97 protein-coding genes and 3 tRNA genes (1 of these 100 cut by a window edge) are annotated in these 115343 nt (G+C 65.2%); 44 read left to right on the top strand and 56 right to left on the bottom strand.

Annotated features, from left to right (window positions below; genetic code table 11):
* Window positions 1-73: 73 nt before the first annotated feature.
* From QX070_RS13625 to QX070_RS13595, 7 genes are all read right to left on the bottom strand, one after another.
* A complete protein-coding gene (locus QX070_RS13625) occupies window positions 74-15130 on the bottom strand; it encodes a VCBS domain-containing protein (protein ID WP_315737545.1) in 15057 nt (5018 codons plus the stop codon).
* Between the two features lie 411 nt (window positions 15131-15541).
* Window positions 15542-15892, bottom strand: coding sequence for a hypothetical protein (locus QX070_RS13620; protein ID WP_315737544.1), 351 nt, complete (start codon window positions 15890-15892; stop codon window positions 15542-15544).
* Window positions 15893-15972: 80 nt separating this feature from the next.
* The gene (locus QX070_RS13615) at window positions 15973-16809 is read right to left on the bottom strand and encodes a transglutaminase-like cysteine peptidase (protein WP_315737543.1); all 837 of its coding nucleotides are present in this window, start codon (window positions 16807-16809) and stop codon (window positions 15973-15975) included.
* 455 nt (window positions 16810-17264) lie between these two features.
* Window positions 17265-18599 (bottom strand): HlyD family type I secretion periplasmic adaptor subunit, encoded by a 1335-nt coding sequence (locus tag QX070_RS13610; protein WP_315737542.1) that lies wholly within the window; start codon window positions 18597-18599, stop codon window positions 17265-17267.
* 1 nt (window position 18600) lies between these two features.
* Complete coding sequence (locus QX070_RS13605; protein ID WP_315737730.1) at window positions 18601-20784, bottom strand: type I secretion system permease/ATPase; 2184 nt, start codon at window positions 20782-20784, stop codon at window positions 18601-18603.
* 251 nt (window positions 20785-21035) lie between these two features.
* On the bottom strand, window positions 21036-22565 hold the full coding sequence (locus QX070_RS13600; protein ID WP_315737541.1) for a TolC family outer membrane protein: 1530 nt from the start codon (window positions 22563-22565) through the stop codon (window positions 21036-21038).
* 638 nt (window positions 22566-23203) lie between these two features.
* Window positions 23204-23289, bottom strand: a tRNA-Tyr gene (locus QX070_RS13595).
* Between the two features lie 216 nt (window positions 23290-23505).
* On the opposite strand from QX070_RS13595, the gene rlmB reads away from it, so the two are divergent.
* A complete protein-coding gene (gene rlmB, locus QX070_RS13590; RefSeq protein WP_315737540.1) occupies window positions 23506-24336 on the top strand; it encodes a 23S rRNA (guanosine(2251)-2'-O)-methyltransferase RlmB in 831 nt (276 codons plus the stop codon).
* 57 nt (window positions 24337-24393) lie between these two features.
* Here rlmB and QX070_RS13585 read toward each other — a convergent pair whose 3' ends face one another.
* On the bottom strand, window positions 24394-24906 hold the full coding sequence (locus QX070_RS13585; protein ID WP_315737539.1) for a hypothetical protein: 513 nt from the start codon (window positions 24904-24906) through the stop codon (window positions 24394-24396).
* A 57-nt stretch (window positions 24907-24963) separates the two neighbouring features.
* On the bottom strand, window positions 24964-25425 hold the full coding sequence (locus QX070_RS13580) for a hypothetical protein (protein ID WP_315737538.1): 462 nt from the start codon (window positions 25423-25425) through the stop codon (window positions 24964-24966).
* A gap of 362 nt (window positions 25426-25787) precedes the next feature.
* On the opposite strand from QX070_RS13580, the gene QX070_RS13575 reads away from it, so the two are divergent.
* Window positions 25788-26285, top strand: coding sequence for a hypothetical protein (locus QX070_RS13575; RefSeq protein ID WP_315737537.1), 498 nt, complete (start codon window positions 25788-25790; stop codon window positions 26283-26285).
* 193 nt (window positions 26286-26478) lie between these two features.
* Window positions 26479-26553 (top strand) — tRNA-Thr (locus tag QX070_RS13570).
* 49 nt (window positions 26554-26602) lie between these two features.
* Here QX070_RS13570 and QX070_RS13565 read toward each other — a convergent pair.
* The 3 genes from QX070_RS13565 to QX070_RS13555 form a co-directional block, all read right to left on the bottom strand.
* Window positions 26603-27199: a DUF2147 domain-containing protein gene (locus QX070_RS13565; RefSeq protein WP_315737536.1), complete on the bottom strand. Its 597-nt coding sequence runs from the start codon at window positions 27197-27199 to the stop codon at window positions 26603-26605.
* A 172-nt stretch (window positions 27200-27371) separates the two neighbouring features.
* Entirely contained in the window at window positions 27372-28034 is a 663-nt protein-coding gene (locus QX070_RS13560; RefSeq protein ID WP_315737535.1) for a DUF3313 domain-containing protein, read from the bottom strand.
* A 158-nt stretch (window positions 28035-28192) separates the two neighbouring features.
* Window positions 28193-28855, bottom strand: coding sequence for a TetR/AcrR family transcriptional regulator (locus tag QX070_RS13555; RefSeq protein ID WP_409999164.1), 663 nt, complete (start codon window positions 28853-28855; stop codon window positions 28193-28195).
* A 246-nt stretch (window positions 28856-29101) separates the two neighbouring features.
* Here QX070_RS13555 and QX070_RS13550 point away from each other — a divergent pair, with 246 nt between their 5' ends.
* On the top strand, window positions 29102-29614 hold the full coding sequence (locus tag QX070_RS13550) for a hypothetical protein (protein WP_315737534.1): 513 nt from the start codon (window positions 29102-29104) through the stop codon (window positions 29612-29614).
* A 72-nt stretch (window positions 29615-29686) separates the two neighbouring features.
* On the opposite strand, the gene QX070_RS13545 is transcribed toward QX070_RS13550, so the two are convergent.
* Window positions 29687-29806 (bottom strand): glucose transporter, encoded by a 120-nt coding sequence (locus tag QX070_RS13545; protein ID WP_315737533.1) that lies wholly within the window; start codon window positions 29804-29806, stop codon window positions 29687-29689.
* 169 nt (window positions 29807-29975) lie between these two features.
* On the opposite strand from QX070_RS13545, the gene QX070_RS13540 reads away from it, so the two are divergent.
* Window positions 29976-30221 carry a hypothetical protein gene (locus QX070_RS13540; protein WP_315714645.1) on the top strand — a complete coding sequence of 82 codons (246 nt, stop codon included), beginning with the start codon at window positions 29976-29978 and terminating at the stop codon, window positions 30219-30221.
* 170 nt (window positions 30222-30391) lie between these two features.
* Here the strand turns inward: QX070_RS13540 and QX070_RS13535 are convergent, their stop codons facing one another.
* From QX070_RS13535 to QX070_RS13520, 4 genes are all read right to left on the bottom strand, one after another.
* Window positions 30392-30631, bottom strand: coding sequence for a DUF6719 family protein (locus QX070_RS13535; protein ID WP_315737532.1), 240 nt, complete (start codon window positions 30629-30631; stop codon window positions 30392-30394).
* Between the two features lie 220 nt (window positions 30632-30851).
* Window positions 30852-31565, bottom strand: coding sequence for a porin family protein (locus QX070_RS13530; protein ID WP_315737531.1), 714 nt, complete (start codon window positions 31563-31565; stop codon window positions 30852-30854).
* A 283-nt stretch (window positions 31566-31848) separates the two neighbouring features.
* Window positions 31849-32295, bottom strand: coding sequence for a hypothetical protein (locus QX070_RS13525; RefSeq protein ID WP_315737530.1), 447 nt, complete (start codon window positions 32293-32295; stop codon window positions 31849-31851).
* A gap of 162 nt (window positions 32296-32457) precedes the next feature.
* Entirely contained in the window at window positions 32458-32799 is a 342-nt protein-coding gene (locus tag QX070_RS13520; RefSeq protein ID WP_315737529.1) for a hypothetical protein, read from the bottom strand.
* 290 nt (window positions 32800-33089) lie between these two features.
* On the opposite strand from QX070_RS13520, the gene QX070_RS13515 reads away from it, so the two are divergent.
* Together QX070_RS13515 and QX070_RS13510 are read left to right on the top strand one after the other, a co-directional pair.
* Window positions 33090-33635, top strand: coding sequence for a tetratricopeptide repeat protein (locus QX070_RS13515; RefSeq protein ID WP_315737528.1), 546 nt, complete (start codon window positions 33090-33092; stop codon window positions 33633-33635).
* A gap of 144 nt (window positions 33636-33779) precedes the next feature.
* Window positions 33780-35168 (top strand): serine hydrolase domain-containing protein, encoded by a 1389-nt coding sequence (locus QX070_RS13510; RefSeq protein ID WP_315737527.1) that lies wholly within the window; start codon window positions 33780-33782, stop codon window positions 35166-35168.
* 17 nt (window positions 35169-35185) lie between these two features.
* Here QX070_RS13510 and QX070_RS13505 read toward each other — a convergent pair whose 3' ends face one another.
* A complete protein-coding gene (locus QX070_RS13505) occupies window positions 35186-36775 on the bottom strand; it encodes a S10 family serine carboxypeptidase-like protein (RefSeq protein ID WP_315737526.1) in 1590 nt (529 codons plus the stop codon).
* A 251-nt stretch (window positions 36776-37026) separates the two neighbouring features.
* On the opposite strand from QX070_RS13505, the gene QX070_RS13500 reads away from it, so the two are divergent.
* From QX070_RS13500 to QX070_RS13480, 5 genes are all read left to right on the top strand, one after another.
* Window positions 37027-37710 (top strand): hypothetical protein, encoded by a 684-nt coding sequence (locus QX070_RS13500; RefSeq protein WP_315737525.1) that lies wholly within the window; start codon window positions 37027-37029, stop codon window positions 37708-37710.
* A gap of 18 nt (window positions 37711-37728) precedes the next feature.
* Window positions 37729-39876: an adenylate/guanylate cyclase domain-containing protein gene (locus QX070_RS13495; protein WP_315737524.1), complete on the top strand. Its 2148-nt coding sequence runs from the start codon at window positions 37729-37731 to the stop codon at window positions 39874-39876.
* Window positions 39877-40037: 161 nt separating this feature from the next.
* Window positions 40038-40817, top strand: coding sequence for an NAD kinase (locus QX070_RS13490; RefSeq protein ID WP_315714654.1), 780 nt, complete (start codon window positions 40038-40040; stop codon window positions 40815-40817).
* A gap of 124 nt (window positions 40818-40941) precedes the next feature.
* Complete coding sequence (locus tag QX070_RS13485) at window positions 40942-41487, top strand: response regulator (RefSeq protein ID WP_172107934.1); 546 nt, start codon at window positions 40942-40944, stop codon at window positions 41485-41487.
* Window positions 41488-41611: 124 nt separating this feature from the next.
* Window positions 41612-42196: an Hpt domain-containing protein gene (locus QX070_RS13480; RefSeq protein ID WP_315737523.1), complete on the top strand. Its 585-nt coding sequence runs from the start codon at window positions 41612-41614 to the stop codon at window positions 42194-42196.
* Between the two features lie 170 nt (window positions 42197-42366).
* Here the strand turns inward: QX070_RS13480 and QX070_RS13475 are convergent, their stop codons facing one another.
* The 4 genes from QX070_RS13475 to folE all read right to left on the bottom strand — a co-directional run bounded on the left by QX070_RS13475 (window position 42367) and on the right by folE (window position 46179).
* Window positions 42367-43542 (bottom strand): DUF2336 domain-containing protein, encoded by a 1176-nt coding sequence (locus tag QX070_RS13475; RefSeq protein WP_315737522.1) that lies wholly within the window; start codon window positions 43540-43542, stop codon window positions 42367-42369.
* Window positions 43543-43832: 290 nt separating this feature from the next.
* Window positions 43833-44864 carry a lytic transglycosylase domain-containing protein gene (locus tag QX070_RS13470; protein ID WP_315737521.1) on the bottom strand — a complete coding sequence of 344 codons (1032 nt, stop codon included), beginning with the start codon at window positions 44862-44864 and terminating at the stop codon, window positions 43833-43835.
* 149 nt (window positions 44865-45013) lie between these two features.
* On the bottom strand, window positions 45014-45442 hold the full coding sequence (gene hisI, locus QX070_RS13465) for a phosphoribosyl-AMP cyclohydrolase (RefSeq protein ID WP_315737520.1): 429 nt from the start codon (window positions 45440-45442) through the stop codon (window positions 45014-45016).
* Between the two features lie 29 nt (window positions 45443-45471).
* The gene (folE, locus tag QX070_RS13460; protein WP_315737519.1) at window positions 45472-46179 is read right to left on the bottom strand and encodes a GTP cyclohydrolase I FolE; all 708 of its coding nucleotides are present in this window, start codon (window positions 46177-46179) and stop codon (window positions 45472-45474) included.
* Window positions 46180-46406: 227 nt separating this feature from the next.
* Here folE and QX070_RS13455 point away from each other — a divergent pair, with 227 nt between their 5' ends.
* The gene (locus QX070_RS13455) at window positions 46407-46868 is read left to right on the top strand and encodes an iron-sulfur cluster assembly scaffold protein (protein WP_315737518.1); all 462 of its coding nucleotides are present in this window, start codon (window positions 46407-46409) and stop codon (window positions 46866-46868) included.
* Window positions 46869-47003: 135 nt separating this feature from the next.
* On the opposite strand, the gene QX070_RS13450 is transcribed toward QX070_RS13455, so the two are convergent.
* Window positions 47004-47903 carry a hypothetical protein gene (locus QX070_RS13450; protein ID WP_315737517.1) on the bottom strand — a complete coding sequence of 300 codons (900 nt, stop codon included), beginning with the start codon at window positions 47901-47903 and terminating at the stop codon, window positions 47004-47006.
* Between the two features lie 262 nt (window positions 47904-48165).
* On the opposite strand from QX070_RS13450, the gene yidD reads away from it, so the two are divergent.
* Window positions 48166-48516, top strand: coding sequence for a membrane protein insertion efficiency factor YidD (gene yidD / locus QX070_RS13445; RefSeq protein ID WP_315737516.1), 351 nt, complete (start codon window positions 48166-48168; stop codon window positions 48514-48516).
* 164 nt (window positions 48517-48680) lie between these two features.
* Complete coding sequence (locus QX070_RS13440; RefSeq protein ID WP_315737515.1) at window positions 48681-48893, top strand: hypothetical protein; 213 nt, start codon at window positions 48681-48683, stop codon at window positions 48891-48893.
* A 10-nt stretch (window positions 48894-48903) separates the two neighbouring features.
* On the opposite strand, the gene QX070_RS13435 is transcribed toward QX070_RS13440, so the two are convergent.
* On the bottom strand, window positions 48904-50142 hold the full coding sequence (locus QX070_RS13435) for a hypothetical protein (RefSeq protein ID WP_409998841.1): 1239 nt from the start codon (window positions 50140-50142) through the stop codon (window positions 48904-48906).
* 1 nt (window position 50143) lies between these two features.
* Window positions 50144-51517, bottom strand: coding sequence for an APC family permease (locus tag QX070_RS13430; protein WP_315737728.1), 1374 nt, complete (start codon window positions 51515-51517; stop codon window positions 50144-50146).
* Window positions 51518-51833: 316 nt separating this feature from the next.
* On the opposite strand from QX070_RS13430, the gene QX070_RS13425 reads away from it, so the two are divergent.
* Window positions 51834-53069 (top strand): alpha/beta hydrolase, encoded by a 1236-nt coding sequence (locus QX070_RS13425; protein ID WP_409998840.1) that lies wholly within the window; start codon window positions 51834-51836, stop codon window positions 53067-53069.
* A 21-nt stretch (window positions 53070-53090) separates the two neighbouring features.
* Here QX070_RS13425 and QX070_RS13420 read toward each other — a convergent pair whose 3' ends face one another.
* The 3 genes from QX070_RS13420 to QX070_RS13410 form a co-directional block, all read right to left on the bottom strand.
* Complete coding sequence (locus tag QX070_RS13420) at window positions 53091-53441, bottom strand: hypothetical protein (protein ID WP_315737513.1); 351 nt, start codon at window positions 53439-53441, stop codon at window positions 53091-53093.
* Between the two features lie 147 nt (window positions 53442-53588).
* Window positions 53589-54764 carry an MFS transporter gene (locus tag QX070_RS13415; RefSeq protein WP_315737512.1) on the bottom strand — a complete coding sequence of 392 codons (1176 nt, stop codon included), beginning with the start codon at window positions 54762-54764 and terminating at the stop codon, window positions 53589-53591.
* Between the two features lie 102 nt (window positions 54765-54866).
* Window positions 54867-56144, bottom strand: coding sequence for a hypothetical protein (locus QX070_RS13410; protein ID WP_315737511.1), 1278 nt, complete (start codon window positions 56142-56144; stop codon window positions 54867-54869).
* Between the two features lie 381 nt (window positions 56145-56525).
* Here QX070_RS13410 and thrS point away from each other — a divergent pair, with 381 nt between their 5' ends.
* Complete coding sequence (gene thrS, locus QX070_RS13405; RefSeq protein ID WP_315737510.1) at window positions 56526-58592, top strand: threonine--tRNA ligase; 2067 nt, start codon at window positions 56526-56528, stop codon at window positions 58590-58592.
* Between the two features lie 91 nt (window positions 58593-58683).
* Here thrS and QX070_RS13400 read toward each other — a convergent pair whose 3' ends face one another.
* The gene (locus tag QX070_RS13400; protein ID WP_409999168.1) at window positions 58684-59586 is read right to left on the bottom strand and encodes a hypothetical protein; all 903 of its coding nucleotides are present in this window, start codon (window positions 59584-59586) and stop codon (window positions 58684-58686) included.
* A gap of 322 nt (window positions 59587-59908) precedes the next feature.
* On the opposite strand from QX070_RS13400, the gene QX070_RS13395 reads away from it, so the two are divergent.
* Window positions 59909-60472 carry a nitroreductase gene (locus QX070_RS13395; protein ID WP_315737508.1) on the top strand — a complete coding sequence of 188 codons (564 nt, stop codon included), beginning with the start codon at window positions 59909-59911 and terminating at the stop codon, window positions 60470-60472.
* A gap of 109 nt (window positions 60473-60581) precedes the next feature.
* Here the strand turns inward: QX070_RS13395 and QX070_RS13390 are convergent, their stop codons facing one another.
* From QX070_RS13390 to QX070_RS13380, 3 genes are all read right to left on the bottom strand, one after another.
* Window positions 60582-63056, bottom strand: a complete 2475-nt coding sequence (locus QX070_RS13390) for a putative bifunctional diguanylate cyclase/phosphodiesterase (protein WP_315737507.1) — start codon at window positions 63054-63056, stop codon at window positions 60582-60584.
* Window positions 63057-63979: 923 nt separating this feature from the next.
* Complete coding sequence (locus QX070_RS13385; protein WP_315737506.1) at window positions 63980-64150, bottom strand: RNA polymerase sigma factor region1.1 domain-containing protein; 171 nt, start codon at window positions 64148-64150, stop codon at window positions 63980-63982.
* Between the two features lie 81 nt (window positions 64151-64231).
* The gene (locus QX070_RS13380; RefSeq protein ID WP_315737505.1) at window positions 64232-65296 is read right to left on the bottom strand and encodes a hypothetical protein; all 1065 of its coding nucleotides are present in this window, start codon (window positions 65294-65296) and stop codon (window positions 64232-64234) included.
* A 273-nt stretch (window positions 65297-65569) separates the two neighbouring features.
* Between QX070_RS13380 and QX070_RS13375 the strand changes: the two genes are divergently transcribed.
* Complete coding sequence (locus tag QX070_RS13375) at window positions 65570-66604, top strand: patatin-like phospholipase family protein (protein WP_315737504.1); 1035 nt, start codon at window positions 65570-65572, stop codon at window positions 66602-66604.
* On the opposite strand, the gene QX070_RS13370 is transcribed toward QX070_RS13375, so the two are convergent.
* Together QX070_RS13370 and QX070_RS13365 are read right to left on the bottom strand one after the other, a co-directional pair.
* Window positions 66591-67019, bottom strand: a complete 429-nt coding sequence (locus QX070_RS13370) for a CBS domain-containing protein (protein ID WP_315737503.1) — start codon at window positions 67017-67019, stop codon at window positions 66591-66593. The genes QX070_RS13375 and QX070_RS13370 overlap by 14 nt on opposite strands.
* Window positions 67020-67295: 276 nt before the next feature.
* Entirely contained in the window at window positions 67296-68093 is a 798-nt protein-coding gene (locus QX070_RS13365; RefSeq protein WP_315737726.1) for a rhomboid family intramembrane serine protease, read from the bottom strand.
* A gap of 523 nt (window positions 68094-68616) precedes the next feature.
* Here QX070_RS13365 and QX070_RS13360 point away from each other — a divergent pair.
* Window positions 68617-69174, top strand: a complete 558-nt coding sequence (locus QX070_RS13360; protein WP_315737502.1) for a PAS domain-containing protein — start codon at window positions 68617-68619, stop codon at window positions 69172-69174.
* A gap of 64 nt (window positions 69175-69238) precedes the next feature.
* Here QX070_RS13360 and QX070_RS13355 read toward each other — a convergent pair whose 3' ends face one another.
* The 4 genes from QX070_RS13355 to QX070_RS13340 form a co-directional block, all read right to left on the bottom strand.
* Window positions 69239-72370 (bottom strand): tetratricopeptide repeat protein, encoded by a 3132-nt coding sequence (locus QX070_RS13355; RefSeq protein ID WP_315737501.1) that lies wholly within the window; start codon window positions 72368-72370, stop codon window positions 69239-69241.
* 3 nt (window positions 72371-72373) lie between these two features.
* Window positions 72374-73696 (bottom strand): hypothetical protein, encoded by a 1323-nt coding sequence (locus QX070_RS13350; RefSeq protein ID WP_315737500.1) that lies wholly within the window; start codon window positions 73694-73696, stop codon window positions 72374-72376.
* Window positions 73697-73739: 43 nt separating this feature from the next.
* Complete coding sequence (locus QX070_RS13345; protein ID WP_315737499.1) at window positions 73740-74903, bottom strand: trypsin-like peptidase domain-containing protein; 1164 nt, start codon at window positions 74901-74903, stop codon at window positions 73740-73742.
* Window positions 74904-75140: 237 nt separating this feature from the next.
* The gene (locus QX070_RS13340) at window positions 75141-76124 is read right to left on the bottom strand and encodes an MBL fold metallo-hydrolase (protein ID WP_315737498.1); all 984 of its coding nucleotides are present in this window, start codon (window positions 76122-76124) and stop codon (window positions 75141-75143) included.
* 183 nt (window positions 76125-76307) lie between these two features.
* Here QX070_RS13340 and QX070_RS13335 point away from each other — a divergent pair, with 183 nt between their 5' ends.
* The 3 genes from QX070_RS13335 to QX070_RS13325 all read left to right on the top strand — a co-directional run bounded on the left by QX070_RS13335 (window position 76308) and on the right by QX070_RS13325 (window position 79240).
* Window positions 76308-76922, top strand: a complete 615-nt coding sequence (locus tag QX070_RS13335) for a PilZ domain-containing protein (protein WP_315737497.1) — start codon at window positions 76308-76310, stop codon at window positions 76920-76922.
* A gap of 334 nt (window positions 76923-77256) precedes the next feature.
* The gene (locus tag QX070_RS13330) at window positions 77257-77883 is read left to right on the top strand and encodes a transglutaminase-like cysteine peptidase (RefSeq protein WP_315737496.1); all 627 of its coding nucleotides are present in this window, start codon (window positions 77257-77259) and stop codon (window positions 77881-77883) included.
* 445 nt (window positions 77884-78328) lie between these two features.
* Entirely contained in the window at window positions 78329-79240 is a 912-nt protein-coding gene (locus tag QX070_RS13325; RefSeq protein WP_315737495.1) for a methyltransferase domain-containing protein, read from the top strand.
* 241 nt (window positions 79241-79481) lie between these two features.
* Here the strand turns inward: QX070_RS13325 and QX070_RS13320 are convergent, their stop codons facing one another.
* A complete protein-coding gene (locus QX070_RS13320; RefSeq protein WP_315737494.1) occupies window positions 79482-80462 on the bottom strand; it encodes a hypothetical protein in 981 nt (326 codons plus the stop codon).
* A gap of 402 nt (window positions 80463-80864) precedes the next feature.
* On the opposite strand from QX070_RS13320, the gene QX070_RS13315 reads away from it, so the two are divergent.
* From QX070_RS13315 to QX070_RS13305, 3 genes are all read left to right on the top strand, one after another.
* A complete protein-coding gene (locus QX070_RS13315; protein WP_315737493.1) occupies window positions 80865-81287 on the top strand; it encodes a hypothetical protein in 423 nt (140 codons plus the stop codon).
* Between the two features lie 253 nt (window positions 81288-81540).
* The gene (locus QX070_RS13310) at window positions 81541-82056 is read left to right on the top strand and encodes a hypothetical protein (protein ID WP_315737492.1); all 516 of its coding nucleotides are present in this window, start codon (window positions 81541-81543) and stop codon (window positions 82054-82056) included.
* A gap of 397 nt (window positions 82057-82453) precedes the next feature.
* Window positions 82454-83266 (top strand): dienelactone hydrolase family protein, encoded by an 813-nt coding sequence (locus QX070_RS13305; RefSeq protein WP_409998846.1) that lies wholly within the window; start codon window positions 82454-82456, stop codon window positions 83264-83266.
* Between the two features lie 94 nt (window positions 83267-83360).
* On the opposite strand, the gene QX070_RS13300 is transcribed toward QX070_RS13305, so the two are convergent.
* The 3 genes from QX070_RS13300 to QX070_RS13290 all read right to left on the bottom strand — a co-directional run bounded on the left by QX070_RS13300 (window position 83361) and on the right by QX070_RS13290 (window position 84583).
* Entirely contained in the window at window positions 83361-83513 is a 153-nt protein-coding gene (locus tag QX070_RS13300) for a hypothetical protein (RefSeq protein ID WP_315737739.1), read from the bottom strand.
* A gap of 129 nt (window positions 83514-83642) precedes the next feature.
* Window positions 83643-83954: a hypothetical protein gene (locus QX070_RS13295; RefSeq protein WP_315737490.1), complete on the bottom strand. Its 312-nt coding sequence runs from the start codon at window positions 83952-83954 to the stop codon at window positions 83643-83645.
* 158 nt (window positions 83955-84112) lie between these two features.
* Window positions 84113-84583 (bottom strand): hypothetical protein, encoded by a 471-nt coding sequence (locus QX070_RS13290; protein ID WP_315737489.1) that lies wholly within the window; start codon window positions 84581-84583, stop codon window positions 84113-84115.
* Between the two features lie 99 nt (window positions 84584-84682).
* Here QX070_RS13290 and QX070_RS13285 point away from each other — a divergent pair, with 99 nt between their 5' ends.
* Window positions 84683-84964 (top strand): hypothetical protein, encoded by a 282-nt coding sequence (locus QX070_RS13285; protein ID WP_316162965.1) that lies wholly within the window; start codon window positions 84683-84685, stop codon window positions 84962-84964.
* Window positions 84961-85128, top strand: coding sequence for a hypothetical protein (locus QX070_RS13280; protein ID WP_315737488.1), 168 nt, complete (start codon window positions 84961-84963; stop codon window positions 85126-85128). The genes QX070_RS13285 and QX070_RS13280 overlap by 4 nt, the downstream gene beginning before the upstream one ends.
* Window positions 85129-85167: 39 nt before the next feature.
* Here the strand turns inward: QX070_RS13280 and QX070_RS13275 are convergent, their stop codons facing one another.
* On the bottom strand, window positions 85168-85698 hold the full coding sequence (locus QX070_RS13275; protein WP_315737487.1) for a gamma carbonic anhydrase family protein: 531 nt from the start codon (window positions 85696-85698) through the stop codon (window positions 85168-85170).
* A gap of 83 nt (window positions 85699-85781) precedes the next feature.
* Window positions 85782-86111, bottom strand: a complete 330-nt coding sequence (locus QX070_RS13270) for a DUF6949 family protein (protein WP_172115419.1) — start codon at window positions 86109-86111, stop codon at window positions 85782-85784.
* A gap of 195 nt (window positions 86112-86306) precedes the next feature.
* On the opposite strand from QX070_RS13270, the gene QX070_RS13265 reads away from it, so the two are divergent.
* Window positions 86307-87005: a hypothetical protein gene (locus tag QX070_RS13265; protein ID WP_315737486.1), complete on the top strand. Its 699-nt coding sequence runs from the start codon at window positions 86307-86309 to the stop codon at window positions 87003-87005.
* 109 nt (window positions 87006-87114) lie between these two features.
* On the opposite strand, the gene QX070_RS13260 is transcribed toward QX070_RS13265, so the two are convergent.
* Both QX070_RS13260 and cysE read right to left on the bottom strand, forming a co-directional pair.
* The gene (locus QX070_RS13260; RefSeq protein ID WP_006611186.1) at window positions 87115-87327 is read right to left on the bottom strand and encodes a DUF3126 family protein; all 213 of its coding nucleotides are present in this window, start codon (window positions 87325-87327) and stop codon (window positions 87115-87117) included.
* Between the two features lie 280 nt (window positions 87328-87607).
* Entirely contained in the window at window positions 87608-88438 is an 831-nt protein-coding gene (gene cysE / locus QX070_RS13255; protein WP_315737485.1) for a serine O-acetyltransferase, read from the bottom strand.
* 170 nt (window positions 88439-88608) lie between these two features.
* Between cysE and QX070_RS13250 the strand changes: the two genes are divergently transcribed.
* Together QX070_RS13250 and QX070_RS13245 are read left to right on the top strand one after the other, a co-directional pair.
* A complete protein-coding gene (locus tag QX070_RS13250; RefSeq protein WP_315737484.1) occupies window positions 88609-88791 on the top strand; it encodes a hypothetical protein in 183 nt (60 codons plus the stop codon).
* A 225-nt stretch (window positions 88792-89016) separates the two neighbouring features.
* Window positions 89017-90213 carry a hypothetical protein gene (locus QX070_RS13245; protein WP_315737483.1) on the top strand — a complete coding sequence of 399 codons (1197 nt, stop codon included), beginning with the start codon at window positions 89017-89019 and terminating at the stop codon, window positions 90211-90213.
* A gap of 120 nt (window positions 90214-90333) precedes the next feature.
* Here the strand turns inward: QX070_RS13245 and QX070_RS13240 are convergent, their stop codons facing one another.
* Together QX070_RS13240 and QX070_RS13235 are read right to left on the bottom strand one after the other, a co-directional pair.
* Window positions 90334-91083, bottom strand: coding sequence for an alpha/beta hydrolase (locus tag QX070_RS13240; protein WP_315737482.1), 750 nt, complete (start codon window positions 91081-91083; stop codon window positions 90334-90336).
* Between the two features lie 46 nt (window positions 91084-91129).
* On the bottom strand, window positions 91130-92281 hold the full coding sequence (locus QX070_RS13235; protein ID WP_409998839.1) for a hypothetical protein: 1152 nt from the start codon (window positions 92279-92281) through the stop codon (window positions 91130-91132).
* 292 nt (window positions 92282-92573) lie between these two features.
* On the opposite strand from QX070_RS13235, the gene QX070_RS13230 reads away from it, so the two are divergent.
* Both QX070_RS13230 and QX070_RS13225 read left to right on the top strand, forming a co-directional pair.
* Complete coding sequence (locus QX070_RS13230) at window positions 92574-92816, top strand: zinc-finger domain-containing protein (RefSeq protein ID WP_006611181.1); 243 nt, start codon at window positions 92574-92576, stop codon at window positions 92814-92816.
* A 10-nt stretch (window positions 92817-92826) separates the two neighbouring features.
* Window positions 92827-94026 carry an FAD-dependent monooxygenase gene (locus QX070_RS13225; protein ID WP_315737481.1) on the top strand — a complete coding sequence of 400 codons (1200 nt, stop codon included), beginning with the start codon at window positions 92827-92829 and terminating at the stop codon, window positions 94024-94026.
* Between the two features lie 19 nt (window positions 94027-94045).
* Here the strand turns inward: QX070_RS13225 and QX070_RS13220 are convergent, their stop codons facing one another.
* Window positions 94046-94507, bottom strand: coding sequence for a hypothetical protein (locus QX070_RS13220; protein WP_315737480.1), 462 nt, complete (start codon window positions 94505-94507; stop codon window positions 94046-94048).
* A gap of 388 nt (window positions 94508-94895) precedes the next feature.
* Between QX070_RS13220 and QX070_RS13215 the strand changes: the two genes are divergently transcribed.
* A tRNA-Leu gene (locus tag QX070_RS13215) sits at window positions 94896-94982 on the top strand.
* A 36-nt stretch (window positions 94983-95018) separates the two neighbouring features.
* Here QX070_RS13215 and QX070_RS13210 read toward each other — a convergent pair.
* Both QX070_RS13210 and QX070_RS13205 read right to left on the bottom strand, forming a co-directional pair.
* On the bottom strand, window positions 95019-95744 hold the full coding sequence (locus QX070_RS13210; protein ID WP_315737479.1) for a Crp/Fnr family transcriptional regulator: 726 nt from the start codon (window positions 95742-95744) through the stop codon (window positions 95019-95021).
* 264 nt (window positions 95745-96008) lie between these two features.
* The gene (locus QX070_RS13205; protein WP_315737723.1) at window positions 96009-96320 is read right to left on the bottom strand and encodes a glutathione S-transferase family protein; all 312 of its coding nucleotides are present in this window, start codon (window positions 96318-96320) and stop codon (window positions 96009-96011) included.
* A gap of 284 nt (window positions 96321-96604) precedes the next feature.
* Here QX070_RS13205 and QX070_RS13200 point away from each other — a divergent pair, with 284 nt between their 5' ends.
* A complete protein-coding gene (locus tag QX070_RS13200; protein ID WP_315737478.1) occupies window positions 96605-98020 on the top strand; it encodes a hypothetical protein in 1416 nt (471 codons plus the stop codon).
* Window positions 98021-99002: 982 nt separating this feature from the next.
* Here the strand turns inward: QX070_RS13200 and QX070_RS13195 are convergent.
* From QX070_RS13195 to QX070_RS13185, 3 genes are read right to left on the bottom strand one after another with little or no spacing between them, the layout of a single operon-like run.
* Window positions 99003-99662, bottom strand: coding sequence for a glutathione S-transferase family protein (locus QX070_RS13195; RefSeq protein WP_315737477.1), 660 nt, complete (start codon window positions 99660-99662; stop codon window positions 99003-99005).
* 30 nt (window positions 99663-99692) lie between these two features.
* The gene (locus QX070_RS13190) at window positions 99693-100178 is read right to left on the bottom strand and encodes an SRPBCC family protein (protein WP_315737476.1); all 486 of its coding nucleotides are present in this window, start codon (window positions 100176-100178) and stop codon (window positions 99693-99695) included.
* Complete coding sequence (locus QX070_RS13185) at window positions 100171-100500, bottom strand: metalloregulator ArsR/SmtB family transcription factor (RefSeq protein WP_315737475.1); 330 nt, start codon at window positions 100498-100500, stop codon at window positions 100171-100173. The genes QX070_RS13190 and QX070_RS13185 overlap by 8 nt, the downstream gene beginning before the upstream one ends.
* Window positions 100501-100716: 216 nt before the next feature.
* Between QX070_RS13185 and QX070_RS13180 the strand changes: the two genes are divergently transcribed.
* Window positions 100717-102120 carry a methyl-accepting chemotaxis protein gene (locus tag QX070_RS13180; protein WP_315737474.1) on the top strand — a complete coding sequence of 468 codons (1404 nt, stop codon included), beginning with the start codon at window positions 100717-100719 and terminating at the stop codon, window positions 102118-102120.
* 326 nt (window positions 102121-102446) lie between these two features.
* Here the strand turns inward: QX070_RS13180 and QX070_RS13175 are convergent, their stop codons facing one another.
* A complete protein-coding gene (locus QX070_RS13175) occupies window positions 102447-104060 on the bottom strand; it encodes an ABC transporter substrate-binding protein (protein ID WP_315737473.1) in 1614 nt (537 codons plus the stop codon).
* A gap of 261 nt (window positions 104061-104321) precedes the next feature.
* On the opposite strand from QX070_RS13175, the gene QX070_RS13170 reads away from it, so the two are divergent.
* Window positions 104322-104465 (top strand): hypothetical protein, encoded by a 144-nt coding sequence (locus QX070_RS13170; RefSeq protein ID WP_315737472.1) that lies wholly within the window; start codon window positions 104322-104324, stop codon window positions 104463-104465.
* 102 nt (window positions 104466-104567) lie between these two features.
* Here the strand turns inward: QX070_RS13170 and QX070_RS13165 are convergent, their stop codons facing one another.
* The gene (locus tag QX070_RS13165; RefSeq protein WP_315737471.1) at window positions 104568-106181 is read right to left on the bottom strand and encodes an ABC transporter substrate-binding protein; all 1614 of its coding nucleotides are present in this window, start codon (window positions 106179-106181) and stop codon (window positions 104568-104570) included.
* A gap of 269 nt (window positions 106182-106450) precedes the next feature.
* Here QX070_RS13165 and QX070_RS13160 point away from each other — a divergent pair, with 269 nt between their 5' ends.
* The 7 genes from QX070_RS13160 to QX070_RS13130 all read left to right on the top strand — a co-directional run.
* Window positions 106451-107581 (top strand): M20/M25/M40 family metallo-hydrolase, encoded by a 1131-nt coding sequence (locus QX070_RS13160; protein WP_315737470.1) that lies wholly within the window; start codon window positions 106451-106453, stop codon window positions 107579-107581.
* 411 nt (window positions 107582-107992) lie between these two features.
* Window positions 107993-108934 carry an ABC transporter permease gene (locus QX070_RS13155; RefSeq protein WP_315737469.1) on the top strand — a complete coding sequence of 314 codons (942 nt, stop codon included), beginning with the start codon at window positions 107993-107995 and terminating at the stop codon, window positions 108932-108934.
* Between the two features lie 12 nt (window positions 108935-108946).
* Window positions 108947-109837: an ABC transporter permease gene (locus QX070_RS13150; protein ID WP_315714711.1), complete on the top strand. Its 891-nt coding sequence runs from the start codon at window positions 108947-108949 to the stop codon at window positions 109835-109837.
* Between the two features lie 132 nt (window positions 109838-109969).
* Entirely contained in the window at window positions 109970-111616 is a 1647-nt protein-coding gene (locus QX070_RS13145) for an ABC transporter ATP-binding protein (RefSeq protein ID WP_315737468.1), read from the top strand.
* Window positions 111617-111884: 268 nt separating this feature from the next.
* On the top strand, window positions 111885-113384 hold the full coding sequence (locus QX070_RS13140; protein ID WP_315737467.1) for a M81 family metallopeptidase: 1500 nt from the start codon (window positions 111885-111887) through the stop codon (window positions 113382-113384).
* Between the two features lie 22 nt (window positions 113385-113406).
* A complete protein-coding gene (locus QX070_RS13135) occupies window positions 113407-114570 on the top strand; it encodes a M20 aminoacylase family protein (RefSeq protein ID WP_315737466.1) in 1164 nt (387 codons plus the stop codon).
* Between the two features lie 61 nt (window positions 114571-114631).
* Window positions 114632-115343: the 5' portion of an amidase gene (locus QX070_RS13130; RefSeq protein WP_315737465.1), read on the top strand. 704 nt of this gene lie beyond the right edge of the window; the window shows 712 of its 1416 coding nt (coding positions 1-712); it begins with the start codon at window positions 114632-114634; the stop codon falls past the right edge of the window.

Below are 115343 nucleotides of genomic sequence, written 5' to 3'. Positions count from 1 at the left end.
CGACGCCGCCTCCCTGAGAAAAGGGCCACCTCATGGGCGGCCCTTTGCTTCTGCTTGTCCCAAGCCGGCCGGGTCAGACGTGGACCTGCGTCTGGGCGTGGCTGTTGTCGATGATCATCTTGATCACGTCGTCGCCGGCCGTGAGGTTGCCGCCGGTGTCCTTGATCGTCGCGACGTTGGTCCAGCCGGAGCCGGCGTTGATCTGCAGCGTCAGGTCGCCGTTGTTCAGAACGCCACTGCCGTTGGCCGAGGCCAGGCTGGTGTGCCCGCCGCTGTCGACGAAGCGCACCGCGTCGGCATGGTTGCCGGACACGCTGGCCAAGAGGCCCGAGAGGTCGATGACGTCGCCGGAGGTCCCGGTCTGGAAATCCAGGATGGTGTCGAGCCCGCCGCCGGCGAGATCGCCGGCGTTCCACTTGAACGTGTCGGACCCGCCGTTGCCCGTGAGCTGGTCGGAGCCGGCGCCGCCGATGAGAACGTCAGCGCTGCCCGACCCATTGATCGTATCATTGTAGTTCGAACCGATCACGCCTTCCATATTCTTGTAGCTGTCCGTGCCGAGACCAGGAATGGACACATTCGTGGCGGTCGAGCTTTGAGTCAGCGTCAACGTAAAACCGGCCGTGGCATCCGAGAAGTCGAGCAGGTCGATCCCTGCCCCGCCATCGATGGTGTCGTTGCCGCCGCCGCCGCGGATGATGTCGTCGCCGTCGCCGCCATTGATCGTGTTGGCAGCACTGCTGCCGATCAGGATGTCGTCGCCCGAGCCACCGGTCACGCGCTCGATATTGGCGATCGAGCCGAAGCCGATGGCCGTGCCGGCGCCGAGATTGACCGTCACGTCCTCGCTGGTGATGTAAGTCAGCGTATCGCTGCTGCTGCTGCCGAGATCGGCGGTCACGGCCTCGATATTGCTGAGCTTGGTCCCGTTGACGTCGGTGATCACGCCGCCGGCAACCGTGACGTAGATCAGATCCTGCGACGACGTCCCCTCGATGACGAACGTGTCGGTGCCGATGCCGCCGTCGACGGTGTCGACGCCGTCGTTGACGCCCCAATAGAAGGTGTCGTTGCCGGAGCCGCCGATGGTGACGTCGTTGCCGCTGCCGCCCCGGATGGAGTCGTTGCCGGCGCCGCCGTTGATATAGTCGTTGCCGGAGCCGCCGAGCAGCGTGTCGTTGCCGCCGAGGCCGTAGATGCCGTCATCGTCGGCGCCGCCGTTGAAGTTGTTGCCGCCGCTCGACCCGATCATCACGTCGTAGCCGTTGTTGGCATTGGCCTCGAGCGTGTTGTCGACCGTGGCGGTGATCGCGTCGCCGTCGTTGGCACTGTAGCCGGACAGCCACGGCGCCGAGCCGACCACCCACGACTTGTCCGACAGCGAGTTGATGGTGAGATTGAGCGCACCATTGTCGAGCGCGTTGAAGGCGAGATAGGTCGACACAGACGACACCGAATCGGTGGCCGTCACCTTGTAAACGTACAGGCCCGCATCGCTGTTGTTCGGATCGCCGGTGAACTGGTTTCCGGTCCGATGGATCCAGCTGTCGTCGCCGGTCGAGCTGTAGACGAGGCTGTAGGTGTAGGTGACCGTCCCCGTTCCGCCTGAGAACAGCGTTGCCGCATTCAGGCTGATCACGTTCGGCGAGTCGGTGTTCTGCGACAGCGCATAGCGTCCGTCGGCGCTCGTGGTGTCCACGACGGCCAGCGGCGCCGGCTCGTTCGTGCCGTTGATGGTCACGTCGATGACCTGGCTGGCCGTGCCGTCGACCGACTTCACGGTCAGCGTGTCGTGCTTGACGTCGCCATTGTTGAGCGCCTGGACGTTGGCCGCCGAATTGTTCAGCGTATAGCCCCAGGCCCCGGTCACCGCGTTGAAGGTGAAGGTGCCATACGTCCCCGCCAGTGAAGCGGGCGTCTGGAACTGGGCTTCCCCGCTATCGACGTCGGTAACCGTCAGGGTCCCGCCGGCCGTCAGCGTGCCGTCCTCCTTGACCGTCCCGCTTGCCGTGCCCGCGATCGACGCCGCATCGTTGACGCCGTTCACCGTGACGGTGACGGTCTGCGTCGTCGTCCCGCCGTGACCGTCGTCGATCTTCACCGTGTAGGTCTGATCGATATGGTCGCTGGCGCGCAGCGACTGGATGTCGGCGTCGTTGACGGTGAACGTCCAGTTCACCTTGTGGCCGGTATTGTCGACCGTGGCGTTGAACGAGCCGTAGTAGTTGCTGCCGGCCGGTGTCGTGTAGGTCACGGTCTGGGCATCGCCGTCTACGTCGGTGAAGGCGATCGCGCCGGACGCCCGCTCCACGCCCGGTGTCACGACCGTGCTGGGTTGCACCGAGATGTCGTCGATGACGGCACCACCTGCGCTCGCGAACTTGATCGTCGTCGACGTCGAGGTCGCGGTGAACTGGTAGGTCTGCTCCGTCCAGCCAAAGTTCCAGGCGCTCGTCGTCAGAAGGGGTGTTCCATCAACGGATGATGTCACGGCCGTACCGTAGGTCATCACGTAGAAGTCGACGGTATAGGTCACGCCGACGACGGTGCTGATGGTCTGGCTCATCGAGCTCGATGCGCCGTAGAAGTCGGCCGAGCCGCCATCCGTGCGGCCGCCCACGACGGTGACGGCATGGGCGCCCCCGACCGTCCACGCATCCAGCGTGTAGAAGTTGCCGTTGTAGTAGCCGAACGAGCCGTTCTGGATCAGGTTGCCGCTCGGCGCCGCATAGGAGGCGTCCTCGGTGACGCTTGCCGCGGTCGTTCCGGCTCCGAAGGTCGGCGCGTGGTTCGGCGCCGTGACCGAGCCGGTCTGGCCGCTGGTCACGTTCTCGGCAAAGCCCTGGCCGTCGGTATAGGTAACGTTGGCCGAGATCTTGTGGCCGACGTCGTTGGACCCCAGCGTATAGGTCGAGCCGGTTGCGCCGTTGATGACGGCGCCGTCCCGCAGCCAGTGATAGACGACGTTCGACGCGGCGCCATCCGGATCGCTGCCGAGATTGGCGGTCAGCGTCTGGCCCTGCGTCGCCGTGCCCGACACCGTCACGCTCGCAGCGCCGTCATTGACCGGCGTGATGGTCAGCGTGAAGGCGTCCGAGACGGCATATTCGCCGTCGCTGGCGTAGACCGTGACGTTGACCGTGCCTACGAAATTGGCCGGCGGGGTGCCGCTGAAGGTGCCGGTCGTGGCGTCGAAGTGCAACCACGCCGGCAGGTTGCTGCCGTCGCTGAGGTTCGCCGACAGCGTCAGCAGGTTCGCGGTGCCATCGAAGCGGCCATCGACATCGGCAAACGTGTTCGACGGGATGGTGAAGCTGAACGGCTGATCTTCCGCCGAGCTGCGGTCGGTCAGCGCGTTCTGCAGGACCGGCGCATCATTGTTGCCGAGGATCTGGATCGTCACCGTCTTGGCGGTGCCGTCCTCCGTGTAGACCGTGAAGCTGTCGGTCAGCGTGGTCTCACCTTCCTTCAGCGCCTGGATTCTCGGGTCGTTGTTATAGATGCCGTAGGTCCACCTGCCATCGCTGCCGATGTCGTACCAGCCGTAGCCGTTGGCCGTGTTCGAGGACGTCGCCTGCCACACATCGTTGTGCCCGTCGACGTCGGTCGCATTGAGGTCGCCGCGGGCGATGCCATAGAGCGGGCTGCTCTGGCTGTTGGAGATGCCGCCCTCCTCGGCGATGGTGCCGGTGGCGTCGCCGCTGATCACGGCCGCGTCGTTGACGCCGGTGACCGTGATCTTGAGCGTCGCCGTGTTCGACACCGCGCCCGACGGATCCTTGTCGGTATAGGTGAAGGTGTCCACCGCGGGCACGCCCGCCGCCAGCGCATCGGCCTTGTCGGCGACATAGGTGTAGGAGCCGTCCGAATTCAGCGTCAGATGGCCGTAGGCGCCCTCGATCGAGGTGCCGACGCCCGCCCCCTGCGTCACGCTGCCGGTGCCGGCCACGACGCCGGACACGACGAGCGAGCTGACGGGGTTGTCGACGTCGCTGTCGGCCACCGAGCCGCCGGTCGAGCCGCGGATGACGCCATTCGCAACTGAGATGTTGAGCGTGTCATCCTCGAGCACCGCATGGGTGTCGGAGTTCGCCACCGGCGGGTGGTTGGCGGGGATGACCTCGACGCTGACCGTCTGGGTGGCACTCAGATTGCCGCCGCCAACATTGCCGTTGTCGTTGATGGTGATCGTGACCGACCCCGGCTGGTCGCTGTTCGGCGTGAACACCGCCGATGCCAGATAGGTATTCAGATCGTTGATCTTGAACCCGCTCATCGCGAGCGTCTGCTCGGCGTTGAAGACGCCGAGCAACGGAATGGACAGCGTGCCGCCGGAGATGTCGAACCTCACGGACTCGACGACATTGCCGTCCGCGTCGGAGAAGGTGATCGCGTTCGCGCCGGTGAAAGCGAACGACGCGCCTTCATCGGCGGTCACGTGCGTCGGGGCATGGATCTCCGGTGCATCGTTGACCGGCACCGCGTTGATCGTCAGCGTGCCGATGTCCGTCTGTCCGGCCGCATCACGCACCGTGTAATCCACGGTATCCGCGCCATAGAAGTCGGCCTTGGGCTTGTAGACATAGGTGCCGTCGGCATTGAAGTGAATCGTGCCGCCCTTGGCCGTCGTGAAGTCGCCCGCCACCACGCTCAGCGTGTCGCCGGTGTCCGGGTCGCGGTCGTTGTGCAGAACGCCCTGCGTCGGATCGGACACGGTCAACGTCGTGTCCTCGTTCACACTGGCCGTGTCATCCACGGCCGTGGGAGCATCCTCGATCGGGTTGATGTTGATCGTGATCGTCTGCGTCGCGCTCAGATTGCCACCGCCGACATTGCCGTTGTCGTTGATGGTGATCGTGACCGATCCCGTCGCATCGTTATCGGCTGATGGCGTGAACACCGCCGACGCCAGAATGGCGTTCAGATCGCCGATCTTGAACCCGCTCATCGCGAGCGTCTGGCTGGCGTTGTAGACGCCGAGAGACGGGATCGCGAACGTGCCGCCGGAGATGTCGAACCTCACGGACTCGACGACATCGCCGTCCGCATCGGAGAAGGAGAACGCGTTCGCGCCGGTGAAGGCGAATGGCGTATCCTCGTTCGTCGTCACCTGCGTCGGCGCATGGATCTGCGGCGCGTCGTTGACCGGGGTCACCGTGACATCGATCGTCTGCAGTGCGGTGTTGACGACGTCGGTGTGGACGTTGCCGTCCGACAACGTAGCCTGGTCGGTGACCTCCGCGACCACCGACAACGAGAACGTGCCGTTGTAGTTCGCGGGCGGCGTGATCTGCAGCGGGTGGCTGTCGAACGCGGCGATCGCGGCGGCGCTATCGATCACCCACTTGCCGGCGTCAGCGCCGGTTCCGGCATGGCCGACCGAGAAGGTCGCACCGGCCGGATAGCCCGAAAGCAGCAGCCGCAGGCTTTCGGAGCCGTCGGTATCGGTGACGGCGGCACTGATGAGCTTCAGGTTGATCGTGGTGTCCTCGGCACCCGAGGCCGGGCCGAGATCCACGAAGCCCAGCGTCAGCGCGTCCGCCTTCGGTGCGACGTCGACCGTGACATGCGCGGTCGCGGTCCCGCCATCGCCGTCGCTGACCGTGTAATCGAAGCCGGCGACGCCCGAGAAGTTCTTGTCCGGCGTGAACACCGGATTGCCGTTGGAGAGCGAAACGGTGCCGTGCGTCGCGTTCGACACGCCGGTGACGGTTAAGGTGTTGTTGTCGACGTCGGTGTCGTTGTTGAGCAGGCTGAGCAGCGCGTTGACGGTGAGCGGGCTATCCTCACTCGCCTGGACCGCGTCGTCATGAGCCACCGGCGGCGTGTTGAAGACGCCCGCGAGCGAACGGGTGCCGTCGGTGAAGGCAAAGCTCTCGTAATTCGTGAACGTATCGGTCAGGCCGTTGTGGGTGACCTGCACGCCGATCAGCGTCACGCCGTCCGTCGCGAACACCTTGGTGTAGGTCGCCTCGGCGAACTTGAAACCGAACTTCACCGTGTCGGTGTCAGAGCCGCCGTCGGACACAACGCTGGTGTTGCCGGCAAACCGGACGAGATCCAGCGTGTCGTTGCCGGAGCCGCCGTTGAACACGATGGTCGACGGCGCGATCGCCGTGCCGCTGATATCGGTGATCGTCACCGTGTCGCTGGCGGTGCCGCCGGCGATGGTGATGCGCTCGATCTCGTCGGCGCGGATCGTCGCGCCGTTCGAACCGTCATAGCGCACCAGAATGTCGGTGGCGTTGCTGGCGGACGGATCGTTCAGCGTCGGATTGATCTCGGTACCGGTCGAGGTCTTACCGATGGTGAAATTGCGCGCATTTCCATCGCCCGTGATCGCGAGCACGTCGTAGTTCGGAAAGGTCGTGCCAGACTCCGAGCCGCCGTCGATGACGTCGCTGCCATCGCCCACCGTGTAGAGGAAGGTGTCGTTGCCAGCGCCGCCGAACAGCCGGTCGCCACCTCCTCCGCCGATGATGATGTCGTTGCCGGCGCCGCCAAACAGGGCATCGCCGCCCACGCCGTTGCCGCCGACCAGAATGTCGTCGCCATTTGAGCCGTGGGCCTCGGTCACGCTGCCGAGCTTGTCGGTGCCGACCACCTTGTCGGTCACCGCGGCGCGGTCGGTCACGCTGTGAGCCCCGACGGTCTCGCCGACGACCGTCGCCGCGCTGTCGCCGAGATTGACGAACACCGGCGAATTCGGCGCGTCATAACGCGTCGTGGTCACGGTGCCGGCGGCATCGACCCGGACGGTGAAATTGTTGGTGAAGACGTCGTGATCGCGGTCCTCGACCGCGAAGGCGAAATTGAGGTCGAGATACTGGTCGGCGGCGCTCGAGGTCCCGATCGGCGCGGGATGATCGAGCGGCTGCAGCGAGGTGAAGTTGTAGGAGCCGGTGCCGGTCTCCGACAGCGTCACCGTGAACACGGCCGCATCAGCCGCGTTGCCCGTCACCAGACCATTCTGGCCGATGTAGCTGCCACCGCTCATGCGATAGGCGGTCAGCGTCGTGTGATCCGCCGACATCACGTAGGTCAGGCCGAAGCCGAGCGATGTCAGTCCGGAGAGCTGGTGGTCGGCTGCATCGTAGACGCGCACCGGCGACGCGCCGAAGAACGTCACCGACGGCCCGGGGCTGTCGCCATCGGCCCCATAGGTGATGCGCAGATCGACCGCGCCGGTCGAGACGCTGCCGGCTGCCTCCGAGATCGCGACGGTGTCGACGTCCTGCGACTGCGGGCTGTCATCGTTGACGGTGATGATGATCTGATCGTGCAGCGCAACGGAATCGCCGTCGGAATCGGTGGCGGTCACCGCCGTCGACAGGTCGAGCGTCAGCGTGTTGTCATGGCCGGTGCCGACGTGGTCCAGCGCGCCCTTCAGACGGAACGAATACTGGCCGGTGTTGGCATCGACCTGGAATTCGAAGATCGTGACGCTGCCAGCCTTGGCGATCAGCGTGTTGTCGACCCCCATGCTGTAGGTCAGCGCCACGCCGCCCGACGTCAGCGACAGCAGCTCGGGCGCGAGGTTGGTCTTCTCGACCGTATAGGTGCCGGGCTTGTCGGCGCCGAACGACACCAGCGAGCTCAGATTGCCGGTGAAGTAGGAATCGTTGCCGTTGCCGTCGCCATTGAGGTCGCCGCCATGGTTGCCGGTGGCGGTCACCACCGTTCCGTTCGGCAGCTCGCTCTCGTAGACCGCGGCTCTCAACACCGTCGCGGTCGCAACGGGGGTATCGTCGTCGATCGTCACCGCGAATGACGAGCTGGCGCTGTCGCCATCCGCATCGGTGGCGGTGAAGCCGAAGGTCAGCTTGACGTCGTTCTCGTTCTGGCCGGCCGGATGATCGACGTGCTTCAGCAGCGTGAAGCTGTAGCTGCCTGCACCGGAATCATCGAGCGAGACCTTGAACACCTGGCTGGCCACCGACGGCGGGTTGCCGTTGGTAGGATTGCTGCCGGTGTAGCCATAGACCGTATTGCCGACGACCCAGAGCTTGACCTGGACGCCCCCGACCGTCAGCGAGCCCGCGTCCGAAGTGGCGTTCTGGCCGTTGATGATGCCGCTGAACGCGACCGCGCGGTTCACGCCGCCGCTGTTGTTGTCGTCGGCGCCCCAGGAGATCGCCAGCGAGCCGTTGGCCGTGACATTGGCACCGGCGACGTCGCCGGTGGCCGCTCCGGTGTTGCCGCCGGAAAGCCCATCCTCGTCGACGGTCCCGGCATCAGACGTGCCGATCGCGGGCCGGCCGTTGTCGTCATTGATGGTGACGGTGAAGTTGCCGCCGGAGGCGGTATCGCCATCGGCATCGGTCGCGGTGAAGCCGAGCTTCAGCGACAGTGCATTGGTCTGGCCCGAGCCGACGTGATCGACATTGTCCAGGAGCTCGAAGGTGTAGCTGCCGGAGCCATCGTCGGACAGCGTGATGTGGAACACCTTGCGGTCATTCGTCGTGAGCTGGCCGCCATTGTCGTTGGCGACGCCCCAGATCTCGGTGTCCGACACGCGGATGAACTGCACCGCCGTGCCGTTCGACGTCAGCGTCGGACTGCCTGCGCCGGTGGTCTTGACCACGTCGCCGGTATGGATCGCGCTATCGAATGCGACGCTGCGATTGGCCGCGCCCGAATTGCTGTCGTCGGCACCCCAATTGATGTTGAGCGCGACATCGGCCGCGGTCTGGGTCTGAAACACCTCCGCGCCAGCAGAGCCGGTGGCGTTCTCGGTCAGCGTCGCGGCGGTCGGCGAACCGAGCACCGGCACGTCGTCCTTGACCGAGACGGTGAAGCTGTTGCTGGACGTGTCGCCGTCGCCATCGGTCGCCGTGAAGCTGAACGACAGCTTGACGATGTTCTCGCCGCTGCCGGCGGGATGGTCCAGAGTGCCGAGCAGCTTGAAGTTGTAGGAGCCGTCGTTCTGGTCGCTCAGCGACACTTCGAACACGCGGGCGCCGTGGGCGAGATCGCCGCCGGTGTAGCCGACGAGCACGCCGTTCTCGAAGGTGTACTTCACCGTCTGGCCATCCGACGTCAGCGTCAGATTGCGGCCCGAACTGTCCTCGGCGTCGACATTCGCGCCCGCGCTCGTGTAGCGGAAGGTGACCGAGCGGTCGCCGAGCCCGCCGCCCGAGGTCTTGTTGCTGTCGTCGGAGCCCCAGCTGATGTTGAGGTCGCCGCTGACCGCGGTCGGCGCCTTGGAGACATCCGTGCCGCCCGGCAGATCGTCCTCGTCGACGGTCCTGGCATCGCCGGCCGCCGCCACCGGCGCGGTGTCGAGCACCGTGACCTTGAAGCTGCTGGTGACGCTGTCGCCGTCGGAATCCGTGGCCTTGAAGCCGAACGTCAGCGGCAGGCTATCGTCGTTCTGGCCGGACGCCGGGTGGTCGATGTTGTCGTACAGCGTGAACTTGTAGCTGCCATCGCCGCTGTCGGACAACTGGATGGTGAAGACGGTGCGGTGATCCGCGGTGACGGCCGTCAGCAAGGTGCCGTCGCTGGAGATCGTGTAGCTGATCGCCGAGCCGTCGGAGGTCAGGCCCGTGGCGCCGGCGGCAGTGGTGAAGGCCACCGCGCGGTTGTGCCCCACGCCCGTATTGTTGTCGTCGGCCCCCCAGGAAATGTCGAGGCTGCCGGTCTGGACCGTCGAGTTCGACGCGTCTGGATGGCTGGTGTCGTAGCCGTCGGTCGGCAGGCTGGCCTCGCTGACGGTCTCGTCCTCGGCGCAGCCGACGGTCGGCACGTCGTCCGTCACCGCCACCGTGAAGCTGCTCGTGGCGCTGTCGCCGTCGGAATCGGTGGCCTTGAAGCCGAAGCTCAGCGCCAGGCTGTCGGTGCCCGACTTGCCATGGTCGAGGTTGTCGAGCAGCGTGAACTTGTAGCTGCCGTCGCCGTCATCGCTCAGCGTGACGGTGAAAACGGTGCGATGATCGGTGGTGACCGCGCTCAGCGTGGTGCCGTCGGACGAGACCACGTAACTGATCGCATAGCCGTTCGACGTCAGCCCGTCCGGGGCGGTCGTGTCGAAGAACGCCACCGAGCGGTTGTTGGTCGCGCCGGAATCGTTGTCGTCGGCGCCCCAGGAAATCGCGAGGCGGCCGGTCTGCACGGTGGAGTACGGCGAATCCGGGAACAGGACGTCGTAGAGATCGGTCGGAAGGTTGGCTTCGCTGACGGTCTCGCTCTCGGCGTGCCCGATCGTCGGGACGTCGTCGATCACGGTGACGGTGAACGTGCTGCTGCTCGAATCGCCGTCGGAATCGGTCGCGGTGTAGTCGAACGTCAGCTTGACGACGTTGCTGCCCTGCCCGGCCGGATGATCGAGATTGCCGAGCAGCTTGAAGGTGTAGGTGCCGGTACCGTCGTCATCGAGCGAGACTTCGAACACGCGCTGCCCGAAATTGAGGCTGTTGCCGGTGTAGCCGACCAGCACGCCATGATCGAAGGCGTATTTCACCTGCTGACCGTCCGAGGTCAGGCCGCTGAGGCCGACATCGCTGCCGTTGGTCACATGGACATCGGCGGCAGCGTTGGACGTGTTGGCGAAGCGGACCGAGCGATCGGCGGCGCCGCTGTCGTTGTTGTCGGCACCCCATTTGATGTTGAGCGCGCCGGTCACCTGAGGATCGCGGCTGCCGCCATCGTGGCCGCCGAAATCGTGACCGCCGAAATCGGGGCCGCAATCGCCGCCACCGGCGTTGAGACCGGCTTCGCTGATGCTCTTGGCCGCCCCGGTATGCGCCTCCGGGCTGTCGTCGTTGACGCTGACCTTGAACGTGCCGCTGACCTGATCGCCGTCGGAATCGGTGGCGACGTATTTCAGCGTCAGGGCGATGCTGTCCTCGGTGTTGGGCACCGGGTGATCGAGATTGTCGAGCAGCGTGAAGCTGTAGGATCCGGAATCGAGGTCGGACAGCTTCACCGTGAACACGGCGGCATTGGCCTTGTTGCCGGTCCAGTTGCCGTTGCCGTCGATGTAGTGCTGTCCGTCGAAGCGGTAGGCCGTGATCAACGTGCCGCCTTCGCTGACGCCGTAGGTCAACGCGACGCCGTTCGAGGTCAGGTGCTGCGCGGCGAGCGTGGTAGTGGCGTCGGATGCGAAGGTGACGGCGCGGTCGCCGTTCACCGATGACGCACCGGTGATCCCGACATTGCCGAGATTGTTGGCGCTGTCGCTGCCCCAGGAGATGCCGAGATCGCCCGTTGCGACCGTGTTCTGGCCGGGAACATCGCCAGGTCCGCCGGCGAGCCCGGTGGCTAGCCCGTCCTCATCGACCACGCCGGTGGCCATCTCCCGGTTCAGCACTGGCGCGTCGTCGTTGATCTTGACCTTGAAGGTGTCGGAGACCGCATCGCCATCCGAATCCGTGGCGACGAAGCCGAGGGTGAGCGTGACGTCGTCCTCGGTGTTGTGGGCCGGATGATCGACGTTGTCGATCAGCGTGAAGCTGTAGGACCCCTGCCCCTGGTCGGACAGCGACACCGTGAACACCGCAGCCGTGGCCGGATCACCGGTGGCATGGCCCTCGCCGTCGACGTAGGTGTGATGCGCTTCATCGTAGCGGTAGGCGGTCAGCATCGTGCCGCCGGCGGACACGGTGTAGGTCAGCGCGACGCCGTTCGACGTCAGATGCTGGGCGGTAAGCGTCGAGACCACGTCGACGGCGAAGGTGACGGCGCGGTCGCCGTTGACCGGCGCACCGTTGATGCCGCCGTCGACATGGCTGTTGGCGCTGCCGGCGCCCCAACGGATGCCGAGAAAGTCGGTCACCGTCAGATTGGCGCCCGCAGCGTCGTTGCCATCCGCGTAGGAATTGCCGGGATTGCCGAGACCATCCTCGTCGACCACGGAGTAGCTGACGCGCTCGCCAAACACCGGGGCGTCGTCATTGACCTCGACATTGAAGCTGCCGTGGATTGCGTCGCCGTCGGAATCGGTGGCAACGAAGCCGAAATACAGCCCTTGATTATCCTCGCTGCCGTGGACCGAATGGTCGAGATTGCCGGTAAGGTTGAAGGTGTAGGAGCCGTTGTCCAGATCCGACAGCGAGACGGTGAACACCGTGGCGCTGGCGAGGTCCTCCGTCGGCTTGCCGTTCGCGTCGACATAGGTCTCGTGGGCGGCATCGTAGCGATAGGCGGTCAGCAGCGTGCCGTTCTCGGAGACCTGATAGCTCAGCGCAATCCCGTTCGACGTCAGCCCCAGCTCCTCGAGCGAGGGAACCGTGTCCGCGGCGAAAGTGACGGCGCGATCGCCCTTGACCGACGCGCCATCAATGCCGCCGTCGACATGGCTGTTGGCGCTATCGGCGCCCCACAGGATGGCGAGCGTCTTGGTCACCGTCAGATCGGCGCCGGCGACGTCGCTGCCTTCCACGTAGCTGTCGCCGGCATTGCCGAGGCCGTCCTCGTCGACCACACCGGCGCTCGGCGCATCGCCGAACACCGGCGCGTCGTCGTTGACTTTCAGGGTGAAGCTGTCGGTCACCGCGTCACCATCGGAATCCGTGGCGACGAAGCCGATGTTGAGCGTGATGTCGTCCTCGGTGCCGTGCACCGGGTGATCGAGATTGCCCTTCAGCTCGAACGTGTAGGAGCCGTGATCCTGATCGGACAGCGCCACGGTGAACACCGTCGCGTGGGCCGAATCCGTCGGCTTGCCGTCGGCGCCGACATAGGTCTCATGCTCGGCGTCGTAGCGATAGGCCGTGAGCAGCGTTCCGTTGTCGGACACGACGTAGGTGAGACCGAAGCCGTTCGAGGCGAGATTCTGGGCGTCGAGCGTCGCGACCACGTCGGCCGCGAAGGTCACGGCGCGGTCGCCGTTGACCGGCGTGCCATCGATGCCGCCATCGACATGGCTGTTGGCGCTGTCGGCGCCCCAGCGAATGCCGAGCGTATCGGTGACCTTCAGGTCTTCGCCATAGGCGTCGCCGTCATCCTTGTAGCTGTTGCCGGCGTTGCCGAGGCCGTCCTCGTCGACCACCGAATAGCTCGGCTTCTCGCCGAAGCTCGGGGCGTCGTCATTGACCTTCACCGTGAAGGTGTCGGTGATCGCATCGCCATCGGAATCGGTGGCGACGAAACCGATGTTGAGGGTGATGTCATCCTCGGTGCCGTGCACCGGGTGATCCAGGTTGCCCGACAGCGCGAAGGTATAGGAGCCATGACCCTGGTCGGACAGCGACACCGTGAACACCACGGCGCCCGACAGCCCCTCGCCTTCCAGCGGCTTGCCGTTGGCATCGACATAGGTCTCGTGCGCGGCATCATAGCGATAGGCGGTCAGCACGGTGCCGTTCCCCGACACTTCGTAGCGCAGGGCAAAGCCGTCGGAGGTCAGATCCTGCGCCTCGAGCGAGGCCACCACGTTTGCGGCGAAGGTGACGGCGCGGTCGCCGTTGACCGGCGTTGCGTTGATGCCGCCGTCGACATTGTTGTTGGCGTCGTCGGAGCCCCAGCGGATTCCGAGCGTATCGGTGACCGTCAGGTCTTCGCCATAGGCGTCGCTGCCATCGGCGTAGCTGTTGCCGGCATTGCCGAGACCGTCTTCGTCGACCACCGAATAGCTCGGCTTCTCGCCGAAGCTCGGGCCGTCATCGGCGACATTGACGGTGAAGGCGCTGTTGACGGGGTCGCCGTCGGCGTCGGTCGCGACCACCTTGAAGGTCAGCGGCAGCGACGCGTCGTTGGCGCCGTTGTGGTCGATATTGTCGGACAGGGTGAAGGTGGCGCTGCCGGAGCCGGTGTCGGACAGCGACACGGTGAAGATGGTGCGCGCGCCCTCACCCTCACCTGCGGTCGCGATGATCTCGGTGCCGTTAGCCGACAGCGTGTAGGAGATGGCCTCGCCGTTCGAGGTCAGGCCCAGCGCCTGCAAGGTCGCGATCTCGGACGCGTCGAACACCAGCGAGCGGTCGCCGTCGACCACGGTCCCGTTGGAGCCGCCATCGACCTTGCTGTTGCCGTTGTCGGCGCCCCAGCCGATGTGGAGATCCACGCTCGCGGTGGTCGGCTCGAAGCCGTCGCCGCCCACGACCTTGGCGACGAGCTCGCTCTCGCCGCCGCCTTCGCTGCCGCCGCCGGTGTGCTCGGCGACGTTGATCGCCTCGACGGTGCCGGCGACCGGCGAATCGTCGTTGACGCCGATCACGATCGTCACCGGCGCGGTGTCGCCGCTGCCGTCGATGGCGATGACGTTGATGGTGAGGTTCAGCGTGTCTTCGGTGCCGAAGACCGGATGATCGAGCGGCTGCAGCAGCGTGACCGTATAGGTCCCCGCGATCGTCGCGTTGGCGTCGAGCGTGACGGTGAAGACCTGGTTGGCGACGATCGAGGGATCACTGCCGATATAGCCGATCAGCTCCGGCTGGCCGTTGACGGTGGTGATCGCAAAATGCACCTCCTGGCCGCCGGACGTCAGCCCGGCAAGACCAGGCTGTGACGCCGCAAACGCAAAGGCGCGGCCGATCACGTCGGTGCCGAAGTCGACGTTCAGCGAACCGGTAAAGCTCGTCGCCACGCCGCCGATGTCGCCGCTGCCGCCGGGCCGGCCTTCGGACAGGCCGTCCTCATTGAGCACCACGCTGTCGGCGACGCCGGCAATCGGCGTCGGATTCGGCGTGACCGGATTGTCGCCGAATTTGGTGGTGGTGTCCTCGGCTCCCAGCAGCCCAAGCGGCGTGCCGCCGATCAGCGCATCGATCTTGAACGTCCCGAAGTTCGCTCCGGCAGGCACGCCCGGCGCACCGGGCGTTCCCGCGGCGGGCAGCACCGACTGGTCGGTGGTGATGGGAAACAGCTCGGCGAACTGATCGCCATTGATGATTCGGTCGGGGCCGACCTCGAAGCTGACGTCCTTCAGCGGGGCGCCGTTGGTATCGAAAACCGGGTCGATGGACACCGTCGACTGATTGTCGAACAGGATGATGAGGCGGTTGCCGATCTTGATGAAGGTCAGCCGCTCGCTGGCGATGTCGCTGAAATCGATCTGGCTCTGACCGTCGAGGTGAACCGTAATGGCTTGGTTGCCCGGCGGTTTGCCGATCTTGAGGTGCTTTGCAGAGGCGCTGGATGGCTGCGAGGACGTGCCGGTCAACTGGGCCAGCAGGACAGGAGCATTCATGCGCCAAAACCTCCAAATATGGGGCGCTTTGGTGGCGCTCCCATTTCTATCGTTAAACTATTATTAAACGAGAATACGGGTCAATATTACCGGTTCTTGTTAATCAGACTTTAGGGACTTTGGGTAAATGCAGTCAAGTGCAGCGGCATTTATGAAGGTAAATTAGTCCGCGCCTATGCTTCCGCGCTACGCATGACGCAGCCGGAAAGACAAGATTAAATCGGGTTTTGGCCTGGAGAATTACTACTGATCCGCAGTTGTTCCGCGCGCAATACTTGCGGAACACCACGCACGCTGTCGTGAATATGAGCTGAGCGCCATGAAATGGCCGAAATGGAACTCCGCCTCTCGCGAATTATTTGCGAAAGACGGAGCCTATTCTTGAAAGAGGTTGTGCAGCGGCAGAATGCCTCAGATGCGGCTGACCACGCAGGCGACCGGTTCATATTTGCGCAAATACAACAGCGCCTGGTCACCGATACCATCGAGCCACACGCCGCGGCCTGCGTAGCGATAGCCGTCGCCCATCGGAACGAGACGGACCGGAATCGCGTGGCGAGGATGGAGGTAGAGCTGCGCGGTGACGATCTCGCCCGGCGCGAGCACGGGACGAGAGCGCAGCACGTAACTGCCGCCATTCTCGCAGGCGATCGCAAACGCCGCGCCCGGCAGCACCACGGCGTCGGCCCGCGCGATGCCGATCATCCCACCGATCGCCGACAGGACCACTGCCCCGCAAACCATGACTTGCTTGATATTCACCGCGGCCCCCTGCTCGCCAGCTTCCCGGCGTGCATTAAGACCGCAAACGGCGCCGGCTACAAGTCGTTCGGCTGCGACATTCAGAGCAGCAACGGCCGGCCCGGATCACGGCCGCCGCCGATGTCGGCTTCGGCCGCCGGCGTGACGTCGCTCTCGCTTTCGTGGTGCGGCCGCTCGGCATAGGGCGCCGCGAACAGGCTGACGCCGCGGTGATCGATCGCAAACAACGGCATGAAGGACTGCAGATCGCGACCTTCCATCAGAGCGGCCCGCCGATTGTCAAGCACGAGCCACTTGCCGTCGAGCCGCACTGCGACGACCGCATGATCCTGCCTTACGGCGAGGTCGCGGACCAGAAGCAGCTTGAGATCGGATTCCGGCGTTCCCGCCGCCAGCAACAACGCATATTTCGCGATCGCGTAGTCCTCGCAGTCACCGAGGCCGCTGCGCAAGGTCTGCAGTGGCGAACTCCAGACGTCCGGCAGGCCGTGTTGCTGATCGTCGCTGACGTAGCGCACCGCCTGGTTGACGCCGCGATTGATGATTTCCGCGCGTGCACGACCTGCGCTGGCGGCAGCCGCCGACCGCATCAGCGCAACGAAGAAGCGCTCCGACGCCGAGCAACGCGCGTCATCGCCGTTGCAGCGGTCGGTCGACATCCGCTCGCTCGCCATCGCAGCCTGGATGCCGCGCCATTTCACCCACAGCACGCCTTCGGGTGCGCGGAACGTCATCAGGCCGAACGGCTCGTCGCTGGGATTAGCGACCGCCGGCCCCTGCGGGGCGTCGCTGACTGATCCGGCGCGGCCGGCCGGGTCGGTCGATGCCACTTCCACAGGCCCGGAGGCCGCGCGACGCAGGCCGTCGTGCTTGGCGAGCACGGCATTGATGGTGAAGAAACGGACGGGCGGCGGCACCGGCAGCGCGCTATCCGCAGTGCCCTGCGGAGATCTACGATTTGAAGTCTCGGCAAACGCAGCGCCGGCACAACCGGCCACGACCGACAACACAAGCGCAAGCCCCAGCGCGCGCGGGCGAACCCGCGGCCGATCGATCCGCAACATCAGTGACGCCCTGTATGCTCCGGGGCATCGGCCGACGTCATCGCGTCGATCCCTGTCCCGGTCGTTATCGGGTCAGGGATAGGGCCGGCGCGGCTTCGGGCCGGTTAAACCGCGGTGATGTTCGCGGCCAAGCTGCGAACGCGACTAACCGCGGCCGACCAAATCGCGTCGCATTTGAACGATTCAGAATTTGGTAACGCAGGCCGGCTCGCTCAGCCGCGGATCAGCGCAGCGACTTCTGGGATCTCACATACTTTTCGCGGAGAACCGGGTATCGCTGCACTCACACGAGCTGCCCGCGCCTGCGCTCAGCGCTCCCGCAGCGCCTCGTCGCGCAGCATGCGGGCAGGCTTGACCAGATAGTCCAGCACCGATTTCTTGCCCGTCAGGATCTCGACGGTCGCGACCATGCCCGGGATGATCGGAAGCGGCTGCTGGGCGGTGCCGAGGTGGTTCTTCTCGGTGCGCACCATCACCCGATAGAAGGTCTCGCCACGCTCGTTCTTGTCGCCCTTCTCGTCGGTGATGGTATCGGCGCTGATGCGCTCGACGCGCCCGTGCAAGGAGCCGTACACCGAGGAATCATAGGCGCTGAGCTTGACCACCGCCTCGTGGTTGGGACGGATGAAGGCGATGTCCTGCGGACGGATGCGGCCTTCGACCAGCAGCGTGTCATCGAGCGGCGTGATCTCCATCAGGCTGGCGCCTGGCGCGACCACGGCGCCGATGGTGGTGACGTTGAGCCTGTTGACTATGCCGCGCACGGGCGAGCGCAGCTCGGTCCGCCGCACCCGGTCCTGGGCCGACTTGATGTTCTCGTCGAGCACGGCGAGATCGCCGCGCGACTTGGCGAGATCGTCCTCGGCCTGGGCGCGAAACGCCGTGACGATGTTGAGCCGGCGCGCGCGCGCCTCCTGCACGGCGGCCTCGGTCTTCACGATGCTCGCCTGCACCACCGCGAGCTGCCCCCGCATGTCGGTGGCCTGGCGGTCGGCGCGGAGCATCTCGATCTCCGGCACCACCTTCTGGTCGAACAGCTTGCGGGTCAGCCCCAATTCGCGATTGAGCAGTGCCAACGTCTCCGAGAAGCGCTTCTCGGTGGCCCTGAGCTCGTCGATCTCCTTGCTCTTCTGCTGCTCCTGCTGCTGCACGACGTCGATGTCCTGCGCGAGCTTGCGCGCATGGGCGTCGAACACGGCGCGCTCGGTCTGCACCGCGCGCGGGGCGTCCGCGACGAGTTCCTCGGGAAACTCGACCGGGCTGCGGCCCTCGGTTTCCGCCGCCAGCCGGATCACCCGCGCCGCCATCGCGCCGCGGCGCTCGCGGATCTCGCCGAACTGCGACGCAAAATTGGTGTCCTCGATCCGCGCCAGCGGCTGATCCTTTTCGACGATCGCGCCTTCCTGCACCAGGAGATCGGCGATGATGCCGCCTTCCAGCGATTGAACCACCTGGGTCTGGCGCGACGGCACGACCTTGCCATTGCCGCGCTTGACCTCATCGAGCACGGCGAAATGCGCCCAGATCAGGAAGGTGAAGAACAGGCCGAGCGAGGCCAGCAGCAGCATCCGCGCCGTCTTCGGCGTGCGCAGCTCGACGGCAGCCCTGATGTCGTTGGAGAACGCGAAATCGCTGAGCGCCATGTCACCGCGTCCCCTGGACCGGCTTCACCGCGTGGCTCGCGGCCGGCGCCGCCGCGGGCTGCTGCGGACGCAGCATGGTGAGGATCTGCGCGGTCGGACCGTCGGCGACGATCTTGCCGGAGTCGAACACCAGGATGCGGTCGACCAGCGACAACAACGAAGGCCGGTGGGTCGAGACGATGATGGACATCTCGCCTTTGGCCAGCGACTTCAGGCGCTCGAGGAATTCGCCCTCGCTGCGGACGTCGAAATGTGCAGTCGGCTCGTCGAGGAATAGCACGCGCGGCTTGCGGATCAGGACGCGCGCCAGCCCGATCGCCTGCTTCTGCCCGCCCGACAGGCTGCGGCCGCCTTCGGCGATCATCATCTCATAGCCCTGCGGGTGGCCGGCGATGAAGGTTTCGACGCCGGCGAGCCGCGCTGCCTCGAGCACCTCCTCATCGGTCGCCGCCGGACGGCCGAGCGTGATGTTGTCGCGCAGCTTGCCGTAGAACAGGTCGGTGTCCTGCAGCACGAAGCCGATGCCGGCGCGCAGATCGGCCGGGTCGTACTGCTGGATGTCGATCCCGTCGATCAGGATGCTGCCTTCGGTCGGCGGATAGAACGCAGTGGCGAGGCGGCCGACGGTGGTCTTGCCCGAGCCGACCCGACCGATGATGCCGATCTTCTCGCCCGGCTTGATATCGAAGGAGACGTTGTCGAGCGCCTTGGTCTGGCTTCCCGGATAGGAGAAGCTGACGTTCTTGAACTGGATGCGGCCCTGGTTGATCTCACGCGCGACGTAGATCTTTTCCGGCGGACGCTCACGGTCCAGGGACATCAGCCGGTCGATCGAGCGCAGCGCCGACGTCGTCTGGGTGAAGCGCGTCATCAGGCCGGCGATGCCTGCGATCGGACCGAGCACGCGACCCGACAGCATGTTGGCCGCCACCAGCGCACCGACCGAGAGCTTGCCGTCGAGGATCAGGAACACGCCGACCACGACCAGCAGCAGGCTGCAGAACTGGCTGGCGACGCTCGCCGCGGTCATGGCCATCGACGCCCAGAACTGGACGTCCTCGCTGGAGCGCGCCTGCGCCGCCACCGAGCGCTCCCACACCGTCTGCACCCGGCTCTCGCCGGCCACCGCGCGGACCGTCTCCATTCCGTTCAGCGATTCCACCAGAATGCCGTGACGCGCGGCGGACTGCGCCTGCATCTGCCGCATCGCGCGTTCGAGCGGCCGCTGGATCAGCAGCCCGACGGCGATCATCACCGGCAGCATCAGCAGCGGAATCCATGCGATGGGACCCGCGATGATGAACAGCACGATGATGAACACGACCGCGAACAGCATGTCGGTCGCCGACACCACGGTGCCGGAGGTGAAGAACTCGCGAACCGAATCAAAGTCGCGCAGCTGGTTGGCGAGGATGCCGACCGATGGCGGCCGCTTGTCCATCTTCAGCGACATCACGTGCTCGAAGATGTTCGCGGCAAGCACCACGTCGATCTTCTTGCCTGTCATGTCGATGATGCGGCTGCGCACCACCTTGAGCAGGAAGTCGAATCCGATGGCGAGGAGAAGGCCGATGCCGAGTGCGACCAATGAGGGGATCGCGCCGTTCGGGATCACGCGGTCGTAGACGCTCATCGTGAACAGCGGCGCGGCCAGCGCCAGGATGTTGACGATGAACGCGGCGATCGCGACATGGCCGTAATTGGCGCCGAAGCGGCTGACCACCGACCAGAACCAGTGCGTCTTCGGCACCTCGCCGGCGGCCGCCACGCGCGGATCGGCGACTGTGGCGGGCCGCACCAGATAGGCGAAGCCGACATATCGCGCCGCGACCACCTCGAAGCGCTCGATCGCCGGCTGTTCACGACGCGAGGGATCGACGATGGTGAGGCGGCCGGCGGCCTCGTCGATCGTCAGCAGGATGCGCGTGGTGCCGTCGTGAAACATCAGCACGCAAGGCAGCACCAGCGCGGGGATCTCGCTCAGCGGCCGTTCGACCAGTTGCGCCTCGAGCCCGGCCCGCTGCGCGGCGCGCTCGTAGAGCGCGATGCTGAGCACGCCGCTGTCGAGCGGCAGTCCGGATAGCAGCGCGCTGCGGCTCAAGGCGCGGCCATGATGAGCTGCGAGGTAAAGCAGACTGTCGCTGAGAGGATCAGTTGCTGCTGCGGCTGCGCTCATCTGCGGCATCACGTGGGCCGTCTCTTCGAGCTCGAACCTTGTCGGACGAATATTCAACGACGCCTCGAAAACCCATCTGGCCCACCGAGCAGCGCGGACCTGCACCCATTGCTTCTTGCTAATAATTTGCCTTAGCCCAATTCTTTGGCTCGCACCTGGCTTTTTCAAGATTTTTGCAGGTGCTTCTCGACAATCTCAGCGCAAAGTAAATGCGTATGGTGAAAAGCCGGCGCGACATGCACCGGCTTTGTTAGTCTCACCTATTTCGGCGCGTGCCCGTTGGGGCTCTGAGCGAATCCGCCGTACTTTCCGGACGCGACGAATAGCGTCGTATCCTCAGGATCGCTCGAGGCCCACCGATCGCCGAAGGTAATCGGCGCAGGATGCTTCGGCGTACCATCATGCAGGCCAAACATCGGCACCGGACCGGCGGAGCTCAGCGGCTGCGGTCCGGGCGCAGGCGCGCTCAGCCGAACAGGCGCCAGGCTATAGCCGATGAAGCCGCTCGGCGTGTCCACCGGCTCGGTCTCCGGAGGATGCCCGGTCTTCAGGTAGTTGAGCATCTGGCCCATCGCGGCGAGCAGCTGATAGTCAGCGAACACAACCACACCGCGCGCCGACACCAGCGACACGTTGGCATTGAAGTACTGGTTCTGTGAGTTCAGGAGATCGATCAGCGTGCGCTGGCCGAGTTCGTATTCCTTGTTGTAGGCGACGAAGGTGCGACGGGCCGCTTCGACATCGCGTACGAGGGCGGCGACGCGATCGGCGGTGATGATCCGGGCCGCCCAGGCCTTGTCGATCGACTCCAGCGCATCGCGCTGCAGCCGAGCGTGCTTCTGCTGCTCCTGGATCATCCGCTGCGCGGCTTCCTCACGGCGCCAGCTGTTCTGACCGCCGTTGAAGATATCCCAGGACGCAACGACCTTGCCGCTGACCTCGTCGTAGCGATTGGTGTAGGTGATCGATTCCTTGCCGGTCGTCGCGCGGCCTTCGAGCGAAAGCGTCGGCAGGAAGGTGCCGGTCGTCGCATCGAAGCCCCGCTTGGCAGCCGTCACATCCGCCGCGGCGGCGCGCAGGGTCGGATTGAACTTGTAGGCGATGTCGAGCGATTCCGCCTTGTCTCTCGGCATGTCGGACAGCCGGCCCGGGAAACGCAGGTTATAGGGCTCGACGCCGACGACCTTGCGATACTTCGCCCGCGCCACTTCCAGGCTGAGACGGAATTCTTCGAGCACGGCCTGCGCTGCAGCGACCCGCTCCTCGGCCTGCTGGGTGTCGCCCTCGCCGGCCCGGCCGCCCTGGAAACGGGCCAGCACGTTCCTGCGCAGCTCGAGATGAACCTTGAGGTTCTTCTCGGCCAGCGCGACCAGCCTGGAGTAGCGCACCACGTCGACATAGGCCTCGGCGGCATCGAGACCGATCAGCTCGGTTCGCTCCAGCACGCGGTACGCGGCGGCATCGACCCGCGCGGCCTGGCGCCACACTTCATTGATCGAGGAAAAGCCATCGAACAGCAACTGACGGACCACCACGCCGGCCTCGCGGCCGCGCAGGTAGCGGCCATTATTGGCCGGCGCCGGTGAAACATACTGCTTGAGCATCTCGGGCCCGGCGCTCGCATCGAGCCGGACCTGCGGCAGCAGCGTCCCCTGGGACTGGCGAAGCTCGGCTTCGGTGGCCCGCCGGCTGGCGGCGGCCTCCCCGACACCGGGATTGGTCTTCACCGCCTGGTTGATGGCGTCCTGGATGGTGAACGGCTCAGCGCCCAATGCCGGGCTAAAGCTCATTCCCACAACACATATCAAAATCGGTGTATATATGCTCTTGAACATATGGAACCGATAACAAACGTGAGATCAGCTCGCAACGCGACTCGCCACAGTTGCGACGAAAAACCGCCCGGTTGTGGCAGAATAGCTACGCTCCGCCACATTCTTCGAGGCGAAAGATTCAGGATTCTGAAGCAAAATCAATGCGGTGGGAATGACGCGAAGCCGACGCGGTTGATTTAAATCCAGCTATTTTTTTCATAAAGAAAAATCTCGCGACAGAGAATGTCGCGTTTTCCGTGGTTGCTTCAATATATCGATCGCTTTCGCGGCATTAACTCGGCTGTGGCAGCCGGAACCTCACCCCGCGGGGGTGGACCGGCAACAAGCGATCAATAGCCCACCGTTGCCAAGCCGGCTTGTCCGGAGCCTGGGTTCTGGCGCGTCGTCATGGCAGCCGTGAGCGATTGCCGCCGAGGGATCGAGGAACAACCAAGGATACAATGGAGGTCACGATCGACCGTTGGATTTCCGGATCTCGCCATGACCCAGATGCGACCCATTGATTTCGGCGCTCCGTCTGCAGGGAATGCGGCGGCAATGCCCAGGGGGTCCCCGATCCTTGCAAAATCTCATGGAGTTGAGAGGCAGTAAATTGGTGGGGGAGGCAGGACTCGAACCTGCGAAGCCATGAGGCGGCTGATTTACAGTCAGCTCCCTTTGCCACTCGGGACACTCCCCCGTATCGACGGCAATTCGGGCCGGCCGCGGAACAGCAGCGTCGGGACCCTCAGCGCCATGGAGACGGTAAGACCGCGGGGCCCGGATGAGTGGGCGCGCGCGGCCGAGGTCGTTATGATCGAACCCGCCCCTCGAAGTCAACCAAGGGACGACGAATTTTCCCGTCTCAGCGGTGCCAAATTGCCAGAATCCGCAGGCCGTGACAGAAGCTCGGGCCATGAGCGAACGCGACCGAAAGCCACCTTTTCGCCGTCCGGGCGGTAAATTCTCCGGCAAACCGCGCGGATTCGAGCGCCCCCAGCCGTGGCGGGAGCGCGGTCAGGACTCGGATGGCCCCGTCATTCTCTATGGCTGGCACACCGTGACCCTGGCGCTGGCCAATCCGAAGCGGAGGATTCGCAAGCTTTACCTGACCGAGAACGCTGCCCGCCGGCTCGCCGACGAGGGGATCGAGACACGGGTGACGCCCGAGATCGTGCGTCCCAGCCAGATCGACCAGCGGCTCGGCCCGGACGCCGTGCACCAGGGCCTGTTGGCGGAGGCCGATCCCCTGCCCTCGCCGGACATCGACACGCTCGCCGCCGAGGGGCTGATCCTGGTGCTCGACCAGATCACCGACCCGCACAATGTCGGCGCCATCCTGCGCTCGGCGGCGGCGTTCGGCGTGAAGGCCGTCGTCACCACCGGGCGCCACAGCCCCGAGGCCACCGGAGTGCTGGCCAAGTCCGCCTCCGGCGCGCTGGAGCTGGTGCCGATCGTCACGGTGCAGAACCTCGCCCGCGCGCTGACGCGGCTGAACGAACGCGGCTTTCAGACAGTGGGGCTGGACAGCGCGGGCGAGGAGGACATCGCGGCGGTCGCCTTGCGCGAGCCGCTCGCGCTGGTGCTCGGCGCCGAGGGCAAGGGCCTGCGGCAGTTGACGCGCGAGACCTGCAGCGTCGTGGCACGGCTCGACATGCCCGGCGCCATCAAGAGCCTCAACGTCTCCAATGCCGCCGTGCTCGCACTCTATGTCGGCGCGACCCGCATCGGATTGATGCCGAAATGACGAAGCGCCCGCGCGCATGCGGCGCGCGGGCGCTGGCGTGAACGAAGGTGCGGCTGATCAGTAGTAGCGGCGCAGCACGCGCTGGCCGTGATAATAAGGCGAGGCGCCCCAGCGATAGGCGGGGCGGGGCTGGGCATATACCACTTCGGGGGCGACGCGAGTCGCCTCATAAGCATACCGGCGGTGGTGATAGCGATAGACCGGGAGCGCCTGCTCCTCATAGGCCGGATACGGCGCGAAGGCGCCGGGACCGCTGTAGGTCGGACCTTGGTTGACATAGTAGTACTGCCGCGTCGGCTCGGGCAGCCGCTCATAGCTCGCGCCGCAGGCACCGCAGCCGTGGCCATAGGTGTAGCCGGGCTGATAGAAGTATTGCGGCTGATACGTCACCGTGGGCTGGTAGGTCACGGTCGGCTGATAAGTGACCGTCGGCTGATAGGCGACCTGCGGCGCGCACGGCGTGGCGTAGCCGCACGGCGCGCAGGCGGAGGCGCCGCAGGCGGCGGCCGACGCGCTGCCAGCGACGGCCAGACCGGCAATGGCGACTACTCCTGAAATTATTCCACGCATAACTCTCTCCTGTTGATCTATTTTTGCTTGATTTGACTGTTGATGGTGAGCTGCTCGCTAGCGGCGGTAGGCCGGCGGTGAATTAGAATACCCGCGCGGGCCGCCATCAGGCGGAGCCAGGATGACGGCAGGCGGATACATCGGCACCGCCGGCTCCGGCGGCTGCATCTGCGACTGGGCACCCCATGAGCGCGAATAGCTCTCGGCCGGCTTCGGCAGCTTGCGATCGGCCGGCGGCTCGATCTCCATGCGGCCATAGCCCGGCCTCGCTCCGAGAGTCGGATAGTAATGGCCGACATGGGGCTCGGGCTCGACCGGCCGGCCGCCATAGATCGTCGGCTGCATGTAGTTGCCCCTGCCAAGACCGTACTGGCCTTCGACAACGGCGTAGGACGCATCGATGCCGTTGATGACGACGGGCACGCCGGGCCGCTGCGGAATGACGATCTCGAAGCCTTCGCTGGCGAGCGCGACGGAAGACGCTCCAATCAGAATCACAAGAGCCGTTGTAATACGCATGAATTCACGCCCCGGTTGCCATCCTACCAATACCGCAACGCGCGCCCCGATGGGTTAAACGCGCACATCAATCTGCTGGTAAGACTAACGCGCGAGCCACCATTCCGGGTTAAAGCCCCGCTGGGGTTCGAGCGCGAGGGTTAATGGCTGATCATCAGCCGAGAGCGACAATACTGCCAGCATCAACCCCGCCTGCCCTGTCCGCGAGACTAACAGCCTTCGGGTCGGAGCAAGCCGGACCGCAACCGCTGCTCCGGCCTCGCAAAGCAATGGCCTCATGTCGTTCCAAAACATTCCCGGCGCGGCGGGAACGACGGGACCAGCTTGCGCTTAGCAGGAGGGGCGCAACGACGGAGTATTCCATGACACGATTTGCTATTCTTGGGGCTGCTGTACTCGCAACGGCGCTCGCCGGCCCGGCCATGGCGCGCGACATGCACCACCGGCATATGAACCACCAGCAGGAAGGAATGATGCAGCATCGGCACATGGCCCGCCAGGACGGGGCGATGATGCAGCAGCGCACCGATGCCGGGTGGAGTACCGGATGGAACAACAACGGCTGGGATCGCCGCAACAGCGGCTTCTGGCCGGCTGACGTCGCCGCTGGAGCGGTCGGCACCGCTGCTGGCATCGCAGGCGCAGCCATCGGAACCGCCGGCGCCATCGCCACTGCGCCGTTCCGGACCGCGGATGCCTATGCCTACAGTCCCGGCCCCTCTTACGGCCAACCGAGCTATGATCGCGGCCCGAACGGCTACTATGGCGACTGGAACAGCTACGCGACCCGCAACGGTCTGGTCTGCCGCCCCGGCACCATGTTCAAGGGCAGCGACGGGCTGATGCACATCTGCCAGTAAAGATCGCGCCGGAGCGGCTTCGATGATCGGCTCCGACAGGGGCGGCCCAACGGCCGCCCATTTTGCTGGGTTGATGGGAGAAGCGGCCCTCACGCGGGGAGTAGCCGGACTGCATCAACTCTGGTAGGAACACCGCGCTTCGCGAGACCTCGTCGCAATCTGAGGACGAGATCTTCGCCACCAATGTGCATTCGCCGGCTTAGCTCAGCGGTAGAGCAGCGGTTTTGTAAACCGAAGGTCGGGGGTTCAATCCCCTCAGCCGGCACCAGCTTCCGTGAAGTTGGGATTTGCTGCGGCAATCGCTATCGCCTTAGGCGTCAATTCGCCCTCGTCCTGACCGCTGGCTTGGCGATGCCGGTCGCCGACGGCGGCTTGGGCGCAGTCCACTCTGGATCCGGCAACGGCCCGCCGCCCTCGCCGGTCGCTCCGATGAGTTGGCCGGGCACCTGATCCGTCACCAGCACCCAGCCTTGCGTCGCGCAGAACAGCCCGAGCAGACAGCCCTTGACCGCCAGCATCTTCGGGCCCTCGCGCCAGATCGAGACGGCATAGGTCTTGCCGTCCTCGGCGTTGTAGACCTCGCCGCTGTGACGGCCGTCGGCGTTCAGCTTCAGGCCGAGCAGCATCTGGTGGCCGAGCAGCAGACGGCCGCGCCTGGCCGGATCCGGATTCAGCCGGTCACGGAACGGCTGCCCCTTGGCATCCGCCGTCTCCTTCATCCAGACGATGTAGCCGCAGACGCGATCGGCCATGGCGCCACAACGCTCGATGCGGACGCGGGCGCGGCCGTCCTCGGTCAACCATGTGCCGAGCGGATCGCTGACGGGGGCGGCATGACCGCGGCCCTCCGCCATCGACAGCAGCAGGCTGACGACGATGCGCAGGCCGACGCGCAGAACGAATCTCAATGTCATGTCCAGGGACCCCGTTGTCTCCACGGCCTCGAGCCACGCGCTCGTACGGCGAGATTGACGTCGCCAATGGCTGCCGGACATTTGCCGGTGCCCTCGATACGAAAGCGCGCGAAAGACGGCTGCGCGGCGGGCCGCCTTCTGGGGCCCCGGTCGATTCGTCTGCACTGCCCGCTCATTGGAGCTGCGCGACCAGGGCATCGGCCCCCTTGTCGATCCCGGCTTCTGCGGCCGCGAGCGCGCCGACGCTGGCCTTGATGTCGTAGGGAGAGGGATATTGCTTGCTGACGAAAGCGTTCAGCAGCCGCCCGCTCGCGGCATCGAAGATCTCGGCCGCGTAGAACACCGAGCCGGTCAGCAGCCCCTCGCCGTCGCGGGCGCTTTGCACACCGTTGTAGACGGCGCCGGCGAGATCGAAGCGCGAGGCGGTGCCGAGCACCGGCGTGTTGGCGACGGCGCCGGTCAGGGTAAGCCGCACGCGCAACGTGGCCGGCCCTCGCTGGCTCACGACCCGGAAGCGCGCCGACAGACTTTCCAGGAACCGCGACCGCATGTAGGCGGCGAGCCTCGCCTTGTCCTGCTCGGACATGTCGCCGAACTGGTGATCCCTGCCGCGATAGATCACGACCGGATCGAGCATCACCTTGTCATAGCTGCGCCAGTCCGCGGCAGCCGCGTAGCGGTACGGCACCCGCCCCGAAGGGTCGGCGGAATTCGGCGCCAGATAACGCGCCGAGGCCACCTCGGAATAGGCCACCGGCGTCACCGTATTGCAGCCGGCGCAAAGACCCGCCGCGGCAATCGCCGCAAAGCCGGACACCCGGAGTCGAACCGTCATTCCCTTTCTCCTCACCTGCGCGGCTTGTTGCGAAGCACAACCAGCGCCTAATCAATAAAACCGACCAGACGGTTTGTAAAGAAGCTCGGTGAAGATTGCGTTAACGTCTCGGTGGGATGCGACCCGGCGCCTGCCGAAGAAGCGGCTTTCGAGGCAGATCAGCGGTCGGACGGGACGCGGTGCTCGAACCCCGTCCATTGGCGGTCGTCGAGCAGGCGGGCAAACAGGCGGTCCAGGTCCGGCTGCTCCAGCGGCGAGACGCGCAGCATCGTCATCAACGCAAGCCCACGGGCCGCCGCCCATCTTAGGACCGCGAGATCGGCGTCCTCGGCCTCGCCGCGGATCTCGGCTACTCTCTCGGCATCCTTGGCACGGGCATCGGCCAGCAATCCCGGCTCCTGGGCGAGCGCGCCGAGCATGGCCTGCGCCACCGAATATTGCTGGGCGATCAGCTCCCGCGAGATCGCGATCTGCGTCGCGAGCTCGGGCTGATCAACCGCTTTGCCGGCTTCAGCCCTGTACCTGGTGGCGAATTCGTCGAAATGCAGGAATTGCTGTTCCAGCAGAGCCTTGAGCACCGCCTCCTTGTTGGGGAACTGGTGCATCAACCCGCCCTTGCTCAGCCCGCTCTCGCGGGCAATGGCGTCGAGCGTCAGCCGCCCCGGACCATCGCGGGCGATGATGGTAAGGGCGGCGGTGAGCGCGGCCTTGCGCGACCGCTCGGAGCGTGAAGGGTTGTCCATCGAAGACTGCGAAGTGCCCGGGCGGCGCACGAAGGTTGCGAGCAGGAAGATGCCCCGACACCGAGGCGGCTCCGTCATAGGGGCGAGCCACCCTCCTCTGTCAAGAAGAGCTCCGGAAAAAACCGCCGCGCCTCAGGAACCATCTGCGCGGGATTGAATTTCTGCTATCACCTTCCGCGGGTGGGGGACGAAACGAGTTCAGACTGTGGCAACATTGTTGTCACATCTCATCTAGAACTCCTGCTTATCCCCAGAAGTCACTGGTCTTCAACTTGATTTCGTCAGCCGCTTTTGTTGCAATTGAGGCATCGGGGGACAAGCGTCATGACGTGGAAGGAAGAGCGTGATGCACTGATCGCGCAGACCATGGCCTTCGTGCAGTCGGTCACCGGAAAGCCTGCCGACTTCGCCCAGTTCGAGCTGCCTGCCGTTCCAGCCGACACCCCCGCTACGCCGCAGCAGGCTGCGGTCGAGCGACCGACGCATGTCACCTTGGAGCGTGTGCTCGCCGCCCGAGCCGAAATCGGGGCATGGCGCGGCGGCAACGCGCAAGGCGAGATCCCCGGCGCGGTCGCGGAGGCTGCAAGGCCGAGTGCGCCCCACTCCATCGCGTCCGAGGCTTCGTCCTCAGCCCTGAGCCCAGCCCCCCCGGAGCGTTTCACGAGCATCGCCTCGCAGCTCGATCTGCAGCGCGACATGCAGGCAGAGATTCGTGCCCGGGTTGCTCGCTTCCGGGCCCACCAGGAGCGCTTCAACCGGGAGCGCCAGGAATATTTCAGCGCGACACTCGCGCGCCTGAAAGCATCGGCCGAACGGAGCGCCCTCCCTGAGGACTAAAGCCGGCCGCGCCAGAGGTGCACAACGGCCGAGAGTGCACAAAAGAACGAATCCCGCAATCGACGCGCCCGCTCACAGCCAGGCGCACAGCAGCGCCACATTGGCGACGAAGGCGAGCAGCAGCCCAAAGGCGAGCGTCAGCTGGATCCGCCCGCAAAAGATGTGGAGATCGGTTCCCATGAGCTTAACCATCTGGCGATTCTAGCCCCGGAGTCCCACGGATTCTTTTTTCAAAAATTTAGGACTCGTTTACGACTCGGCCGCGCCGAAAAGGCCCCTTTCCTGCCCCAGGCGCGCCAGTGTCTCGCTACACGTGCCGTTCATTCTCGGTTCATCCTTCGCTTCTCTGGAGCTGCTTGGAATGCCCTACGCGCTATTTTGCAACGACGCCAAGTTGAGCAAAGCCTATCCGACCGAGGGGGATGTCTGGCGGCTGGCGCGGCAGAGCGGGCTTGTGGTGGACGTGATGATCAATGCGCGATCGACCGCGCATCTGCAGCTCGACAATGATTACGAGATCAGACCCTGCGCCGCCGAGCCCGAGGAAGATCCCTGGCAGAACCGTGCCGAAGCCGAGCAGGAGTTCAACATCCCGTTCGCATCCTGACCGGCTGCGGCGGAAGCCCGCCTTGGGTCACACGCGGCAGAAGACATGCACGCCGTTATGCCCGTCCGCTCCCGCGGACGGCTTGCTTTCATCAAAGATTTTTCGACAGACAGACCCGCGATCAGCGGGCAGCCGGAGCTGCAGCTGGAAGGTCGCCATGAAGCCCGTTCTCAGGGCGTCGCCGTCGCCAGCGATACCGTCTCGGCCGGAAGGGCGACACAGGCGCGCTTGCGGCTGACACCGCGGATTGCACCGGTCACCTTCAGAACCTTGCCCGACGGGCAGGACGCGGTTTGCACCAGCGCTACCTCGTAGGGGGCCAGCATCAACGGTTCGGACTTCAGAACGGTCTGGGCGGAGCACGGCAAAACAGCCGCCGACAACAACAGCACGGACACCAAGATACGCATGTGGGATGATCCATCAAACCAGCGGGCTGATAATATCAACTGATGGCGAAAGTTTCACGAAGGTTTGAAAATTTTTTTGCACTGCGTGAGCGATCCCGAAACCATCGACGGCCAACCGCCGGATAGCAATACACCCGCACCAGATGGCGCGGGCGTGTTGGAAGTGAGGCGTGAACCGGTCCCCGCCGGAAGCCGCCGGCCGCGGGCTCGGTGACCTCGCTTAGTACTTGCTGGCGGCCGGTCCGCCCCAGCCGAAGCGGTAGTTCACGCCGACCTTGACCGTATGCTCGTCGCTGTTGAAGCGGCTGCCCACAACCGGAGCCGGCCCAGCCGTGAAGGTCGTATTGCCGAAATTGTAATATTGATACTCAGCCTTGGCCGACCAGTTCGGTGCGAACATGTATTCGAGGCCGGCACCGACGGTGTAGCCATCCTTGGTATTGCCCGACGTGGTGAAGCCCGTCGGCGCGCCGGCGACGCTCACCCCGAGATTGTTGCCGTCCCGCCAGGCGTAGCCGCCCTTGGCATAGAGCAAGGCCGGTCCCCAGGTGTAGCCAAGACGGCCGGTGACCGAGCCGAGCTGGTTGGCACCGGTCGAGGTCACGACCGCAGCCCCCGGGAAGCCGAAATTGGTCGTATTGCGATCCATCCAACTGTACTGGGCTTCGATGCCGAGCACCCAGTTCGGGGCAAACTGGTAGTCGAAGCCGCCCTGCACGCCGCCGAGGAAGCGGCCGTTGTTGCCTTCCAGGCTGTTATTGCCCGCGAAGGCGCCACCAAGGTGACCACCGAGATAGAAGCCGGTCCAGTTGTAGATCGCCTGGGGCGGCGTGTAGACGGGCGCCTTGGTGTAGGTGCGCGGAGGCATGTCGGCGGCGAAAGCCGGGGCAGCCAATGTGGTCAGGGCCACTGCACTGAATAAAAACCGCTTCATGGGACGTCCCCGTTATTCGTCTGCGACATCTATCGAACATCATGGCCGCATTTGGGTTGCCCGGCGGCGGTGACACAGCTGTGATTGCTGCTGCGGTGTCACCAGAGGGCAACAAAGGCCTTTTGTTCCATAGGCTTCCCGAATATTTCGTGAAGCTGACGCCGCGCCCGATATTTGGTCGCCGCGAGGCGGCAAAGCGTTCGGGCCATCCCCGATTTGTGATCGGGCAAGCCGCTTGGCAAGGTGCTGCGACGACGTGGCAGGCGGCCGAAGACGTCGCGGCCTAACGCGTGAGGCCGGCAAGCTCCGGGAATGGCGCGTAGGTCGACCCGGCACAGAGCTCGCCGGCATCCTCGACCAGACGATCGAACCGGCCGTCGACGAACACCGCCGCGCGCTCCTGCGCCGGACGGTAGCTGCCGTCGGACTCGCGCGCCGCATAGCGGAGGCAGCTCACATAGCGCAGCCGGCCACCGACCGTCCGTTGCAACGGCTCCGCCATGACGCCGTCGCGCACCCCGACCGGATTGTTCAGGTAGGTCCTGAGATAGGACAGGATCTCGCTGCGGTGGTTGGCCGGAAACGGCTGGCTGCCGACGCCACGATCGCCGGTGTAGGAGATGCCGCGATTGTCCTCGCTCATGAACGCGGCGGGACCTCCGCTGGCGCACCCCGCCAACAGCAGCGCCAGCGCGGTTGCCGGCCACCAGCTCGTTCTCCCCATCCCCAAGGCGCCCAACTCTTGAAAGCCAATCCCGCGGCCGTTCTAGCTCAAAGCCGGAGGCCGGGAAATCCGTCCCGGCTCACGCCTTCGTCAAGCCGCTGCCGCCGGAGCGCTCTGGCGCGCTCCGGCGGTCAACGACCAGATCGGCTCTGCGTGGCCTTGGCCGGATCAGCCGCGGCGGGTCGCCGGCGTCACGCGCTTGAAGCTCACCTTGTTGTGATGGCTGAGATGCGCCACGTGGCGATGCTTGTGGCGGACGAGCGAGGCATGCGGCTTGGTCTTCGTCTTGCCGACGGTGGGCTTCATCTCGTTGGCCTTGTCGCCGGCCTGCGCCGCGCCCGGCTTGGTGGCGTCGGTCTTGGCCGCATCGGTCTTGCTCACATCGGTCTTCGCGGTGCCAGTGGTCTGGCTGGACTTCGCGGACGTATCGGTTTTTGCAGGACCAGCAGCGAAGGCGGGCGCAGCCAGGATCGACGCGGCGAGCAGAGCAACAGACATTGACTTCAGCATGGTCGTCTCCGTGATGTGAAGATCTGGAGGCACCATCCAGTCTGGATGGGCTCGTGATCATGGAGGCGACGATAGGGAACCGGCACTGAACCGCCCCTGAAGTAAAGCGGTGTTTTCAGTTCATGGACATGAAGGGATAGTCATCGAGGTGACTGGTCTGTCATCATGTCGTCCGTATAATGAACCGATCGCGGCGCAAAATCCGCGCAAATGGCCGGGAATATTTCGCAGCTGCGGGAGTTCTTCTCCGTACGCAGTCACCTGTTGGATCGACAACTCGGGAGATACGAATGAAAAAGTCTGCGATCAGGATTGCCACGCTGGCTCTGTTCTCGATGGCCGTGGCCTCCGGGCCGCTGCTTCTGTCGAAGGCCTATGCCGCGGGCAGCGATACCCCGTCGTCGCCGCCGGCGTCGGATTCGGGCAAGAAGAAGAAGGACAAGAGCTCGAGCATCGAAGATCCGAAGTTCCTGGCGGCCTATCGCACGGCCTACACCTCGATCTACGATCGCGGCGACTACGCCACCGCGATCCAGCAGCTCAAGGCGCTGAACCGCGAGGACGTCGCCGACGTTGCCAACCTGATCGGCTACTCCTATCGCAAGCTCGGCAACTACCAGGCCTCCAAGCAGTACTACGAGCAGGCCCTGGCGGATGATCCGAACCACGTGCGGACCTGGCAGTATTACGGTCTGTGGCAGCTCGAACAGGGCAACCGCGAGCAGGCCAAGTACCACCTCGACAAGGTGGCGCAGCTCGCCGGCACCAACAGCGCAGAATATCGCTCGCTGGCCGACGCACTCGAGAAGCAGCCGGGCACCGGCCTCGTCTACTAAGACGCGATCGGACTAGATCCGATCTCGACAGTGGCGCAACCCGAAGGGGTTGCGCCATTTTCTTTGTCCGCTGCCCTTCGTCCGCTATGGATGGGATGTCGTGCAGTCCATTTTCATCACGTCTTTTGAACGGGAGATTGCCTCGTGGAGTCCTGGCTGGGCGCAGCACTCGATTACATCAAGGATTGGCTGGCCTTTCAGGTCGCCGTTTCGGAGCAACCCGGCTGCATCCTTGCGATTGCCCATCGCGGTGAGATCGTCCTGGAGGCGGCCTATGGCCACGCCAATCTCGACAGCGGCGAGAAGCTGACGCCGCGGCACCGCTTCCGTATCGCCTCGCACACCAAGGCGTTCACCGCCGCCGGAATCATGCGCCTGCGCGAGCAGAAGCGGTTGAAGCTGGACGATCCGGTCGGCGGCTACGTCAAGGATCTGCATCCGGATGTCGCCGCAGCAACATTGAACCAGCTGCTGTCGCACACGGCAGGCCTGATCCGCGACGGCAAGGATTCCGGCCAGTTCACCGACGGCCGATCCTATCTCGACAAGGACGAGCTGCTGGCCGAGCTGAAGCAGCCGCCGGCGATCGATCCCAACAGCCGGTTCAAATATTCCAACCATGGCTACGGCCTGCTCGGCCTGGTCATCGAGGCGATCACCGGCGAGCCCTACCCGGCCTGGCTGCAGCGCGAGATCATGACGCCGCTGGCCTTGCGCGAAAGCGCGCCCGACATGACGCTGCTCGGCAAGGGTGTCCCGTTCGCGCGCGGGCATTCGCGCATCGTGCCCGTGGGCCGCCGAGTCGTGATTCCCGGCGACAATCCGACCCACGCCATCATGGCGGCCGCCGGCATCGTTGCGACCGCCGCGGACACTGCCCGCTTCTTCGCCCAGCTCGCGCCGAACGCAAAGAAGAGCCTGCTGTCGGTCGCGAGCCGCCGCGAGATGGTCCGGAGGCAATGGCGCGTCCCACAGGACATCGAAGAGGCCTATTACGGCCTGGCCCTGATGAGCGGGACGACGGCCGGCTTCGACTGGTTCGGCCATGGCGGCGGCTTCCAGGGCTACATCTCGCGGACGTCAGTCATCCCCTCGCGCGAGATCACGATCACCGTGCTGACCAATGCCGTCGACGGCTGGGCGCCGGGCTGGGCCAACGGTGTCAAGTTCATCCTGCAGGCCTTCGCCACCCATGGCGCGCCGTCGCGCAAGACGCGCGACTGGACCGGGCGCTGGTGGACGCTGTGGGGCGCCGTCGATCTCGTCCCCTTCGGCGCGCAGGTGATGGTCGCCAATCCGGTCTTCATCAACCCGTTCATCGATGCCGCCCGCATCGAGGTGACCGGCCGCGACACCGGCCGCATCGTCCAGGCGACCGGCTATGCGAGCCACGGCGAGCCCGTCCGGCGCGTGCGCACCAAGTCCGGCGTCAGCGAGATCTGGCTCGCCGGCGCGCGGATACGGCCCGAGCGCGTGGTGAAGGCCGAGATGGAGCGGAAGTATCCGAAGGGCCGGCGCAAGAAGGACTCATAGCCCGGGTGTCGCTGCACTCATCGGGCCTCCTCCCTGCCCTCCTTCATCATGGCCTCGGCCTCACCGCGGAACGCTTTCCGGGCATCGTCGCGGGAATAGAACATGTGCCCGCCCGGATAGACCACGAGCTTGACCCGCGGCGGTCGCGCGAAGGCCGGCAATTGGTCGAGCAGGATCTTCGAGCCGTAATACGGCGTGGCGAGATCGAACAGGCCGTGGCCGACCAGCAGCTTCAGCTTGGGATCGAGCGCGAGGATCTGCCGGAGCTCGCCGGTGGACTCCGGCGGGCTGATGCTCCGGCCGAAATCCCATGACCGGTTCACAGCCCCGCTCAACAGCTCGTAGGAGCCGTCGGGGTGCCAGTTCAGCCTGCGCGTCAGCTCAACCGCGGCACTGGTCAGCGGCGCGGTCAGCACATCCCCGGATGGATCGGAGCTGCGCGAGCGACTCGAATCCGGATAGGGATCGATGCCAAGCACCGAGCCGTCATAGCGTCCGGCGATGCGGCCGTTCTTGCGGTCGAACTCGCGGCGAAACTCCGAGACGTCGAACCGGCCGGCCAGCCTGCGGCTGACCGCCTGGTCGATGCCGGTGAGGCTCGCGACCCTGTCGGCGAGCCGGTTGGTCGCTTCCGTATCGGCCTCGCCCTTGACGAGGTCGAGCAGGAAGTCGCCGCTGGCGTAGCGCTCGACGTCGGCAAGATCGGCGCGGGTGACCGGCCCCTTCACCTGCTTAGCGACGGCGGCATAGCTCGGCAGGCTCGCGACATATTGCATCAGGCTCGAGCCGGAATAATCGCGAAAGTCCATCAGTGGTGAGAGCAGGATCAGGCCGCTGACGCCGATCCCCTGGTCATGTTGAAGGTTGTTGACGATCTTCGGACCGCGAATGCCGCCATAGCTCTCGGCCGTGATGAATTTGGGCGAGGCGAGCCGGTCGTGCTTCTCCAGCCAGCGACGCACCACGAGCGACAGCGAACGTACGTCGCCGTCGACCGAGAAGAACCGTTTGCGCACCTCGTCGCCGGTCGCGACGAAACGGCTGTAGCCGGTCCCGACAGGATCGATGAACACGAGATCGGTAAAGTCGAGCCAGGTGTCGGCATTGGGCATCAGCTCCGGCTTCGACGAGGGCGTCACGCTGGCCGCATCGATTCCGATCCGCCACGGACCGGCATTGCCGAGCTGCAGATAGGCGGACGAGGCACCCGGCCCGCCGTTGAAGAAGAAGGTCACCGGGCGGCTGGCGCGATCGGCCCCATCGAGCTGATAGGAGGTATAGGCGATGTCGGCCTGCGGCTCGCTCTTGTCGTCGAACAGGCGGATCGAACCGGCAGTCGCCGTGAACGACAGCGTGCGATCGGGCAGCTCGAGCTTTTGGGTCGTGGTGGAATCCGCCGGGAGCTTGTGCTGCTCGGCTGCCGATGGCGAGCTCGGCGGGCTTGCGGCGCGATTGCCGGCCGATCCGGTTCGGTGCGCGCCGGGAGCCGTGGTGTCCTGCGCCGCCGGCGGCGCGTCCTGCGCGTATACGGCTTGGCCGGCGAGCAGCGCCGTCAAGGTCAGGGCCATCACACGGGACCACACGACGGACGATCTCGAACCTGCCATCAACTCACTCCCTGGGCGATGGATTGGCGCAACGCGCTACCCTTTATCGCTTGCTTTACAGACGCATGAACCGCGGCTTGGGACCAAGCTCAACCAACTCTTCCGTGATCCAGGTCACATCCGGAGCAGTGCCCGTTCTTCGTAAGGTGTGTTATGGGCTCGAACCTCTCCATCGCCTCCGGCGTCCCACCACTGGGACACCCAGGTTTGGGCCAAGAGGCGCGCCGCCGATTGCGATCACGGAGTTCATCATGAAGTTGCCGACGCTCATCATCGCAGCCCTCATCGGGCTCGCCGGACCGGCCATGATTGGACCGCCGGCGGCCTGGGCCGGTCCGCCGGCGGCGCTGGTCGAGGACGTCCAGGGGGATGTGGCCGGCGCCGAGCTGATGGACTATGTCGCGCCCGGCCAGGTGATCAAGCTCGGCCCGGATGGCGCCGTGGTGATGAGCTACCTCAAATCCTGCCGGCGCGAGACGGTCAACGGCGCCGGCAGTGTCACCGTCGGCCCCGGCGAAAGCACGGTCGACGGCGCGACGCTCAAGAGCGACATCGTCAATTGCGACGCCAGCCATGCACAGGCCACCTCGCGCGAGACCAGCGAGGTCGCGGCCACGATTGTGCGCAGCGTCGGACCGGACAGCACGCCGATGGCGCAAGCGATCATCTACAGCGCGTCGCCCATCTTCGAGGCCAAGGGGCGCGGCACGCTGATCGTCGAGCGGCTCGACCAGCCCGGCGAGCGCCAGCAGGTCGAGCTCTCGGGCCGGCAGTACAAGGGACGATTCTACGATTTCGCCGGCACCAGTCACCCGCTCACTCCCGGCGGCACCTATGTCGCGAGCTTCAGCAACTTGCGCATCGTGTTCAAGGTCGACGCACAGGCCAAGGCGGGCCCAGGCCCTGCGGTCGGGCGATTGATCCGGTTCAACTGAGACCGAAGGCTCCCGTCGGTGGCGATCGGACGTCGGACGCGCGACGCGCTTGCCGTCATCGCCATCGCGCTGGCGTGCGCGGGCCTGTTCGTGTCGCCCCTCTTCGAGCGCGGCCGCGGCCTGTCGCTGGATGCGCTGACATGGCTGCGCTTCGAGACCTTCGGCAACCGCCACGATGCAGCAGCGAGTCCGGCGGTGGTGATCGCGGTCGACGAGGAGAGCTACCAGGCGCCCCCCTTCAAGGGCGCGCCGCTGTTGACCTGGACCGGCGAGATCGGGCGCGTGCTGACGGCCGTCCTCGACGGCGGGGCCAAGGTGGTCGGCTTCGACATCGTGTTCCAGACATCGATCGAGCAGTCGGAGATTCCGCTCGGCGACAGCACCCTTGGCGAGAAGACGCGTGGCTTCGATCGCGACTTCCTGCGCGCGCTCGCTGCCGCGGCCGCCGGCGGCAAGGTGGTGCTGGGCGAGATTTTTGCCGAGCCGCCGATCCTGCCCGCGCCCGGCCAGCGCATCGCGGTGCGCCAGCAGCAGAACCTTCGTCCGCTCAACACCTATACCGACAGCGATGATGTCGTCCGCCGCCATCCGTTGACGCTGTCGGTCGATGGCAAGGCAGTTCCGAGCATGGCGCTGGAATTGGCGGGGCGCGCAACCGGCACCGCGCCGGTCATTGCCGCTGATGGCATTGCACTCGGTGCGTACATGGTGCCCGGCAGCGTGCCGGGCACCATGACCCTGAATTTCTCGGGCGGCGCCCAGGATATCCCGACGTACTCGTTCGCCGATTTGCGCGCTTGCGCGCTCAAGGGCGACAAGGACTATTTCCGCCGCGAGTTCGCCGGCAAGGTCGTCCTGCTTGGCACCGTCGGGATCGAGGATCGGCGGCTCACCTCGAAGCGCTTCGCGACCCGCGCCGAGGGCGCGCGCCGGCCGCGCTGCGTGCTGGACGAGCGCAGGATCAACGAGACGTTCGCCCGCAGCACCATTGCCGGCGTCTACATCCACGCCACGGCGGTGAACAATCTGGTGCGGCAGGACGCGGCCACCGAGCTCGGACGCCCAGCGATCTTCGCCATCGCCGCAACCATCGCCCTGTTGGCTGCGCTGCTCGCGCGATTGCTGCGCCCCGCCTCTGCGGCGGCCATCCTGGCAGGGCTCGCGCTGCTCTACACCGCGCTCGCCACCGCCCTCTTCGACCATGCCTACGCGCTGCCCTTGGTGGAGCCGCTCGCGGCCGGCGTGCTCGCGCTGGCTGCGACCACCGGCTATCGCTTCATGGTCACCGACAAGGACCGGAGGCTGCTGCAGAAGAGCTTTGCCTATTATCTCGCACCGCACGAGATCGACCGCATGCTGGCCTCGCGCCGGCTGCCGCAGCTCGGCGGCGAGACCCGCGAGGTCACCGTATTCTTCTCCGACATCGAGGGCTTCTCGCGCCTCGCCGAGCAGATGACGCCGGAGCAGCTCATGGCGCTCACCAATGAATATCTCTCGGCCATGACCGACGTCATCGAAAGCCACGACGGCTATGTCGACAAATACATCGGCGACTCCGTGGTCGCCGTGTTCGGCGCTCCGCTCGACGATCCCGACCATGCACGCAGCGCGGCGCGTGCGGCGCTCGACTGCAAGGCGAAGCTCGCCGAGCTCAACCTGATGTCGACGGCATTCCAGGGCATCAAGGTGGCGCAGCGCATCGGCATCAACAGCGGCGCCGCGCTGGTCGGCAATTTCGGCTCACAACGTCGCTTCAACTATTCCGTCATGAGCGACGCCGTGAACGTGGCCTCGCGGCTCGAGGGCGCCAACAAGTTCTACGGCACCACGATCATTGCCTCCGAGAGCACGGTGACGCTCGCCGGAAACGAGTTTGCCTGGCGCGAGCTCGACACCATCCGGGTCAAGGGGCGCGAGCAGTCGTTGAAGATCTACGAGCTGCATGGCCGCGCAGCCGAGCTCACGCCGGAGGAACAGGCTCTCCTCACCGGCTACGCCGCAGGCCTCGCGCATTGGCGCGCCGGCGAACTGCCGCAAGCGGTCGACTGCTTCGCGCGGGGCGCACCGAGCGATGCTCCAAGCCACTTCTTCGCGGAGCGGGTGAAAGCAACCTTTGGGACCGGCTCCTTGGCCTGGGACCCCGTGCGCAGCCTGCAGGAAAAATGACGCGGCGATGACGGCCGCGCGTGCGCGCACTTCCGGGCCATATCAGCCTCATCCCGGCCCCATTGCCCCGGGATACCGGCCGCGATGGACAAGCACGGGCAAGGTCGGCTAGACGACACGGCGCCTGTCACCGGCCAACCGACCAGCGAGCCCTGCGACGCATGACCACGTCCAAGCGATATGAGCGGATCGCCTTCGTCGCGAGTCCGAGTGCCGAAGCCCAGGCCGCACTGACGCAGCTCTCCGCGCTGTACGGCAACTCCGATCCGGACCTGGCGGACGTCGTGGTCGCGCTCGGCGGCGATGGCCTGATGCTGCAGACGCTGCACGACCACATGCGCTCGGGAAAGCCGATCTACGGCATGCATCGCGGCACCGTCGGCTTCCTGATGAACGAGTTCAGCACGATCGATCTGCACGGACGGCTCGAAGCGGCGCAGGAATCGGTGATCCATCCGCTGCTGATGCGGGCGACCGATGCCGCGGGCGTCGTTCACATCCACCACGCCATCAACGAGGTCTACCTGTTTCGCCAGACGGCGCAGACCGCGCGGCTGCGCATCCTGATCGATGAGCGCGAGCGCATGCCGGAGCTGATCGCCGACGGCGTGCTGGTGGCGACGCCCGCCGGCTCCACGGCCTATAATCTCTCGGTGCAGGGCCCGATCCTGCCGATCAACGCCGCGCTGCTGGCGCTGACGCCGATCAGCGCCTTCCGGCCGCGGCGCTGGCGCGGCGCCCTGCTTCCGAACACGGCCTATGTGATCATCGAGGTGCTCGAAGGCGACAAGCGCCCAGTCGCGGCGGTGGCGGATCATGACGAGGTCCGCAACGTCCAGCGAGTCGAGGTGCTCTCGGACAAGACGATCTCGATGCGGATGCTGTTCGACGCCGGCCACAGCCTGGAAGAGCGGATCCTGAGCGAGCAGTTCGGCTACTAACATCGGGCGCTTTTCCGCGCCTTTTTCCTCCTTCGCCGCCCCGGGCAACGCTTTGTTAACCCGCGGCTCCGTATGGTTAATGCGGGTATACCGCCATCACCGGTGATCCTTTCAGGCCGGCCAAATGTACCGCATCGACTTCAACAAGCTGCGCTTTCTCGTCTGTGACGACAATCCGCACATGCGCCGCATCCTGCGCACGCTGCTGCATTCGTTCGGCGCCCGCGAGGTCAACGAGGCCGAGGACGGCGCGACCGCACTCGAGATGTATACTCATTTCTCCCCCGACATCGTCATCACCGACTGGGCGATGCCGATCTTCGACGGGCTCGAGCTTGCGCAGATGATCCGGCAGCCCGAAGCCAAGGGCAACCCCTACGCGCCGATCATCATGCTGACGGGACATTCGGAGAAGCGCCGCGTCACCGTCGCGCGCGATGCCGGAGTGACGGAATTCCTCGCCAAGCCGATCTCGGCGAAGGGACTGTATCAGCGCATCCTCAACGTGGTTGCCAATCCGCGTCCGTTCATCAAGACCAAGACCTACTTCGGTCCGGACCGGCGCCGCAACACCAACACCGCTTATATCGGGCCAGAGCGTCGGATCGGCGGCGAGGCCGAGATCTTCCAGCAACCGTCACTTCTGGATAAGGCGCGCTCCGCGGTTTAGGAGCGCGGCAGTGAGCCCGCGTTAACGCAATCCGGGGATCGACGCCCAGAGCGCCCAATTCCTCGGCTATGAATCGGGGCAATGAGTCGATTTGCGTTGGTCGGCATCATCAGGGGATATCGAGATGGCGAAAGACAAGGCCTCGGCGATCCAGGTCAAGACCTACACCTCGCATCACGTCATCACCCAGCCCAATCCGCTGAAGAAGGTGCTGCGCCGCGCCGAGGAGAAGGATCTCGACGATCCTATCGCGCGCGCGGAAGCCGCGCTTGCCGGGCTATCCGGCGAGTTCAAGTCGTGGATGGACACCGAGGCCGATCGCCTGACAAAGGCTTACGGTGCCGTTCTGAACAATGGCTTCGACGACGACGCCTGCGAGGAGATGTTCCGCGCCGCCCACGACATCAAGGGCGATGCCGCGACCTTCGGCTATCCCGCGGCCGCCGAGGTCGCCGACAGCCTGTGCCGGATCATCGAGCACGCGCCGGATCTCGAAAAGGTCCCCGTCGAGTTGTTCGAGCATCACGTCAACGCCATCCAGGCGATCGTGCATGACCATACGAAGTACCACAGCCCGACCGTCGCTGCCGAATTGAGCCGCCGGCTGCGCCGCGTCGCCGACGACTACCTGCTCCAGGTCAACCGCAACCGGCCGGAGCATCTCGAAGCGATCCTGGCGCCGAGCCTGGTGCCGAGCGATCAGCCGTAATCGGATGGCGATCACGTAGGGTGGGCAAAGCCGCCGCCGCAAAGCGGCGGCAGCGTGCCCACCATGGATCAGCAATCTCTCGGCAAGTCGGTGGGCACGGCGCCACCGCGCGCTCGAACGTGGCGATATCTGCGACGCGCCTTTGCCCACCCTACGGCAGCGGACGCGGCTCACGCCGCGATCAGTCCGAACTCCAGCCCGGCCACGAAATCCTCCGCCATCACCTCGTCGCAGAACTCGCGGGCCTCGTCGCGGGCGGATTCGGTGGCGAAGCGGCGCAGCAGGATCAGCAACGGCTCGGCGGCATCACGGTCGGTGGCGCAATGGGTGAGCACGCGCTCCACCATCTTGCGGCGCAGGATCGCTGCTCCGCTCAAGGTGTCGGCAAATCCGTTCTCGCGGCAGACTTCGAGCGCGATGCTGAAGGCCTCGAAGGTGGTGTCGGGAATGCCCGCCTTGCGCAGCAGCCCCTGCAGGCTGGCGCGGCCGCGATCGTTGAGCAGCGCCGACACCCGGGCCCGCGGCATGTCGGCGAGCTCCGACAGCGCGATCTCGAACAATTCGACGTTGCCGGAGAGAAGTGCGCGCAGGATCAGGCCCGCGGTGAGTTGCGAGGTTGCACGCAGATGCTGGACCAGCCCGCGCAGCTCCTCGCCGCGCGACCGCGCCGCGATGGTAATGGTCGAGCGGTCGCGCGCCTCATTGGTGATGCGCCCTGCTTTGTCGGCACTGAGCCAATTCCTGGCGACGACGAACTGCGCCAGTGTCTCGGAGAGCTTGTCGACCAGCGCCGCCCGCGTCGCGGCCGGCAGGTCGTCCAGGACCAGCATCGCTTCGCGGATGGCGGCGAGATGGCCGTGGCGCTCGACGATGCGGTCCCAGGAGAACGGCGCTAGCTCGGCATAGGCGTTCTCGATCAGCTCGAGTGCGGCGGCGGCGCTTCCGACTTCGGCGATCGCGGCGCAGACCGGCGCCGGCAGGCCGACGCGGCGCGCGATCGCGCATTGTGTGTCGGAGTTGCCGGTCGCGACGATGTCGACGAGGTCGGCATCGATCAGCAGCGGCGAATGTTCGAGGATGATGGCGGCGACAGAAGCCTGGTCCGTGGCGAGCTCCTGGACGATGGCGGCCGGCGCCTCCTCCGAGCGGGCGAACACCTCCGCCATCGCCTGACGCACCAACGGCGACGGATCGTCCAGCAGCATGAGGAGCGCGCCCTCCGCGGCGCCGCGATCCTCATCGCAGAGATCCGACAACAACCACGCCCGCGCGAGCGCCCTGGTGGCCTCTGCCCGCTCACCGGCGGGTGCGGTTCTGACCCAACTGAGAAACTGCCGAACGATCATGGTCTTTCCGGCTTACGCAACTTGCAGACAAAGGCCACGAGGGCCTCAACAGCACCGAAAATAAACCACGACGCTTAACAAAGCGTTCACCATAAGTAGCTGGTTTTGTTGATGTTTTGTTAAGGAGGGAAATTAAAACTATATTATGCTACCTCTGAATGTCTCATTTGGCCGTAATCCAACGGGCGAAATGCGGCCGCCGCCGGCAGTGCAAGCCGTGGCGGAAGGTCGAAAATAGTTCTTTTTGATCAATGGTTCAGCGACGAGTGCGGACCGCCTTAGCCGGCACATCAGCCCGAAAAGGTGCCGTGGGGATCGCTGAACAGGTCGAGTCTGCGCTGGCCATTGCCGCCGCCATCGTTACCGCCGCCCTCCGACGAGGCCGCGCTAGCGACCGATGAGCGGCCCCACAATTCGCGCACTGTCGGCGAGACCGCCTGGCTCGACTGGCCGTCAACCTGGAATAGCGAGCGAAACATCGGGTCCGCCGGCCGGTTGGCGGCCGATGCGTCGGCCGTCGTCGAAGATGCGGCTTGCGACGAGCCGCGCGCATCCGGAAACATCGACAGGAAGGTGGCGGTGTCCGTCGTCGGCAGCGCACCACCGCCGGCCGCATTGGCCGCGACGTTCGCCGATGCCCCTCCATAAAGGGCGAGCGCCCCGCGCGTCGCCGAGGAGTTGGCGGCGCCGGCATAGCGCGTGTTCAGCACCGCATAGACCTGGGACACGCTGCGGGCTTGTCCGTCGCGATCGTAGAAGATCGGCCGGTTGGCCGCGGCGGCGCTGGGAAACATCCGCGCGGCCGACGCATTCGGCGTCTCCTGGGTGCTGGTGATCAGCTTCGCGGCGCCGCCGACACCCATGAAGTGCGCCATGTAGAGCTCGGCATCGGTCGGCCGACGGCCGATCTTGCCGGCGAGCTGGAAGCTGTTCGATTGCGTGAGCGCAGCGGCCATCGCGGACGACGCCTGCGGGTCGTCGCGCAGCTTCATGATCGCCTGCCGCATTCCGGGATCGCTGACCGTGTAGTCGCCGGACGATGTCCGGGTGATCGCGTCGGCATATTGGCCATAGCCGAGATCGGCGCCGGCTTCCTTCACGGTGCCGAGCCAAGTCTGGTCGATGAACTGGTAGAGCCCGCGCGCTGATGACGTCGAGGCGCCGGCGGTCGGATTGAAGTCCGACTCCATCTTGGCGGTCGACAACAGATATTCGAAGCTGGTGCCGACGCTGTCCGCGGCCTGCTTGATTGCGCCGGCGACCTTCGCCCGGACGCCATCGAGGAAACCGGTGGACGAGGAGTTGGATGCGTCGACCGACATGGGAAGACCCGCTGTTTGCAGATTCGCTGGCAGACGAACGCGCCGGAAACGTCCGGCAAAATGCGGCGGATATGGTTAATGGCGGGTTAATTCGCAGGGCCCGACCGGGCCAATGAACGACCGGGCACGTCAGGACGCAGGTCGCTGGCCTACTTGCGATAGACCTCGGCGGGATCGAACAGCCTGTCGGCATCGACGAACACGAGCCGCGCGCCACTGCCGTCATCCGATCGCTCGACCTTGCGATAGAAGCAGGAACGGCGGCCGGTGTGGCACGCCGCGCCGGCCTGCTCGACGCGCAGCCAGACCGCGTCCTGGTCGCAATCGGTGCGCATCTCGACCACGCGCTGGGTCTGGCCCGAGCTCTCACCCTTGCGCCACAACGCATTGCGCGAGCGGCTGAAATACCAGGCTTCGCCGGTCGCCACCGTCTTGCGCAGGGCCTCCTCGTTCATGTGGGCGACCATCAGCACGTCGCCGCTCACGGCATCGGTCGTCACACAGGTGACGAGGCCGGCCGCGTCGAACTTGGGCAGGAAGGCCAAGCCCTCCTCGCGCTCAACTGAGGATGAAGACACGAAACTCTCTGCTCAACGGGTTGGCAGGCTTACCGTTGCGGCGACCGCACCATGGACAGGAAGCGCGACTGCTCGGCCGGATTGTCCCTGAACATGCCGGTGAAGCGGCTGGTGAAGGTGATGGCGCCGTGCTTGGCGACGCCCCGCACCGACATGCAGGTGTGCTCGGCCTCGATCATGACGGCGACGCCGCGCGGCTTCAGCACCTCGTCGATCGCGGCCGCGATCTGGGCGGTGAGATGCTCCTGGGTCTGCAGGCGGCGGGCGAAGATGTCGGTCAGGCGCGCCAGCTTGGACAGGCCGACCACCCGCTCGACCGGCGTATAGGCGATATGCGCGCGACCGTAGAAGGGCATCATGTGATGCTCGCATTGCGACGTGAACTCGATGTCGCGAATCAGCACGAAGTCGTCGTAGCCGGCGGTCTCGCCGAAGGTGCGGTCGAGCACCTCGGCCGGGCACTGGTGATAGCCCTGGTACAGCTCGTCATAGGCCTCGACGACCCGGCGCGGCGTATCGACCAGCCCCTCGCGGGTCGGATCCTCGCCGATGTAATTCAACAGCGTATAGACTGCGGCCTCGGCCTCGGCCCGCGACGGCCTGGCACGGTCGGGCCGCACGGCGGCAGCGAGAAACTCGGCGGGATCGAGCTCTGCAGCGCGAGCGTCAGTCAGCTTGGCGTCTAACGGCTTGCCCTCGGGCTTGTTCGCACGCAACGTCTTGATCAAAGTGTCCATCTCAACTCCGTTCGACCGGTCGGCGGTCCGACCGGAGTGTCACCGGCACAGCATCACCTTGAGGGCGTCACCTGCAGAGGTGCCACACGCAGGCTTGGCGCCTCTCGCGCCGGACGCCTGTGGATGTGGCTGGAATTCCTGCCAATCGTTTCCATATACTCGCAATATAGGGCGATGAAACCCGGCCGCCAAGGCCGCCACGCCGGTAATTCCGGGACGTCAGGCACATGCTGAACGACATCTACAACAAGCGCATCATCGAGCTCGCCGGCAACATTCCGCGGCTCGGACGGCTGGACCACCCGGACGCCACTGCCACCGCCCATTCCAAGCTGTGCGGCTCGACCGTCAAGGTCGACCTCAAGATGGACGGGCCCGTGGTGACCGACTTCGCCCATGACGTGAAGGCCTGCGCCCTCGGCCAGGCCTCCTCCTCGATCATGGCCCGCCACGTCGTCGGTTCCAGCGCCGCGGAGCTGCGCGAGCTGCGGGAGACGGTCCGGAGGATGCTGAAGGAGAACGGTGCGCCGCCGGAGGGCAAATGGGCCGACATTGCCCTGCTTGAGCCGGTGCGAGACTACAAGGCCCGCCACGCCTCCACGATGCTGACGTTCGACGCCGTGGTGGATGCCATCGGCCAGATCGAGGCCAAGACCAACGGCGAGCAGCCGACCGCGGCTCAGGGCTGAGGCGGCACCGCTTCCCACCCGTGCGTGCAGACTGACAGATCCATAGCCCGCATGAGCGCACCGGCATGCGGGAGCGGTCGTCGGCAAGCTCATGATTGGACGCGGAGGTCCGGCTCGCCCCGGCGACGTCGATGCCTATTGCTGCGGCGTCGTGGCGACCGTCGCTGGCGGCAGAGCCTCGGCGGTACGCGACAGTTGCCCCTTGTCGCGGTCCAGCGCCACGGAGAAGCGGTCCTGCTGCTTGTCCTTGGCCTGCGGCTTCGGTGCGAGCTCGGCGACCGGCACGGCCCCCTTCGGCGGCAGCACCTCGGCAACCAGATCCGTGGTCACGACGTTGGTGAGCCGCAGCTCGGCGCGTGACAGCTCATGCAGGTCCTCCCAGGGCGGCACGTTCAGCGCCAGCGACAGCAGATCGCCCGCTCCGCCCATCTCGAAGGTGTATTTGGCGAGACGCCCGATGTCGCGCTCGACGATCATCAGGTCCTGCGCCGTATAGCTCGCCGCCTTGGCGTCGTCGGCGCGGTCTCCCATCCAGATCTGGTGAACGCGGACATGGGCCGTGTCCGGAACATAACGCGTGGTTCCAGCCAGCAGCAGGAACACGCACATCGACTCGCAATAGGCCTCGGGCATGACGCGCGGCCGGTCACCCGCGCGGCTCGGACGCTGGGTCATGCCGACGGTGGTGCGCATCTTCAGCCCACGGAACCGGCGGCCCAAGGTGATGGCGTCGTTGACCGAGCCGCCGCTGGAGTCGAGCACCAGGGTGGCCCCCGTCAGGTCGCGATCCCTCGCGAAATCCTCGAAATCCTTCGGCGTATCGCCGGTGACGATCCCGACTGCACTGACCCAGCCGCAATTCGGCTCGCAGGCGACCCAACCGAACCGCATCGGGAGTTTGCGCTCTTCGAGCGCGCCGCCGGCGCGCGCCGTGTTTGACATGATGGTGATCGCGCTACCGACCACCACACCAAGCGCTGCAACACCAAGTAGCATCCAGCGCAATTCACGCGACCGCAGCAATCTCACGCGCAATCCGTCCCCCTCGTCAAGCTCGGTACGCAGTTCCTCGGTTTTCTCGCGGAAAGACCTGACAACCTGGCCTCAAATCCGTTATTAGTCTGTCACATCCTTGTCGGGAAACGTATCCGGGCAATCACCGACCGTCCAGCTGCGGCGTGCTGCGGCGCCGCTGAAAACCGGCCATTGTTGCATCACATCACCACAAATGAACGCGAGCCGGGTTCCCTGCCGAGGAACCGGTCAAAAGTTCGCACATCCATCTGGCATCGCGCTCATGAAGCACTCATGCTCTGACATCGGCTGCCATTCTGCGCACATCGGGTCGCTGCTGGCCCGACTCCCGCGGCGCGCTGCTCACGCGCTGATCTGGCTGTACCGCCACACATTGTCGCCGCTGGTCGGCTACAATTGTCGGCACCTGCCGACCTGCTCGGTCTATGCCGATGAGGCCATCGAACGCTTCGGACTCTGGGCGGGCGGGTGGATGACGCTCGCCCGTCTGCTGCGCTGCCAGCCCTTTGGCACCTCGGGCATCGACAACGTCCCAACAACGGCTCCCACAGGCGCTCACTGGTATCTGCCTTGGCGCTACGCGCGATGGCGCGGCGTCAACGGCCCGGGCTGATGTGCAGCGCAACAGACGTCGCGCTCGTCAATTGATCTGCAGCACATGGCCCTGGCGAAATCTCGGGCTACGATTATCCTTACGTCACGAGCCGGCGCTCCCATCAGGAACCGCGCTGCCTCGACCTGCATTGATGTGATGCTTCCTTCGGGAGGAAAACAACGATGCGCTGGACAATCAGCCCCAGAAGCAACCGTTCCCGCAAGAGCATCGGTCCAGATCAGGCCGGCCACCACGACGCACGCCAGGTGGATCTACTCTGCATCATCGCTTTGTTGATCGTCATTGTCGGTGCCTGGCGCTATCTTGCCGACAGCACCGCCCTGCCCCCGCCGACGACGTCCTACATCGTGCCCAGCCAGAGCGTGCACTGGTGATATTCACCCCCTACCATCTCGGCCAGAAGATGAAATCGTCGCGCCGCGGCGGCGGATAGAGAGGAACCGGCTCCAGCGGCCGCGGCACGCGCCGGGCGCGCGGCGGTGGCTGGTAATCCGTTTCTGCAGGGGCGCTCGCTTCGGCCGAGACCGTCGCGTCGGCCGGAGGCGATCTCACCGCGAGCAGGACATTCGATTCACGCGTGCGCCAACGATAGCCGATCCCGAATTCCAGCGGCTGCGCACGCTCGAACAGCCTCGCATAGCTCCTCTGGTACATGTCTGGGAATTTGTCGATCGGCCCCGCATAGCGCCCGAACGGCAGGAAACGCCAGGCCAGCGCCTCATAGCTCGCGAGCGGGATGCCGGAATCGTCCTGGATGACGGTGGCGCTGTTCTTCAGCAGCCAGCTGCGGACCCGTGCGAAGCCGTTCTCATGCAACAGATAAGACGCGCTCTTCAGGAGACTGTCGCCCGGCCCCAGCGGCTCGCAGAACTTGAACAACCCGCTGGCCTTCACGCCGGAATCGGAGAGATCAGCGGAGAAGTAGTAGAGCGTCTTCGCGACCCCGTCGGCGCCGGCAAACAGGATGCGCGCGCCCTTGGTCGCATTGCGCGTCGGCGGCTCGTTGTTTCCGTGCAATCCGCCATTCTCGTCCAACCAGATCAGACTGGCCTCGCGGATCGTCTTGCCGGTGCGCGCCAGGAAGACGTAGAGAATTGGCAAGGTCCCTTCGAGTTCGCCTTCGCGCAAGTCGACCTTCATGTCCTTGGTGATAAAGAAGGAGAAACTCAGGATCGATTGCAACGAGCGTTCGACATAGGACAGCGCCGGGCCGATGCTGCCTCGGGGCAATCTGGTCAGGTCCGGGATCGGGCCGGTCGGCTCGAGCGCCACCAGGACATAGGTCGTTGCCTTCGGATGAAAGGCATCGGCATAGAGAAAATCCGGCCCCGAGAAGAAATAGAACATCGCCGGCCGCGGCGCGGCCAGATTGGCATCCGCCCAGGCCCTGATCTTCGACAATTGTCGCTGCTCGAGCTGATTGAAGGCGTTGTCGAAGAACGCCGCGTGCCGCCGCCATGCCGGATCCTGCACGAAGGGCACGAGCGGCGAGCCCGCCGCTGGCGCCATGCCCGCCAGCACCCGCGCCGTATCGTCCGGCGTGATGGTCTGAGCTCGAGCCTCGAAGCTCATGGCAAGGATCAGACATGCGACGGCGAACCAGACTCTCGAGGCCAACAGCATTTCAATCCGAACCCGATGCGAGCGTTGCGGTGATACGGCGCGATCGCGCGTGAGCGAGCCAATAGATCAGCAATCCCGACGCCATTGCGCCTGCGCCGAGCCCTGCCTGCAACGGCCGCGTCGCGACGAGATAGTACATCATGAAGAAGGTCACGCTGAGGAAGATCAACGGCGTGACCGGATAGCCCCAGGCGCGGTAGGGTCGCGTGAGTTCGGGCTGCGCGATGCGCAGCTTGAACAGTCCGAGCACAGCGAGAAACGAGCAGGACAAGAGCGAGAACTGGACGAGATCCAGCACCGCCTCGAAGCTCTCCGTGAACAGCATCAGGGTGGCCACCGTGAGCTGGAACAGGACGGCATATGCCGGCGCCCCGTTGCGCGAGCGCCGCGCGAACACCGACAGCGCCGGAATGTCCTCGCCCATTGTCATCAGCACGCGCGGGCCGATCCACATCATCGCGGCAATGGAAGGAACCAGTCCGATGCAGATCATCGCGGCCACGAAGCGCCCGCCGGTCTCGCCGAAGATATGACTGCCCGCGATGCTCGCGACCTGGAGTTGGCCCGCGAGCGCGTCCATCGGTGCGGCTCGCAGGAAAACCGCGTTGAGCGCGATGTAGAGCACCAGAACGATCACCGTGCCCAACAGCAGCGCGCGCGGCAAGGTCCGCTCCGGCGCATGCAACTCGCCGATGATGTAGGTCGCCGCGTTCCAGCCGGAGAACGCGTACATCACGAACACCAGTCCGGTCGCGAACGCCGCGCTCGTCACGTGACCGACATCGGTCACGGTTGGCAGGAACGTCACCGGTTGCGGGGTGGCGATGGTGTAGCCGGCGATCAGGAAGGCGGTGATGAGCCCGAGCTTCAGCACGGTCGACAACAGCTGGAAACGGCTCGACTGCCTGATGCCGCCGAGTTGCACTGCTGTCACGAGCCAGACAGCGCCGGTGGCGAGCAGCAGCGGCGGAGCGCCCGGGATGACGGCACGACCATATTCTCCGAACGCCATGGCCGCGAGCGCCACCGGCGCCGCGAAGCCCACCGTCGCCGAGACCCACCCGGCCATGAAGCCGATCGCCGGGTGGAACGCCCGCGTGAGAAAATTGTACTCGCCGCTCGAGCGCGGAAACATCGTGCCGAGTTCGGCATAGGACAGTGCCCCGCAGATCGACACCAATCCCCCGACCGCCCACAGCACCAGAATGGAGAAGCCCGACGGGATGTCCCGGACTTGGAAGCCGAGGCTGGTGAAGACGCCGACCCCGATCATGTCGGCGATGACGATAGCAGTCGCGACCGGAAGCGACACAGATGGAACCCGGTCGCCGTCTGTCCGGCCCCGGCCGGGATCGTCCGCCTCGGATGCAGCCATCTCGTCGAAGGACGCCCGGCGCCCCTTCCTCTGCTTCAGCCCAGGTTCCCGCCGAAGCATTCAAACATCGTTAACGGGCGTTAAATATGACCTTCATCAAGGGTATTTATGAACCGATTTCGGACAGGCTGGGCTGCGACATTGCATTGGGCCGCCAGGCGTCCCACAATCGCGACACGTTCGCGTGGTGTGTCCCGGTGCGCCCGGGGTTGGCCGGACACGATCCTTAACGCGACCTCAATTTCGGCGGCGCAGGTTGAACGAGATCCGCTGGTTGAAGAGCCGTGTTGCGGCTCGAACTCGTCTTTGGGGACGGATGATCGGGGAAGACCATAACGTCTTGAGGTCTGTGCGCAGAGGTTGGTGCCTCTGGTGGCGCGCGGCTTTGGCGCTGGCGATCTGCCTTTCGTTCACGCATTGCGGCAAGGCCCCCAATCCCGAGGCGTTGGCCGCCAACGCGTCGACGGCCCAGGGGCTGACCTTCGACGATCGTTTTCCGGCACCTGAATTCAGCGACCGTTTCCCGTCCGCGCAGGAGAGTTTTCGGCTTCACACGCCCTCCGACTTCGCCCCGAAGCCGGCGCCCTCTCAGATCGCATCGCTGGAGCCGCAGCGGCCGGGACGGCCGCAGCGTGAGGAACTGACGACCCTCATCAGCATGAAGTCGTCGGCCTTTCCCTATTTCGGCAACAATCCGGCGTCCGACGCACCGTTCCTGAACGTCAGCAGCGGTGAGCGCCGCGGCCACCGCAGCTTCTCCGGCCGCGTCTACTGGCAGGACCAGACCTACAACGACAGCCGTGTGCTGGTGCACGTCCCCGAACAATTCGATGTGCGCAAGCCGGGCGTGATCGTCGTGTTCTTCCATGGAAACGGCGCCACGCTGGAGCGCGACGTGCGCGACCGCCAGTTGGTGCCGCAGCAGATCACCGCGGCCGGCGTCAACGCGGTGCTGCTCGCGCCGCAGATGGCCGTCGACGCCGCCGATTCGAGCGCCGGCAAGTTCTGGCAGCCCGGCGGCTTCAAGCGCTTCATGGACGAGGCCGCGGCCAGCCTCGCCCGCCTGACCGGCGATCCGGCAAGCGCGAAGACTTTCGCCGGCATGCCCATCGTAATCGTCGGCTACAGCGGCGGCTTCCTCCCCACGGCATGGAGCCTCGAGGTCGGCGGCATCAGCGACCGCGTGCGCGGCGTCGTGCTGCTCGATGCGGTCTACGGCCAGCTCGACAAGTTCGCCAACTGGATCGAGCGCAGCCGCTCCGGCTTTTTCATCAGCTCCTACACGCGCTATACCGCGCGGCATGATCAGGAACTGATGGCGATGCTGCGCAATCGCGGCATCGAAGTCTCCGAAGACATGGACCGGCCGCTGCGCCCGGGCAGCGTCGTCTTCGTCGAGACCGACGAGGGCATCACCCATCGCGACTACGTCACGCAGGCCTGGACTCGCAACCCGATCAAGGATGTGCTGGTCAAGATGGCGGCCGCCCAGCCGCCGATCCGGATTGCGGCCGGAGCCCAGGACATGTCGAACCGCGTGTCGAGCCGCTGAGAGAGCGGCCGCCGCAACGCCTCAGGACTTCGGCAGCTTCTCGACGAAGCCGTTGAAGCAGGCGAGCCGCTCGTCCTCTTCCTTGGTGAACTTGCAGTCGCCGACCGCCTTGGCCTTCATCGCCTTCGGCTTGGCGGCTGGCGGAATGACGGCGTCGTAGCAGTTCAGGCGCTCCTTGGTTCCGTCATCGATCTCCAGGCAGGCCTGGAGCTTGGCGGCCGCCGATTGCGGCTTGGCCGGCGCTGCGGCGGCGGTCTTCGTCCCCTTCGGCTTGACCTGCACCAGCGGTCGGTCACCGACCATCGGCGCGCTCTGGGCCAGCGCAGGGGTGCACAGCAGCACTGCAGCCAGGCTCAACATCATCTTCTTCATGCCATATCTCTCTCATCCGACCCGTGGGCACGCGAGGACGTCCGTCGATGCTACTCGCCGGCCGTGGCAGAATCCACGCCCCAGCAGCCCCCACGACATCGGCCTTTAATCCGGTCGGGCCGGCTTTGCCAAGCGTCAACCCGCTGCTCAGGCCGGAACCGCGATCCGCGCGCGCTGGCGGCTGGCCAGGATTGCCAGCAATGCCAGGGTCAGGAACATCAGTGCGACGTAGCCGGCGGCGCCGAGCAGGTCGCGCGCGAACAGGCTGCCGCCGATCGCGGAGCCGATGGCTTGGCCGATATAGAGCACGGAGGTGTTGAGCGACACCGAAGCCGAGGCGAGCGGCGGCGCGGCTGCCACCAGCCGAACCTGCTGCATCGAATTGGTGGACGCAAACCCCAACCCCCAGATGGCGACCGCCACCGCCATGAGGCCGTAGGTGCCTGCCGCCAGCGTCCAGGCCGACACGCCGGCGAACATCAGGCAGGTGAACAAGAGCGACGTCCGGTAGGCTCCCCAGCCATCGACGATCCGGGTTGCGATGACGACGCCGAGAAAGCCGCAGGCGCCGTAGATCGCGAACACCAGGCCGATCTGGTTGGAGTCGGCGCCAGTCAGGCGCTTCAGCAGCGGTCCCATGAAGGTGAAGATCACGAACTGTCCCGACATCTGCAGGGTCGTGACCAGGAGCAGCAGGACCACCAGGCGGTTGCGGCCGAGTTCGGTCCAGGTCTTCAACGCGACCGGCGCGCCCTTCAGGCCGGATGGCAGGCGCCACGTCAGCAGCACGAAGCTGACCGCGCCGGCCGCACCGACCGCGAGATAGGCGGCTCGCCAACCGGAATGACTGCCGATGAAGGTGATCATGGGCAGCCCCACGGCGGCCGCCAGCGACCAGCCCAGGAAGACATAGGCGATGGTGCTGCCGCGTCTCTCGACCGGGCTGATCAGCGCCGCCGTTCCGGCGGCCTGCGGGGTATAGAGAGCGCCGACCGCGAGCATCACGAGGCGCAGCGCGAGCAGGCTCGCATAATCGGGCGCAAACGCCGAGCCGAGATTGCCGAGCGTGAGCACCAAGAGCGTCGCTGCGAGCAGACGGCGGCGGTCGAAGCGGCTCGTCAGCCAGGCGGTCAAGGGCGAGCAGATGCAGAGCACCACCGCGCCGAAGGTGATCAGGAGCCCCGCCGTCTGAACGCCGACAGCAAGATCCGAGGCGAGCTCCGGCAGCAGGCCGGCGGGCGCGAGCACCGAGCAGCCGGTGACGAGATTGCCGAGCATGAGCGCGGTCGGCGCAAAGCGCCCGGGAGCGGATGTGGATGTCATCGCGCCTCAATAGCAGAGAATTTCATGCATTTGCATGAAAATGTCTCATGCCGTCCATGACTTTCTCTCGTCCTGCCTCCTTCGTCCTGGCCGCCATTCTCGTCAGGGCGCGGGGACGGGCTGCGCCGCCGAGGCCTGCGGCGAGGGAATCTGCGTCCACGGAACCGGCGTCCCCGTCGGACGGACGGTGGCCTTGGACGGCGGGCAGCTCTCGGTCAGCATCTTCAGGGCAGATTGCAGGCCTTCGCTGCTCACCGGAAATGTCGAGACATTGCGACGCGCGACAGTCAACAGGGCATCGCTCAGCTCGGCCGACGGCATCAAGGCCAGCGTTTTCACCTGGCTTGCATTCAGGAACACGCCCCAGGTCTCGCGATCGCCCGACCGCCGGGGCGGCGAGAGGAAATTGAGCCGCAGATCTCCGCTCGCCATCGCCAGCGGACCTGGCGGCGAGCCGGACGGCGCGATGCGCTCGACGTCGAGCTCGAAGCGGTCCTGATCGAAGCAGACCATCTGCAAGCGCGTCGTCTGGAACGTGCTCTCACCGTCCTTGCGGGCGAGAATGGTCTTGTAGGCAATCCCACGGCTGGCGGTCTCGAACATCCAGGGACTTTCGACCCGCTGCCGCCTGTCGAGCGCAAACCGCGCAATCTCCTCCCGCGTCAGGATGCGCATGCTCTCGAACGGGACAGACCGCGCCACCGTCAGCAGACCGGGATCCGCGCCGAGCTTGGTGATGTAGTCGAGCACCATCTTGTCGGCCCGCGCCATCGCCTGCTGCATCGCCTGCGCCCGCATCTCGCGGGTCGGCACGCCGCCGGTGAAGTTCAGGATGACGCGCGGCGAATGCACCGCGAGCGTCGCATCCGCTGCGATGTCACGCGTGGGCGCGCCGAGCAGCAGGTAGGGACAGGCCGAATTGCACGTCGCCCCCCGCGTCCAGACCTCGCCATGCAGCTCGCGTCCGGACAGCTTCAGCTTGCTACAAGCTTCGCCCTCCTGAGGCTCGAAGCCGCACTCGCGCAAGGTGGTACGTCCCACCCGCACGGCGGCCTTGCGCTCGCGCAGCATGTCGCCGATGGCGAGCGCCTGCTGCAGATTGCCGCCTGGAGAATTGAAGTAGATCGGCAATCTGCGCTCGCCGATCTGCTTCATGAACTTGCGGAAGCGCGCGGCGGCGCCGCCGTCGATCTTGCCTTCGGCGGCGATCCAGCTGTCACAGCCATGTCCACAGGCGTCCGAGGAGCCCTTGACGAGCGCGAACGCAATCGGCGCCGAGCCATCTGCGATCCGCGGCGACGGGGCGCGGCGCGCGGCCGGCCTGGACTCCGTTGCAGGTCTGGCCGGGGGCCTAGGCTGCGCCGCCGGCTTCGGCTGCAAAGCCTTTTGCTGCGAAGGAGGCCTCGGCTGGATCATGGATCTGGACTGGTCCGCGGGCCTTGTTGCCGCCGGAACGGCCGCGAGCGACGACAGGCTCGACAGCACGCACATGATCAGTGCGGCCCCAACATGAATGCCGCCGCGCCGACAAACGGAGAGCGGCGCCTCCCCTGCAGACTCCATCGCCAAACGCGTCCCCACGCCCCGAACACTTGAAGTTGTATCATACCGGCCCGCGGCGGCAATCTCCGCATCGCCCCACCGGCCGCAATTGGGCGGTTTTCCCGTCCCTCTCCCGGTTGCAGCCTGAAAATCCCCTGCTATACCCCTTGCTCCCGCTTACCTGCGCTCGTTCGCAGGAGTGAGCTCAAGGAGTGACCCATGTCCGATCCGAAATCGCCTGATTCCAAGTCCGACCAGCAAAAGTCCAATTTCCAATACAGCCTCAGCAACCTGAAGCCCGCCACCCCGGTCGAGAAGATCACCATCAGCTTCCCAGACGGCGCCCGGCGTGAATATCCCAGGGGCACCACCGGTCTCGACATTGCCAAAGGCATCTCGCCCTCGCTCGCCAAGCGCACCGTCGCGATGGCGCTGAACGGCGACCTCGTCGACCTCGACGATCCCATCACCGAGGACGCCAAGCTCGAGCTCGTCGACCGCGACGACCCGCGCGCGCTGGAATTGATCCGGCACGATTGCGCGCACGTGCTCGCCGAGGCCGTGCAATCGCTGTGGCCGGGCACCCAGGTCACGATCGGTCCGGTGATCGAGAACGGCTTCTATTACGACTTCTTCCGCAACGAGCCGTTCACGCCCGAAGACTTCGCCGCGATCGAGAAGAAGATGCGCGAGATCATCGGCCGCGACAAACCCTTCACCAAGGAGGTGTGGGACCGCGAGAAGACCAAGCAGGTGTTCCGCGACAAGGGCGAGGCGTTCAAGGTCGAGCTGGTCGACGCCATTCCGGGCAACGAGCCGATCAAGATCTACTACCAGGGCGACTGGTTCGACCTGTGCCGTGGTCCGCACATGACCTCGACGGGGAAGATCGGCAACGCCTTCAAATTGATGAAGGTGGCGGGCGCGTATTGGCGCGGCGATTCCAACAACCCGATGCTGACCCGCATCTACGGCACCGCCTTCGCCAAGCAGGAGCAGCTCGACGCCTACCTCAAGCAGATCGAGGAGGCCGAGAAGCGCGACCACCGCAAGCTCGGCCGCGAGCTCGACCTGTTTCATTTCCAGGAGGAAGGTCCGGGCGTCGTGTTCTGGCATCCCAAAGGCTGGAGCATCTTCCAGGCGCTGATCGCCTATATGCGCCGGCGTCTCGCCGGCGAGTATGACGAGGTCAACGCGCCGCAGATCCTCGACAAGTCGCTGTGGGAGACCTCCGGTCACTGGAACTGGTATCGCGAGAACATGTTCGCAGCGCAGTCCGCCGGCGACGAGGCCGAGGACAAGCGCTGGTTCGCGCTCAAGCCGATGAACTGCCCGGGTCACGTGCAGATCTTCAAGCACGGCCTGAAGAGCTACCGCGACCTGCCGCTGCGGCTCGCCGAGTTCGGCGTCGTGCATCGCTACGAGGCCTCCGGCGCCATGCACGGCCTGATGCGCGTGCGCGGCTTCACCCAGGACGATGCGCATGTGTTCTGCACCGAGGACCAGCTCGCGGACGAGTGCCTGAAGATCAACGACCTGATCCTGTCGACCTACTCGGACTTCGGCTTCGAGGGCGAATTGACGGTGAAGCTCTCGACCCGGCCGGACAAGCGCGTCGGCACCGACGAGATGTGGGATCACGCCGAGCGCGTGATGGCGACCGTGCTGAACGAGATCAAGGCGCAGAGCAACCACATCCGCACCGAGATCAATCCGGGCGAAGGCGCGTTCTACGGGCCGAAGTTCGAGTATGTGCTGCGCGATGCCATCGGCCGCGACTGGCAGTGCGGCACCACGCAGGTCGACTTCAACCTGCCGGAGCGGTTCGGCGCGTTCTACATCGATGCCGACGGCGCCAAGAAGGCGCCGGTGATGGTCCACCGCGCCATCTGCGGCTCGATGGAGCGCTTCATCGGCATCTTGATCGAGCACTATGCCGGCAGCTTCCCGCTGTGGCTGGCGCCGACGCAGGTGGTCGTCACCACCATCACCTCGGAAGGCGACGAATACGCCAAGCAGGTGCTGGCGGCGTTGCGGCGCGCGGGTCTGCGGGCCGAGATCGACCTGCGCAACGAGAAGATCAACTACAAGGTCCGCGAGCACTCGCTGCAGAAGATCCCGGCGCTGCTCGTCGTGGGCAAGAAGGAGGCCGAGACGCATTCGGTCTCCGTCCGCCGGCTCGGCCGCGACGGCCAGACCGTGATGCCGACCGCGGAGGCGATCGCCGCCCTGGTCGACGAGGCGACGCCGCCCGACGTGCGGCGCCGTCAGCGCGAGGCGGCGTGAGCTGTCCCGGTTCGTAGCCCGCATGAGCGCAGCGACATGCGGGAACAGTTTCCCCGGGTGTCGCTTGCGCTCACCCGGGCTACGGGCGCTGCTATGCCGATAGGCTGGCCGCTGCATCCGTCGCACTCCCATCCCGGCCCGCCGCCTGCCGCGCCACCTCGGCGCATTCGGCCATGTAGAGGAACATCGTCGCGAGCATCCGCTCGATCGCCTCGCGTCCCCTTGGCAGGATGGTGATGGCGTCGGTGCCACGCACGAGCAGGCCCTTCTTCTCCGCATCCCGCAGCAAGGTCAGCACGTGCTTGCGTGACACCGAAAAACGCGTCGCCAGTCCATTGATGGAGAGCGGCACGGGACCATCGGGCGGGAACGGCTGGTCCGGCTCGCCCCCTTGGGCCAGGCTGAACAGGATCACCATGCCGGCGGTGCGCTCGGCAAACGGCTCCAGCTCCGGCGCGCCATCGAGCACCCGCACACCCGCGATGAAGCGGCGGCCGAGCTCGAGCACGAAGGTCTTCACGAAGGCCGGATCGTTCAGCGCCGCCCGATAGGCCACGGCGGCCGGCAGCACGGCGCTCATCGCGTCGAACTGCACGCCCCACCGCTCGCGATGCAGCGCGATGAGCTTGTCGGTCGGCACCAGCGGACGCCGGCGTCGGTCGAGATTGGAGGCGGACGCGACCAGCCCGGCCGCGCGCATCAGCGCCAGCATCGCCTCGCAGCGGCCGCGGCTGCACAGGCCGAGCCTGACGCACATCTCCTTCATGGCGCCGACGGTGAGGCCGAGCTCGCCATCGCGCTGCTCGGCGAAGTGCAGGTACAGCGCGACATGTGGAAACAGCGCCCGCGCCCGGTCGCTCAGCAGCGCATTGAGGATGCGATCGCCCCGGTAGAGCCTGACGGCAGCCTCGGTCGACGCCCGCATCGCCGCGGCGAAACCCGGCTCGCGGCGCAGCCGCACGACGGCATCAACTGAAGGTGTCAGCGCTGTCATTCCCACCGCAAGTCTGCTGCCCCGGCCGGCCGCGAGCTGCGGTCTCCAGCGTCATCTTTTTACCGATCCACCCAAATTTCCACAATTGCCACGGCCGAGGCTGGCGGCGGACCGATGGCCGCAGCCAACCAGGCCGGGACCGCCGTGTGAGGCGAGAGATTGCAGGATTCACGTCACGGCTGCACGGCAGCTTGAGCAGAGCGCGCGCCGCCTGCGGCTGCGGCAACACGCGGTAGAACCGATCAAAACGCTGTTCCGTGGTCTCGTTGCAGGCGAAGGCGCATGCTATCTGTCCCGCGTGCAACCAACGAGACATCACGACGTGACCGATGCGATTGAACTGCTGAAAACCCGCCGCTCCGTGAAGCCGCGCGAGATGAGCGGCCCCGGCCCCTCGCCCGCCGAGCTCGACACCATCCTGACCATCGGCGCCCGCGTGCCCGACCATGGCAAGCTCGCGCCGTGGCGCTTCATCGTGTTCGAGGGCGACGGCCGCCGCCGCGCCGGTGAGGTCATCGCGTCCGTCTTCGCCAAGAACAACCCGCAGGCCAGCGCGGCCGAGCTTGAGGTCGAGAAGAACCGCCTGATGGAGGCGCCGCTGGTGATCGGCCTCGTCAGCTTCACCCGGCCGCATCCCAAGGTGCCGGCCTATGAGCAGGAGCTCTCCGCCGGCGCCAGCGCGATGAACATCCTGACCGCCGCCACCGCGCTCGGCTATGGCGGCTGCTGGCTGTCCGGCTGGTTCATGTTCGATCGCGATGTGATGAACGGGCTCGGCCTGAAGCCGGAGGAGAAGCTCGCCGGGCTCATTCATATCGGCAAGCCGACCAAGCCGAACGAAGACCGCCCGCGGCCGGCGCTGGCGGAGATCGTGACGCGGTTCTGACAACGAAGCCCGCAGTCCGTAGCCCGCATGAGCGAAGCGACATGCGGGGGACGGTGTTCCCGGGGGCCGCTCCGCTCGCCCGGGCTACGCACTGCGCACTCGTCAACCATCACGCTGCCTTCGACGACCGCGCGCCGAATTGCGCCAGCAACCCCGCGATCTCCGATGCCGGCTTTGCGGCGCTGAACAGAAAGCCCTGGACCTGGTTGCAGCCTTCGGCGCGCAGCCAGTCGAGCTGATCCGATGTCTCGACGCCCTCGGCGGTGGTGATGATGTTGAGGCTCTTGCCGAGGCCGGAGATGGCCCGGACGATGGCGAGGCAGTCGGAGCGCTGCGCGAGGTCCTTCACGAAGGAGCGGTCGATCTTGATCTTGTCGAACGGGAAGCTGCGCAGATAGCTCAGGCTGGAATAGCCGGTGCCGAAATCGTCCATCGAGATGCGGATGCCGAGCTGGCGCAGCTGATGCAGCGTCGCCAGATTGGCCTCGGTCTCCGCGAGCAGGATCGACTCGGTGATCTCCAGCTCGAGCCGCTCCGGCGCCAGCGCCGACTGCGCCAGCGCCTGGACCACGACCTGCACCAGGTTGCGGCTGCGGAACTGCACGGCGGAGAGGTTCACCGCCACCTTGATGCCATCGGGCCATCGTGCCGCCTCGTGGCAGGCCTCGCGCAGCACCCATTCGCCGAGCGGCACGATCAGGCCAATGTCCTCAGCCACAGGGATGAAGTCGGCCGGCGAGATCATGCCCTTGTCGGGATGACGCCAGCGCAGCAGGCATTCGAAGGCAGAGATGGCGTTGGTCGCGACATCGACCAGCGGCTGGTAGTGCAGCTCGAACTCGCCATGCGCGAAGGCGCGGCGCAGATCGTGCTCCATGTCGCGCCGCTTCTGCGCCTGGCGGTCCATCTCCTTTTCGAAGAAGCGATGCACGCGGCCGCCGTCCTGCTTGGCGCGATACAGCGCCATGTCGGCGTTCTTCATCAGCTCCTCGCAGCTCGCGCCGTCGCCCGGCGACAGCGCGATGCCGATGGAGGCGCCGATCACGAGCTCATTGCCGTCGATGTCATAGGGCGCGCCGAGCGCCGCGATCAGGCGGGCGGCACATTCGCTCGCGTCGTTGACGCCACTGCTCTGGCTGATGATCACCGCGAACTCGTCGCCGCCGAGCCGCGCCGCCAGCTTGCCGCCATGCATCTGCTGCGTCAGGCGGCCGGCGACCGCCTGCAGCAGCCGGTCGCCCATCGGATGACCGAAGGAGTCGTTGACGGTCTTGAACAGGTCGAGGTCGATGCACATCACCGCGATGCGCCGGTCGGCCGCGCCGGCGCCGTCGAGCTCCTGCGTGAGGCGCTGCTGGAAGAACTCGCGGTTCGGCAGGCCGGTCAGCCCGTCATGGTGCGCCATGTAGGCGATGCGCGCCTCGGCGCGACGGCGCTCGGTGATATCGACGATCGCGACCAGCACGCCGTCCCGGCCGTCGAAGGTGATCTCTCGGCCGTAGGTCAGCACCTCGATCTCGCTGCCATCGGCCTTGCGATGGCGCCAGTCGCGATGAAACAAGTCACCGTCGGCAAGCCGCAACAGCGCGTCATCCAGGCTTTCCCATTCGCCCGGCGGCCAGAGATCCCAGACGTTCATGCAAAGGAGGTCCGCCCGGCCGTAGCCGTAGTGGCCGACCATCGCATCGTTGACATTGAGGATCTGCGCGGTCTTCGCGTCGAGAATGCACATCGGCACCGGATTGGCGTCGAACAGCAGCCGGAACGAGGCCTCGCGCCGCTTCAGCGCGGTCACGTCGGCAATGGTCAATGAGATGATGTCGCCGAAGGCGTGGGCGCCGAGCCTGAGACTGCGGGCTTCGCTGTCGAGCTCGAACTGGTCGCTTCGCCCCTGCGTGACAACGTCGAACAGCCGCGCCATCACCTCGGGCGTGCACAGCATGTTGCCGCCCTGCTTCAGGCGATGCCACTGCAGCGTCGCCGATGGCAGCCTGAGCAGCTCGGCCGCCGCGCGATTGTGATGGACGACCTGAAAATCGCAGGGCATGCCGACGCTGTCGCGGATGGTTGCGAGCGAGACCACGCCGTCATCCGTCGTCGAGAAGATCGCATCGAGCAGATTATATTGCGCGTCGCGCTCGTTGACGTAGGTCCCGACCAGCGTGCTGCCCCACCGCGAGTTGGTCGGCAGCGCCAGGACGTCATAGCTGCGAACCATGCCGTCGCGCACACAATGCGCATGGGCGAGATAGGGCTGGCCGCTGGCGAGCGCGCAGTTGGCGGCCTCCACCAGCACGGTGGCGCAATCCGGCGACACGGCCTCGACCGCGACGCCCCAGCGTTCGTCCTGCAGCCATTGCTGGACGTAGCGGCCGCTGCGCGAAATCTGCAGACCGCCGTCTTCGTTGTTGAGCACCGCGATATGATCGGCGAGACGGCCGAGGCTGCCCAGCATGACGTCCTCGTAGCGCGGCAGGCGCTGGCCCGGCTTCAACGCGGCCTGCCATTTGCGCCTGAGCACCGGGATGTCGTCAAACAGATCGCTGCTGATCGTCGTCAACGCCTTGGTCGTCGCGGCACTCATCATTCCCACTCAATCGCCACCCTGTCGGTCCCGGCGGTATCTGAAGCAGACGCGGCTTTAACGAGCTGTAAATGCATTGGCTTCGCGCGTGGCGCGCAGCGATTGTGACAGTTTTAAGTGGTTCCATGGTTATCGCGCATTAGCGACTGTGACAGCATCGCTTCACGTTCGTCGCCTATGTCGCAACGGCGAGGTCGATACCGATACGGCATAGATGCGGATGTGAACCTGCGATCTCGCGACAATATCGGCCCGAGTTTTGCTGATCGAACCGCCCTCTTCGAACAGAGGGCGCAGGGAGAGCCGGACCTCGACTGAGGTCCGTGGCCCGCCTGCGAAAAAAATGCAGGCGGCAGGTACCACGGGTCAGCCGGAAACCCGGCCCTCCCTGCGCGATGGCTGAACGGCTGCTTCGCGTTCTCCCTGGTGCGCCGGGCTTTCTGGCCACCATCCCCACGCGAAGCGAAGCCTCAACGTGAGTTGATATCAGCATCGGGATATCAGGACCGCGCGACTTGACCGTGCGTGGCGAATTGTTCGTCGGCGCGAGCAACCCGCGCTGCAATCCACCACGCCCACCGCTCCCCGCCTCGCGTCTCGTGACGACCGCGATACGCCCCTCATCTCGAGGCGGGATGCGCGGAAAGATCGACCTGATTTGCCCGACGACACAAGAACAAATAACTGCGACAAAGTAACCCGACGGGCAGATGTGGCACGACTTAGCGAGTCGTGTCGCGCACCACTGCTTCGACAATCACCGCTGTCGTCCCGGCCTTGAGCCGGGACCCATAGTCACCGGCCGCGGTGATGCGGGCCACTGACAGCGACGTCCCCCGATAGCATCCGCGGTATGGGTCCCGGCGTTCGCCGGGACGACACCCGTGGTCAGGCGCGCTCCTGCCAAAAACGCTGTTCTTGCATCACTCCTCCTCCAGACGGATGCCTGCGTCGCTCAGCGCCTGCATGATCCGCTCGATGTCCTCGGGTTCGACTGTGTTACCCGGGCAAAGTGCGTTCAGCTCGTCGAACGTGATCCAGCCCTTGCGCTCGCCGATCTCGATGGCCTGGCGGATGATGTGGCATATCTGCATGCGGCTCTCCCAGAGATTGGCTCTCATAGATAGCGGGGAGAGTCGGTGTCCTTCTGCGGGGCCATTTCACGTGCGAGCCGCTTACCGCGCGAGCACCTCGACCTCGCCGTCGACGCCGTTGACGACGCTGAAGGAGCGCTCGAACACCTTGCCTTCGTTCTTGGCGATGGCGCGGTAGTCGCCTTCGGACAGCACGACCTTGGGGAAGGCGCCGATCGATTCCTTGATCACGTCGCCGCCAGGGTTGATGACCGACCAGGCCGTGTTGGCGAGCGCCTCGCCGCCCTTGTCGGAGACGAGCTTCAAGGTGATGACCGCAGCGCGATGCGTCACCGTGACATCGGTGAGCTTGCCGGCCTGGACGCGGATGTCGGAGCGCACCACCGAGTTGGCGTCGCCATAGTTGGAGACGATGTAGTAGGTCCCCTCCGGCAGCATCAGCATGTCGCCGGCGGCGACGTTCGGCACCAGCGGCGCCCGCTCGCGGCCGTCGAACTGGCTGCCCTTATAGATGGCAAACGATATCTGGTTCTGCGGGATCTTGCTGGTGCCGACCCTGCCCTCGAGACGCAGGCCCCCGGCCGGCAGCACGAAGGATTCGCGATCGGTCTCCGGCTTCAGGTTCACGGACCTGACCGCGCTGACGAGACCGAGCGCGACATGAACGACATAGGTACCGGGCGGCAGCACGATGTTCGGCGTTGCGCCGCGATCCTCGCGCAGCATCTTGAAGGCGCCGGATTCGTCCGGCCGGTCGGCGAACACGCGCCAGACCAGCCCGCCATTGATGTTCGGCAGGTCCTTGCCGAACCGCGCCGACAGCGACAGCACGCCCTGATTGGGGGCTGCGGCCGGCGGAGCGGCAACCGGGGGGATCGCAGCCGGCGCGCCGGGTGGAATCGCGGCGACCGGCGGTCCCGGCAGCGCCTGGGGTGCCGGCGGCGGAATGGGGCCGGAGGGTGGTGCCAGGCTGACCGCTGCCCCGGGATCGGGCACCGAGGCCGGCGGAACCGGCGGCGGCCTGTCGCTGAACAGTTGCGCTGCGGCCGGCGACATTGAGAGTCCGGTCAGCGGGCACGACAAGGCAAGCACAAGCCATAGCCGCCTGCTGCGCCGGAATCTGGTGAACCCGCGACCTGTCGTCATCGTCCTGCTTTTGACCGAAAACGCGGCAAATTCAAGCCTCTACTCAACTGTCCCCGAGGAACCGCATGAGCGGCGCGCGACTTGGTCGCATTCTCCGGCGGTGAGCGGCCGGAGCGCGCAGTTCCGTCCAGGAGAGCGTTCACATCAGCGGCATCCGATGCTTCCGTCGACCCGGCATAAAGGATGCTTCTGGTAGGCTGGTGCTAGGCTGTCATGCGTCATGAGTCCGTTGCCGACTCATTGCACACAGTATGCGTAGGCGTGGAGATCTCGGTGCTGGATATTCTGAAAGGACGCCGTGCGAGCGGAACCGAAGGTTCCGATGTCGGTCTTGGGACGATCCGCAAGCCGGTCATCGGCTTGGCGCTCGGCGGCGGTGCGGCGCGCGGCTTTGCCCATATCGGCGTGCTCCGAACCCTGATGGCGCACGGCATCGTGCCCGACGTCGTGGTCGGCACCTCGATCGGGGCCGTGGTCGGCGGTGCCTATGCGGCCGGCCAGCTCGATACCCTGGAGGAATGGGCGCGCAGCCTGCAGATGCGCAACATCCTCGGCTATCTCGACATCCGCCTCAACGGCTCCGGCCTGATCGGCGGCGAGAAGCTCGCCGCCCAGCTCGAAGCCTCGCTCGGCCGCGTCACCATCGAGGAGCTGCCGATGAAGGTCGCAACCGTGGCGACCGAAATCCGCACCGGTCACGAGATCTGGCTGACCCATGGCAGCCTGGTCGATGCGATGCGCGCCTCCTACGCCCTGCCCGGCATCTTCGCGCCGGTCCTGATCGGCGACCGCTGGCTGGTCGACGGCGCCATGGTGAACCCGGTGCCGGTGTCGGCAGCGCGCGCGCTCGGCGCCGAGATCGTGATCGCCGCCAACCTGTCCAGCGACGTGTTCACGCATTCGACGACGATCTACTCGCATGGCCAGCCGGTCGAGGTGCCGGAGACGGTGATGGAGAGCGCGCCGCCCAAGCGCCGCTTCGGCAGGCTGTTCTCGCCGGAGCGCGCGGTGAAGCGGCAGTTCTTCGGCGGCGGCGGCCGGCCGGGCATCTCGTCGGTGATGGTCGATGCCTTCAACATCATGCAGGACCGCATCACCCGCGCACGTCTCGCCGGCGATCCGCCGGACCTTCTGATCTCGCCGCGCGTCGGCCAGATCGGCTGGTTCGACTTCCACCGCGCGGCCGACCTCATCGCGTTCGGCACCAGGGCGGCCGAACGTGCGCTGGATTCGATCCAGGAGACCATCGGCCAGGCGACCGGCGCGGTGACGCCGACCGGCGGCGGAGCGACGACTACGCCGTCTTGATGTACTGACGCAGGGCTTCCTGCTCGGTCTCGTATTCCTGGACGCGCCACTTCACGACGTCGCCGATCGAGATCAGGCCGACGACGACGCCGCCCTCGATCACCGGCAGATGGCGGAACTTGCCGTTCGTCATCACTTCCATGATCGAGGCGACGGTATCCGCCGGCTTGCAGCTCACCACCCGCCGCGTCATCACGTTCGACACCGGCTCGGTGAGCGCCGAGGCGCCGCGCTCGCCGAGCGCGCGGACGATGTCGCGCTCGGATAGGATGCCCTCCATCCGGGAGCCCGACATCACCAGCACCGCGCCGATCTTGCGGTCGGCGAGCCGCTTGGCGGCTTCGGCGAGTGTGGTCTGGGACTCGACGCTCTCGACCTGATGGCCCTTGATGTCGAGGATCGCACGTACTGTCATTGCTCGTCTCCTTCAGGGGCCGGTGTGCCTTCTTGAGCGAGGCGTCGTTGCGGCCGATGCTTCCAGCGATCGTCAGTCAAGCGAGTCTTCAATCAACAGTCTGGCAACGCAACGGATCCAATCCTCCCGATCACGCCTTGGTTGCATTGCACTCGGCAGGCTGGCCTGCGCGGCACAAAATGGCCTGCTTTCGTTCATCCGGAATCGTGCTCCGGTTGCAGTGGACGCAAATGATGAATGAAATCACCTGCGCTCGCAAGCGCAGGATTGCGGCAACTAACGGTCGACCACGTCGGACGGTAACGCAGGCGCAGCATCGTCACGCACATGCGGGGTGGGATCGAACAGCGCAAACAGGATCAGGCCGGCGATGAAGCCGCCGATATGAGCCTGCCAGGCGACGTCGGCGCCCTCGGCGCCGGGCGTGATGCCGCCGATGCCGAACACGATGTTGACGCCGAACCACACTGCCAGAAAGCCGAGGACGCGCGGATTGCGCAGCGCACGCGACAGCGACAATGCCGGAACCCTGGCCGCCGCCTCGGCATCGCCGCGAGTGAACGACAGGAAGCTGCCGCTCACGAAGGCAAAGCGCATCGCGGCCGCCATGGTGCCGGACACCGAGGCCGAGGCGCCGATCATCGGCGCCAGCGCGTGCTCATGGGTGAGCAGATGCGCCAGCGCACCGGCCGCCGCCGTCACCGCCATGAACAGATAGAACCGGGCCGCCCCGAAGCGGCGCGCGAGCGCGCTGCCGAATGGCAGCAGCCACAGCACGTTGAAGCCGATATGCGCCAGATTGGCGTGCAGCAGCGAATAGCTGACGAAGGTCCAGATCTTGGCCGGCGTGCCGCCGGGAAACGCCCCGTCCATCAGGGTCTGGTCGTATCGTTTCGGGACGAAGGCGAACAGGTCGATGATCCAGCCGTTCCACTCGTCCGGCAACAGCACGCGCAGATGGATCACCGCGATCAGCAGGATGTAGGCGGTCAGTGCGCCCGGCAGATTGAGGATCGGCTCCCGCGCCTGCTGGAGCGGCGGATCCTGCGTGAGGTCTGACGAGGAGGAATCCAACGGAACGCACGCCTTCGACGAGAGGAACAGATCCGTCAGATAGGCGGCTTTGGCCGGCCTGTGCAAGCGCACGGCGGCAGAGTTGACGTGCGGCGCGGTGGCAGCGGCGGAGAAAGGGCGGCGGATCCGCAAAAAGAACGAGGGAGGGTCCTGAGAAAACCCTCCCTCCGAGACTTGCCGGCCTCTGCCGCGTCCGGAGCGCCCGGGTTTGTTTTCCCCACCCCGCCCCGTCGCGACGACCAGACTTGTTTGACGCCGCCTGCGTGTACCTCACCGTATCGCGGCGGACCTTCCACCGTCCGGCCGCGATCTGATGAACGCATTGTTAACGATCGCTCGGCGGCCGCCAAGCTCATCGTTAATTTAACCTTAACGCGCGGAAGGCCGGGGGAAAGCCGGCACGATCGCACCATCGGCATGGACGCTGCACCGCCCCTCCTGCGAAAACAAACCAGGGAGGCGCCTGGACGAAAGCGGGACAGCAATGTCCTCCGTGACGTCGAGGGCGCGAGGGATCACCGAGATGAAACATCCGTCCAATCGCGAGCTCTTCGCCTATTGGAACGACAGGCGCGGCCATGCCAAGGCGCCGGAGCGCTGCGACTTCGAGCCGTCGGCCGTGCGCGAGCTGCTCGGCGACATCTTCGTCTTGTCCTGCGACGCCGACAGCGGCTTTCCGTTCCGCATGGCCGGCACGCGGCTGTGCGCCCTGCTCGGCGGCGACGTCAAGGACAGGAGCTTCCCGGCGCAGTTCGCGCCCGCCAGCCGCCGCGAGATCGAAGAGATCACGATGGTCGTGTGCGAGGAGACGCTGCCGGCGATCGCCGGCGTCAAGGCGCAGGGACCGGATCGCACGACGGCGCATTTCGAGCTGCTGCTGCTGCCGTTCGCGACGCGCGCGCACGAGCCGATCAGCCTGACCGGCCTGCTCGCCCCGTTCGAGACGCCGCGAGGCGCGCTCGGACCGCTGGAGATGGTGTCATGGCGCTACATCCATCCGCCGGCCGAGCCGATCGTGCCGCGCGCGCTGCGCAAGCTCGCGCTCGCCCGCGGCTTGATGGTGTATGAGGGCCTGCGCTGACTACGGCTCGCGTAGTTAGGACTTCTGTGCAGAAGCAACCGCAAATACTCCAATTGCGTTACCGCTAGCGGATTGTTGTAAGGGCCGAGAGTTTCGCCTGGAACCTTTCGCGCACCTTCTCTGCCCCGCTCTTCGGGTCTTTGGCTATGAGTGCGTTGACGACGACGAGGCCCTTGCGATAGGCGTCGACGGCGTCTTGCAGGGAGCGGTCATCTTTTCCCGGCTCGCTCTGCTCGCGCGCGGCGTCACCGATGCGCTCGTAGCCTTCCGCCAGCTCAAGTTGACGCTTGCTATCGTCGGGAAACCTTCCCGCGAGCTGCAGCCGGATTTGCAGACCGGCATCATATTCCTTGAGCGCGTTTACGAAGTCGTGCTGCCTTCGCCAGGCGCTCCCAAGCCTATCGTGTGTGTCGGCTACGTCGCGCGTCCATGCCACTTTATTGAGGTCCTTTGCGGTGATCTCCTCGCGAATTGCCAGGGCACTGCGGTATCTTTCGATCGCGCCCGCCGGGTCCTGCTCTGCCACCGAATCGCCGATGATGACGTATTGCCGGGCGAGGCGAATTTTCCAGTCGACCTTGTCGGGATCGTCGCGGGCGAGGCCGGCTGAGAGGTCGACTGCCATCTGGAAGTACTTCAGTGCGTCGTCGAGCTGGTCTTGCATCTTGTGCACTCGGCCGATCTGCTCGTAGATCCTCGACAAATTGGATCGATAGATGTTGTTTTTCGGCTCCCTGCGGACCAGGGCTTCCCGTATCGTCATTGCCTGCTCGTATTCCGCCAGAGCTTCCTTCGGACGATCGTGCGCAGCAAGGACATCGCCGATCCGGGTCCGAGCATCCGCCACGGCCTTCTGCGCATCCGGATCGTTCGGGTCCTGAGCCAGGAGAGCGGTGCCAATCGCAAGGGATTTCCGGTACCAATCCAGAGCCCCCTTCCAGTCCGTATTCAGGAGGCTGTCCGCAATCTTGTTCTCGACGAATGCGATTCTTGGGCGCGCTGCGCCGTCCGCGGGGTTCTTGTCAGCCAGCCGCTGCGCAATCCGTAGCGCGTAATCAAGTTCCGCTGCGGATCGCTTCAGGTCACGGCCCTCGAAGGCGTCTCCGAGGCGGAACGCAACCTCATAACGCAGCTTCTTCCACTCGTCGTTCTCGGCGTCGTTCTCGAGGAGCTGGTCAGCGAGGTCTTTGGCCTCTTCGACTTGTGTTAAGGCAGCGTCATGTGCTCCAACCAGCAGGTACACATCCGAGAACTTCGTCAGCAGCTTGGCGCGATACTCCATGACTTCCGGCCGATTCTCGACGGCACCGAAGATCTTCTCGGCGCCGCGCAGCAGCCGTTCAGCACTCGAAACCTGGATTGCGCCGGTATTGAGCTGATCCTGAATTACATCGAGCACGCTCCCGACGACGGAAAATGCACTTTTCGCGCTCCGCAGCGCGGATTGCTCCTCCAAATCCGCCTTTCGCCAGCCCCACACCGCAAAAACGAGCAAGGCCGCCATGACAATCAGCGCGCCGTTCCTGGCGCGGGAATATCGTCGCGCCTGCAGCTCGTTGTGGGCCCGACTGGCCGCCACGAGCTCCTTGAGCTCCGGCGCGCCCTCCATGTAGGACGCCGCGTCGTCCAGAGCGGCGCCGGAGAGCAGATAACCGGCGTCGAAGCCGGATGCCTGCCAGCGCTGCGCCGTCGCGATGAGCTGCAGCTTCGCCTTGGAGCGGTTCCGCTCGTCCTGCAGCCAGTCGCGCAATCGCGGCCAGCCGTCGATCAGCGCGCTGTGGGCCAGATCGAAGCGATCGTCGTCCCAGCCGACGCCTGGACTACGCCGGATGAGCTCGGCATCCACATATCGCTCCAGAACATGGTCGACGCGACCGGCAGGCGCGATCTGCACCAGAACGTCCCGCCGCACCCGGCGGCGGATGAACCCCTCCACGTCGGGCTGCACCAGTTGCAGGAAGACGCACCTCGCGGCCGCCTGGTCGTCAGACGTCAGACCGGCGTAAATCGCTTCTGCCGTACGGATCAGAGCGTCTCGCGGCTTGCCCACCTTATGATAGGCTTCCCAGGTGATGCGGTTGCGCTCGCGCTGGTCCCACAGCCTTCCAAGGGCAAATTGCAGCATGGCCAGCGCGCCCGCATCGCCGGCAACACTCTTGGCGAGGTCCTCGACGATTCCCTCGTCGAACTTGAGCCCGACCGTGGTGGCCGCGCTCTCGATGATGTGCTGCACTTCGGCAGCGTTGGGCGGCGCAAGCGAGAAGCGCGCGGCCGGGTTCTCCCCGAGTGACTTGAGCGCGGCGAGCTGAAGCGCCGGTTGCTGGTACCGCTCCTCGATAATGAGGATGGTCCGGTCCGGCTGGCCACGCGCTCCGACCAGTGCCTGAACAAAGCCCTCCCTCGTCTTCTCGTCCGAGCAGATCGTAAAGATCTGCTCGAGCTGATCGACAACCATGATAACGGGCCGCCCCGGAAATACGCCGTCGAGCAGGGCGCCAAAAAGCTCTGGCGAACGTTCGAGCTTCTGCTTCTGCTCGGTGATCCATGTTTCGAGTTTGGGTAATGCGGGATTGGCAGCCGCCTCATATATGCTCGTGAGCAACGCGGCGAACGGATCTGCTCTCGGAACTACGACCAGAACGAGCGGGCTCTTGCCTTCCCCGACAATCTGCGACTTCATCCTTGGGATGGCGCCGGCCATTACAATCGATGTCTTGCCGCTTCCCATCGGGCCGGTGACGAGCACTACTCGCTGTTCGCGAAGCTGCTCCAGAAGTCTTCGGACAGCCTCCTCGCGCCCGAAAAAGCGCCCTGCGTCGCCTTCGTCGAACGGGTTCAACCCTATGTAGGGATTGGCGGCGCTGGTGAGGTCCGGGGCGTGCGATGGGTCGAAGGGGGCGAGGGCGGGCAGCGTGGCAGAGAGAGCCTCCCGATCGCCGGCCGAAAACTGATACGACGTCCAGTAGGTAATGATGTTCTGGGCAGCCTCGCGGTCGGCCGGCGAATCTATCCATCGTCCCGCCGCCTGCGCCCGATCGACGAACTTATGGACGTCGGCAAGCAGATCTTGGTCGTTCTCTCGATCGCGGGCCGCGCGCATCAACGCGATGTGTTCGGCGCGCAACTCGGTTAGCGAGGTGAATGTTGACGGCACCGGTCCTGAGGCTTCCGGCGCAACTTGGTGATCTTTCGACATGGCTCACACCTTGTCAGACAGTTCTCGCAAAGGCTCACGGATCTTCAGGATGTCTCCACACTGCGCCTTGAGATCTCGATCGACATTGAAGAAGTGAAGAAGCGCCGTATCGCGGAATAGTTTGAAATTTCTGCGCAGCGTGCCGAAATTGGTAACGTGGCTGGCGATCGTCTCGTCGACCCGGCTGGCGTACTCCTTCGCATCCTTCGCCCAGTCCGCTTCAGCCTGCGTGGATGCGATCTCGTCGACGCGCGACTTGATCGCCGGCCAGAATTCCTTGAACAGGTCGAGCGATTCCGGTGTGTTCTTTTCGATGTTGTCTTCAGCCTCCCAGAAATCCTTCTCGATTCTCTGCCATTTGTCGTGTTCCGCAACCCGGCTACTCAGTTGCGACTTGATGTTCCTCAAAGATGCGATCGCCTCTTGAAGGTCGGCAGCCGACGCATCCCCTGCCGGTTTGGCGGCGACAGCATTGGCGAGGATTTCGCTCAGCTCTCGCAACGGGAGCTCTTCGGCATATCGGTTGAGCGATGCATTGACCCTGCTCTGTTCGGAGACGATCACGCTCCGAAACGGGAACACCGCAGTGATCACATCGTGCGTATCCTCGTCGCGAACGGCCTTCCGCAATTTCGGAATCGCCGATTCGAGCTCCTCTATCCAGCCCCGCACATGCGTCCTATCGGCGCCGACCTCCGGGAGCAGCTCGGCCGCCTCGCGCACGCGGCTGCAGATTTTCGCGAGGTCGATGACGTGTTGTTGGAGCCCGAACGATGCTTGCGGATCGCGCCCCAGTTCCTTGGCACAATCGATGATCTCGCGGTAATGTCGCAATTGGATGTCGTGCAGGCAATCGTGCAGCTCCTTGTAATGAAAAAGAGCGTCGATTCTGCTGCTGACCTGGTCGAGCGTTTTGCGCGAGGCGGCGACGACGGAGCGTATCCCGGCGTCCTCCTCGACTTCCCGACGCAGGCTATTGATCCCGGTGTTGAGCGTCTTGACGCTGGCCGGGGTGGAAATGCGATCAAGGTGCTCGTCGACAACCCTCTGAAGGGCCTCGTTGGACTGTTGATCCTCCCAGTTCTTGATGCCATTGAGCAGGTCGAGAAGCCGGCCGTCCCCTTCGACCATATCCAGGAGATCGAGGACGATGTTCGGTTTCGGCTGATCCCAGGACAGTCGATTGAAAACGACTTTGCCCATCGTCGTGCGAACCAGGATCTTCAGATCGTTCATGTTGAACGCATCGCAGATGCCATGGAGCAGCTTCTTGTCCAAGAGAGAGTCCGCCCCTTTCGCGGAGCCGGCAGCGTCTGTCTCGACCATGGCCTCTACGCCCTTTCACTTGAAGCGAAGCGGACCCAGCGCATCATGGCGCCTCGAACTCGATCTTGCCTGCAAGCCGCTGGCGGATCATTCCAATCGGAATGCCCTGATTGAATTTCGGCGAGCCCCAGGCAGGGTCGCCCATGTGATGCATCGCAACCAGCGACCATTCCATATTGAAGCACGGGGACCCCGATGAGCCTCGGTCGCTGTTAGTGGCATAGCGAACCCGTGTGCCGTTGCCGTTCACGCCGAGCACAGCTTGCGTGTCCACGGCGAGCTTCAAAGGGCTCCCGTCCGGATGTTGGGCTATCAGCAGCGGCATGTCGATCTCAAGTGGCGGCTGTGTCTTGGGCATTGCGATCCAGCGCCGTCGCGGGGCACCGGAGCCGGCGTTCTTGTCGATCGGTTCGTTGCCGATGGATCGCGCCAAGCGGGCGAGTACGAAATCGAGTTCGTCGACCGCTGGAAGATCTCGGTCCGGCTGACCTTCGGCCTCGGCCTGGCTGTAACGCGCGAAGTCGATGCGCCAATCTGAATCGTGCAGCGGCACGACAACTCCTTCCGAGCGCGAGCCATCGGTGAGAACCTTGTAATCAAAATGGCAGGCGATCGCGGCCGGACGTGCCGTCCCCTCGATCGCGGACTCGAGCACGTGATAGTTGGTCAGGATGAGATCCGGTCCGATCAAGAAGCCGGTCCCCATCGCGTTGCCGTCAAACTCAATGCGGCAAACTTGGCCCTCGATCTGTGCCATGCATCCCCGCCACACGCCCATATCGAAGGTCTTAAGTCGCGGACGCACGATCGCTTCGAGGCCGCTTGCGGTGGCACGCTCGGGTGCCGCGGTGACGGACTTGCCCGCGTTCTGTACCGACATCGTCGGCGCCATGCCGAATTTCTCGTAAAGGCGTCGTATCTTCTCGTGGTCAGGCTTCGTAAGATACGCAGCGCGAGCCAAATCGACGACGATCGTCGCGCCCTTTCGCTCCGCCCAGTCGATCAGTTGAAACGCCACGTAGTTGTTCGGACCGGGTGTAACAATGTCTTCCAGCCGTTCGTTTAATCGAACGCGGACCATCATCTCCAATTCTCTAGGATTGAACGCTGCGACAAGCGCTTCCTGGAACTCGCCGAAATCGATGCCCGGTATCATCGCACCAGATCCTGCGCGAACTGAGGTGCCCGCCCGGCCGACGATCGGCACACGACGTCTCGTTGAAGCCGATGGGCTCGTCGTCTCGGTGCCCCTCATTGCTCCACAGAACAATGTGCTGCGCTCAAGCTCTACTTTCAAGAGCATTGTTTACGGTATGTAACCTCCCGCTGAAGTCACCGGAGGGACGGGAGGCCGCCAGATCCGGTCTGGAGAGTGTGGATCTTGTCGCGACGACCTGTGGTCGCATCACATGCGGGCCACGCGATCGGGGCTACGTCCCGCGCCTCACCGCGAGCCGGTCAGCGGGGTGAGCAGACTGCCGTCGGGAGCGAACGCGGCGACATGATCCGAGATGACGAACGAAGTAAGATCGCGCCCGACGACAAGCGGGCCCTGATAGGCCGTGCGCGTGCGCGCGACCAGCGCATCCTCCGGCACGTCCTGGACCGGCTTCACGGTCGCAAACACGATGTGCGAGTAGACTGCGAGCTTCGGCTTCGCCTCGCTGAAGATCCTGCCGGCCTCCTCGGGCGAGGTGTGGTGGTCCTCGATGGCGCGGTAGTTCGGGTAGGATTTCAGCAGCTCCGGATCGATGACGGCGACCTCATGGATCAGAAGATCGGCCCCCTTCGCCGCCTTCTCCACCCGCGGATCGGGCTTGGTGTCTCCGGACAGCACGACCTTCTTGCCGTCGAACTCGACGACATAGCCGAGCGCCGGCTTGATCTTCTCGCCGTGATTGACCTCGATGGCGCTGACCCTGACGCCGTTACGCTCGTAGACGACGCCCGGCCCGATATCGGCCGCGGCGAAGGCGACGCCTTCGGGCGGATAGTGCTCGTCATCGATGCGGATGCGGATGTCCTCGGAGAAGGCTTTGGTGAGATTCTCCGTCATCGCCACTGTTCCCTTCGGTCCGAACACGACCATCGGCCCCTTGCGCGAGGCCCAGGGCGTGCCGATCCATCCGCTCAGCCACATGTCCGGCAGCCCCACCACGTGATCGGAATGCAGATGGGTGAGGAAATGCGCGGTGACGCTGCCGAGCGGGATGTTCTTCTGGAACAGGCGGATCGTGGAGCCGCGTCCGAGGTCGAACAGCAGCCGCTCCGGCCCGGCCTCGATCAGGGTGGAGGCGCTGAAGCTCGACAGGCGCGGCGTCGGCGTGCCCGTCCCGAGCAGGGTCACCTTCATCTCGGCCGCCGCGGCCGGCGACGATCCAACCGCTGCGCAGACCACGACTGCCACGGCTCCCAACCAACTCCGCATGAACGTCTCTCCCGTCTTCACTGGTGTCATTGGCGCGATGCCGCGCCTGCCCATTCTATCAGCTCGTCAAAGGCCGTGGCAGCGTGCTGCAGGAGCACAACGTAACGCTGAATTAACCGTGCAGGACTTAGTTTCAACACTGGATCATCCGGCACGCTAAGAGCCGGCTTTGAGTGGCGAAACATGGCGTTGCCGAACAAAAAACTCTCTCTTCCGGCCGCCGAGGAGCGCCGCCGTTTCCAGCGGGTCAAGGTCCACCTGCTCGGCCGCTACATGCTGCCGGACCGCCGTGAGTTTCCCTGCCAGGTGATCAACATGTCGCCGGGCGGCCTCGCGCTGCTCGCGCCGGGCATCGGCAATGTCGGCGACCGCGTGATCGCCTATCTCGACCATATCGGCCGCGTCGAAGGCAAGATCACCCGCATCATCGACAACGGTTTTGCGATGACGATCGGCGCCACCGCGCGCAAGCGCGACAAGCTCGCCGCGCAGCTGACCTGGCTCGCCAACCGCGACATCCTCAACCTGCCGGAGGATCGCCGCCACGACCGTATCATTCCGCGCAACCCGATCGCGGTGCTGACGCTCGAGGACGGCACCAAGATGACCTGCCGCATCATCGACATGTCGCTGTCGGGCGCGGCGATCGCGGCCGAGACCCGGCCGCCGCTGAAATCGCAGGTCATGCTCGGCCGCGTGCAGGCGCGCGTGGTGCGAAATCTCGAAGGCGGCTTCGCGATCGAGTTCCTGCACGCCCAGATCGCCGAAACGCTCGAAGACAGCGTTACCGCGCGGTAAAGCCGCAAGCCTCTGAAATCCCGCAACTTCACGGAGCACACGGCGTCCGCCACCGCGGGCGCCGTGTGGCGTTCGGCCAGCGCACAGGTGGTCTGGCGCGGTTAATGGCTGGCGGGCAAAGCGCGGCAGACCCTGCAACGGCAGCGGTTCCCGGCTTAATGCCGCGCATTCGATTCAACCCCGAACGATTCAAATTTTAGCTAAGTTCGATTCAAGTGAAAGTCGAATAAGCCCTTTGTTTTACTTGGATTTGCGTCAAATCCATCGTGGCGATTTAGCGGCAGCGAAAAATCTTTATGAGACACATGGTCCCAACGAAAACGGGGGGCCAAAAATGGTCAAGCGGACGGGACAGGCAAAAGGGTGGGCGGTCGCAGCCTTCCTGATGGCGATGGGCGGGATGGCGCATGCCGGCGATGACCGGGTGCTCTATGCGAGCCTTGGCGACACCGCACGGGCGCCGATCGGCTGGGTCGAGTTCTGCACCGAGACGCCCGAGGAATGCCGCGGCGGCGCGTCGCAGCCCCGCGACATCGTGCTGTCCCAGACCGCCTGGCGCGATCTGCTAAAGGTCAATCGCTGGGTCAACGAGAACGTCAAGCCCATCACCGACATGGACCATTGGGGCGTGGTCGAGAAATGGTCGTTGCCGACGGACGGCTACGGCGACTGCGAGGATTACGTGCTGCTGAAGCGCAAGCTGCTGATCGATGCCGGCTGGCCCCGCGAGGCGCTGCTGATCACGGTGGTGCGCGACAAGAAGGGTGAAGGACACGCCGTCCTCACCGTGAAGACCGACAAGGGCGAATACGTGCTCGACAATCAGAACGAGAGCGTCGTCGCCTGGACCGAGACCGGCTACCGCTTCGTCAAGCGGCAGTCGCAGGGCGATCCCAACGTCTGGGTCTCGCTCGGCGACGGTCGCCCGGCAGTGGCCACCGCCAGCGCAAGAGAACGCTAAGGCGTCCGCGAACGCTGATCAGAGAGGCGAGACACGAATTCGAGTTACGCGACCCGGTCACATCCCCACCCCTCCCCGTCCCAGACCGGTTCGCGCGCGGCCAGGCCTCCCCCAAGGCCTGGCCGCAACTTTTTTGAGCCAGCCGAAATTCACGAAAACCGCTTGAATTCCACGGCTTGGCAGCACCGTTCCGGTCCCGCTCGCCGATCCACCCGTCACTTCGGCCGCTCGGGCCAGGCCCGACTGACCTGATCGCGCAGTTCCTCGAGCCCGTACGCGAGGCGCAAGTCTTTCAGTATACTCGTTTTTTGAGGAGTTGGCGGCTGCTGCAGCCCCGCCATACAATCCAAGATCAGCTGCGTTCCAAATCAACACGCGAAGATTGATCGCGCTGAGACTGTGGTGCTAGAGTGCTTCCACTTTAGCGCGGGGCATTGCTATGGGGATGAACCTCGATGCCGTGATCTACTTGCAGCGGAACGGACATCTGACCGGCAGCAAAAACAGAATTCTCGATATCGGGCCGCAGACCATCTATTTCGCACGCGCCGAGCAGATCACGGAAATCGTCGAGCGCCTGGGACAGCCGCGTCCTGACGCAATAACCGTTGATCGGCTCGTCCACTTCTCGACGCCAAGAGCGGACGAGAGAACGACGATGCTTTCCGAGATCACGGATCTCGCAAACATCGAATATGAGGCGATCGATGTTTGTCCCGGGCTGAAGAACACCAACATCCTGGATCTCAACTTCGACGAACTCCCTTCGCAGCTCCGTGGCCATTTCGACGTGGTTCTCAACTTCGGTACCACCGAGCACATCGTCAATCAGTGGAACTGTTTCGAAGTGATGCATGACGCCATGAAGGTCGGCGGCGTGATCTACCATCAGCTGCCAGCGAGCGGCTATCTCGACCACGGATACTTCTGCTACACGCCGCTCTTCTTCCGGGAGCTTGCCCAGGCCAACGGCTACGAGATCGAGTGCCTCGCAGTCACCCATGCGGGCGAAAACCGGATCGACGCTCTCGGCATCACTTGTCTCGGCGGCGATACGATGTTGAATGAGCCGGCCCATCTCGCCGACAACAATCGCGTCCCCCAGCTCAATCTGCACGTCGTCCTGCGGAAGACGATCGACCAGGCGTTCCGCCCCTCGCTCGAGATCGCTACGACCCACAGCCAACTGAGCGAAAGGATGCGAGCTCGCTACAGCGACCTCCTCCAGTTGCAGGATCGCATCGAGGCGCTTGAGTCGGAACTCGGCAGAACGGTGAGCCCCCGCCTTATCCGCTGGCTGCAGAAGAACTACGCTCTGCTGCGTGGGAGCGCGCGCGCCCCCGTCCGGCTGCCATAGCGAAAAGTGGCCTACCGTTTCTCGAATTGTGATGCCAGAGAAGCGTAGCTGGCATCAGTGTCTGCCATCGGGCGCAGCCGCGCCTTCAATCGACCAGGCCGTGGCAAAGGCTGCGGCCAGGATCTCTCGCGCGTCGGGCACGATCGACTGTCACCGTGAATCTCTCCACGACGCCGTGCTGAGAGCAGATGCAAGCGTCCGCCGTTAGAGGCCAGCGGCGATCTCGACCGTCCTAGCTCCATCACCCGCCAGGAAGCACGGAGGCTTGAGCCGGCAATGGACCATTGTTCAAGCACGTCTGCGGCAGTCGGTCGAACGCGCGAACAAACTCCGACGAGAACCGCTTCGAGCTGTCAAATGACAGATGAGCCTCGTCGACGAAGGTGAGATCGTCGCCGGTATCAGCATCGATATACATCGCCCCGATCGTCTCGGCGAGTTGCTTGGTCGGATCCGGCTTTGGCCAGATTTCGGTCGTCGGCATCGGGACCAGGACGACACAGTCGGCAGGCATGCCAATTCGCTTCAAGAAGTTGTTTGCCTCGATCGCCGAGAGCGGCACATTGACCTGAAAGTCCCGCAACTGGCTCCGACGAACTCGCGGACGCTGGCGATCCGCCATCAGCACATCCCGCCAACGAAAATAGCCATCCACTGAGGATCTGAAGGCCGTCGGCGCAATTTCGCAGTCGACAAACCGTAAATTGCATAGGGCTGGCTGGGCCCACATCTCCCCCTTCTTGACCAGAGCCCGCCCGAGCTCCCATCCATCATGCAGCGCGGCCAGGGCGGGCTCGCTTACCCGATCGTTGAAATAGGGATCGACGCCAATCACCAGCACACGCGGACGCAGATGGTGCTTCACCGCAAGCGCAGAGAAGAACGTCTGCTGGTCCTCATAGCCGAATCCGAGATTAAACTGCCGTAGACCGCGTGCGGCAAAATACGACCGCACTTCGGCCGTGCTGAAAGCAAACATCGTGCGGCTCGACCCAGTAAAGACCACATCGGCTGCCTTCAGGTTGGCAAGCGCCCTGCGCTCGATCCCGAACCAAAACGCAGCATGCTCGAAGTCTCCAAATCGGCGCGCACTACAGTAGCTGATGAACTGATCAGGCTCCGGCGCCGGCTTGCATCCCGCGATCGAGATCCCCCTGCCGCTATATGCGATCGGAGCCGCCAGGCAGCCCGATACAACGATCATGGCAATATAGATCAACAACCGAAGTTTGTGCCCATCACGCACGCACGCGCCCCCTGCCGGCCGGAACAACGGTTAGCAAATACCACATGGTTGGCCGTCACGCGCAAAAAAATCGACTTAAGATTGAATTCAGAGTCTGACGCAATCAATAGCGGTATTTTTATACTTATCTAAGCCGAGTTTCCGACAAGCCGTGGTGAGCTGCCGGAACAAAAAAAGCCCCGCGGCGCGGGGTCGCGGACTTCGTAGTTCGGCGTCGTGCCGTGGGTCGCGGACGGTGGGAGGCACGTCATCGCCTCGCGTAAGGCCGTCTCGATGCGCAACTTTTTTTGGCCTTGCTTTGACGATATGTCGCAGGCGGGGCGCGGCAATGGCCGGCCAACCTTGTTTTCCCTTGACCGTCGGGTTTAGGTTGTCGGCATGATGATGATCCTGCGAAGCGCGACCCTGCTGGCCGCGGCCCTGACGCTGGCGAACTGCTGCATGTCCGGCACCGGCTGCTCGGGACCGCTGGCCTCGGCCGGCGCACCTGCAGCCACGCCGGCGATGGCCGCTGCGCCCGCCGTGATTGCCGCGCAGCCGACGAGCGCTGCGGCCGACTGGGACGGCCGTGTCGCCACCTCCGACGCCGACACCGAGATTGCGACGGAGCCGGACATCGGCACGCCGCGCAAAGGCGCCAAGCGCCGTGGCGACTCGCGGGTCGACGTGATGTCCGCGCAGTCGAGCTCCGGCTATCGGGGCCGGATGAGCTGGGAGGAGGAACAGGCGGCCGACCTCGCCGACGAGGCCCGCCTCAAGCAGAAGCTCACGATCTGCCGGAACTGCAGCGCAACGCAGTAAGCATCTGTCCCGCCGCATTTTTCGGCTGGTCGCGACCGCCGCACGGAACCGGCATGGTGCATGGCGCGGCGGCGCGCTTTCGGACTTGCAGGCCTCGCTTTTGTCGGATTTCCTAATCAAACCTTGACGACTTGGTTCGTCCGTCAGACGCTCGATTTGTGGGCTGGGCGAACAGCGTTCTCTGCTCGAGTTTTCGCCTCTCCCAGTTTTCGGGAGGAGCATCCGAAGCTTTTTCAATTTGGGTGGTTTCGTGATGAATCCGGTGACGCGCGACACCAGACGCTACCCCGAGAAGCTCAGCCCGAGCCCCGTCAAGGGCGCCCAGCCGATCGCGCTCGCAGCCGCGACGCTCGTGGTGCTCGTCGCGGGCATCGGCGGCATCATGTTGTGGCGTGCCCATGGGGGCGCGCCGGAAGCCGAGCGCGGCGCGGTGACGCGGCAATTGCAGGCGCGCACTGTGCAGGCGTCCGAGCAATTGGTGGAGAAGACCAAGGGCCTGGAAGCCACCCAGCAGGAATCGATCGACCAGCTGCAGATGATGCAGGAGCAGATGCAGAGCATGCGCCGCCTGCTCGCCGCCCAGCAGGCCGACACCAAGCGGCTCTCGGACCAGGTCTCGACCTTGAAGGACTCCATCGACGGCCTGCGCCAGTCCTTCGCCAGCACCCAGAGCTCGGAGCAGGCCGCGCCGGCCCCGCGCAACCGCAGCATCCGCGCCCGCGCCCATGCCAGCCGCAGCGGCCATCGGCATCGCCGCAACCGGTCCTGATATGGCCGGTCCTGACACCTGCTCGTAGAATTTCCCGCCGAATTTTCCCGGGCCCCTGTGAAGTGCTTCACAGATTGAAACCTGGAGTCACGCCATCCTGCCTTCACCGGATGGCGAGCCAATTTCAGGATGGCACAGGGCCAATTTCAATATCCGGGGCTGGCAAGGTCGTTGGCGCCATACTGCGCCGACGGCCTTGTTCTTTGTGGGATCGCGTTCGACCGCCCGGAACGGACCCGACTGCCGCGGCTCTCCGGCTGGTGACTTGCTTTTCCCAGCCAATTCTCGGCTCAATGCGCCCGCAAGACGCAGAGGAGCCCCCATGTCCGCCGATCCAGCACTGACCTCCGATGTCATCGGGCTGACCACGGTCGCCCCCTTCTCACGCCGCGGCTTCATGACCGCGTCCGCTGCCGTGACGGCCGGCTACACGCTGGCTGCCGGCCCGGTGCGGGCCGAGGTCATCACCACCGACAGCAATGGCCTGAATGCCGGAGATGCGAAGATCAAGGTCGGCGACCGCGACATGCCGGCCTATTTCGCCCGCCCCGCCAGCGCCAGCAACCCGCCCGTCGTGCTGGTCGCGATGGAGATCTTCGGCCTGCATCAGTACATCAAGGACGTGACCCGCCGTCTCGCCAAGCTCGGCGCGTTGGCCGTGGCGCCGGACTACTACTTCCGCAGCGGGACCGACCTCACCAAGATCACCGAGATCAAGGACCTGCTGCCGATCGTGAATGCCAAGCCCGACGCGGAGCTGATGTCGGACCTCGACGCGACCGTGGCCTGGGCCAAGTCGCAGGGCGGCGACACCTCGCGCCTCGGCATCGTCGGCTTCTGCCGCGGCGGCCGCAACGTGTGGGAATATGCGGCGCATAGTTCGGTGCTGAAGGCGGGCGTCGCGTTCTACGGCCCGCTGATCGATCCGCCCAATCCGGCCTGGCCGAAGAGCCCGACGCAGCTTGCACCCGAGATGAAGGCGCCCGTCCTCGGCCTCTACGGCGAGGCCGACACCGGTATTCCCGTCGCCAGCGTCGAGGCCATGAAGGCCGCGCTCGCCGACAACAAGAAGACCGCGGAGTTCAAGATCTATCCCGGCGCGCCGCACGGCTTCCACGCCGATTATCGCCCCAGCTATCGCAAGGACGCCGCCGAGGACGGCTGGGTGCAGATGCAGGCGTGGTTCAAGAAATATGGCGTGCTGAGCTGACGGCCGCCGCCCGGGCGAGCGAACCGGGGAAGACTGCCCCCGCAAGACGTCCCGCATGTCGCTTGCGCTCATGCGGGCTCGGGGCTGTCGGCGGTTAGCGCAGGCGATGATCGTCGCGACGGATCTTCGCCAGCTGCCTGCCGCCCTGCTCGAGCTCCCAGGCCATCCAGACCAGCGCTGCGCCCAGGCCGACGACGACGCCCATGAAGACCAACGTGAGTTCAGGGGATGTGAGTGTGTTCATCATGCCTGGATCCCATGCAAGCGTTGCGCCAGCTACTTCTCCGTTGTGCGCCGCCGATCGGAGCGCCAACAAAAGGTGACGAGATGTCGTTAAGGCGAAGTGACCGGATCGGCCGGTCACCTCGCCCAAGCTTCATTCACACACCTCGACGTTCCGATAGCGCCAGCCGTGCGCCGTGCGCACGCGCTTGCGGGCGACGTAGCAGCCGCCGAGATCTTCGTAGGTGTACGGGTAGTAGTAAGGATAGCCTCCGTAACCGTAGTAGCCGGGATAGCCGAAGCCGAACCCGATTCCGAAGCCTGGACCAAAGCCATGATGATAACCGAATCCGTGATGGAAACCGCCGCCATGAAAGCCGCCCGGCCCGCGCGCCGATGCCATGCCGGGCACCATCGCCGCCGCGATCACGGCACCCACCAGCAATCCCATCAATCTCTTGCGCATCGATCCGTCTCCAAATTCAACCGGCATGACAATGTCATTGCACTCGGTACTCTCAGCCGGATGTCTCTAAGCCGAATTTGGAACGGCGCGGGGGCAACCCCGCTCACATCTGCGCGATCTCGATGTCGTTGCGTGACGTCCGGAGCCGCGGGCAATATTCAGCAACCGCGGCAGATGCTCTTGACCTTCCGGTCGACCGTCTTGTTCTCCTGCTGAATCTGCTCATCGGTCGCATCACCGGCGCGGTTCGGTCCCGTTGCCGCGGTGCCTCCCGCCGCTCCACGACCCGTGCCGGTCGTGACGCCGGAATTGCTCGACCCCGACCCGCTCGCGCCGGAACCGGACGACTGCGCCGTGCCGAGGCTGTTAGTCCCGTTGGTGCCTGCCGCCCCCGGTTGCGACAGCCGCGAGGGATTGTTGCCGCTTCCGGCTCCGTTCTGCGCGTTGCCGAGACCGGCGGCGTCCCCTGATCCTGCGGCGATACCGGTCGTGCCGGTGCCGGCGGCCCCCGCACCCGGCGCGCCGCCGCCAGCGCCTCCTCCACCGCCCGGACCGCCTTGCGCGAACACCGCTGTGGGCGTGCTGAGGCCTGCAATCACGATCAAAGTGCCCAACGAAAATCTGGCCATGTGACCGTCTCCCTTTACGCTTCAACCCGACCGGGCGGACCGCGTTCCGGAACGAATGTTGATCGGAGAGGATTGATGGGGCGAGGAGACCGAGGAGCCGTGCGCAAGCTGATCGCCTTCGACGAGGACACGTTCGGCAAGCTCAAGCAGCTGGGCCGCGATCAGATGCTGAGTCTGCAGGATCTCGCCGACGAGGCGTTCATGGACCTGTTGGAAAAGCACGGCGTACCGGCGGATCTGAAGGACGCGCTGCGCAAGAGCGCTGCGGAGGATGGCGATGGCACAGGCAAGCCTGCGCGCAAACGGAAAAGCGAGACCGACGACAAGTCCAGAAACCAGTCGAAGCGCAAACCGAAGCAGAGAAGCAGGGCATCAGCATGAGCACCGACCCCGATCCTTTCGAGCAGGGCGAGCGCGCCGCGCGCGAGAACATTCCGGCCGAGGCCAATCCCTATCACGACGGCAGCGAGCAGCATGCGCTGTGGGCGAGCGGCCACGAGCGTGTCGCCAGCGCAGCCGAAGCTGGCGAGTCCGAAGGGACGTGAGGGATCTCCGATAGCCCGACAGTTCGATCGGCGGCGAGGTCAGCCGATCTTCTTCAGGCCCTTGGTATAGCGCGGTCCCTTGGCGACATAGGCCTTGGCCGCGATACCCATGCGCTCGACCTGCGCCGGCTCCAGCGTGCGCACGACACGCGCGGGCGCGCCGATGATCAGCGAGTATTCCGGAAAATCCTTGCCCTCGGTGATGATGGCGCCGGCGCCGACGACGCTGCCGCGGCGGATGTGCGCGCCATTCATGATGATCGAGCCCATGCCGATCAGGGCGTCGTCCTCGACCGTGCAGCCGTGCAGGATGACATTGTGGCCGACCGTGACGTTGCGGCCGACGCGCAGCGGAAAGCCGGGATCGACGTGGCAGGTGGCGTTGTCCTGGATGTTGGAGCCTTCGCCGATCTCGATCGAGTCATTGTCGCCGCGGATCACCGCGCCGAACCAGACGGTGACCTCCTTGGCGAGCTTCACCCGGCCGATCACGGTGGCATTGTCGGCGATGTAGTAGTTGCCGTCCGCCGGCAGCTCGGGCGCCTGCCCGTCGAGTTCGTAGATGGCCATCGAGGTCTCCCGTTCGCAGGTGACCTTGGCACAGCCGCCAGAGCGATTTCAAGCAACCGCGGCGGCGGCGCCCGGCACGGGAACTAGGTCAGCACGCCCGCGGCGCGCAGCGTCATCACCACGAAGGTGCCGGACATCATGCTCCAGAAGCCGGCGATGACGGTCGCCAGCATCACGAACTCGAAGCGGCGGCGCTCGATGCGCGCGCCGCGTAGCGTGTTGCGCATGATGATGAAGGGCGCGGCGAACACCAGGAACGGCACCGCGGCGAAGCGCCGGGGCGTGACGCCCTCCTGCAGCAGCTCGAAGCCCGGCGGACGTTCGGCATAGGCCTGATAGCCGCTCGCCAGGGCACCGGCCAAGGCGAAACCGATGAGGAGCGAGAACAGGGAATTGAACGCCTCTGCCGACATCGTACGCACTCACACACTTGCAGAACAGCCCGATGCTGGTTTGGCAAAAAGTGCTCGCGCCCGCCACATTATCCTTAAGGAACGGTTAACGGCGGCCGCAGCCGGTGCGCGGCTCCCTGCAGGTAAGTTTCTGCAGAATGCCGCATCGCCGTGGCATAGTCGCCGCTGATTCGGCCTTGAGATCCCCTGCCCGCCATGACGATGTTTTCGGTCCGCAGTGCCCGCCCTTCGAACGGACATGGCCATGCCGTGCCGATCATCCTGGGCTGCGTGCTGGCGGCGGCGGCGATCGCCCTCGTTGCCTACCTGCTCTGGCCGACCTGGCGCGCCAGCACCTTCAAGGGGCCCGAGCGCCTGCCGGTCAGCATCGGCAGCACCGTGTTCAACGTGCCGGCGGCCGCCATCCGGGTGAAGGTCCAGCGCCACACCGGCCCGCAGGAGCGCGTCGATCTCGGCTTCGAATATCCCTCGCTCACGCCGCCCGAGGCGCCGCATCACGTCAGCGCCGACCAGATCGATCAGGCGCCGCACCCGATCGATCGCATCTTCGTCTCGATATCGGCGCATCACGACGCGATGTCGCCCGAGACGCGACTGAAGACAATCTATCCGCGCTACCTCAATCCAGTTGCCGTGTCGGTGCAGGACGGGCTGAGCATGCGAAGCTTCCGCGCGGGCACACCGTACGACGTGGAGGATCTGTTCACGGCCGAGCAGCCTTTGCTGGTCGCCCGCTGCACGCGTGACGCCGCCACGCCCGGCATGTGCCTCAGCGAACGCCGCGTCGAGGGCGCGGATCTGATCTTCCGGTTTCCGCGCAGCTGGCTGTCACAGTGGCAGGACGTCGCCGCCGCGATGGAGCGGCTGACGGCGCAGATGCATGCGACGAAGTAGTCAGTAGTCAGTCGTAGCCCGGATGAGCGCAGCGATATCCGGGGTCTTTCGCCCAGCGCGTGTGAACCCGCATGTCGCTTGCGCTCATGCGGGCTACGCGCTCTAGGACTTACTCCACCAGATCGTCTTCCAGGATCGCCATCTGGAACTGGAACGAGCGATCGTCGTCCTCGTCGTCGACGAACAGCACGCCGATGAACTCCTCGCCGATATAGACTTCGGCGGAGTCCTCCTTCTTCGGCCGCGGCACTACACGGATCTTGGGATTGCCAAACACGCGCTTCAGATACGCGTCGAGCTTCCTGACTTCCTGAACGTCCACGGTGATCTCCAATCGACAGCGAGGTTTGCGGATGATGAGGACGTTGCAGCGCGAACGTCCGTGTCCTTGTGATTTCGACATTGTGATTTCGACATTCCGGCCCACCGATCGAGGCAAGACGAGCTGGCGATGTCGAACGACCTGAAAGGGACGCCGTGGATCTCACATTCACTCCGCCAAGACAAACGGCGGATCGTCAAATCCACAGACGCCGATGTGTTGGCACGAATTTCCCTGGATGAGAAGGTCTTGACTTCGCTGTCGCCGACGCGCTCGCGGCTCAGATCCCGATCGCGTTGATCATCTGATCCATGGTGCGCGACGGCTCCGCACAACCGGCCTCGCCGACGATCTTCGCCGGCACGCCTGCGACGGTGACGTTGTTCGGTACCGGCTTCACGACGACGGAGCCGGCAGCGATGCGCGCGCAATGACCGACTTCGATGTTGCCGAGAACCTTGGCGCCGGCGCCGATCAGCACGCCGTGACGAATCTTGGGATGCCGATCCTCATTCTCCTTGCCGGTGCCGCCGAGCGTCACGCCATGCAAAATCGAGACGTTGTCCTCGATGATGGCCGTCTCGCCGCAGACGAAGCCTGTGGCGTGATCGAGGAAGATGCCGCGGCCGATGCGCGCCGCCGGATTGATGTCGGTCTGGAACACGGCCGAGGAGCGGCTCTGCAGATAGAACGCGAAATCCTTGCGACTCTTGCGATACAACCAATGCGCCAGCCGGTGCGTCTGCAGCGCGTGAAAGCCCTTGAAGTAGAGCAACGGATCGATGAAGCGCGAGGTGGCGGGATCGCGATCGTAGACGGCGACGAGATCGGCGCGAAACGCATGGCCGAGGTCCGGCTCGTCGCGCAGCGCATCGTCGAAGGTCTGGCGGATCAGGTCGCCCGACAGCGCGGAATGATCGAGACGATCGGCAACCCGGTGCACGACCGAATCCTCGAGCCGGCCATGGTGCAGAACGGTTGAATAGATGAAGGTCGCGAGTTCAGGCTCGCGGCGCACGATCTCTTCTGCCTCGTGGCGGATCCGATCCCAGATCGGATCAAGCGTCGCCAGCTTGCTGCCCTGCTGCGGATTGGTCTGGTGCATAGCCATGGCTGCTTCTCGCAGTTTCAGTGGGCGGGCCTTATAGCACGGCGCTGGGAACGATGTCCTCCGCGGGCTGCGCGAGGCCGGCGATCCATCCCAGCCAGCCCGCCTCCCAGAGAACACGGGATTGAGACATTTCCGTTACGCCCCGCCGGTGACGTCCCGGTTGCGCCGCCATGCCGTTCGGCACCGTGTCGGCTCAAGGTGGGCAGCCGGAACCCGAAATCAAGACGATCGTGGCGGAAGAAGCGGCGGACACCGTGGCTGCGGCAAAAGGAACCACCCGGGCACAGAAGGCCGACCATTCCCCCGTTCAATCCCGGGATCGGCTTTACCATCCATCGCTCTGCGTCTACTAGTGAATATCGCCCTGACCATATTGCGGCCATGGTGCTCCTGATCGGGGGGACACGGGTATCAGTAACACTCAGATCCTGGACGAACGCACGACCGAGGCCGGATCGGCCTGGCTCCCCGTCATCGTCATCCCGCTCTTCCTGGTCGCGCCGGCGCTGTGGAACGGCTACCCGCTGCTGCAGTGGGACACCGGGGGCTACCTCGCGCGCTGGTACGAAGGCTATCTGGTGCCGAGCCGCTCGACCGTGTTCGGGCTCTATCTGCATTGGGGCGAGGGCTCGAGCTTCTGGCTCAATCTTGGTCTGCAGGCGCTGGCAACGCTCTGGATCCTGCAGCTCACCTTGCGCGTGTTGGGACTGGCCCAGCCGCTGCGCCTGCTCTGGATTTGCCTGCTGTTGGTCCTGACCACCGCCCTGCCCTGGCTCGCCAGCATGCTGCTGACCGACATCTTCGCCGGCCTGTCGGTGCTGGCGTTGTACATCATGGTCACGCAGGCACGCCGGACCTCCGTGCTGGAGAAATGCGCGCTGTTCGGCTTCGTGGCCTTCGCCTCCGCCACCCACAGCGCCACGCTCGGCGTCCTGTTCGGCCTGTGCTGCGTCGGCTGGATCGCCTATCCCCGGCTGCGCCGGCAGATCGCGCTCTCGGGCCTCGTCCAGGCCAGCATGACCATCGTCGCGGGGGCGGCGATGCTGCTCGCGGCCAACTTTGCCCTGTCCGGCCAGCTGGCGTGGACGCCGGGCGGCACCGGCGTCGCCTTCGGCCGCATGCTCCAGGACGGTATCGTGGCGCAATATCTGAAGGATCATTGCGCCCGCGAGAAGCTGAAGCTCTGCCCCTATCGCAACGAGCTGCCGCCCACCGCCGACGACTTCCTGTGGGGCAACAGCATGTTCAACAAGCTCGGCCGCTTCGAGGGCATGAACGACGAGATGGGCTTCATCGTGAAGCAGTCGCTCGCGGCCTACCCGCTGTGGCAGGCCAAGGCCGCCGCGGTCGCCACGGCCGAGCAGTTGATACATGTGGCGACCGGTGAAGGCACCAGCGGCTGGGTGCCGCACACCTATGGCATCATCGAGCGCTACATCCCCTCGCAGGTCCGGGAGATGCGTGCGGCGCACCAGCAGCATTGGGAGATCAATTTCGCCGTCGTGAACTGGCTGCACGTGCCGGTCGCGCTGGGCTCGATGCTCGCGGCAGCAGCGATTGCCGCTCACGCGATCTGGCGGCGGCGGCGCGACGACGTCGCCCTGCTCGCCAGCACCGTGACGCTCGCGCTGCTCGGCAACGCCGTGATCTGCGGCGTGATCTCCGGCCCGCACGACCGCTATGGCGCGCGGCTGGTGTGGATCGCCACCTTCACGGCGCTGATCGCAGCCGCGCGCTGGTTCGGCGGCGAGCGTGCGGACGTGCCGACGGCATGAGGGCCCCGCAGCCCGCATGAGCGACAGCCGAAGCCGCGAGGCTTCGGCGAAAGCGACATGCGGGTTCACACGCGCTGCTCCTGAGAACCCGGGGGCGCTCCGCTCGCCCGGGCTTCGCGTTCAGCGCCGCGCCAGGAAATCCACCACGCCGGCCTTGTAGACCTTGTCGCCGACCGCACGCATGTGATCGCGGTTGGGAATGTCGAGCACCTCTGCGCCCGGGATGAGCGCACCGAGCGCGGGCCCCGAGCCCGACACTTCGTCCGTCGTGCCGACCGCGACCAGCACCGGCACCGCGATGCGGCCCGCCTCCTCCCGCGAGATCAGGCCGCGCGAGCCGCGCATGCAGGCGGCCAGCGCCAGGCGGTCCGAGCGGGTCTGGTCGGCGAAGGCGCGGAAGGTGCGGCCGACGGGATCGGTCACGTCGTCGATCGACGGCGCCTCGAGTGCCGAGGCGACGTTCTCGCCGGGGCCGCCGCCCTCGATCATCGCCATGCCGATGCCGCCGAAGATCGCCGAGCGCAGGCGTTGTGGCGTGCTCAAGGCAATATGCGCGGCGATGCGGCCGCCGAGCGAGTAGCCCATGACGTCGGCGCTGGCGAGGCCGAGATGATCCATCAGCGCCGTGACGTCGCTCGCCATCTCCGCGATCGAATACAGCGCGGGATCATACAGCTTGGCCGAATCGCCATGGCCGCGATTGTCGAGCGCGATCACGCGGCGGCCGTCCTTGCGCAATTCGGAGATCCAGGACGGATAGACCCAGTTGACGGTCTTGGTCGAGGCGAAGCCGTGGACGAGCACGATCGGATCGCCCTCCCCCTCGTCGATGAAGGCAATTTCAACAGCGCCGTTGTGAAAGCTCGGCATCGGTCGCGGATCCCGGAATGTGCAAGGATTGATCTTGAGCCGCAGTCTAGCCGCAGGGCGCGGCCGCGACCAGTTCGGGACGGACCGCAGCGGCCTGCATCTGGCGCAGGCGGCGCCGCTTGCTCCGGTCGAGCCAGGCCTGGGTGGCCCGCTCGGCCATCGCCTTGAGCGAGGCGACGAAGCTGAGCAGCGTCATCAACGCGCCGAACAGCCACAGCGCGAGATTGAATGCGCCCGCGGTCAGCAGCAGCGCGCCGCGACCGAGCAGCTTCAGGATCGCGCGGGTCTGCCCGCCCTTGGCCTCGGCCAGGCGGGCCGCACGGGCAATGTCCTTCGGCCCTTCGGCAAGCTTGAGCGAATCGAGCGCGCCACGTGTGCCGGCCGTTTCGGTGATGCGGCCGACATCCTTGGCGAGCCGCACCAGCGCGCCGGCCTTCTCGGCGCGGAACGCAGCCCGGATCGCGGTCGCGGTCTGGCCCGGCCGCAGCACCGAGCCCGAGGCCACCGCCTGCTGCAACAGCGGCGCATCGACCACCTCGCGCGCCGAGCGCCCGGCCCAGGCGGCGAGCCCCTCGCCGAGCCGGCCGACTTTCCGCGCATCCTTGACTAGCGTCAGCCCGGCCCGCACCGGCGCGGCAGTCCCGACCGAGGCATAGGTCGCGGCCGTGACGGCAAGGCCCGCAGTCGCGAGACCCAGCACCAGCCGGTCGGTCTCCTCGCCCATCACCAGATGCTTGCCCTCGCGCACCGCGTCGCGGATGTCGCCGAACACGAAGAGGTCGCCCGCCACGGTGCCGGACAGGCTCGCGACGTCATCGGCCTGGCCGGTGACGAGCCCGCTGGCGAAGCGCTTGGCGACACTCCCCGGCGCCTTCTCGGCGGCCACGGCATCGCTCACCCGCTGGATCAGCGCCTCGTCGAGCGCAACGCGATGATCCTGTGCGAGCGCGACGAAACTCTCGGCCAGATCGGGATCGCCAGCCGCGAGCGCATCCTCGATGTTGCGAGCAATCCGCGCCGGATCGTTCTGCAGAACGGACGCGATCTGAAGCTCCGACAGCCTCGCCGGATCATCCTGCGCCACGATGATGGCTCCGGCCCCATAGGCGTGCGGCCATATCGCAGCGCCGACCGCGGCGCTGACGGCAAGCCCGGCCAGCGCCAGACTGATTCCCAGCTTGATTCGCTTCGAGATCACGCCGCCTTCACGTTTTCGCGGGGACGATGCCGAAAGACATAGGATGTCCCGTGCCTGACACAACGGCCCCGACGAAAGAAGGGCTTCTCGGCGGGCCTGAGTTTGTGTCGAATCCACAGGCCACAACATAACGGCGTGCGTTGCACCAAACGCGGGTTCCCAACACTAGGAATTGGCCTTAAGGCTCAGTATGGTCGCGCCGTTTTCGACGCGTGCGGCCCTGCGACCTCAGTCCCGTCCTGCTCCGTCGTGCTGACCGCATACGCTCCCGTTGCCACGCGAGGTGATACCGATGGCCGATAACATCGTCCCGCATTTCCACAATGATGCCGGTGTCCCCGTCATCGAGATCGGCTCGCATGAGTTCATGTGCGTGGGCGCCAATCCGCCGTTCGATCATCCGCACGTGTTCCTCGATCTCGGCAACGACAAGGAAATCATCTGCCCGTACTGCTCGACGCTGTACCGCTATGCGCCGGACCTCGCCGCGGGCGAAGCGCGGCCGCCGGAATGCGTGCTGAAGGACGTTGCCTGATCGGCGTGTCGTGGCATCGCGTACCGTCTATGTGGCTGGAGCCGGGATTGGCGGCCTGACGGCTGCGCTCGCGCTCGCCACCAAGGGCTTCCGCGTCGTCGTGCTGGAGAAGGCTGAACGGCTCGAGGAAGTCGGCGCCGGCCTGCAGCTGTCGCCCAATGCCAGCCGCATCCTGCTCGATCTCGGCCTGGGGCCGCGGCTGACCGCGCGCGCCGTGGTGCCCGACGCCGTCAGCATCATGAGCGCGCGGGCCGGCGGCGAGATCGCTCGCCTGCCGCTCGGCGAGGCCGCGAGCCAGGCGGCTGGCGCGCCTTATTGGGTCATCCACCGCGCCGACCTGCAGGCGGCGCTGGCCGCGGAGGTGATGGCGCATCCGGACGTCGAGCTGCGGCTCGGCTGCCAGTTCGAGGACGTCGCCGCCCACGCCAAGGGCCTGACCGTCGTGCATCGCCGCGGCAATGAGCGCCGCCAGGACGTGGCGCTGGCGCTGATCGGCGCCGACGGCGTGTGGTCGGCGGTCCGGCACCATCTGTTTCCGCAAGTCCGCGCCGCGTTTTCCGGCCTGATCGCCTGGCGCGGCACGCTCGACGCCCGGCAATTGCCACGCGAATTGACCGCAGCACGGGTGCAGCTGTGGATGGGTCCCGAGGCCCATCTCGTCGCCTATCCAATTTCTGCCGGCCGGCAGGTCAACGTGGTCGCGGTGGTGCCGGGGACCTGGAACCGGCCGGGCTGGAGCACGGAGGGTGATCCGAGCGAGCTGAAGGCGGCGTTCGCCCCACCGCGCTGGCCTGCGACGGCGCGCCTGCTGCTCAACGCGGTCGACGGCTGGCGCAAATGGGCGCTGTTCGGCGTCCCCGAAGGCATCGAATGGACCGACGGCAGCGTCGCGCTGCTGGGCGATGCCGCGCATGCCATGCTGCCCTTTGCGGCGCAAGGCGCGGGAATGGCGATCGAGGATGCGGTGGTGCTCGCCAAGAGCCTGAGCGAGGCACGCCCGGACGGTCCCGGCGCGATCCCGGCTGCGCTCAAACGCTACGCCAAGCTGCGCCGTCCGCGCGTCGGCCAGGTGCAGCGCACCGCGCGCAATCAGGGCCGCCTCTATCACATGACCGGGCCGCTGGCGCTGGCCCGCGACCTCAGCATCAAGGCGCTCGGCCCGCAGCGCCTGTCGGCGCGGCAGAGCTGGATCTACGACTGGCGGCTATAGATTGCCGCTGCGGCTGCGGTCAGTAGACCGAGCCGTCGCGCGGCAAGATCGATGGTGCGCCGGAATTGCTCGAGGCCATCGGCCGCGCATTGCGCGCCGGCTTGACCGGCTTGCCACCCTTCGCGGCCACCGGCGCCGGCGGCGTTTCCACGCATTTGTTGCGGCGCCAGGCCTCTTCGGCGAATTGCGACTGGCCCCTGATGGCGACATAATCGTTGCGATACGCGACCTCGGCGACGATGGCGCCGCCGGCTCCGGTCTCCGCCTTGGCCATCAGGCCCTGCAGCTCGGCCGCGCGCGCCGCGAGCGCCTTGCGCTCGGCTTCGAGCTGCTTGCAGTCGTAGAGATCGTATTTGGCGGGATCCGCGAAGGCCGTCGACACGCTGTCGCTCATGCCTGCGCAGCCTGAGAGCAGCCCACCCAACACGAACAGTCCCGCGGCCAGCGCGAGGCGACGGGAACGAAGGCGATCGGTGGTCATGCAGCCTCGATCATGCGGCGGCCTCGAGACGTCGACGCAATTGTGGGCCGATCGGCCGCGAACGGCGGCAGTGTTCGCCTCTGCGATGGTCTTCGGATTCGTCACGCTCACCTCGCCCAGCGACCGGTCCGCAAGGCATGCGGATCCGAATCGTTTTCTCGTGATGGGTCCGTGCCTTACAACGGCCGCTTCGTCCATGTCTTGCACCACGTGATCCCAGACTTGGCAAAGCGCTTCAACGCGAAGGCATCTCAAAGCAGCTGGTGACGGCCGGATTGAGGCTTTACCAAGGCGCTCTCGCTGGCTTAAGCAGAGGATGAGCTTCAGAACCAAAGTGCAACCTCGTCCGGCCTCGCCGGATGGTGCGCCAGGTCTCTGAAATCAAAGCGCGGACGTGGCGGAATCGGTAGACGCAAGGGACTTAAAATCCCTCGATGGCAACGTCGTGTGGGTTCGAGTCCCACCGTCCGCACCAGCGCTATGCGCGCCTTCCTTGACCGCCCTGCCCGGCTCAGTTCAACGCCGCCAGCCGCTCGAGCTCGGCGAGATCGGTGACCTCCAGCGTGCCCTCCGAGATCGTCAGGATCTTGCGATCGCGAAACAGCGCCAGCACGCGGCTGACATGGACCGATGTCAGGCCGACGGCGTCGGCGATGTGCTGCTGCTTCAAGGGAAACGGATAGCGGTGATTCTGCATAACGCTGTGCGCCGCGACGCGCCGCATCAGGCTGAGCAGCAGATGTGCGATCCGACGCTCGGCCGGACGCTGGCCGAGAACGGTGATGAGCTCGTAGGAGGCCCGGCCGTTGTCGCCGAGCGAGCGGAACACCTCCATCATGACCAGCTCGTCGGCGCGACACTGCTTGCGGACCTCCTCGCCATCGAGCCGGCTGACCTGGACCTGGGTCAATGCCTTGGCCGAGAAGCTCATGCCTTTGGCGAAGATCGCCGCCGGCGAGAAGATGTCGCCCGGCAGCAGGAAGCGCAGGATCTGGCGGCCGCCATCCGACAACTGGATGTAACGGAATGCCCAGCCGGTGCAGAGCACGAGCACTTCGTCGCGCGCCTCGCTCTGGCATTTGATCTGCTGGCCCGCCCGGACGGTGAAGAACTGCTGATGGAGCCGCGGCAGCGCCGACTGCTCGCCGCAGGCATTGAACAGCGCGGCACAGAATCCGGAATTGAGGTGAGTGCAGGAGACGCAGCGGGCGGCTAGATCGGGGTCTGATCGCAGCATCAAGGGGGGTGCTTGTGTCCAATCTGTCCGCAGGGCCGGCTTCGTCGCGCGGCCGTCGGCACGCAGCGGCGGCCGCTCCGAGTGAGCGGATGCCGAAGCCTCCGGCATGCCTGACAGCTAAGATGGAACCGGTCCGCAGCGATATAACTTGGATTAATGACGTGGCTGAAAGTCGCGCATTCGTCCGCCCCGGCGGCCTTCACGGCGCGATCAGTCGTTTGGACGCGGATCTCACGCCCAAGCAATGATCGACGCGGCTGGCGCCTACGCCGCCTGCGCTCGTGCCATCAGCTCCGCCATGGTGGTGGACTTGAAGCTCGGCCGCCCCTCCAGCCGGTCGATCCAGGCGACGAGATTGGAATGGCCGGCGGTCAGCTCCGTCCATTCCGGCGTCAACGACGGGACGCTCGCCTGCGGCGCGGCCTGCAGATCCGCCAGTGACAGATGGTCGCCGACCATGAACGGCTGCTCGCCGAGCAGCCGCGACAACTCCGCGATGACGGCTCTCGCCTGCTGCATCGCGCGTGCGATCGCGGCTTCGTTGGTGGTCGTGCCGAAAAATTGCGGGCCGACGATGCGCTGGAAGATGATGACGTTGCAGACGCCCTGGAACAGGTACTAGTCGCTAGTCCATACGCGCGGCCGGATTGACTTCCTCGTCTACGCGCAGCAGGTTACAACCTTTGCGGGACGAATTGTACTAGCCAAATGCATCGAGTGGTTTTCCATTCGTTCGGGACGTGGGACCGGGGGGCCTCACCTTGCGCACAATTTTGCTTGCTACTGCCTCGGGATTGATTGTTTTTGCATGCGCCGCCAGTAGCTGCGTGCAGGTCCCGCGCCGGGATGGGATCGCTGCCGTGGACGTCAATGCTGTCGTCAAACGGATTAAGTGCGACCTTAACAGGGCTGTTCTGGATAAGGCGTACTCACTCTTCCCGGAAGAAAAGCTACCCGAACGGCGGCAGCCCTTCCTCTTTTTGCGCTCGTGGGCTGCCAAGATTCGACTGACGGTCGCCATTGACGATAGCTTCCAGATCAATCCGGGAGCCTCGTACACGCAGCCACTCCGCACCGTGAACAATGTCGCCCAAACCTTCACGATCGGCGCGGGAGGTGGTTTGACGACGCAAGCGATCAGGCAGGAGGACGTAGAGTTTCTTATGTCGTTCAGGGATCTCGATGCGGAGAACGACAGCGGACGTCTGAAGACCGGGCTCTACGACTTCTGTCGTCCCGATCCTGGATTGCTGCTCGAGAGCGATCTGGGTTTAGACCGCCTCATTGACGCGGCTCTCAAGCCGGTCGAGACCGGCGTTTTGAGACCGGGCAACAATTTTGGACCGGGCGCATCGCCGCCGCCTGCCATTCCCAAACTGGACCTCCCGACAATCGTTGCCGAACGGCGAAAGGTCGATCCGAAGGCCATACCTGAGGATTCCATACGAACCATTGCGGCCCAGTCCGAAAAGATGAGGCAATTTTCAACTCAGCTCATTCAGAAATTCAACATTCCTGAACTGGCGGATAAGACCACCAAGGAGCTGACGGAGGCACCGTCGCCGAAGAATGAAAGCGCGGAACGGATCAAACAGATTCTTGCGAACTCGGCCGAAGCCACCCGCATCGAGACGAAGACACAGGCCATCATAAACAATGTGGTGAAGCCTCGTTACAGTATTGCGCAGGGAGCGCTCGACGGATCGTGCCTAAAGCCGGTCGCTGAAGCGCAGTTTGAGGCCATTGCACAATCAGCCAACGTTTCGACGTTCGTTATCAATATCGACAAGGCGGCCGAACTCACTTCTGATCATCCGAGCGCAGCGCCTCCATCTAAAGCGGACGAGGAAAGATTGAAGGAAGCCGCGGAGCAATCCGCGGCTGATCTCAAGAAATTGATTGAGGCCCGCGACAAGGTCGTCGTCGCCACGAATACGATGAGAGACGCCATGCTCACCTGTTTGGTTGAGACGAAGAAGATACAGGAGGAAAAGAAGAGAGAAGGCCCGGCGGTCTTCGATCCGGTGTCAACCATAAGTGAAACAGTCAATTTCTATATAACGCTGACGGGAAGCGTCACACCGACCTGGAAATTGGTGCGGGTGACGGCACCCACCTCGGGAAATTTCCTCTCAGGCACGCGCAAGGATACAAATACTCTGATACTAAGTATGGGTCGACCGACACCTGGATCCAGCGCCGGACCTACGTCCGCCATCGACCAACAAATTCTCTATTCGATACTCGGACAGGCGATCCCAGCATCGAGGCCGTAGCGCCATTTCTCACGCGCCAGCTTACCATCGCGACGCAGAGTGTCGTTAATAGCCCTCGATGGCCAGCGTCGTAGCGATCGCGCCAATAGATGAACCGGGTGCGGGGTCGCCTTCACCTCACCGAAAACCCATTCTGGCGTGCTCCTATTGCGTCTCAAACCCATTGCACTCGACGTCACTCCTTTGGAATGACTTTGACCTCTTTCAGTAAACTTTGCAGTTTGCCTTGTCCGCCGAGCCAACAAATATCTGCAATGTCTTTTCGGGGTCCGCGTACGTTCGCAAGATCGAATCTCGCCATCGATACCGGCCGTGGCGCTCAGCTTGCTCTTCGTCAAATCTGGATATCCGACTGTCCTCGCTGCGTACTTGTCCAACTCTTCTTCACACTTTACGCGCGGATTGTAGAGAGCAAGCCGCACCAGTCCAATGCGCTTCTGCAGCGCATCGCCAAACGGCGAGACATATTGCGCATCCCATATCGGGAAGGATTCGGGATGCTCCATGAAGACCCCTTACGGAAACTCCGATTCGTCGCTGAGCTGTCGATCAAGGCCCTCCTTATTGGCGCCACGAAACCAAGGGGGAACGAACTCTTCAACAGGCTGCCCCCGGAACCTCTCCCCCGGCCACATCACCGCGCGAGCGCGGCGACAATCAAGGTGAGAACTCCGCGACGATGAGGATGAGAGAGCCGACCTGGCGAAAGAGAAAGAGCAGTCCTGCAGCCTCGTTCAGGAGGCCGATACGGCCCGGCTTTGTCCCGAACAGGACAGCGGACTCGGATCAGCGGCGCGATACAAGCTGACGCCCGCCTGATTCGACGTGAACGCAACGTCGCTCCATCAGTATCTGATCTGCAGTGATCTGATCTACGGCTCCGGCGTGGGGCAAGCCCTGCTCGCCGATGACGGCGCGACCGGCGGCTTGTTCCGCGGCGGCAGGCCCGCTCGGCTCGTCGCACCTAAACGACCTGCGGAGGCTACGCCGCCTGCGCTCGCGCCGTCAGCTCCGCCATGGTGGTGGATCTGAAGCTCGGCCGCGTCTCCAGCCGGTCGATCCAGGCGACGAGGTTGGGGTGGCCGGCGGTCAGCTCCGCCCATTCCGGCGTCAACGACAGAAAGCTCGCCTGCGGCGCGGCCTGCAGATCCGCCAGTGACAGATGGTCGCCGACCATGAACGGCTGCTCGCCGAGCAGCCGCGACAACTCGGCGATGACGGCTCTCGCCTGCGGCATCGCGCGTGCGATCGCGGCTTCGTCGGTGGTCGTGCCGAAGAATTGCGGGCCGACGATGCGCTGGAAGATGATGACGTTGCAGACGCCCTGGAACAGGTACCAGTCGCTGATGTTCATCACCTGGTCCATACGCGCGGCCTGCCTGACGTCCGCGGGCGTCAGGGCCGGCTCGGGCAGCATGCGGTCGAGATAGCGCAGGATCGCCTGGGTCTCGTACAACACGAAGCCGTCATGCTCGAGCACCGGCACGCGCCCGAAGGGATGACGCGCCAGATGCGCCGCTCCCTTGGAGTCCCCCGGCGCCAGCGCGGCGAGCCGATACGGCGCGCCCTTCTCCTCCAGCGCGATCAGCACGCTGCGCCCGAACGGGCTTCCCGGCACGGAATGGACCACGAACTCGGACATCACGGTCTCTCCACTCTTATGATGATTTGCTCAGGATGACGTCGGCGGCCGCTCGGCCTCGGCCACGAAACGCTGCAGCAGCCCCGGCCAGCCGCCTTCGACGTCCCGGCGCATCGATGCGCCGGCCTCGCCGCCCATGGTTTCGAACTTGTGGTGCAACAGCTCGACGCGGGTCACGTCCGCGCCTTCGACGACGAATTGCACATCGACCTCCGAGCGCATCGCCGCGTCCGGCTTCCACTGCGCATCGATCTGCCACAGCATGACGAAGCGATGCGGCGGCTCCCATAGCGTGATGGTCGCGACCGTGGTCGCCGTGCCGTCCTCAGCGATCTCGAGCCAGCGACCGCCGAGCTTCGGCTCCAGCAGCACCTTCTCGATCGGCTTGCGGCCGACCCCATGCGTATGCGGCCACCAGCGCGTCAGGCCGCGCGTGAAAACGTCGAACGCATGGTCGATCGGCGCCCGGACATGGACGAGCTTCCGAACCGGCGCGATCACGGCACCCTCACTCATCGATCCTCCCTTTCGTCTGCCGATGCGTGCGCTCCGCCTCGATCTTGAAGGCGAGCAGTGCGTCGTCCCAGAAGCTGTCGAGCCAGTCGCGGAGCTCGGCCAGCCCCTCACGGCGCAACGAGTAAATGCGCCGCACGCCTTCGCTGCGCTCCTCGACCAGCCCGGCATCCTTCAGCACCTTCAGATGCTGCGATACTGCCGGCCGCGACACCGGCATCCCGGCCGCAATCGCATGGACCGGGCGCGGCCCGCCGCGCAGCCGCTCGAGCACTTCCCGCCGCGTCGGGTCCGCCAACACGTTCAGCGCCGTTCCGTAAGCCATAGCTTACTGTAAGCCGCGACTTACATAATGGTCAAGGGCGGCAGGTCGGGGAACGCGAGAGCCTGATCCAGCAGATCTCGCCACCACCGGTTGCAGGAAGAAACCCGCCATTAACCACAACCGACGAGGGTGGAACCAACGGCCGCCGGCGTCCGGGCCGGTCACTGCGTGTGACCTCGCTCAGGCCAGCCGGGCTCGCCATCAATGAGAGGCACGATGCTGGGATTCCGCCGAAAGAACGAACCATCGGACGCCCCGCTTGCGTCCGACACCTCCGCACACGACGCCTTCCAGGACGCGCTGGCGCAGTGCCTCGGCGACTGGGCGGACGGCAAGCTCAATCGCGATATCGGAGGCGTCGATGCTGCCGCGCTGCGCGCCAAGCTCAAGCCGCAACTGATCGAGGCCATCCATCGTCTCGGCACCGCGCTCGCGGCCCGCGCGTCCCAGGATCTCGATTCGGTCGTCGACCTCTGCATCAACAGCAACGAAGCCTCGATCAGCGCGGCGCGCCTGATCGGCGCCTCCAACAATCAGTCCGAACGCTGCCAGAGTCTCGCTTCCGCATCGGTCGAGATGCAGGCCTCCGTACACTCCATCCGGTCGACGTCGACCGAAGCCGCCGCCGAGGCCGCCGCGACGCGCCGGGCCGTCGAGAACAGCGTGACCGCGGTACAACGGACGTTGCAGACGATGAACGGCATCGCCAGCTCCGTGCGCGACACCTCGGCGAAGATCGCCGATCTCAGCGCCGCCTCCGCCGAGATCGGATCCATCGTCGGCACCATCGACGCAATCGCCAATCAGACCAACCTGCTGGCACTCAATGCCACCATCGAGGCGGCGCGCGCCGGCGAATTCGGCAGGGGCTTCGCGGTGGTCGCAGCCGAGGTCAAGAACCTGTCGCAGCAGACCACCAAGGCGACCGAGGACATCAAGGGTCGCATCGAGCGGCTGCAGGCCGAGATGAGCGGCATCGTCGAGGCCATGGCCGGCGGCGCCAAGGCGGTCGAGGTCGGCATGTCCGAGATGAACGATCTGGCGCAGGCGATCGATCAGGCCGGCACCCGGACCGCGGTGGTCAGCACCAAGATGGACGAGATCTCCGGCATTCTCGCCGAGCAGTCCGCCGCAACCGACGAGGTCGCGCAGGGCATCACCATCATCGCCGATCTCGCGACCGCCAATGCCAACGAGGTGATGTCGCTCGCGGACACCATGGGCAAGACGGGCGCAAAGGTCGGCAAGATGCTGGGCGAGATCGCCAAGCTCTCGCTCGACAACCAGGTGGTGAGATTGGCCAAGGCCGATCACGTGATCTGGAAGAAGCGGCTGGTGGACATGTCGGTCGGCCGGCTGCAACTTCGCGCCGACGAGCTCTCCGATCATCACACGTGCCGGCTCGGCAAATGGTACTATGGCGAAGGCGGCCAGCGTCTGGCCGGCGATCCGGCATTTCGCAACCTCGAACGCCCTCACGAGGCGGTGCATCGCCACGGCAAGGAAGCCGCGCGCCTGTTCAGCTCAGGGCGCATCGATGAAGCCCTCAACGAGATCGGCAAGGTCGAGGTCGCTTCCAGCGAGGTGTTGGCGGCGCTGGACGAGATCAGGGCCTCATAGCTACGAGGCTGCTGCCGACGTCACGTCACTCCATCCGCGCGTCATCCGGGGCGTGCGCAGCACGGGCCCGGAATCCATAGCCACAGGACAGAGCGTGGTGCGAGATGGCCGTGGCGCTTGTCTTCGCCACATGACGGCGCGTGGATATGGATTCCGGGCTCATCGCTGCGCGATGCCCCGGAATGACGGCGAGAGAGCCGGCCCCGTCGGCAGTCGCGTAGCCCGGATGAGCGCGGCGACATCCGGGTCTCCTCCACAGCGCGTTTGAACCCGGATGTCGCTATCGCTCATCCGGGCTGCGGCTACGGGCCGCGGCCGACATCTCGTCACTCGCTCTTGTCGACGTTCCAGAACACCGGCACGGCCTGCCCTTCCAGGACGCCGGTGATCGATTTGCGCCAGGCGCTCGGCATGAACCATTGGCCGAGCGGCACGTAGATCACCTGGTCGTACACCTCCTGCTGAATCTGGGCGGCGATCCGCTTCTGGTCCTCCGGCTTCGTGGCCTTGGCGAAGGCGTCGCGCAGCTCCTCCATCTTGGGATCGTCGGGCCAGCCGAACGGGCTCTTCTGGCCGCGTGCGCCGACGAAGGTGCTGCCGATCGGATTGCCGGAGTCGGCGATCACCGAGTTGGTGAAGAACATGTTCCAGCCGCCCTCCTTGGGCGGCTTCTGGCTGGCACGCCGCGTCACCACGGTCTGCCAGTCCGTCGTCTGCAGATCGACCTTGAAGCCGGCCTCGCGCAACAGCTGCGCGGCGACCACCGGCTGCGCCTTCAGGGTGATCGCATCGCCCGGCGCGAGGATCACGACGGGCGTACCGTCGTAGCCGGCCTCGGCCAGCAGCTTCTTGGCCTGCTCCATGCCGTTGCCCTTCACCAGCGTCTCCGAGCCGATGTCGGATTCGAGCGGCGTGCCGCAGCCGAACACGGCGCCGCAGATCGTGTAGTACTTGGCGTTACCGACGAGCGCGTCGAGCACATCCTTCTGGTTCAGCGCCAGGAACGCCGCACGGCGGATCTTCACATTGTCGAACGGCGGAAACAGGAAGTTCATGCGTCCCAGGGTCTGGTAGCCGAACTTGTTCAGCACGTTCATCGAAAGATCGGGATTAGCGGCGAGCACCGGCTCGAGGTCGAGCGGCGGGAATTCCATGAAGTCGATGTCGCCCGCCTGCAGCGCGTTGACCGCGGTCTGCGCATCGGGCATCGAGACCCACTCGACGCGGTCGACCTTCACCACCTTGCCGCCGGCCGTCCAGCTCGGCAGCTCCTTGCGCGGCACGTAGTCGGCGTTCTTCTCATAGACCGCCTTCACGCCCGGCTGGAATTCCGCCTTGACGAACTTGAACGGTCCGGAGCCGATCTGCTCCGAAATCTGCTGGTTCGCGGGCGTCTCGGCGAGACGCTTCGGCATCATGAACGGCACGTAGGAGGACGGCTTGCCGATCGACTCCAGCACCAGGCCGTAAGGCTCCTTCAGCTTCAAGGTGATGGTCTTGGCATCGGTGGCCTCCAGCGAGGCCGTGGCCTCCATCAGCTTCTGGCCCATGCTGTCGTTGCGGCTCCAGCGCTTCAGCGAAGCGACGCAATCCTCGGCGGTGACCGGCGCGCCGTCGTGCCACTTCAGGCCATCGCGCAAGGTGAAGGTGTAGGTCAGCTTGTCGTCCGAGACCTTCCACTCCGCCATCTGCGGCTGGACCTGAAACTTGGCGTCGGTCCCGAGCAAGGTGTCGTACACCATGTAGCCATGGTCGCGCGTGATGTAGGCCGGCGTGAACACGGGATCGATGACGCGCAGATCCGAATGCATCACCGCCGTGATCATCTTCTTGCCGGCGGCGAGGGCCTGGGTCGTTACGCCCGCCATCGACACGGCCATGACCGAGGCGACGAACCATGAAACGAGCGCGGATGAGGTCCGGCGCGAAGTATGTGACATGCGATCTCTCTTGGCGTGGCTTCCATCCGAGGGCCCTGATACCGATCAAGGCCTGACGAGGCGTCTTGCGTCGCGTCTGCAAACGCGGAGCAAAGAGTCTCGGCAAGGAGACTTGCAGCAGTTCCATCGCAGGTCAATCGCCATGGGCGCATGGGTCACCGCATCGCACGGATGCACATGGCGCGGCTGCGACGATGGCGTCCCGCCATCTGGAACTCGGCTGCACCTGGTCCGTTATGCGCACCAGCAAGGAGCTTGACGATGCCGAATGAAGTCACCGAACCGCGGGATAATGGCCGACGTCCGACCGCACCTATCCGCACCGGCAAGACGCCACCCCAGGATCAGACCAGCCCGCCCTTGATGGTCGACGGTCTGGAAGCGGTCCGCGATCCGCACTGCTGACGCGCGGCTCATGCACAAGGCGAGCGCAAGAACAAGAGAGAGACGCGGCGAAGTCTCCGCTTCACCGCGTCTCTCGTTGCGTCACGAGTTCGGCGCGCGGCCTTACTCGCTCTTGTCGACGTTCCAGAACACCGGCGTGGCCGGGCCGTCGAGCACTCCGGTCAGCGACTTCCGCCAGCCGCTCGGGAGCAAATACTGGCCGAGCGGGATGTAGATCACCTTCTCGTAGTTCTGCTTCTGGATCTCGGTGGCGATCTTCTTCTGCTCCTCCGGCGAGGCGGACCGCGCATAGGCGTCGCGCAGCTTCTCGATCTCGGCATCCTCGGCCCAGCCGAACCAGCCGCCCTTGGTGCCGCGGCCGCCGATCGACACGTTCGCCACGGGATTGGCGACGTCGGCGCCGACCCAGTTGGTGAAGAACATGTTCCAGCCGCCCTCCTTCACGGGCTTCTGGCTGGCGCGCCGTGTCACCACCGTCTGCCAGTCGGTGGCCTGCAGGTCGACCTTGAAGCCGGCCTCGCGCAACAGCTGCGCCGCCACCACGGGCTGCGCCTTCAAGGTGGTGACGTCGCCCGGCGCCATGATCGCGATCGGCGTGCCGTCATAGCCGGACTCGGCAAGTGCCTTCTTGGCTTCCGCCATGCCGTTGCCCTTGATCAGCGTCTCGGCGCCGACATCGGTCTCGAGCGGCGTGCCGCACACGAACACGGCGCCGCAGATCTTCTGATACTTGTCGTTGCCGACGAGCGCGTCGAGCACGTCCTTCTGGTTCAGCGCGAGGAAGGCCGCGCGGCGCACCTTCACGTTGTCGAACGGCGGGTTGAGGAAGTTCATGCGGCCGAGCGTCTGGTAGCCGAACTTGTTCAGCACGTCGATCTTGAGCTCGGAGTTCGACTCCAGCACCGGCAGCATGTCGTAGGGAAGGTTCTCCATGAAGTCGATGTCGCCCGATTGCAGCGCGTTCACCGCGGTCTGTGCGTCCGGCATCGTGACCCACTCGACGCGGTCGACCTTCACCACCTTGCCGCCGGACGTCCAGCTCGCCGGCTCCTTGCGCGGCACGTAGTCGGTGTTCTTCTCGTACACCGCCTTCACGCCCGGCTGGAATTCCGCCTTGACGAATTTGAACGGGCCCGAGCCGATCTGCTCGGAAATCTGCTGGCCCTGCGGCGTCTCGGCGAGACGCTTCGGCATCATGAACGGCACCAGCGAGGACGGCTTGGCGATCGACTCCAGGACGAGTCCATAGGGCTCCTTCAACTTGAGCACGATGGTCTTGGCATCGGGCGCCTCCAGGCTCGCCGTGAAGTCCATCAGCTTCTGGCCCATGCCGTCGTTGCGGCCCCAGCGCTTCAGCGAAGCAACGCAGTCCTCGGCGGTCACCGGCGTGCCGTCATGCCATTTCAGGCCGTCGCGCAGGGTGAAGGTGTAGGTCAGCTTGTCGTCGGAGACCTTCCAGTCCGCCATCTGCGGCTGGACCTTGAAATTCGAATCGGTCGCCAGCAGCGTGTCGTAAACCATGTAGCCATGGTCACGGGTGATGTAGGCCGTCGTGAATCCGGGATCGATGACGCGCAGATCCGAATGCATCACCGCCGTGATCGTCTTCTTGCCGGCTGCGATGGCCTGGGTGCTCAGCGCCGTCGAGAGCGAAAGCACGGAAACGGCGAGGCTCGTCGCGAGCGTCAGACGTTTCCAGCGCGGGCTGTGGAACATTACGAGGTCTCCTGAGTGGATGGTTTGACCTGAAACTGATCAGATCCAGATCATTCGTTGGGCGTGCAGATCAATCCTTGTGCGAACTAACATGCTGTAAGTCGCAAGCTTTCGACAGTTGCAGAGGTCGCCTTTCGCGTCAATCCGCATTCAGCGCATGCGGCCCGTGGCTGACAATGCCGTTAACGTCTGCATAGCTTTCGCTTTACAAAGCGCGCCCGCCTGCGTCTCGTGTCATGAGATCGCGACAATGCCTTGAGAGAGCACCAATGAATCCAGCCCATCTTCCCTTTGATACCGAAATCATGCTGCAGGGCTTGCGCGGCTGGGTCGAGTGCGAAAGTCCGACCTGGGACGCCGCCGCGGTGGAGCGCATGCTGGATCTCGCCGCGCGCGACATGGCGATCCTGGGTGCGACGATCGAGCGCATCGCCGGGCGCCAGGGTTTCGCCGGCTGCGTGCGCGCCCGATTCCCGCACCCGCGGCAGGGTGAGCCCGGCATCCTGATCGCCGGCCACATGGATACCGTTCACCCCGTCGGCACGCTGGCCAAGCTGCCTTGGCGCCGCGAGGGCAACAAATGCTATGGGCCCGGCATCTGCGACATGAAGGGCGGCAACTATCTCACGCTGGAAGCGATCCGCCAGCTGATCAAGGCCTCCATTGCGACGCCGCTGCCGATCACCATCCTGTTCACGCCGGACGAGGAGGTCGGCACGCCTTCGACCCGCGACATCATCGAAGCCGAGGCGCAGCGCAACAAATACGTGCTGGTGCCCGAGCCGGGCCGTCAGGATAATGGCGTGGTGACCGGCCGCTACGCCATCGCCCGCTTCAATCTCGAGGCGATCGGGCGCCCGAGCCATGCCGGCGCGCGGCTCGGCGCGGGTCGTTCCGCCATCCGGGAAATGGCGCGACAGATCCTCGCCATCGACGGCATGACAACGGAGGACTGCACCTTCTCCGTCGGCATCGTTCATGGCGGCCAGTGGATCAACTGCGTCGCCACCACCGCCACCGGCGAAGCGCTCAGCATGGCGAAGCGGCAGGCCGACCTCGATCGCGGCGTGGAGCGCATGCTGTCCCTGTCCGGCACCGCCGACGACGTGACCTTCAAGGTGACGCGCGGCGTGACGCGGCCGGTGTGGGAGCCGGATTCCGGAACCATGGCGCTGTACGAGAAGGCGCGCGGCATCGCCGAGCAGCTCGGCATGGCGTTGCCGCACGGCTCGGCAGGCGGCGGCTCGGACGGCAACTTCACCGGCGCGCTCGGCATTCCGACCCTCGATGGCCTCGGGGTGCGCGGCACCGACATGCACACCCTGAACGAGCACATCGAGATCGACAGCCTCGCCGAGCGTGGCCGCCTGATGGCGGGGCTGCTCGCGACCCTGGCGTAGGATTGCCTCCGGGCAAGATCTCGTAGCCCGCATGAGCGCAGCGTCATGCGGGGTCATCGCCGCAACGCGCGAGACTCCGGGGTCGCTTCGCTCTCCCGGCTACGCACCGCCTGCTGCGCAGCAGCACGGTTTCATTTTCCGGGACCAGCACGGTGAGTAGACAACGGCTCCACGGCGCGCGCATGATGGCATGCGGCTTGCAAAGTTTCCGCGCGAAGGTTCGCCGCAAAGTGCTGCGACTTTGTTCGCAAATGCGACGGTTCGCGCGGATCACGAACACCGTGTCGTCCCGTGTGCACGAGCAGATGAGCGAACACCGGAGACCTTGAAAGCGATGGATATCGGTGACATGCACACTCTCTCACGACGTTGCGCGCGTCGCCCCAGCACCATGAAGGCGGTTCTCTCGAGATGATCGGTTATCTGCTTCGCCGCATCCTCGCATCCATCCCCGTGATGGGCGTGGTGGCGCTGTTCGTCTTTCTCCTGCTGCGGCTGACGCCGGGCGATCCCGCCGCGATTCTCGCCGGCGACAACGCGACCCCTGAGCAGCTCGAGCGCATCCGCACCACGCTCGGACTGAACGAGCCGCTCTACATCCAGTTCTTCACCTGGATCAATCAGCTGCTGCATGGCGATCTCGGCGTATCGCTGATCTCGAAGGTGCCGGTGCTGCAGATGATCGGCCAGCGCATCGAGCCGTCGATCTCGGTCGCGATCTCGACCATCATCCTGTCGATCCTCGTCGCCGTCCCGCTCGGCGTCATCGCGGCCTGGAAGCACGGCACCTGGATCGACCGTTTCGTGATGGCGCTTTCGGTGATCGGCTTCTCGGTGCCGGTATTCGTCATCGGCTACATCTTGATCCAGTTGTTCGCGATCAACCTGCGCTGGGTCCCTGTCCAGGGCTTCAAGAGTCTCAGCGCCGGCTTCGGCCCGTTCTTCGAGCGCATCATCCTGCCGACCTGCGCTTTGTCCTTCATCTACGTCGCGCTGATCGCGCGCATGACGCGCGCCGCGATGCTCGACGTGCTCGGCGAGGACTTCGTGCGCACCGCGCGCGCCAAGGGCGTCAGCGAGATCGCGGTGCTGTTGCGCCACGCATTGCGAAATGCGGCCGTGCCCGTCATCACCGTGATCGGCTCCGGCTTCGCGCTGTTGATCTCCGGCGTCGTGGTCACCGAGAGCGTGTTCAACCTGCCCGGCATCGGCCGCCTCACCGTCGACGCCGTGCTGGCGCGCGACTATCCGGTCATCCAGGGCATGATCCTTCTCACCTCGTTCATCTATCTCGCGGTCAATCTCCTGATCGACCTCGCCTACACCCTGCTCGATCCACGCATCCGCTACTGAGGCCCTCATCCGATGGCGATCGTTACCACCCCTGAGCCGTCGATCCCGGTCACCACGCGACTGGGTCCCCGGTTCGGCTTTCTCACCTCGACCCCGATCATCGCCGTGGCGACCGTCTGCCTGTCGCTCATCGTGCTGATCTCGATCCTGGCACCGCTGCTGGCGCCGCACGATCCCGTGCTGCTCGCTCCGGCGCAGCGGCTCAAGCCGTCGAGCGCGCAACACCTCCTCGGCACCGACGCCTATGGCCGCGACCTGTTGTCGCGCACGATCTATGGCGGCCGCATCTCGCTTCTGGTCGGCGTCGGCGCCGCGATCATCTCGATCGCGATCGGGCTCGTGATCGGCCTCGTCTCCGGCTTCTTCCGCTGGGTGGACGCCATCCTGATGCGCGTGATGGACGGCCTGATGGCGATCCCGAGCATCCTGCTCGCCATCGCCGTCGTCTCGCTGTCGGGCGCCAGCGTCGGCACCGTGATGATCGCGATCACCATCGTCGAGATCCCGCGCGTCGCGCGCCTGGTTCGCTCGGTCGTGCTGACGGCACGCGAGGAGCCCTATGTCGAAGCTGCGATTTCATTGGGCACGTCGATGCCCAAGATCATGTGGCGGCATCTGATGCCGAACACGATCGCGCCGCTGATCGTCCAGGGCACCTACATCTGCGCCGCCGCCATTCTCACCGAGGCGATCCTGTCGTTTCTCGGCGCCGGCATCAGCCCGGAGACGCCGACCTGGGGCAACATCATGGCCGAGGGCCGCTCCTACTTCCAGATCAAGCCATCGCTGATCTTCTGGCCCGGCCTGTTGCTGTCGATCGCCATCCTCTCGATCAACCTGATCGGCGACGCCGCGCGCGACGCGCTCGATCCGCGCATGAAGCAGCGCGAGGCCGGCAAGTGACGGCTATGCCTGGGGCGAACCGAAAAACGACGACGTCATTCCGGGGCGCGTCGGAGACGCGAACCCGGAATCTCGAGGTTCCGGGTCTGGTCCTTCGGACCATCGCGGAACGACGACACAGAGAGCTTTGAAATGACCGACACCATCCTCGACATCGACAATCTCGTCGTCACCGTCGGCAAGACGAAGAACCCGAACGGCCCGCGCATCATCGACGGCGTCTCGATCAAGGTCGAAAAGGGCGAGACGCTCTGCGTCGTCGGCGAAAGCGGCTCCGGCAAATCGGTGACGTCGCTGACCACCATGGGCCTGTTGCCGAAGAACGCGCTGCATGCCGTCGGCGGCAGCGTCAAGCTGGTCGGCGAAGAGCTGCTCACCGCGAGCGATCGCCGGCTGCGCGAGCTGCGCGCCACCCGGATGGCGATGATCTTCCAGGAGCCGATGACCGCGCTCAATCCGGTCGTGCCGGTGGGCCGCCAGATCGACGAGGTGCTGCGCGCGCATACGTCCCTCGATGCGCGCACGCGGCGCAAGCGCATCCTCGACATGATGGAGCAGGTCCACCTGCCCGACGTCGAGCGCATTTTCGGCTCCTATCCCCATCGCCTGTCCGGCGGCCAGCGCCAGCGCATCATGATCGCGATGGCGCTGGTGCTCGAGCCGAAACTCCTGATCGCCGACGAGCCGACCACCGCACTCGACGTCACCACGCAGAAGCAGATCCTCTCGCTGATCCGCGAGTTGCAGCGCGATCACGGCACCGCCGTGCTGTTCATCACCCACGACATGGGCGTGGTCGCCGAGATCGCCGATCGCGTCTCGGTGATGCGCCAGGGACGCTTGGTCGAGACCGGCGCGCTCGACAAGATCCTGCGGGCGCCCGAGATGGACTACACGCGCAACCTGCTCGCTTCCGTGCCCAGCCTGATCCCGCGTCCGCCGCGGCCGGACAGCACCGAGCCGGTGGTGCTGGAGACCAACGAGCTCGGCAAGGTCTATCGCGAGCGTTCGTTCCTCGGCAAAGCGCGCGAAGTCGTCGCCGCGCAGAACGTCACGCTCACCCTGCGCAAGGGCCGCACGCTCGGCATCGTCGGCGAAAGCGGCTCCGGCAAGTCGACGGTGGCCCGCTGCATCGTCCGGCTGATCGATCCGACCTCCGGCGGCGTCCGCCTCGCCGGCCATGAGATCTCGATCCTGACCCGCCGGCTGCTGCAGCCGCATCGCAAGCGGATCCAGATCGTGTTCCAGGATCCCTACCGCTCGCTCAACCCGCGGCTGACCGTCGGTGAAAGCATCGCCGAGGGACCGGTCAACTACGGCACCTCGCATGACAAGGCGATGGCGCGGGCGCGCGAGCTGCTCGAGCTGGTCGGCCTGCCCGCGGACGCGATCTCACGCTACCCGCACCAGTTCTCCGGCGGCCAGCGCCAGCGCATCGCTATCGCCCGCGCGCTCGCGCTCGATCCCGACGTGCTTGTCGCGGATGAAGCGGTGTCTGCGCTCGACGTCTCGGTACAGGCGCAGGTGCTGGAGCTGCTCGACGAGATCCAGCGCCGGCTCGGCATCGCCATCCTGTTTATCACGCATGACCTGCGCGTTGCCGCGCAGATCTGCGACGACGTCGTCGTGATGCAGAAGGGGCGCATCGTCGAACAGGGTCCGGCCGGCGAGATCCTGACGCATCCGAAGGAAGCCTACACGCGCGCGCTGCTCGAAGCGGCGCCGGGACGGAACTGGGACTTCGCCAACTTCCGGCCGGTGTCGGAAGCAGTGGCGTAGCAACGCCACCCACCGCCGTCGCGGCAAGCGGTGAAGCAATCCAGACTGGATATCTAGACGGATCCTGGCTTGCTTCGCAGCGAAGCAATCCAGGCGGCCCGGGGACTCTGAACTGCGTCGCTGAGCCGGCAAGGACCCACGACGAGACGCCACCGCGCCAACGCGCCGTCATCGTGGCCCGCATGCAAAACGGCATCGCTCGATCGCTTGCGTGGGCCGCGATACGCGGTCTAACGTCATCGCACCACCAACAGCCTGAGGCGGAGTGATGACGCGCGTCGCGATCGGCGGCTTTCTGCACGAGACCAATACATTCGCACGGACGAAAGCGGACTACGACGCGTTCATGCATGGCGGCGGCCGCGCCTCGATCGCCGATGCGGCCTCCGTGCTCACGACGATGCGCGGCATCAATGCCGGCCAGGCCGGCTTCATGGCGGTCGCGGAATCCTACGGCTGGGACGTCGTGCCCACCATCGCCTGCGCGGCGAGTCCCTCGGCGCATGTCACCAGGGACGCGTTCGAGCGCATCACGACCGTGATGGTCGAGCGCATCAAGGCCGCCGGCCCGCTCGACGGCGTCTATCTCGATCTGCACGGCGCGATGGTGGCCGAGCATCTTGACGACGGCGAAGGCGAGATCCTGGCGCGCGTGCGCAAGGTCATCGGCCCGAACGTGCCGCTGGTCGCGAGCCTCGATCTGCATGCCAACGTCACGCCCGAGATGATGGCACATGCCGATGCGCTGATCGCCTACCGGAAATATCCGCACACCGACATGGCCGACACCGGCCGCGCCAGCGCCGAGCATCTCTCCCTGCTGCTGCGCGCAAAGGCGCCGCTGGCGAAAGCCTTCCGGCAATTGCCGTTCCTGATCCCGATCAGTTGGCAATGCACCAACGACCAGCCGACCAAGGGCATCTACGAGAAGCTTGCGGCGCTGCAGAGCGAGGCCGTGCCGACGCTGTCGTTCGCGCCCGGCTTTCCCGCCGCCGATTTCGCGCATTGCGGCCCGAGCGTGTTCGCCTATGGCCGGACGCAGGCCGACGCGGACGCCGCGGCGGATGCGATCGCGGCGATCGTCGCGGGCCACGAGGATGATTTCGACGGCCGCATCTACGCACCCGATGACGGCGTGCGCCATGCGATGACGCTGGCGAAGACGGCGACACGCCCGATCGTGATCGCCGACACCCAGGACAATCCCGGCGCGGGCGGTGATTCCGATACGACCGGCATGCTGCGCGCGCTGGTGCGCAACCGCGCCAGCCGCGCCGCGATCGGCATGATCTACGATCCGCAAGCGGCGCTCGCCGCGCACGCGGCCGGCGAAGGGGCCACCGTGACGCTGTCGCTCGGCGGCAAGAGCGGCATTCCCGGCGATGCGCCGTTCGAGGAGAGCTTCATCGTCGAGAAGCTGTCCGATGGACGTTTCGTCGCGCCGGGTCCGTTTTACGGAGGCCGCAAGATGGAAATGGGACCGTCAGCGTGCTTGCGCATTGGCGATGTCCGCGTCGTCGTGGCTTCGCACAAGTCCCAGCTCGCCGACCAGGAAATGTACCGCTTCGTCGGCATCGAGCCGACCGCGCAGGCGATTCTCGTCAACAAGAGCTCAGTGCATTTCCGCGCCGATTTCGAACCGATCGCGGAACATCTCCTGATCTGCGCCGCGCCCGGCGCGATGCCCGCCGATCCCTCCACTTTGCCCTGGACCAGCCTGCGTCCGGGCGTCCGCCTCAAGCCGAACGGTCCGGCGTTCAAAGCTTAAACCTCTCCAGGAAAAAGCACCCATGCCCACCATCGATCGCATCCAAGGTTACGCCGACGAACTCACCGCCATCCGCCGCGACCTGCACGCCCATCCCGAGATCGGCTTCGAGGAGACGCGGACCTCCGGCATCGTCGCCGAGAAGCTCGCGCAATGGGGCATCGAGGTGCATCGCGGCCTCGGCGGCACCGGCGTGATCGGCGTGCTCAAGGGCAAAGGCGATAGCGGCAAGAGGATCGGCTTGCGCGCCGACATGGATGCGCTGCCGATGGAGGAGAACACCAACCTGCCGTGGCGCTCGACGATCCCCGGTCGCTTCCATGGCTGCGGCCATGACGGCCACACCACGATGCTGCTCGGCACCGCGCGCTATCTCGCCGAGACCCGCAATTTCGACGGCACCGTGCACTTCATCTTCCAGCCGGCAGAGGAAGGCCTCGGCGGCGCGCGGGCGATGATCACGGACGGCCTGTTCCAGAAGTTCCCGTGCGACGAACTGTACGGCCTGCACAACGCGCCCGACCTGGAGCATGGCGAGATCGCGATCCTGCCCGGCCCGGCCATGGCCGGCGCCGATTTCTTCGACATCCGCATCTCCGGTTACGGCGCCCATGGCGCGATGCCCGAGCGCTCCAAGGACGCGGTGGTGATCGCGACCAGCGTGGCGCAGGCGATCCAGACCATCGTCAGCCGCAATGTCGAGCCGCTGCAGGCGGCCGTTGTCTCGATCACGCAGATCCATGCCGGCTCGGCCTACAACGTCATTCCCGGCGATGCCTGGCTGTGCGGCACCGTGCGCGCGTTCTCGGACCCCGTGCGCGCGCTGGTGCGCGAGCGCATGCGCGCGATCTGCGCCGGCATGGCGGCGGCGTTCAATTGCGAGATCGATGTCGACATCCGCGACACGTTCAGCGTGCTGGTGAACCAGGAGGAGCAGTCCAAGGTCGTCGAGCAGGTCGCGCGCACCGTGGTCGAGCCGTCCAAGGTGCTGACCCGCTCGACGCCGAAGATGGGCAGCGAGGATTTCGCCGACATGCTGCAGACGATTCCGGGCGCCTATTTCTGGGTCGGCCATGACGGCTCGGTGCCGGTGCACAATCCCGGCTACGTGCTCGACGACAAGATCCTGCCGATCGGCGCCAGCATGTTCGCCCGCATCATCGAGACTCGTCTGCCGGCAGCTTAGCGCTGATCTACGTCAATGAGCGGGCGCGAATTGAGATGAACTTCGGCAACGGAGCACCAGCATGCACAAGCCCGCCTCTGACGACATCACGTCGCTGCACGATCTCTCCGCCGTCGACCTGATCGCCGGCTATCGCGCGCGCCAGTTCTCGCCGTCCGAGGTGATGGACGACGTGCTGGCGCATGTCGCAGTGTGGGAGCCGCATATCAAGGCGCTGTATCTGCTCGATGTCGACGGGGCGCGGGCGGCAGCGAAGGCCTCGACCGAGCGTTGGGCCAAGGACGAGCCGGCAGGCGTCCTCGACGGCGTGCCGGCGACGGTGAAGGACAACATCGCCACCAAGGGCCAGCCGATGCCGCTCGGCGCAGCCAGCGTCACGCGCGCGCCGCTGGCGGCCGACGCACCGCCGGTGGCGCGGCTGCGCGAGGCCGGCGCGATCATCTTCGCCAAGACCACGATGCCCGATTACGGCATGCTGTCGTCGGGCTTGTCGAGCTTCCATCCGCTGACGCGCAATCCGTGGGACCTGCGGATGAACCCCGGCGGCTCCAGCGCCGGCGCGGGTGCCGCGGCCGCAGCCGGCTATGGCCCGCTGCATGTCGGCACCGATATCGGCGGCTCGATCCGGCTGCCCGCGTCGTGGTGCGGCCTCGTCGGCCTCAAGCCGAGCTTCGGCCGCGTGCCGATCGACCCGCCCTATGTCGGCCGCGTCGCCGGTCCGATGACGCGCATCGTCGACGATGCTGCGCTGATGATGAGCGTGCTGTCGAAGC

The sequence above is a fragment of the Bradyrhizobium sp. SZCCHNR1093 genome (assembly GCF_032381175.1).
In the GTDB taxonomy this organism is placed as follows: Bacteria; Pseudomonadota; Alphaproteobacteria; order Rhizobiales; family Xanthobacteraceae; genus Bradyrhizobium.
This window is presented reverse-complemented; position numbering and strand designations above follow the sequence as displayed.

Coding starts and splice junctions, on each gene's coding strand:
- QX070_RS13625 (WP_315737545.1), bottom strand. CDS start 15,130: ATGAATGCTCCTGTCCTGCTGGCCCAGTTGACCGGCACGTCCTCGCAG.
- QX070_RS13610 (WP_315737542.1), bottom strand. CDS start 18,599: ATGGCGCTCAGCGATTTCGCGTTCTCCAACGACATCAGGGCTGCCGTC.
- QX070_RS13605 (WP_315737730.1), bottom strand. CDS start 20,784: ATGCCGCAGATGAGCGCAGCCGCAGCAGCAACTGATCCTCTCAGCGAC.
- QX070_RS13600 (WP_315737541.1), bottom strand. CDS start 22,565: ATGAGCTTTAGCCCGGCATTGGGCGCTGAGCCGTTCACCATCCAGGAC.
- rlmB (WP_315737540.1), top strand. CDS start 23,506: ATGAGCGAACGCGACCGAAAGCCACCTTTTCGCCGTCCGGGCGGTAAA.
- QX070_RS13585 (WP_315737539.1), bottom strand. CDS start 24,906: ATGCGTGGAATAATTTCAGGAGTAGTCGCCATTGCCGGTCTGGCCGTC.
- QX070_RS13580 (WP_315737538.1), bottom strand. CDS start 25,425: ATGCGTATTACAACGGCTCTTGTGATTCTGATTGGAGCGTCTTCCGTC.
- QX070_RS13575 (WP_315737537.1), top strand. CDS start 25,788: ATGACACGATTTGCTATTCTTGGGGCTGCTGTACTCGCAACGGCGCTC.
- QX070_RS13565 (WP_315737536.1), bottom strand. CDS start 27,199: ATGACATTGAGATTCGTTCTGCGCGTCGGCCTGCGCATCGTCGTCAGC.
- QX070_RS13560 (WP_315737535.1), bottom strand. CDS start 28,034: ATGACGGTTCGACTCCGGGTGTCCGGCTTTGCGGCGATTGCCGCGGCG.
- QX070_RS13555 (WP_409999164.1), bottom strand. CDS start 28,855: ATGACGGAGCCGCCTCGGTGTCGGGGCATCTTCCTGCTCGCAACCTTC.
- QX070_RS13550 (WP_315737534.1), top strand. CDS start 29,102: ATGACGTGGAAGGAAGAGCGTGATGCACTGATCGCGCAGACCATGGCC.
- QX070_RS13545 (WP_315737533.1), bottom strand. CDS start 29,806: ATGGTTAAGCTCATGGGAACCGATCTCCACATCTTTTGCGGGCGGATC.
- QX070_RS13540 (WP_315714645.1), top strand. CDS start 29,976: ATGCCCTACGCGCTATTTTGCAACGACGCCAAGTTGAGCAAAGCCTAT.
- QX070_RS13535 (WP_315737532.1), bottom strand. CDS start 30,631: ATGCGTATCTTGGTGTCCGTGCTGTTGTTGTCGGCGGCTGTTTTGCCG.
- QX070_RS13530 (WP_315737531.1), bottom strand. CDS start 31,565: ATGAAGCGGTTTTTATTCAGTGCAGTGGCCCTGACCACATTGGCTGCC.
- QX070_RS13520 (WP_315737529.1), bottom strand. CDS start 32,799: ATGCTGAAGTCAATGTCTGTTGCTCTGCTCGCCGCGTCGATCCTGGCT.
- QX070_RS13515 (WP_315737528.1), top strand. CDS start 33,090: ATGAAAAAGTCTGCGATCAGGATTGCCACGCTGGCTCTGTTCTCGATG.
- QX070_RS13505 (WP_315737526.1), bottom strand. CDS start 36,775: ATGGCAGGTTCGAGATCGTCCGTCGTGTGGTCCCGTGTGATGGCCCTG.
- QX070_RS13500 (WP_315737525.1), top strand. CDS start 37,027: ATGAAGTTGCCGACGCTCATCATCGCAGCCCTCATCGGGCTCGCCGGA.
- QX070_RS13490 (WP_315714654.1), top strand. CDS start 40,038: ATGACCACGTCCAAGCGATATGAGCGGATCGCCTTCGTCGCGAGTCCG.
- QX070_RS13485 (WP_172107934.1), top strand. CDS start 40,942: ATGTACCGCATCGACTTCAACAAGCTGCGCTTTCTCGTCTGTGACGAC.
- QX070_RS13480 (WP_315737523.1), top strand. CDS start 41,612: ATGGCGAAAGACAAGGCCTCGGCGATCCAGGTCAAGACCTACACCTCG.
- QX070_RS13475 (WP_315737522.1), bottom strand. CDS start 43,542: ATGATCGTTCGGCAGTTTCTCAGTTGGGTCAGAACCGCACCCGCCGGT.
- QX070_RS13470 (WP_315737521.1), bottom strand. CDS start 44,864: ATGTCGGTCGACGCATCCAACTCCTCGTCCACCGGTTTCCTCGATGGC.
- folE (WP_315737519.1), bottom strand. CDS start 46,179: ATGGACACTTTGATCAAGACGTTGCGTGCGAACAAGCCCGAGGGCAAG.
- QX070_RS13455 (WP_315737518.1), top strand. CDS start 46,407: ATGCTGAACGACATCTACAACAAGCGCATCATCGAGCTCGCCGGCAAC.
- yidD (WP_315737516.1), top strand. CDS start 48,166: ATGAAGCACTCATGCTCTGACATCGGCTGCCATTCTGCGCACATCGGG.
- QX070_RS13440 (WP_315737515.1), top strand. CDS start 48,681: ATGCGCTGGACAATCAGCCCCAGAAGCAACCGTTCCCGCAAGAGCATC.
- QX070_RS13435 (WP_409998841.1), bottom strand. CDS start 50,142: ATGCTGTTGGCCTCGAGAGTCTGGTTCGCCGTCGCATGTCTGATCCTT.
- QX070_RS13430 (WP_315737728.1), bottom strand. CDS start 51,517: ATGGCTGCATCCGAGGCGGACGATCCCGGCCGGGGCCGGACAGACGGC.
- QX070_RS13425 (WP_409998840.1), top strand. CDS start 51,834: ATGATCGGGGAAGACCATAACGTCTTGAGGTCTGTGCGCAGAGGTTGG.
- QX070_RS13420 (WP_315737513.1), bottom strand. CDS start 53,441: ATGAAGAAGATGATGTTGAGCCTGGCTGCAGTGCTGCTGTGCACCCCT.
- QX070_RS13415 (WP_315737512.1), bottom strand. CDS start 54,764: ATGACATCCACATCCGCTCCCGGGCGCTTTGCGCCGACCGCGCTCATG.
- thrS (WP_315737510.1), top strand. CDS start 56,526: ATGTCCGATCCGAAATCGCCTGATTCCAAGTCCGACCAGCAAAAGTCC.
- QX070_RS13400 (WP_409999168.1), bottom strand. CDS start 59,586: ATGACAGCGCTGACACCTTCAGTTGATGCCGTCGTGCGGCTGCGCCGC.
- QX070_RS13390 (WP_315737507.1), bottom strand. CDS start 63,056: ATGAGTGCCGCGACGACCAAGGCGTTGACGACGATCAGCAGCGATCTG.
- QX070_RS13385 (WP_315737506.1), bottom strand. CDS start 64,150: ATGCAGATATGCCACATCATCCGCCAGGCCATCGAGATCGGCGAGCGC.
- QX070_RS13380 (WP_315737505.1), bottom strand. CDS start 65,296: ATGACGACAGGTCGCGGGTTCACCAGATTCCGGCGCAGCAGGCGGCTA.
- QX070_RS13370 (WP_315737503.1), bottom strand. CDS start 67,019: ATGACAGTACGTGCGATCCTCGACATCAAGGGCCATCAGGTCGAGAGC.
- QX070_RS13360 (WP_315737502.1), top strand. CDS start 68,617: ATGAAACATCCGTCCAATCGCGAGCTCTTCGCCTATTGGAACGACAGG.
- QX070_RS13355 (WP_315737501.1), bottom strand. CDS start 72,370: ATGTCGAAAGATCACCAAGTTGCGCCGGAAGCCTCAGGACCGGTGCCG.
- QX070_RS13350 (WP_315737500.1), bottom strand. CDS start 73,696: ATGGTCGAGACAGACGCTGCCGGCTCCGCGAAAGGGGCGGACTCTCTC.
- QX070_RS13340 (WP_315737498.1), bottom strand. CDS start 76,124: ATGCGGAGTTGGTTGGGAGCCGTGGCAGTCGTGGTCTGCGCAGCGGTT.
- QX070_RS13335 (WP_315737497.1), top strand. CDS start 76,308: ATGGCGTTGCCGAACAAAAAACTCTCTCTTCCGGCCGCCGAGGAGCGC.
- QX070_RS13330 (WP_315737496.1), top strand. CDS start 77,257: ATGGTCAAGCGGACGGGACAGGCAAAAGGGTGGGCGGTCGCAGCCTTC.
- QX070_RS13325 (WP_315737495.1), top strand. CDS start 78,329: ATGAACCTCGATGCCGTGATCTACTTGCAGCGGAACGGACATCTGACC.
- QX070_RS13315 (WP_315737493.1), top strand. CDS start 80,865: ATGATGATGATCCTGCGAAGCGCGACCCTGCTGGCCGCGGCCCTGACG.
- QX070_RS13310 (WP_315737492.1), top strand. CDS start 81,541: ATGAATCCGGTGACGCGCGACACCAGACGCTACCCCGAGAAGCTCAGC.
- QX070_RS13305 (WP_409998846.1), top strand. CDS start 82,454: ATGACCGCGTCCGCTGCCGTGACGGCCGGCTACACGCTGGCTGCCGGC.
- QX070_RS13300 (WP_315737739.1), bottom strand. CDS start 83,513: ATGATGAACACACTCACATCCCCTGAACTCACGTTGGTCTTCATGGGC.
- QX070_RS13295 (WP_315737490.1), bottom strand. CDS start 83,954: ATGCGCAAGAGATTGATGGGATTGCTGGTGGGTGCCGTGATCGCGGCG.
- QX070_RS13290 (WP_315737489.1), bottom strand. CDS start 84,583: ATGGCCAGATTTTCGTTGGGCACTTTGATCGTGATTGCAGGCCTCAGC.
- QX070_RS13280 (WP_315737488.1), top strand. CDS start 84,961: ATGAGCACCGACCCCGATCCTTTCGAGCAGGGCGAGCGCGCCGCGCGC.
- QX070_RS13275 (WP_315737487.1), bottom strand. CDS start 85,698: ATGGCCATCTACGAACTCGACGGGCAGGCGCCCGAGCTGCCGGCGGAC.
- QX070_RS13270 (WP_172115419.1), bottom strand. CDS start 86,111: ATGTCGGCAGAGGCGTTCAATTCCCTGTTCTCGCTCCTCATCGGTTTC.
- QX070_RS13265 (WP_315737486.1), top strand. CDS start 86,307: ATGACGATGTTTTCGGTCCGCAGTGCCCGCCCTTCGAACGGACATGGC.
- cysE (WP_315737485.1), bottom strand. CDS start 88,438: ATGGCTATGCACCAGACCAATCCGCAGCAGGGCAGCAAGCTGGCGACG.
- QX070_RS13250 (WP_315737484.1), top strand. CDS start 88,609: ATGCCGTTCGGCACCGTGTCGGCTCAAGGTGGGCAGCCGGAACCCGAA.
- QX070_RS13240 (WP_315737482.1), bottom strand. CDS start 91,083: ATGCCGAGCTTTCACAACGGCGCTGTTGAAATTGCCTTCATCGACGAG.
- QX070_RS13230 (WP_006611181.1), top strand. CDS start 92,574: ATGGCCGATAACATCGTCCCGCATTTCCACAATGATGCCGGTGTCCCC.
- QX070_RS13220 (WP_315737480.1), bottom strand. CDS start 94,507: ATGACCACCGATCGCCTTCGTTCCCGTCGCCTCGCGCTGGCCGCGGGA.
- QX070_RS13210 (WP_315737479.1), bottom strand. CDS start 95,744: ATGCTGCGATCAGACCCCGATCTAGCCGCCCGCTGCGTCTCCTGCACT.
- QX070_RS13195 (WP_315737477.1), bottom strand. CDS start 99,662: ATGTCCGAGTTCGTGGTCCATTCCGTGCCGGGAAGCCCGTTCGGGCGC.
- QX070_RS13190 (WP_315737476.1), bottom strand. CDS start 100,178: ATGAGTGAGGGTGCCGTGATCGCGCCGGTTCGGAAGCTCGTCCATGTC.
- QX070_RS13185 (WP_315737475.1), bottom strand. CDS start 100,500: ATGGCTTACGGAACGGCGCTGAACGTGTTGGCGGACCCGACGCGGCGG.
- QX070_RS13180 (WP_315737474.1), top strand. CDS start 100,717: ATGCTGGGATTCCGCCGAAAGAACGAACCATCGGACGCCCCGCTTGCG.
- QX070_RS13175 (WP_315737473.1), bottom strand. CDS start 104,060: ATGTCACATACTTCGCGCCGGACCTCATCCGCGCTCGTTTCATGGTTC.
- QX070_RS13170 (WP_315737472.1), top strand. CDS start 104,322: ATGCCGAATGAAGTCACCGAACCGCGGGATAATGGCCGACGTCCGACC.
- QX070_RS13165 (WP_315737471.1), bottom strand. CDS start 106,181: ATGTTCCACAGCCCGCGCTGGAAACGTCTGACGCTCGCGACGAGCCTC.
- QX070_RS13160 (WP_315737470.1), top strand. CDS start 106,451: ATGAATCCAGCCCATCTTCCCTTTGATACCGAAATCATGCTGCAGGGC.
- QX070_RS13155 (WP_315737469.1), top strand. CDS start 107,993: ATGATCGGTTATCTGCTTCGCCGCATCCTCGCATCCATCCCCGTGATG.
- QX070_RS13150 (WP_315714711.1), top strand. CDS start 108,947: ATGGCGATCGTTACCACCCCTGAGCCGTCGATCCCGGTCACCACGCGA.
- QX070_RS13145 (WP_315737468.1), top strand. CDS start 109,970: ATGACCGACACCATCCTCGACATCGACAATCTCGTCGTCACCGTCGGC.
- QX070_RS13140 (WP_315737467.1), top strand. CDS start 111,885: ATGACGCGCGTCGCGATCGGCGGCTTTCTGCACGAGACCAATACATTC.
- QX070_RS13135 (WP_315737466.1), top strand. CDS start 113,407: ATGCCCACCATCGATCGCATCCAAGGTTACGCCGACGAACTCACCGCC.